This is a genomic window from Allobosea sp. OK403 (genome assembly GCF_900113835.1).
Lineage (GTDB): Bacteria > Pseudomonadota > Alphaproteobacteria > Rhizobiales > Beijerinckiaceae > Allobosea.
Genome location: NZ_FOQV01000004.1, coordinates 114,053 through 225,585, shown reverse-complemented (window position 1 = coordinate 225,585; position 111,533 = coordinate 114,053). Strand labels below are relative to the sequence as shown.

At 65.3% G+C, this 111,533-nt stretch carries 104 protein-coding genes and 1 tRNA gene (2 of these 105 running past the window's edge); 53 read left to right on the top strand and 52 right to left on the bottom strand.

Features of this window, described 5'->3' with window-relative positions:
• The 3 genes from BMZ97_RS17145 to BMZ97_RS30775 form a co-directional block, all read right to left on the bottom strand.
• On the bottom strand, nt 1–287 hold the start of the coding sequence (locus BMZ97_RS17145; RefSeq protein WP_092172018.1) for an ABC transporter ATP-binding protein. Its footprint begins 1,036 nt before the window's first position; the window shows 287 of its 1,323 coding nt (coding positions 1–287); its start codon is at nt 285–287; its stop codon lies off the left edge, out of view.
• A 24-nt stretch (nt 288–311) separates the two neighbouring features.
• Nucleotides 312–2,072 (bottom strand): ABC transporter permease, encoded by a 1,761-nt coding sequence (locus tag BMZ97_RS17140; RefSeq protein ID WP_092172015.1) that lies wholly within the window; start codon nt 2,070–2,072, stop codon nt 312–314.
• A gap of 85 nt (nt 2,073–2,157) precedes the next feature.
• On the bottom strand, nt 2,158–2,400 hold the full coding sequence (locus BMZ97_RS30775) for a hypothetical protein (RefSeq protein ID WP_139221246.1): 243 nt from the start codon (nt 2,398–2,400) through the stop codon (nt 2,158–2,160).
• A gap of 562 nt (nt 2,401–2,962) precedes the next feature.
• Between BMZ97_RS30775 and BMZ97_RS17135 the strand changes: the two genes are divergently transcribed.
• Nucleotides 2,963–3,415, top strand: a complete 453-nt coding sequence (locus BMZ97_RS17135; RefSeq protein WP_244546473.1) for a L,D-transpeptidase — start codon at nt 2,963–2,965, stop codon at nt 3,413–3,415.
• Between the two features lie 138 nt (nt 3,416–3,553).
• On the opposite strand, the gene BMZ97_RS17130 is transcribed toward BMZ97_RS17135, so the two are convergent.
• The 6 genes from BMZ97_RS17130 to BMZ97_RS17100 all read right to left on the bottom strand — a co-directional run bounded on the left by BMZ97_RS17130 (nt 3,554) and on the right by BMZ97_RS17100 (nt 11,279).
• Nucleotides 3,554–4,120, bottom strand: a complete 567-nt coding sequence (locus tag BMZ97_RS17130) for a hypothetical protein (RefSeq protein WP_139221245.1) — start codon at nt 4,118–4,120, stop codon at nt 3,554–3,556.
• Between the two features lie 657 nt (nt 4,121–4,777).
• Nucleotides 4,778–5,362, bottom strand: a complete 585-nt coding sequence (locus tag BMZ97_RS17125; protein WP_092172008.1) for a protein-S-isoprenylcysteine O-methyltransferase — start codon at nt 5,360–5,362, stop codon at nt 4,778–4,780.
• A complete protein-coding gene (locus BMZ97_RS17120; protein WP_139221243.1) occupies nt 5,359–6,426 on the bottom strand; it encodes a hypothetical protein in 1,068 nt (355 codons plus the stop codon). The genes BMZ97_RS17125 and BMZ97_RS17120 overlap by 4 nt, the downstream gene beginning before the upstream one ends.
• Nucleotides 6,427–6,786: 360 nt before the next feature.
• Entirely contained in the window at nt 6,787–7,542 is a 756-nt protein-coding gene (locus BMZ97_RS17115) for an IclR family transcriptional regulator (protein WP_092172003.1), read from the bottom strand.
• Nucleotides 7,543–8,226: 684 nt separating this feature from the next.
• A complete protein-coding gene (locus tag BMZ97_RS17105; protein WP_092171997.1) occupies nt 8,227–9,609 on the bottom strand; it encodes an aldehyde dehydrogenase family protein in 1,383 nt (460 codons plus the stop codon).
• Between the two features lie 14 nt (nt 9,610–9,623).
• Entirely contained in the window at nt 9,624–11,279 is a 1,656-nt protein-coding gene (locus BMZ97_RS17100) for an acetolactate synthase large subunit (RefSeq protein WP_092171995.1), read from the bottom strand.
• Between the two features lie 263 nt (nt 11,280–11,542).
• Here BMZ97_RS17100 and zapE point away from each other — a divergent pair, with 263 nt between their 5' ends.
• The 10 genes from zapE to lpdA (BMZ97_RS17050) all read left to right on the top strand — a co-directional run bounded on the left by zapE (nt 11,543) and on the right by lpdA (BMZ97_RS17050) (nt 23,412).
• Nucleotides 11,543–12,721 (top strand): cell division protein ZapE, encoded by a 1,179-nt coding sequence (gene zapE, locus BMZ97_RS17095; protein WP_092171992.1) that lies wholly within the window; start codon nt 11,543–11,545, stop codon nt 12,719–12,721.
• Between the two features lie 3 nt (nt 12,722–12,724).
• Entirely contained in the window at nt 12,725–13,324 is a 600-nt protein-coding gene (locus BMZ97_RS17090) for a TetR/AcrR family transcriptional regulator (RefSeq protein ID WP_092171990.1), read from the top strand.
• A 262-nt stretch (nt 13,325–13,586) separates the two neighbouring features.
• On the top strand, nt 13,587–14,549 hold the full coding sequence (mdh, locus tag BMZ97_RS17085; protein WP_092171987.1) for a malate dehydrogenase: 963 nt from the start codon (nt 13,587–13,589) through the stop codon (nt 14,547–14,549).
• A 120-nt stretch (nt 14,550–14,669) separates the two neighbouring features.
• The gene (gene sucC / locus BMZ97_RS17080; RefSeq protein WP_092171984.1) at nt 14,670–15,866 is read left to right on the top strand and encodes an ADP-forming succinate--CoA ligase subunit beta; all 1,197 of its coding nucleotides are present in this window, start codon (nt 14,670–14,672) and stop codon (nt 15,864–15,866) included.
• Nucleotides 15,867–15,875: 9 nt separating this feature from the next.
• Nucleotides 15,876–16,760 carry a succinate--CoA ligase subunit alpha gene (gene sucD / locus BMZ97_RS17075; protein WP_092171981.1) on the top strand — a complete coding sequence of 295 codons (885 nt, stop codon included), beginning with the start codon at nt 15,876–15,878 and terminating at the stop codon, nt 16,758–16,760.
• Nucleotides 16,761–16,903: 143 nt separating this feature from the next.
• Nucleotides 16,904–19,861 (top strand): 2-oxoglutarate dehydrogenase E1 component, encoded by a 2,958-nt coding sequence (locus tag BMZ97_RS17070; RefSeq protein WP_092171979.1) that lies wholly within the window; start codon nt 16,904–16,906, stop codon nt 19,859–19,861.
• A 54-nt stretch (nt 19,862–19,915) separates the two neighbouring features.
• Nucleotides 19,916–21,151, top strand: a complete 1,236-nt coding sequence (gene odhB / locus BMZ97_RS17065) for a 2-oxoglutarate dehydrogenase complex dihydrolipoyllysine-residue succinyltransferase (RefSeq protein WP_092171976.1) — start codon at nt 19,916–19,918, stop codon at nt 21,149–21,151.
• 12 nt (nt 21,152–21,163) lie between these two features.
• Complete coding sequence (locus tag BMZ97_RS17060) at nt 21,164–21,547, top strand: MAPEG family protein (protein WP_092171973.1); 384 nt, start codon at nt 21,164–21,166, stop codon at nt 21,545–21,547.
• 18 nt (nt 21,548–21,565) lie between these two features.
• A complete protein-coding gene (locus tag BMZ97_RS17055) occupies nt 21,566–21,994 on the top strand; it encodes a VOC family protein (protein ID WP_092171971.1) in 429 nt (142 codons plus the stop codon).
• 20 nt (nt 21,995–22,014) lie between these two features.
• On the top strand, nt 22,015–23,412 hold the full coding sequence (gene lpdA / locus BMZ97_RS17050; RefSeq protein WP_092171968.1) for a dihydrolipoyl dehydrogenase: 1,398 nt from the start codon (nt 22,015–22,017) through the stop codon (nt 23,410–23,412).
• Between the two features lie 116 nt (nt 23,413–23,528).
• Here the strand turns inward: lpdA (BMZ97_RS17050) and folD are convergent, their stop codons facing one another.
• Nucleotides 23,529–24,389 (bottom strand): bifunctional methylenetetrahydrofolate dehydrogenase/methenyltetrahydrofolate cyclohydrolase FolD, encoded by an 861-nt coding sequence (folD, locus tag BMZ97_RS17045; protein ID WP_092171966.1) that lies wholly within the window; start codon nt 24,387–24,389, stop codon nt 23,529–23,531.
• A gap of 154 nt (nt 24,390–24,543) precedes the next feature.
• On the opposite strand from folD, the gene BMZ97_RS17040 reads away from it, so the two are divergent.
• From BMZ97_RS17040 to BMZ97_RS17020, 5 genes are all read left to right on the top strand, one after another.
• On the top strand, nt 24,544–25,875 hold the full coding sequence (locus BMZ97_RS17040; RefSeq protein WP_244546460.1) for a cytosine deaminase: 1,332 nt from the start codon (nt 24,544–24,546) through the stop codon (nt 25,873–25,875).
• 199 nt (nt 25,876–26,074) lie between these two features.
• The gene (locus tag BMZ97_RS17035) at nt 26,075–27,499 is read left to right on the top strand and encodes an FAD-binding oxidoreductase (RefSeq protein ID WP_092171960.1); all 1,425 of its coding nucleotides are present in this window, start codon (nt 26,075–26,077) and stop codon (nt 27,497–27,499) included.
• Nucleotides 27,500–27,501: 2 nt separating this feature from the next.
• The gene (locus tag BMZ97_RS17030; protein WP_092171957.1) at nt 27,502–28,083 is read left to right on the top strand and encodes an NAD(P)H-dependent oxidoreductase; all 582 of its coding nucleotides are present in this window, start codon (nt 27,502–27,504) and stop codon (nt 28,081–28,083) included.
• A gap of 94 nt (nt 28,084–28,177) precedes the next feature.
• A complete protein-coding gene (locus BMZ97_RS17025; RefSeq protein ID WP_092171954.1) occupies nt 28,178–28,660 on the top strand; it encodes a MarR family winged helix-turn-helix transcriptional regulator in 483 nt (160 codons plus the stop codon).
• Between the two features lie 96 nt (nt 28,661–28,756).
• Nucleotides 28,757–29,671, top strand: coding sequence for a DMT family transporter (locus BMZ97_RS17020; RefSeq protein ID WP_244546459.1), 915 nt, complete (start codon nt 28,757–28,759; stop codon nt 29,669–29,671).
• A gap of 235 nt (nt 29,672–29,906) precedes the next feature.
• On the opposite strand, the gene BMZ97_RS17015 is transcribed toward BMZ97_RS17020, so the two are convergent.
• From BMZ97_RS17015 to BMZ97_RS17005, 3 genes are all read right to left on the bottom strand, one after another.
• The gene (locus tag BMZ97_RS17015) at nt 29,907–31,907 is read right to left on the bottom strand and encodes a potassium transporter Kup (RefSeq protein WP_092171949.1); all 2,001 of its coding nucleotides are present in this window, start codon (nt 31,905–31,907) and stop codon (nt 29,907–29,909) included.
• Nucleotides 31,908–31,995: 88 nt separating this feature from the next.
• Entirely contained in the window at nt 31,996–33,270 is a 1,275-nt protein-coding gene (ispG, locus tag BMZ97_RS17010) for a flavodoxin-dependent (E)-4-hydroxy-3-methylbut-2-enyl-diphosphate synthase (protein ID WP_092171947.1), read from the bottom strand.
• Nucleotides 33,267–33,785 (bottom strand): Fur family transcriptional regulator, encoded by a 519-nt coding sequence (locus BMZ97_RS17005; protein ID WP_092172476.1) that lies wholly within the window; start codon nt 33,783–33,785, stop codon nt 33,267–33,269. The genes ispG and BMZ97_RS17005 overlap by 4 nt, the downstream gene beginning before the upstream one ends.
• A 127-nt stretch (nt 33,786–33,912) precedes the next feature.
• Here BMZ97_RS17005 and BMZ97_RS17000 point away from each other — a divergent pair, with 127 nt between their 5' ends.
• From BMZ97_RS17000 to BMZ97_RS16965, 8 genes are all read left to right on the top strand, one after another.
• Complete coding sequence (locus BMZ97_RS17000; protein WP_092171944.1) at nt 33,913–34,698, top strand: 3-hydroxybutyrate dehydrogenase; 786 nt, start codon at nt 33,913–33,915, stop codon at nt 34,696–34,698.
• Nucleotides 34,695–35,765, top strand: a complete 1,071-nt coding sequence (locus BMZ97_RS16995; RefSeq protein ID WP_092171942.1) for a patatin-like phospholipase family protein — start codon at nt 34,695–34,697, stop codon at nt 35,763–35,765. The genes BMZ97_RS17000 and BMZ97_RS16995 overlap by 4 nt, the downstream gene beginning before the upstream one ends.
• Before the next feature lie 106 nt (nt 35,766–35,871).
• Nucleotides 35,872–36,285, top strand: coding sequence for a DUF3830 family protein (locus tag BMZ97_RS16990; protein WP_092171939.1), 414 nt, complete (start codon nt 35,872–35,874; stop codon nt 36,283–36,285).
• Between the two features lie 277 nt (nt 36,286–36,562).
• Entirely contained in the window at nt 36,563–38,188 is a 1,626-nt protein-coding gene (locus BMZ97_RS16985; RefSeq protein WP_092171936.1) for an amidohydrolase, read from the top strand.
• Nucleotides 38,189–38,333: 145 nt separating this feature from the next.
• A complete protein-coding gene (locus BMZ97_RS16980) occupies nt 38,334–39,278 on the top strand; it encodes an ABC transporter permease (RefSeq protein WP_092171934.1) in 945 nt (314 codons plus the stop codon).
• Nucleotides 39,271–40,167, top strand: coding sequence for an ABC transporter permease (locus tag BMZ97_RS16975; protein WP_092171931.1), 897 nt, complete (start codon nt 39,271–39,273; stop codon nt 40,165–40,167). Before BMZ97_RS16980 ends, BMZ97_RS16975 begins: the two co-directional genes overlap by 8 nt.
• Before the next feature lie 44 nt (nt 40,168–40,211).
• Nucleotides 40,212–41,807, top strand: a complete 1,596-nt coding sequence (locus BMZ97_RS16970; RefSeq protein WP_210188272.1) for an ABC transporter substrate-binding protein — start codon at nt 40,212–40,214, stop codon at nt 41,805–41,807.
• A gap of 213 nt (nt 41,808–42,020) precedes the next feature.
• On the top strand, nt 42,021–43,460 hold the full coding sequence (locus BMZ97_RS16965; RefSeq protein WP_092171926.1) for an amidohydrolase family protein: 1,440 nt from the start codon (nt 42,021–42,023) through the stop codon (nt 43,458–43,460).
• A 39-nt stretch (nt 43,461–43,499) separates the two neighbouring features.
• On the opposite strand, the gene ybaL is transcribed toward BMZ97_RS16965, so the two are convergent.
• The 3 genes from ybaL to BMZ97_RS16950 all read right to left on the bottom strand — a co-directional run bounded on the left by ybaL (nt 43,500) and on the right by BMZ97_RS16950 (nt 46,086).
• Nucleotides 43,500–45,230, bottom strand: coding sequence for a YbaL family putative K(+) efflux transporter (ybaL, locus tag BMZ97_RS16960; protein WP_244546458.1), 1,731 nt, complete (start codon nt 45,228–45,230; stop codon nt 43,500–43,502).
• Nucleotides 45,231–45,419: 189 nt separating this feature from the next.
• The gene (locus BMZ97_RS16955; protein WP_092171921.1) at nt 45,420–45,740 is read right to left on the bottom strand and encodes a polyhydroxyalkanoic acid system family protein; all 321 of its coding nucleotides are present in this window, start codon (nt 45,738–45,740) and stop codon (nt 45,420–45,422) included.
• 133 nt (nt 45,741–45,873) lie between these two features.
• Nucleotides 45,874–46,086: a hypothetical protein gene (locus BMZ97_RS16950; RefSeq protein ID WP_139221242.1), complete on the bottom strand. Its 213-nt coding sequence runs from the start codon at nt 46,084–46,086 to the stop codon at nt 45,874–45,876.
• Nucleotides 46,087–46,348: 262 nt separating this feature from the next.
• Between BMZ97_RS16950 and BMZ97_RS16945 the strand changes: the two genes are divergently transcribed.
• Nucleotides 46,349–46,963, top strand: a complete 615-nt coding sequence (locus BMZ97_RS16945; RefSeq protein ID WP_092171915.1) for a hypothetical protein — start codon at nt 46,349–46,351, stop codon at nt 46,961–46,963.
• Nucleotides 46,964–47,180: 217 nt separating this feature from the next.
• Here BMZ97_RS16945 and BMZ97_RS16940 read toward each other — a convergent pair whose 3' ends face one another.
• Nucleotides 47,181–47,483, bottom strand: a complete 303-nt coding sequence (locus tag BMZ97_RS16940) for a hypothetical protein (RefSeq protein ID WP_092171913.1) — start codon at nt 47,481–47,483, stop codon at nt 47,181–47,183.
• A 139-nt stretch (nt 47,484–47,622) separates the two neighbouring features.
• Complete coding sequence (locus BMZ97_RS16935; protein ID WP_092171910.1) at nt 47,623–47,880, bottom strand: hypothetical protein; 258 nt, start codon at nt 47,878–47,880, stop codon at nt 47,623–47,625.
• Between the two features lie 390 nt (nt 47,881–48,270).
• Between BMZ97_RS16935 and BMZ97_RS16930 the strand changes: the two genes are divergently transcribed.
• From BMZ97_RS16930 to BMZ97_RS16895, 8 genes are all read left to right on the top strand, one after another.
• Nucleotides 48,271–49,254 carry an NAD-dependent epimerase/dehydratase family protein gene (locus BMZ97_RS16930; RefSeq protein ID WP_092172473.1) on the top strand — a complete coding sequence of 328 codons (984 nt, stop codon included), beginning with the start codon at nt 48,271–48,273 and terminating at the stop codon, nt 49,252–49,254.
• Between the two features lie 42 nt (nt 49,255–49,296).
• Nucleotides 49,297–50,058, top strand: a complete 762-nt coding sequence (locus tag BMZ97_RS16925; RefSeq protein WP_092172470.1) for an SDR family oxidoreductase — start codon at nt 49,297–49,299, stop codon at nt 50,056–50,058.
• A gap of 36 nt (nt 50,059–50,094) precedes the next feature.
• The gene (locus BMZ97_RS16920; RefSeq protein ID WP_092171908.1) at nt 50,095–51,501 is read left to right on the top strand and encodes an FAD-dependent oxidoreductase; all 1,407 of its coding nucleotides are present in this window, start codon (nt 50,095–50,097) and stop codon (nt 51,499–51,501) included.
• A gap of 263 nt (nt 51,502–51,764) precedes the next feature.
• Nucleotides 51,765–53,381, top strand: a complete 1,617-nt coding sequence (locus tag BMZ97_RS16915; RefSeq protein WP_092171904.1) for an ABC transporter substrate-binding protein — start codon at nt 51,765–51,767, stop codon at nt 53,379–53,381.
• A 169-nt stretch (nt 53,382–53,550) separates the two neighbouring features.
• Nucleotides 53,551–54,582, top strand: coding sequence for an ABC transporter permease (locus BMZ97_RS16910; RefSeq protein WP_092171901.1), 1,032 nt, complete (start codon nt 53,551–53,553; stop codon nt 54,580–54,582).
• Nucleotides 54,583–54,826: 244 nt separating this feature from the next.
• Nucleotides 54,827–55,675 carry an ABC transporter permease gene (locus BMZ97_RS16905; RefSeq protein ID WP_092171898.1) on the top strand — a complete coding sequence of 283 codons (849 nt, stop codon included), beginning with the start codon at nt 54,827–54,829 and terminating at the stop codon, nt 55,673–55,675.
• Between the two features lie 237 nt (nt 55,676–55,912).
• Complete coding sequence (locus BMZ97_RS16900; RefSeq protein WP_092172467.1) at nt 55,913–57,595, top strand: nickel ABC transporter ATP-binding protein NikE; 1,683 nt, start codon at nt 55,913–55,915, stop codon at nt 57,593–57,595.
• 203 nt (nt 57,596–57,798) lie between these two features.
• Nucleotides 57,799–58,107: a hypothetical protein gene (locus tag BMZ97_RS16895; RefSeq protein ID WP_092171896.1), complete on the top strand. Its 309-nt coding sequence runs from the start codon at nt 57,799–57,801 to the stop codon at nt 58,105–58,107.
• 142 nt (nt 58,108–58,249) lie between these two features.
• Here BMZ97_RS16895 and BMZ97_RS16890 read toward each other — a convergent pair whose 3' ends face one another.
• The 9 genes from BMZ97_RS16890 to BMZ97_RS16850 form a co-directional block, all read right to left on the bottom strand.
• Nucleotides 58,250–58,597 (bottom strand): RidA family protein, encoded by a 348-nt coding sequence (locus tag BMZ97_RS16890; protein ID WP_092171893.1) that lies wholly within the window; start codon nt 58,595–58,597, stop codon nt 58,250–58,252.
• A gap of 25 nt (nt 58,598–58,622) precedes the next feature.
• Nucleotides 58,623–59,756, bottom strand: coding sequence for an NAD(P)/FAD-dependent oxidoreductase (locus tag BMZ97_RS16885; RefSeq protein WP_092171890.1), 1,134 nt, complete (start codon nt 59,754–59,756; stop codon nt 58,623–58,625).
• Complete coding sequence (locus BMZ97_RS16880) at nt 59,753–61,210, bottom strand: FAD-dependent oxidoreductase (protein ID WP_092171888.1); 1,458 nt, start codon at nt 61,208–61,210, stop codon at nt 59,753–59,755. The genes BMZ97_RS16885 and BMZ97_RS16880 overlap by 4 nt, the downstream gene beginning before the upstream one ends.
• Nucleotides 61,207–61,515, bottom strand: a complete 309-nt coding sequence (locus BMZ97_RS16875) for a (2Fe-2S)-binding protein (protein WP_092171885.1) — start codon at nt 61,513–61,515, stop codon at nt 61,207–61,209. Before BMZ97_RS16875 ends, BMZ97_RS16880 begins: the two co-directional genes overlap by 4 nt.
• On the bottom strand, nt 61,508–62,629 hold the full coding sequence (locus BMZ97_RS16870) for an NAD(P)/FAD-dependent oxidoreductase (protein WP_092171882.1): 1,122 nt from the start codon (nt 62,627–62,629) through the stop codon (nt 61,508–61,510). Before BMZ97_RS16870 ends, BMZ97_RS16875 begins: the two co-directional genes overlap by 8 nt.
• Nucleotides 62,630–62,635: 6 nt before the next feature.
• Nucleotides 62,636–63,436 carry an ABC transporter permease gene (locus tag BMZ97_RS16865; protein WP_092171879.1) on the bottom strand — a complete coding sequence of 267 codons (801 nt, stop codon included), beginning with the start codon at nt 63,434–63,436 and terminating at the stop codon, nt 62,636–62,638.
• A gap of 13 nt (nt 63,437–63,449) precedes the next feature.
• Entirely contained in the window at nt 63,450–64,316 is an 867-nt protein-coding gene (locus BMZ97_RS16860; RefSeq protein WP_092171877.1) for an ABC transporter permease, read from the bottom strand.
• The gene (locus BMZ97_RS16855; RefSeq protein WP_092171874.1) at nt 64,313–65,356 is read right to left on the bottom strand and encodes an ABC transporter ATP-binding protein; all 1,044 of its coding nucleotides are present in this window, start codon (nt 65,354–65,356) and stop codon (nt 64,313–64,315) included. Before BMZ97_RS16855 ends, BMZ97_RS16860 begins: the two co-directional genes overlap by 4 nt.
• 185 nt (nt 65,357–65,541) lie before the next feature.
• Nucleotides 65,542–66,552, bottom strand: coding sequence for an ABC transporter substrate-binding protein (locus BMZ97_RS16850; protein WP_244546457.1), 1,011 nt, complete (start codon nt 66,550–66,552; stop codon nt 65,542–65,544).
• 164 nt (nt 66,553–66,716) lie between these two features.
• Between BMZ97_RS16850 and BMZ97_RS16845 the strand changes: the two genes are divergently transcribed.
• Nucleotides 66,717–67,661: a LysR substrate-binding domain-containing protein gene (locus BMZ97_RS16845; RefSeq protein ID WP_092171869.1), complete on the top strand. Its 945-nt coding sequence runs from the start codon at nt 66,717–66,719 to the stop codon at nt 67,659–67,661.
• Nucleotides 67,662–67,695: 34 nt separating this feature from the next.
• On the opposite strand, the gene BMZ97_RS16840 is transcribed toward BMZ97_RS16845, so the two are convergent.
• On the bottom strand, nt 67,696–68,592 hold the full coding sequence (locus BMZ97_RS16840) for a LysR substrate-binding domain-containing protein (RefSeq protein WP_092171866.1): 897 nt from the start codon (nt 68,590–68,592) through the stop codon (nt 67,696–67,698).
• An 89-nt stretch (nt 68,593–68,681) separates the two neighbouring features.
• Here BMZ97_RS16840 and BMZ97_RS16835 point away from each other — a divergent pair, with 89 nt between their 5' ends.
• The 7 genes from BMZ97_RS16835 to BMZ97_RS16805 all read left to right on the top strand — a co-directional run bounded on the left by BMZ97_RS16835 (nt 68,682) and on the right by BMZ97_RS16805 (nt 75,900).
• Nucleotides 68,682–69,905: a pyridoxal-phosphate dependent enzyme gene (locus BMZ97_RS16835; RefSeq protein ID WP_092172464.1), complete on the top strand. Its 1,224-nt coding sequence runs from the start codon at nt 68,682–68,684 to the stop codon at nt 69,903–69,905.
• Between the two features lie 2 nt (nt 69,906–69,907).
• On the top strand, nt 69,908–70,792 hold the full coding sequence (locus tag BMZ97_RS16830) for a transporter substrate-binding domain-containing protein (RefSeq protein WP_210188271.1): 885 nt from the start codon (nt 69,908–69,910) through the stop codon (nt 70,790–70,792).
• A gap of 66 nt (nt 70,793–70,858) precedes the next feature.
• The gene (locus BMZ97_RS16825; RefSeq protein WP_092171863.1) at nt 70,859–71,521 is read left to right on the top strand and encodes an amino acid ABC transporter permease; all 663 of its coding nucleotides are present in this window, start codon (nt 70,859–70,861) and stop codon (nt 71,519–71,521) included.
• A gap of 10 nt (nt 71,522–71,531) precedes the next feature.
• Entirely contained in the window at nt 71,532–72,248 is a 717-nt protein-coding gene (locus BMZ97_RS16820; protein ID WP_092171860.1) for an amino acid ABC transporter permease, read from the top strand.
• Nucleotides 72,249–72,306: 58 nt separating this feature from the next.
• Nucleotides 72,307–73,806, top strand: coding sequence for an argininosuccinate lyase (argH, locus tag BMZ97_RS16815; RefSeq protein ID WP_092171858.1), 1,500 nt, complete (start codon nt 72,307–72,309; stop codon nt 73,804–73,806).
• Nucleotides 73,803–74,570 carry an amino acid ABC transporter ATP-binding protein gene (locus BMZ97_RS16810; protein ID WP_092171855.1) on the top strand — a complete coding sequence of 256 codons (768 nt, stop codon included), beginning with the start codon at nt 73,803–73,805 and terminating at the stop codon, nt 74,568–74,570. The genes argH and BMZ97_RS16810 overlap by 4 nt, the downstream gene beginning before the upstream one ends.
• Complete coding sequence (locus BMZ97_RS16805; RefSeq protein WP_244546456.1) at nt 74,563–75,900, top strand: NAD(P)/FAD-dependent oxidoreductase; 1,338 nt, start codon at nt 74,563–74,565, stop codon at nt 75,898–75,900. The genes BMZ97_RS16810 and BMZ97_RS16805 overlap by 8 nt, the downstream gene beginning before the upstream one ends.
• A 108-nt stretch (nt 75,901–76,008) precedes the next feature.
• Here BMZ97_RS16805 and lpdA (BMZ97_RS16800) read toward each other — a convergent pair whose 3' ends face one another.
• The 4 genes from lpdA (BMZ97_RS16800) to BMZ97_RS16785 all read right to left on the bottom strand — a co-directional run bounded on the left by lpdA (BMZ97_RS16800) (nt 76,009) and on the right by BMZ97_RS16785 (nt 81,362).
• Entirely contained in the window at nt 76,009–77,406 is a 1,398-nt protein-coding gene (gene lpdA, locus BMZ97_RS16800) for a dihydrolipoyl dehydrogenase (RefSeq protein WP_092171850.1), read from the bottom strand.
• Between the two features lie 183 nt (nt 77,407–77,589).
• Nucleotides 77,590–78,939 (bottom strand): dihydrolipoamide acetyltransferase family protein, encoded by a 1,350-nt coding sequence (locus BMZ97_RS16795; RefSeq protein WP_092171847.1) that lies wholly within the window; start codon nt 78,937–78,939, stop codon nt 77,590–77,592.
• The gene (locus tag BMZ97_RS16790) at nt 78,939–79,955 is read right to left on the bottom strand and encodes an alpha-ketoacid dehydrogenase subunit beta (RefSeq protein WP_092171845.1); all 1,017 of its coding nucleotides are present in this window, start codon (nt 79,953–79,955) and stop codon (nt 78,939–78,941) included. Before BMZ97_RS16790 ends, BMZ97_RS16795 begins: the two co-directional genes overlap by 1 nt.
• A gap of 159 nt (nt 79,956–80,114) precedes the next feature.
• The gene (locus BMZ97_RS16785) at nt 80,115–81,362 is read right to left on the bottom strand and encodes a 3-methyl-2-oxobutanoate dehydrogenase (2-methylpropanoyl-transferring) subunit alpha (RefSeq protein WP_092171842.1); all 1,248 of its coding nucleotides are present in this window, start codon (nt 81,360–81,362) and stop codon (nt 80,115–80,117) included.
• A 352-nt stretch (nt 81,363–81,714) separates the two neighbouring features.
• On the opposite strand from BMZ97_RS16785, the gene BMZ97_RS16780 reads away from it, so the two are divergent.
• A complete protein-coding gene (locus BMZ97_RS16780; RefSeq protein WP_092171838.1) occupies nt 81,715–82,209 on the top strand; it encodes an Lrp/AsnC family transcriptional regulator in 495 nt (164 codons plus the stop codon).
• 259 nt (nt 82,210–82,468) lie between these two features.
• Here the strand turns inward: BMZ97_RS16780 and BMZ97_RS16775 are convergent, their stop codons facing one another.
• Nucleotides 82,469–83,725: an aminopeptidase gene (locus BMZ97_RS16775; RefSeq protein ID WP_092171835.1), complete on the bottom strand. Its 1,257-nt coding sequence runs from the start codon at nt 83,723–83,725 to the stop codon at nt 82,469–82,471.
• 793 nt (nt 83,726–84,518) lie between these two features.
• On the opposite strand from BMZ97_RS16775, the gene BMZ97_RS16765 reads away from it, so the two are divergent.
• The gene (locus tag BMZ97_RS16765) at nt 84,519–84,725 is read left to right on the top strand and encodes a hypothetical protein (RefSeq protein WP_139221241.1); all 207 of its coding nucleotides are present in this window, start codon (nt 84,519–84,521) and stop codon (nt 84,723–84,725) included.
• A 159-nt stretch (nt 84,726–84,884) separates the two neighbouring features.
• Here BMZ97_RS16765 and BMZ97_RS16760 read toward each other — a convergent pair.
• Nucleotides 84,885–84,974: transfer RNA gene (locus BMZ97_RS16760), tRNA-Ser, on the bottom strand.
• Nucleotides 84,975–85,278: 304 nt separating this feature from the next.
• Here BMZ97_RS16760 and BMZ97_RS16755 point away from each other — a divergent pair.
• The 3 genes from BMZ97_RS16755 to BMZ97_RS16745 all read left to right on the top strand — a co-directional run bounded on the left by BMZ97_RS16755 (nt 85,279) and on the right by BMZ97_RS16745 (nt 87,139).
• On the top strand, nt 85,279–85,968 hold the full coding sequence (locus BMZ97_RS16755) for a 50S ribosomal protein L21 (RefSeq protein ID WP_092171827.1): 690 nt from the start codon (nt 85,279–85,281) through the stop codon (nt 85,966–85,968).
• Nucleotides 85,969–86,068: 100 nt separating this feature from the next.
• Nucleotides 86,069–86,335, top strand: coding sequence for a 50S ribosomal protein L27 (gene rpmA, locus BMZ97_RS16750; protein ID WP_092171825.1), 267 nt, complete (start codon nt 86,069–86,071; stop codon nt 86,333–86,335).
• Between the two features lie 153 nt (nt 86,336–86,488).
• Nucleotides 86,489–87,139 carry a GNAT family N-acetyltransferase gene (locus BMZ97_RS16745; RefSeq protein ID WP_092171822.1) on the top strand — a complete coding sequence of 217 codons (651 nt, stop codon included), beginning with the start codon at nt 86,489–86,491 and terminating at the stop codon, nt 87,137–87,139.
• Nucleotides 87,140–87,281: 142 nt separating this feature from the next.
• Here BMZ97_RS16745 and BMZ97_RS16740 read toward each other — a convergent pair whose 3' ends face one another.
• From BMZ97_RS16740 to BMZ97_RS16685, 12 genes are all read right to left on the bottom strand, one after another.
• Complete coding sequence (locus BMZ97_RS16740; RefSeq protein ID WP_092171820.1) at nt 87,282–87,569, bottom strand: GIY-YIG nuclease family protein; 288 nt, start codon at nt 87,567–87,569, stop codon at nt 87,282–87,284.
• Between the two features lie 140 nt (nt 87,570–87,709).
• Complete coding sequence (gene denD, locus BMZ97_RS16735) at nt 87,710–88,693, bottom strand: D-erythronate dehydrogenase (RefSeq protein WP_092171817.1); 984 nt, start codon at nt 88,691–88,693, stop codon at nt 87,710–87,712.
• 26 nt (nt 88,694–88,719) lie between these two features.
• The gene (gene denD / locus BMZ97_RS16730; protein WP_092171814.1) at nt 88,720–89,718 is read right to left on the bottom strand and encodes a D-erythronate dehydrogenase; all 999 of its coding nucleotides are present in this window, start codon (nt 89,716–89,718) and stop codon (nt 88,720–88,722) included.
• A 99-nt stretch (nt 89,719–89,817) separates the two neighbouring features.
• Nucleotides 89,818–90,564: an SDR family oxidoreductase gene (locus tag BMZ97_RS16725; RefSeq protein WP_092171812.1), complete on the bottom strand. Its 747-nt coding sequence runs from the start codon at nt 90,562–90,564 to the stop codon at nt 89,818–89,820.
• A gap of 16 nt (nt 90,565–90,580) precedes the next feature.
• Nucleotides 90,581–91,717, bottom strand: coding sequence for a GNAT family N-acetyltransferase (locus tag BMZ97_RS31285; RefSeq protein ID WP_175525600.1), 1,137 nt, complete (start codon nt 91,715–91,717; stop codon nt 90,581–90,583).
• Nucleotides 91,714–92,040: a hypothetical protein gene (locus tag BMZ97_RS16715; RefSeq protein WP_092171809.1), complete on the bottom strand. Its 327-nt coding sequence runs from the start codon at nt 92,038–92,040 to the stop codon at nt 91,714–91,716. Before BMZ97_RS16715 ends, BMZ97_RS31285 begins: the two co-directional genes overlap by 4 nt.
• Entirely contained in the window at nt 92,037–92,891 is an 855-nt protein-coding gene (locus BMZ97_RS16710) for an isocitrate lyase/PEP mutase family protein (protein WP_092171807.1), read from the bottom strand. Before BMZ97_RS16710 ends, BMZ97_RS16715 begins: the two co-directional genes overlap by 4 nt.
• Nucleotides 92,892–93,010: 119 nt before the next feature.
• Nucleotides 93,011–93,661 (bottom strand): hypothetical protein, encoded by a 651-nt coding sequence (locus tag BMZ97_RS16705; RefSeq protein ID WP_139221240.1) that lies wholly within the window; start codon nt 93,659–93,661, stop codon nt 93,011–93,013.
• Nucleotides 93,658–94,692 carry a zinc-dependent alcohol dehydrogenase gene (locus BMZ97_RS16700; RefSeq protein WP_092171802.1) on the bottom strand — a complete coding sequence of 345 codons (1,035 nt, stop codon included), beginning with the start codon at nt 94,690–94,692 and terminating at the stop codon, nt 93,658–93,660. Before BMZ97_RS16700 ends, BMZ97_RS16705 begins: the two co-directional genes overlap by 4 nt.
• 87 nt (nt 94,693–94,779) lie before the next feature.
• A complete protein-coding gene (locus BMZ97_RS16695; protein ID WP_175525599.1) occupies nt 94,780–95,787 on the bottom strand; it encodes a Bug family tripartite tricarboxylate transporter substrate binding protein in 1,008 nt (335 codons plus the stop codon).
• A gap of 206 nt (nt 95,788–95,993) precedes the next feature.
• Nucleotides 95,994–96,896: a LysR family transcriptional regulator gene (locus BMZ97_RS16690; protein ID WP_092171796.1), complete on the bottom strand. Its 903-nt coding sequence runs from the start codon at nt 96,894–96,896 to the stop codon at nt 95,994–95,996.
• A 172-nt stretch (nt 96,897–97,068) separates the two neighbouring features.
• Entirely contained in the window at nt 97,069–98,892 is a 1,824-nt protein-coding gene (locus BMZ97_RS16685; RefSeq protein WP_092171794.1) for an IlvD/Edd family dehydratase, read from the bottom strand.
• Between the two features lie 437 nt (nt 98,893–99,329).
• Here BMZ97_RS16685 and BMZ97_RS16680 point away from each other — a divergent pair, with 437 nt between their 5' ends.
• The 3 genes from BMZ97_RS16680 to BMZ97_RS16670 all read left to right on the top strand — a co-directional run bounded on the left by BMZ97_RS16680 (nt 99,330) and on the right by BMZ97_RS16670 (nt 101,294).
• Entirely contained in the window at nt 99,330–100,514 is a 1,185-nt protein-coding gene (locus BMZ97_RS16680; protein ID WP_092171791.1) for a pyridoxal phosphate-dependent aminotransferase, read from the top strand.
• Nucleotides 100,515–100,516: 2 nt separating this feature from the next.
• Nucleotides 100,517–100,849, top strand: coding sequence for an NIPSNAP family protein (locus BMZ97_RS16675; RefSeq protein ID WP_092171788.1), 333 nt, complete (start codon nt 100,517–100,519; stop codon nt 100,847–100,849).
• Nucleotides 100,850–100,964: 115 nt separating this feature from the next.
• Nucleotides 100,965–101,294: an SMR family transporter gene (locus BMZ97_RS16670; RefSeq protein ID WP_092171786.1), complete on the top strand. Its 330-nt coding sequence runs from the start codon at nt 100,965–100,967 to the stop codon at nt 101,292–101,294.
• Nucleotides 101,295–101,510: 216 nt separating this feature from the next.
• Here the strand turns inward: BMZ97_RS16670 and BMZ97_RS16665 are convergent, their stop codons facing one another.
• From BMZ97_RS16665 to BMZ97_RS16655, 3 genes are all read right to left on the bottom strand, one after another.
• Nucleotides 101,511–102,836, bottom strand: coding sequence for an MFS transporter (locus BMZ97_RS16665; RefSeq protein ID WP_092171783.1), 1,326 nt, complete (start codon nt 102,834–102,836; stop codon nt 101,511–101,513).
• Nucleotides 102,837–102,968: 132 nt separating this feature from the next.
• Entirely contained in the window at nt 102,969–103,862 is an 894-nt protein-coding gene (locus tag BMZ97_RS16660) for a tellurite resistance TerB family protein (protein ID WP_092171781.1), read from the bottom strand.
• Nucleotides 103,863–104,027: 165 nt separating this feature from the next.
• On the bottom strand, nt 104,028–104,507 hold the full coding sequence (locus BMZ97_RS16655) for an Lrp/AsnC family transcriptional regulator (protein ID WP_092172459.1): 480 nt from the start codon (nt 104,505–104,507) through the stop codon (nt 104,028–104,030).
• Nucleotides 104,508–104,624: 117 nt separating this feature from the next.
• Between BMZ97_RS16655 and hppD the strand changes: the two genes are divergently transcribed.
• The 3 genes from hppD to BMZ97_RS16640 all read left to right on the top strand — a co-directional run bounded on the left by hppD (nt 104,625) and on the right by BMZ97_RS16640 (nt 107,787).
• Nucleotides 104,625–105,761: a 4-hydroxyphenylpyruvate dioxygenase gene (gene hppD, locus BMZ97_RS16650; RefSeq protein ID WP_092171778.1), complete on the top strand. Its 1,137-nt coding sequence runs from the start codon at nt 104,625–104,627 to the stop codon at nt 105,759–105,761.
• A 116-nt stretch (nt 105,762–105,877) separates the two neighbouring features.
• Entirely contained in the window at nt 105,878–107,206 is a 1,329-nt protein-coding gene (locus tag BMZ97_RS16645; protein ID WP_092171775.1) for a dicarboxylate/amino acid:cation symporter, read from the top strand.
• A gap of 101 nt (nt 107,207–107,307) precedes the next feature.
• A complete protein-coding gene (locus tag BMZ97_RS16640) occupies nt 107,308–107,787 on the top strand; it encodes a hypothetical protein (RefSeq protein ID WP_092171773.1) in 480 nt (159 codons plus the stop codon).
• A gap of 174 nt (nt 107,788–107,961) precedes the next feature.
• On the opposite strand, the gene BMZ97_RS16635 is transcribed toward BMZ97_RS16640, so the two are convergent.
• From BMZ97_RS16635 to BMZ97_RS16625, 3 genes are all read right to left on the bottom strand, one after another.
• Nucleotides 107,962–108,786 carry an AprI/Inh family metalloprotease inhibitor gene (locus tag BMZ97_RS16635; RefSeq protein ID WP_175525598.1) on the bottom strand — a complete coding sequence of 275 codons (825 nt, stop codon included), beginning with the start codon at nt 108,784–108,786 and terminating at the stop codon, nt 107,962–107,964.
• Nucleotides 108,771–109,742, bottom strand: coding sequence for a 2-hydroxyacid dehydrogenase (locus BMZ97_RS16630; protein WP_092171768.1), 972 nt, complete (start codon nt 109,740–109,742; stop codon nt 108,771–108,773). The genes BMZ97_RS16635 and BMZ97_RS16630 overlap by 16 nt, the downstream gene beginning before the upstream one ends.
• A gap of 166 nt (nt 109,743–109,908) precedes the next feature.
• A complete protein-coding gene (locus BMZ97_RS16625) occupies nt 109,909–110,670 on the bottom strand; it encodes a FadR/GntR family transcriptional regulator (protein WP_092171765.1) in 762 nt (253 codons plus the stop codon).
• Nucleotides 110,671–110,929: 259 nt separating this feature from the next.
• On the opposite strand from BMZ97_RS16625, the gene ugpC reads away from it, so the two are divergent.
• Nucleotides 110,930–111,533 carry the 5' portion of an ABC transporter ATP-binding protein gene (gene ugpC, locus BMZ97_RS16620; protein ID WP_092171763.1) on the top strand. The gene runs 452 nt beyond the window's last position, so 604 of the gene's 1,056 nt are visible here — the first part of the coding sequence; its start codon is at nt 110,930–110,932; its stop codon lies off the right edge, out of view.

Sequence of the window (111,533 nt, the reverse complement as noted above, 5' to 3'; positions counted from 1 at the left end):
TGGAAGACCACGGCGACACCCGAGGTCGGTCCAGTCACCGGTTTGCCCTGAAAGGTGACGGTGCCGCTGCTCGGCGCGATCAGGCCGGCGATGGCGCGAAGCAGGGTCGACTTGCCCGAGCCGGAGCGGCCGAGCAGGCCGACGATCTCGGCGGGCCTGAGCTCGACATCGACCTTGTCGAGCACGATGAGCGAGCCCGATGCGCCCTTGTCGTAGGTTTGGCAGATCTGGGCAGCGCTGACGAGCGGCGCGGTCTTGGCAGCCCGGGTGATGACGGTGGCATCCATGGTGCGATCCTCCAGCGGAAGGGGTCAGTCGAGACGCAGGCGACGTTCCGCGAAGACATAGAGCGGGCGCCAGAGCGTGCGGTTGAACAGGGTGACGAAGAGCGACATCACGGCGATGCCCAGGACGACGCGGGGGAAATCGCCCGCCTCGGTCGCCTTGGCGATGTAGGAGCCGAGACCATAGGCCTCGAGCTTGGTGTCGCCCCAGCTCACGACCTCGGCGACGATGCTGGCGTTCCACGAGCCACCCGATGCCGTCAGCGCCCCGGTGACGTAATAGGGGAAGATTCCCGGCAGCATGACGCGGCGCCACCATGTCCAGGAGCGCAGCTGATAGACCGAGGCGACCTCGCGCAGATCGGTCGGGAAGGCGCTCGCGCCTGCGATCACGTTAAACAGGATGTACCATTGCGTGCCGAGCACCATCAGCGGCGAGAGCCAGATGTCGGGGTTCGCGCCGGTTGCGACGATGGCGACGACCGCGAAGGGAAACAGCACATTGGCGGGGAAAGCCGCCAGGAACTGCGCGATTGGCTGGACGCGCTCGGCCACGGCCGGCCGCAGGCCGATCCAGACGCCCAGCGGCACCCAGATCAGGCTGGCCACGGCGATGAGCACGATGACCCTGAGCAGAGTGACGAGGCCGCGGCCCAAGGGATCCCAGATATCGGATAGAGACAAGCTCTGGCCGACATAGGACACGGCCGTCCAGGCACCCCAGGCGCCGATGGCGATGATCAGGCCGAGCCAGGCATAGTCGATTGCCCGCGTGGTCGCCTGTGCGTCTTGCCTCGGCGCCGGGGCGGCGCGATGCGTGTGTGACAGCCGCACCAGCAGGAGCCGGTTCCAGAGCCAGGCGAATGGACCCGACAGATATTTGAGCAGATGCGTGCGCCGGATCAGCCCATAGACCCAGGAGCGCGGCTTCTGCTGGCCGGCCGTCTGCTCGAAGCGGAACTTGTCGGCCCAGGCGACGATGGGGCGGAACAGGAGCTGGTCATACAGGCCGATCACAATCGCCATGGCCAGCACTGCCCAGGCAATGGCGGCGAAGTCCTGCTCCTTGATGGCGAGTGCGAGCCAGGAGCCCAGCCCCGGCAATTGGACGGTCGTGTCACCCACCGTGATGGCCTCGGAGGCGACTACGAAGAACCAGCCGCCCGACATCGACATCATCGTGTTCCAGACCAGGCCCGGCGCCGCAAAGGGAGCCTCCAGGCGCCAGAAGCGCTGCCAGGACGAGAGGCCAAAGCCACGGCTGACCTCGTCGAGATCACGCGGCACGGTCCTGAGCGATTGGTAGAAGGAAAAGGCCATGTTCCAGGCCTGGCTGGTGAAGATCGCAAAGATCGCGGCGCATTCGGCCCCGAGTTGGCTGCCCGGGAACAGGCCCATGAAGAAGGTGACGGTGAAGGTCAGGAAGCCGAGCACCGGCACCGACTGCAGGATGTCGAGCGCCGGAATGATGATCATCTCGGCGCGACGGCTCTTGGCGGCGAGCGTTGCGACGACGAAGGTGAAGATCAGCGAGGCGATGATCGCCGCGAACATCCTGAGCGTTGTGCGGAGTGCATATTCCGGCAGCAGGATCGGATCGAGCGCGACCGGGCTGGTGGCAAGCCCCTCCAGCGGCGAGCGCATCCCGGCGCCGCCATGGAACGCCAGCACGGCGACCGCCGCGAGCAGCGAGAAGGCGGCCAGATCATAGATATTGGGCAGGATGCGGTTGCGGGTGAGCGCGGCCAGCGCGCTGGGAGCGCCCCGGTCATTTGTGGGAAACACCATGGGTCACCTCGGGCTTCTGTTGCCGGGCGGGGGATTTTGCCGCCGCGATTTCGCATGCAAAGGGCGCTCGGCTCGATCAGGCGGCTCAAGCCGCCCGGCCGTTCCAGTCGTCGCTATGTCGGGCTGCTTCGAGGGAACCGCTCTCCTGGCTGGACCAGCGGCATTCCAAGCGACCGGCTGTGTTGAGACGCCATATCGCGACCGGTGTCGGACGCCGTGCGGGATGCAGGCGAACGACCACGCAGGGGTTCTTGCTGAAGCCGATGCCGTCGGCTCGACCCTGGTTGGAAAGAGCCGCCTGGCTGCGGAAGAGAATGACGTTGCTCATGGTTCACCTCCTCGGATCGCCTGCTGCCCTGCCTGCAGGCCAGCATCGGGCACGATCCATGCTGACGGCATGACCTCTCGCCCACGGCCGGGAGCCATGGCGATCGATCGCTTGGGTCTTCATCCTGGTGAAGGTCTGGACCGGTTGTTGTTAAGTCTCTTCGAACCGCGAGCGCGGTGAAGACATGCCCTCTGTGCTCGCCGCGGCATCTCCGGTCAATCGGACCATGGGGTCGTGAAATATACGATGGTATAGGCGGCGAGTCCGACAGGTCCTCGTAGCCCAGACCGAGCCTGCGTCTTTGCGAGGAACCGTACCTGGGCAGCCGGTGCTCCAAAGTCCTGGGATCTCGGCTATTCCAACCCGGAATGTTCGCGCGTGCCGCGGCTCCCGATGGGCGATTCAGGGGTGGGCGCCTTGGCGCTGCCAGCGTCTTGGGCGGCCAATTTCCGGTTAGGTATCCATGGCTTACTGAGTTATGGTAATTTCGCTGCTCGACAATGGCTGGGGTTCACAAGTGATGCTGCGGACAGGTATCGTATTGCTCGCCTTGGCGGTTGCCATGCCGGCCGGCGCACGTGAGATCGTTGCCTATAAGGGCGAGGCGGCACCGGGCGCGATCGTCATCAAGACCAAGGAACGGCGTTTATACTTGGTGCAGGGCGATGGCACGGCCATCCGCTACCAGGTTGCGGTCGGGAAGGCCTCCAAGCAATGGCTTGGTGAGGTGCTGGTCGAGGGCAAGCATGTCGAGCCCGCCTGGTCGCCGCCCGACGAGATCAAGCGCGACAACCCAAAGCTTCCCGACGTCATCCCGGGGGGCTCGCCGCGTAACCCGATGGGCGCACGTGCGCTGACGCTGTCTGGTGGCGGACAATATGCGATCCATGGCACCAATCGGCCGGATTCGATCGGCACCTTTGCGTCCTATGGCTGCTTTCGGATGTTCAACGACGACATCGTTGATCTGTTCGAACGCGTCTCAGTCGGAACCCCGGTCCTGGTCCTGCGCTGATCGCCAGAGCGTTTTCGAGCGATTTGGACGCCGGTTCGCGTGAAGAAAACGCGTTAAAACGAAGCGCTGGATCGTTGCTCTAGACGAGCTTACGCGCTGCCATGACATGGCAGCGCGCGAAGACCGGAAGCGTCTCGCTTATTGAACGCGGTGGGCCGAATAGGCCGAGTCCGTAACCTTGCTGCTGTTGAGAGACCGCAAGCTGGCGATGTAGTCGGCCGGATAGAGCAGGGTGTTGTTGGGCGCTTGCAATCCCATGAAGGTCGCGACTTCGCCGACCCATCTGTTGCAGTTATAAAACACCGCATGCCAGGCCGGGGAGGTCTTTTGCTTGTTCCTGATATAGGCCGCGACGCGACGATACTGAGCCTCATTCAGGGGAACCCTGAAGCGCGCCGAGATGTATTCGTCTTCCATGTCGCCGTCGCTGGGGCCGGTTTCAGACGGGACCGGCAAAACATGTCCGACTGACCAAAGCTGCGGCCCTTCGCCCGCCGGGTGTAGCCCGGCGACCTGATCGGCCGTGACCTGGCCGATCTGGCCTTTGGCGTTCAGCCGGCCATAGACGAGAAAGGTGTGGCCATAGCTGAGAGCGTAGCGCGACCGAAATTCCACGTAATATTGGTCGGTCCGCTGGCTCGCTTCCCGTCGCGAGACGCGATGCCGGGTCCCGCTGACGGCCGGGGCGTCCTGCGTGGCGGTCATCTGATTGTCGTCGGGAGGCGCGTAGCGATCCTGCGCCTGGGTCGGGAGCGGCCCGAGGCCGCAGAACATACCCGCAACACAGGCTATAGAGGCCCAAGCACGCGTTTGTCGGGTCAGATCAAGCCACACCGCATAACTCCTGCTTTCGCGAGGAACGTATATCGGCACAGCGATCGCTGTCGCCGTATCATCGAATGACCGGGGTCATCTCAAATCCAGAGTAAGAAAACGGCCGGCCGGACCGGCCGTTTTCTATTGAGCTGGAACTAGCCCTTCGTCACGATCGGTGCAGAAGATGGCGGGGGGGCTTTGCCTTTGCCCTTGCCTATGGTTGCACATCCTCCGACGCCCATCAGCGCAACAGACACGGTCAACACCAGAAGCTTTTTCATTGGTTCGCCCTCGTTGAGAACAGTCTAACTATGGATGATAGAAGTTCGACTACTAGTGCGGATGCGCAACACCATGCCCATTTCCCGTGCCGAACAACGGTCGTGAGGCACAGGGCAGAGTATTCCAGATATCGCGTGCGTTTTCAATCACCTAAGCCGTATGAGACTAAAGTGCTCTGATTTATGGTTTCCGATGAGGCTTAACAGGCTACCCTGCAGCGATGGCTGCATACGCCTCAAAACGTGGTGAGAGCGGTTATGTTCCCTAGCTGATTCTCGGCACGACGCGGCCCGTGCGCGCCATGTAGTCAGCGTATTCCGCTCCGAAGGCGTCGAGCATCAGGCGTTCCTCTTGTGCAACGCGAAAGGAATACAAAATGCCGAAACCGACCAGGCCCGACAGGCCGGCGATAAGGTTAGGCAGCAGCAAAGCTTGTGCGATCGCCCAGAGCCAGAAGGCCGAATACATGGGATGCCGGACATAGCGGTACACGCCTTCGGTCACGAGGCGATGGCTCTCGCGCAGATCCAGCGACACCGACCAGTTGCGGCCGAGTGCGCGGTGCGTGAGATGGAACAGGACCAGGGACGCAATCGCGATCGCGGCACCGATCCAGGCCAGCAGCGGCTGGAACTGATAATTCGCAAAGCGCGGAAACCCGGTTGCGACATAGATGAAGGGCAGGAGCCCGAGCCCGGTGAAGGAGATCGTCAGCAACGCGATCTCGCGCGCGCCACGCGCGCTGCGGGAAATCGGCGTGCGCCGCGAGCGCCGTTCATGCGGAATCCGGATGACATACCAGCCGACGGCAAGCAGGACGTAGATCGCCTTCGCGATGGTCGGGGTCATGGCTTTGCGGCCTCTGTCGGATGTGTGCCTGTCTCGTTCGAGAGGGTTGGGTCGAGAACTCTGCCCTCGGCATCGAATGCGTGCATGGCGCCTTCCTTCGATCTGGCTTGCCGTTCCGCATCGAGCGGTCCGCAGGTGAACATGAAATAGTCGTAGGGCGCGCGCCGGTCGTTACCCCTGACGAACTGGCAATGCATCCGGTACCAGTTCCGGCGAATGCGGGGGTAGCGTGCCGGATCGAGCATGCGCCTGATGCTGACGCTGCGAATGAGCGGCGAGTCCGTCTTGGCGAGGCCCATCAACGGCAGGGGGTCGCTGCGATAGAAGTTCATGACGTCGGAGCGCGCCTGGTAATCGACCCAGAACAGGGCGGGGACGGCGCTCACGCGCGCGATGGCGGCGCGAAGCCGGCTTGCCCCTCGATGCAGCCCGATCTTGAGCGTCGAGGAGCCGGCGGAGAGGAACACGATGCGGGGGCCGCTGCCTTGCCGCGTCAATCCTGCCGTGACGGCGCGATCGATCAGGTCGATGGCGAGCACGGCTCCGAGGCTATGCCCGACGACGAGGATTTCATCGACTGCGTCACCTCGCGCCGCCTTGACGATGTCGGCCGCCACGCGTTGCAAGCGCTGGTCAAGAACGGCATCGCCGCGACGGATGTAGCGGCGTGAGAAAATCCAGTCGTCGAGGAGCAGCCCGAGATAGAGCCAGCGCTGCGCTGCTTGAAACAGCAGCAGGAAAACGCCGATGCCGACCCCGATTCCGATCGTGCTGGAGCCGGTCGAGCGCGCCAGCGCCAGCCCTCCAGCCAAAGCGAGCAAGGTCAAGACCGCCAGGATCAGGAAGGGATAGAGAAAGAACATCGCGTAGCGCCAGCTGGCGCGCAGATATCCCCAGAAGGCTCCAGCCAGGATGAAATCGAAGAAGGACAACAGCCCGCCGGGAAGGCGTCGCCACATCGGTGCGGCGCCGGTCGTCGCGATCACGTCATCCCAGCGGACCAGGCAGAATTCCGTCTCGACCCGCCAATCGGCACCGCTCGTCTGCACCTGCCAGGTCGCCATATCCTCGCCGATGGCTGGTTCCGAATGCGTGGCGGCGGCCGCCCAGACGCGTTCGAAGCGCCGCAGCTCCCTGACGAACCGACCATGTACAATCTCCGGGCGCGCATGGTCGTACCCGCCAATGTGATAGACTCGGCGCCTGAAGATCTTCGCGTCCATCATCCCCGGTTGCCCCGTCTCCAATGCGTTTTCCGTCCCAATTTTTTGTTACTGGATAGCCTGTGCTTGCACCAGCAAGCCCCCGTCAAGCGGGTAAACGCATGTGGGTGGCCCAGGCGAGGTGATCTGGAAACGCAGTTCTGGTCGTGAGGAGGCGTCAAAAACAGGGCGCTGACGGGGGCTATCGGAGATGGACGGCGGTTATCCCCGGCCTCCGCGATAGCCGAGCCCCCGCGATATGTCGTCCGCGGCCTCGACGACTTGCTCGGCAACCAAAGCAATCATGTCCGAGGTCAGGCGGGTCGACGGCCCCGAGATCCCGATGGCCGCCTCGACCACGCCGTCGGCGCGCCTGATCGGTGCCGCCAGCCCATAGACGGCGCCACGCCATTCCCCGAGATTGACGGCATAGCCCTGCAAACGGATCGCCGAGAGTTCGTGCCGGAGAGCCTCGAGGCTGTTGACGGTCTTCGGCGTGAAGACGGCGAGATTCCGCCCGATCGCTTCGATGATGTGCGAGGGCTGAAACGCCAGAATCGCCTTCCCGATGGCAACCGCATGGGCCGGGGCCTTGCCGCCGACCTCCGAACTGGCGTGGAGAAGCTCGGGACTGTCGATCTTGTCGATATAGATCACGTCCGCTCCGGTCAGGACGGAGAGGTGCACGGTTTCGCGTGTCCGCAAGGCGAGCTCCGAGAGGTGGCGCTGCGCCTCCCGCTTCAGGTCGAGCCGGGACAGCAGGCCGACCCCCAATCCCCATAGTTTCAAGGATAGCCCATAGCGCCCCGTGGCCGGCTCGCGCGCGAGATATCCTGCAAATTCGAAGGCTTCGAGTGCGCTTTGAACGTTGCTTTCGTTCAATTCCGTCTGCATCGCCAAATCTTCGACGCTCCTCGGCCGAGCGCTCTTGGCCAAGGCTTCAAGAACCATCAGGCCGTTTTGAAGTGTCGTGTCCATCGGTCGGGTTACGAACTCTCAAAATGCCACGGCATTCCAGATCTGGGGACGCAATCTCCGTACTCGGGCTTGGCTGAATTCTCGCTTGGAACTTACCACAGCGACACTGCGAAACCTGCCCGAAGCGAGAGTGAAGAGCAAGTGGAGAGACCTGGCGTTGCTGGCTCCATTGCGGCCCAGCGAGCGCTCTGGCGCGGTGCTGCTTAGAACGCAGAGAGAGCTCGGAATGCGGTGCGACAAGCCCGGCCTCGGCCCGGAATCGGACCGTCTGTCACTTCAGATAGTCGAGCAGGTTGAGCGACTGGATCTTAGCCAATGCCACATAGGATGCCTGCAGCTGTAGGACGAGAGCTGGGCAGCGACGGCGGCGATGTCGACATCCTTCACGTTGCTGATCAGCCCGGAGGCGAAGTCCTGGTAGTTGGTCTGCGTCGCCGAAGCGCGTTCGAGCGTTGTGGCATTGACCAAGAGCCGCCCTTGCACGGCCGAGACCCCATCGACCGCGGAGACAGTCGCTCACCCCTGCCCCTCCCACTGAACTCGGACCTGCCCGAGTTCAGCACTCAAAATGTCGAAGTCGGGTAGACCCGACTTCGATGCAGGAGAGGGCTTCCCCGCGCCTTGGCTGCATCAGCTTGCCCCGAAAGCCGATTCCCAGTTCGAGTCGATGCGATAATTTTGGCTCTAGCTCCGGCGCATCAGGATCATCTTCTCCTGCGTCATGTCGCGCATGGTGAAGGGGATGCCGCCGGTGGCGTAGCCGGATTCGCGGCGGCCGGCGAAGGGCATCCAGTCGGTGCGGAAGGTCGTCGGATCATTGATCATGACGGCCGAGGCATCGAGCCGGTTGGCGGCGCGCAAGGCGATGTCGATGTCCTGCGCGAAGATGCTGGCCTGGAAGGCGACCGGCAGGGAATTGGCCCGGGCGATCGCCTCGTCGAGATCGCGATAGCGGTAGATCGCGACGGCCGGCCCGAAGATCTCCTCCCGCGAGATGCGTGCGTCCTCGGAGGGATCGACCAGGACGGTCGGCTCCAGCGTCGTCTCGGAGAGCCGCTTGCCGCCGGTCAGCAGCTTGGCGCCGCCCTTCACCGCCTCGTCGATCCAGGAGGCGACGCGGTCGGCTTCCTTCGGCGTGATCAGCGGGCCGACTTCGGTGTCCTTCAGCACGGGATCCCCGGTGCGCAGCTTCTTCACCCGTGCGACGAGATGCTCGGTGAAGTCGTTGACGATGGAATCATGCACATAGATGCGCTGCGTCGAGACGCAGACCTGGCCGGCATGGTAGTAGCCGCCCTTCACGATCGGTTCGATGATCGCTTCGAGATTGGCGCTCTTGTCGACGATCGCAGGCGCGACGCCGCCATGCTCCAGCGCCGAGCGCGCGCCATGCGCCAGCTTGCTGTGGAGATACCAGCCGACCTTGGCCGAACCGATAAAGCTGAGGAAGGCGATACGCGGATCGGTCGCGAGTTTTTCGGCAAGCTCGGTCGTCTCGGGGACGAAGCTCTGGCACCAGGCCTCCGGCAAACCGGCCTCATGCACGAGCGCGACGAAGTCGAGACATGACAGCGGCGTCGTGCCCGCCGGCTTGATGATGACCGGACAGCCCGTGGCGATCGCGGGGGCGACTTGATGCACGATCAGGTTCAGCGGGTGGTTGAAGGCCGAGATCGCGGCGACGATGCCGATCGGCTCCTTGGTGGTGAAGGCCCAGCGATCGACTGCGGCCGGCGACAGCCCCATCGGGATCTCGCGGCCACTGAGGTTGCGCAATTCGTCGGCGGCGTTCTGCACGCCGTCGATGGCGCGCGTGACCTCTACGATCGCGTCCGGCAGGGGCTTGCCGCCTTCGCGCGCGATCTGCAAAGCGAGATGGTCGCGCTTGCCCGCGATCAGCCCGGCGAGGCGACGCAGGATTGCCATCCGCTCATGGGGCTTGAGCCAGCCATCGCGGTTGCGGAAGACGCGCTCGGCCGCCTGGAGCTTGGCTTCCAGTGCGGCCGCGTCGTCAGTCGCGATCTCGGTGATCGACGCGCGGTCGAAGGCCTGTACGACCTGCAGCATGGTTTTTCTCCCGGTCAGGCGAGCTGGATGTCGGGGCTGCGGTTGCGCAATTCCTCGACGAGCACGCGGGTGTTTTCGGAATAGTCGATCGGCACCTCGACGAGATGGACGCCGCCCCCAGTGAAGGCGGCCTCCAGCGTCGGCACGAGCTCTTCGACCGCCGTCACCCGCGAGCCCTTCGCGCCATAGGCTTGCGCATAGCGGACGAAGTCCGGGTTGCCGAAGGTCATCCCGAAATCCGGGAAGCTGTCGACGGCCTGCTTCCAGCGGATCATGCCATAGGCGTTGTCGCTCAGGATGACGACGACGAGGTTCAAGCCGAGCCGGACCGCCGTCTCCATCTCCTGCGAGTTCATCATGAAGCCGCCATCGCCGCACACCGCCATGACGCGTCGTTCGGGATAGAGCAGCGCCGCCATCATTGCCGAGGGCAGCCCCGCGCCCATCGTCGCCAGCGCATTGTCGAGCAGCAGCGTGTTGGCGACATGGGTGCGGTAGTTCCGGGCGAACCAGATCTTGTACATGCCATTGTCGAGGCAAACGACGCCGTCCTCCGGCATGACCTGGCGGATATCGTGGACGATGCGCTGCGGCGTGACCGGGAAGCGATCCTCCTCGGCGCGATCATTGATCCGGGCGAGAATCGTCTGGCGCAGCTCCAGCATCGAGGGGTCGGCCGCGAGCTTGCCTTCGAGCCGGTCGGCAAGCGCGGTCACGGTCGCGCCGATATCGCCGATGACCTCGGCGTCGGGATGGTAGACCTGTTCGACATTGGCCGATTGGTAGCCGATATGGACGACCTTCGATCCGCCAGCGCTCTTCATCAGGAACGGCGGCTTCTCGACCGTGTCATGGCCGATCGAGATGATTAGGTCCGCCTTGTCGACAGCGAGATGGACATAGTCGCGCTCGGACAGGGCGGCGGTGCCCATATAGAGATTCGAGCCGCCGGTGACGGCGCCCTTGCCCATCTGCGTGTTGAAGAAGGGCAGGCCCGTGCGCCTGACGAAGGACGACAAGGCCTCGACGAGGCGTGGCCGGTTGCCCGCCGCGCCGATCATGACGAGTGGGTGCTTGGCGGCCAAGATCATTTCGGCCGCGCGGTCGAGCGCGGTGGCTTGAGCGATCGGGCGCTCCAGCGGGTGGACCGGAATGACCGAGGCGTCCGCAATCTCCTCGGCTGCGACATCCTCGGGCAATTCGAGATGGACCGGCCCCGGCCTCTCCTCCATCGCGACGCGGAAGGCGTCGCGCACCACGGATGGGATGCTGGCGACGCTGACGATCTGCCGCGTCATCTTGGTCAATGGCTTCATCGAGGCGACGACATCGACGATCTGGAAGCGCGCCTGCTTGGCGGTCATGATCGCCTTCTGGCCGGTGATCAGGATCATCGGCATGGCGCCGAGATGGGCATAGGCCGCTCCGGTGGAGAAGTTGAGCGCGCCAGGTCCCAGCGTCGCGATGCAGACGCCGGGTTTGCCGGTCAGGCGGCCATGGGTCGCAGCCATGAAGGCTGCCGCCTGCTCATGCCGCGTCAGGATCAGCTTGATGCTGGAGGTGCGAAGCGACTCGACGACATCGAGGTTCTCCTCGCCCGGCACACCGAAAATGCGGTCGACGCCCTCGTTCTCGAGCGCTTCAACCAAGAGGTCGGAGCCCTTCTTCATCACTGGCCGCCTTTCGCTGGAAGATTGCCTCACCGGGCGACTAGGCTAGGCCGTTGCGGCGCGGACGGAAAGCGGAGCTGGGAAGGGCTGCCATGCGGCGCGCCGGATTGCGCGAGGACGGCGCGCCTACCAAGAGAGGGCGGCATCGCTTCTAGGCTCTGCCATGTCGTCATTGGCCGCGAGGTTCGGCCGTGAGGTTGGGCCTTGCGGCTGGGCCCTGCCTGCCGTAACCGGAAATTCCCTTCCGCCGACGATCCCCAGCCATGGCCGCCTCGATTTCAGACCGTTACTCCGCCCTGGTCGAAGCGGGCGCCATCGAGCGCGATCCGGCGCAGGTCGCCGTGGTCAGGCGCCTGGCGGCGCTGGCCGAGACCCTGGGCGCGCGCCGCCTGGGCAGGAAGAGCAGTGCGCTCGGCTGGCTGCTCGGCGGCAAGCAGACTTCGACGGAGGCTCCCAAGGGGCTCTACATCTGGGGTTCGGTCGGGCGCGGCAAGACCATGCTGATGGACATGTTCTATGACGCAGCGCCGGTGCCGAAGCGCCGGCGCGTGCATTTCCACGAATTCCTGGCCGACGTGCATTCGCGCATCTTTGCCTACCGGCAGAAGCTCAAGGCCGGCGAGGTCAAGGAGCCCGATCCGATCGCCCCCATCGCGGCTGAGTTGGCGGCCGAGGCGAGCCTGCTCTGCTTCGACGAGTTCACGGTCACCGACATCGCCGATGCGATGATCCTCGGGCGGCTGTTCACGGCGCTGTTCGCGGCCGGCGTCGTCGTCGTCGCGACCTCGAATGTCGAGCCGTCGCGGCTCTATGAGGGCGGGCTCAACCGGGCGCTGTTCCTGCCTTTCGTCGCGTTGCTGACCGAGAAGGTCGAGGTGCTCAGGCTCGATGCGCGCACCGATTTCCGTTTGGAGAAGCTCGGCGGTGCGCCGACCTATCACGTTCCGGCCGATGCGGCGGCGAAGGCTGCGCTCGACGAGGCGTTCCGGCGCGTCTCCGGCGCGGCGCATGGCGTGCCTGTGACGCTGTCGATCAACGGCCATGAGATGCGGATTCCGCAGGCGGCCGGCGGCGTGGCGCGGGCGAGCTTTTCCGACCTTTGCAGCCAGGCCTATGGCGCCTCCGATTATATCGCGCTGGCGCAGCGCTTCCACACGCTGGTGCTCGAAGACATCCCGGTGCTGGAGCGAGACCGGCGCAACGAGGCCAAGCGTTTCATCATCCTGATCGACACGCTCTATGAGCACCACGTCAAGCTCGTCACTTCGGCGGCGGCCGAGCCGCACGAACTCTACAAGGACGGCAATGGCCGCGAGGCCTTCGAGTTCGACCGAACGGTCTCGCGATTGATCGAGATGCGCTCCGACGACTATCTCGCCTTGCCGCATGGCCGCGCCGATTCCGCCGCGAGCGGCGATAGCGGCGGATTGGTGGAAACCTGAGCCATGCCGACACGCGAGCCGAGCGAGACCCGCATCCTCTCGGTCGCCAGCGAGCATCTGCGCCAGTTCGGGCTGAAGCGCTTCACCGTCGTGGCGGTGGCGGAGGAGGCGGGCATGACGCATGCCAATGTCTACCGCTACTTCCCGTCGCGCGGGGCGCTGATCGATGCGGTCGTCGATGTCTGGCTGAAGACGACCGAGCGGCGGCTTGCCGACATTGCCGATGGACCCGACCCCGCCGCCGACAAGCTCGAACGGTTGATCCTGGCGCTGGCCAAGGGCAATCGCGATCTGCTGAGCGAGGATCCGCATCTCTTCGCCGCGCTCTCGCAGGCGGTCGCCAAGCGCCATGCGATCAGCCGGCGCAACCGCACCCGCGTCCGTGCGCTGTTCGAGCGGGTCATCGACGAGGGCATCGCGTCGGGCGCCTTCGAGCCGCGCGACCGCGACCGCGCCATCGCCTTCGTCATCGACGCCACGCACCGCTTCATCCATCCGGCAGCGCTGGCGCTCGAGGCGGATGTGCCTCAGGCCTCTGTCGATGCGCGCCTGGCCACGCTGATCCGCGTCGCGCTGCGGGTGCTGGAGACCGGGATCATCTGAAAAATCTTGTGACAAATTACAAATTATGTAAATTGTCATTGTCCGTTTTCTTGGCGTTGGACAGGGCGGCCCCATTTTCGCCCGGTGCAAGTGCTTGAAATCAGGTCGATTGGTCGGTTGGGCCCCAAACTGGCGCGCTTCGAGGCTGGTCTCCACCCCCGCAAAGGACAGGGTTGCGGCAAAAGCCCGGTTTGGGCCAAAGAAACCCACGGTTTCGGCCGGCCACCGGCCTCCCGCAGCACCTAAGGACAAGGACTAGGATATGGCCCGCAAGAAGATTGCCCTCATCGGCGCCGGCCAGATCGGCGGAACGCTCGCGCACCTGGCCGGTCTGAAGGAACTGGGCGACGTCGTCATGTTCGACATCGCCGAGGGCATCCCGCAAGGCAAGGGCCTCGACATCGCCGAATCCGCGCCGGTCGATGGCTTCGATGCGAGCTATACCGGCACGCAGTCCTATGAGGACATCAAGGGCGCTGACGTGATCATCGTCACCGCCGGCGTGCCGCGCAAGCCGGGCATGAGCCGCGACGACCTGATCGGCATCAACCTCAAGGTGATGAAATCGGTCGGCGAGGGCATCAAGCAATACGCCCCCAAGGCCTTCGTCATCTGCATCACCAACCCGCTCGACGCTATGGTCTGGGCGCTGCAGAAGTTCTCCGGCCTCAAGCCCAACATGATCTGCGGCATGGCCGGCGTGCTCGACAGCGCCCGCTTCCGCCACTTCCTCGCCGACGAGTTCAAGGTCTCGGTCAAGGACGTCTCGGCCTTCGTGCTCGGCGGCCATGGCGATGACATGGTGCCGCTCGTCCGCTACTCGGGCGTTGCCGGCATCCCGCTGCCCGACCTCGTCAAGATGAAGTGGACCACCCAGGAGCGCCTCGACGCCATCGTCGAGCGCACCCGCAAGGGCGGCGGCGAGATCGTCAACCTGCTCAAGACCGGCTCGGCCTTCTATGCGCCCGCGGCGTCCGCGATCGCGATGGCCGAGAGCTATCTCAAGGACCAGAAGCGCGTCCTGCCGGCGGCTGCCGCGCTCAAGGGCCAGTACGGCGTCAAGGACATGTTCGTCGGCGTGCCGGTGGTGATCGGCGCCAAGGGCGTCGAGAAGGTCGTCAAGATCCGCCTCAACGGTGCCGAGAAGGCGATGCTGGAGAAGTCGGTAGCTTCGGTCCAGACCCTCATCGACGCCTGCAAGGCTGTCGATCCGTCATTGGCGTGACATAAGGGCAGTCGGCAATAGGCAGTCGGCAGTCGTGAAAATGGCACCGGCTCGCTTCGCTACTGCCGACTGCCTATTGCCGACTGCCAAAATAACCTTCGCTTCAGGGAAACCGAGCACATGAACATCCACGAATATCAGGGCAAGGCGGTTCTCAAGGAGTTCGGCGCGCCGGTCTCCGCCGGTTTTCCGGCGCTGACGGTCGCTGAGGCCGTCGAGGCCGCCAAGAAGCTGCCCGGACCGCTTTATGTGGTGAAGAGCCAGATCCACGCCGGCGGCCGCGGCAAGGGCAAGTTCAAGGAACTCGGCCCTGACGCCAAGGGCGGCGTGCGGCTGGCCAAGTCGGTCGCCGAGGTCGAGAGCCACGCCAAGGAAATGCTCGGCAACACGCTGGTGACCGCGCAGACCGGCGAAGCCGGCAAGCAGGTCAACCGCCTCTATATCGAGGACGGCTCGGATATCGAGAAGGAGTTCTACCTCTCGGCCCTGGTCGATCGGGAAACCTCGCGCGTCGCCTTCGTGATCTCGACTGAAGGCGGCATGGACATCGAGGCCGTCGCCCATGACACGCCGGAGAAGATCGAGACCTTCTCGGTCGATCCCGCCACCGGCATCATGCCCCATCACGGCCGCACCATGGCGCGGATCCTGGGTCTCTCCGGCGATCTCGCCAAGCAGGCCGGCACGGTGCTGGGCCAGATCTACACGGCGTTCGTGTCCAAGGACATGGACATGCTGGAGATCAACCCGCTGATCGTGACGACGCAGGGCCAGATCAAGTGCCTGGACGCCAAGATCTCCTTCGACTCGAACTCGCTCTACCGTCACCCCGAGATCGTGGCGCTGCGCGACACGACCGAGGAGGACGACAAGGAGATCGAGGCCTCGAAGTATGACCTTGCCTATATCGCGCTCGACGGCACGATCGGCTGCATGGTCAACGGCGCGGGCCTCGCCATGGCGACGCTCGACATCATCAAGCTCTATGGCGAGGAGCCGGCGAACTTCCTCGATGTCGGCGGCGGCGCCACGGAAGAGAAGGTCACCGCGGCCTTCAAGATCATCACCGCCGATCCGCAGGTGAAGGGCATTCTGGTCAACATCTTCGGCGGCATCATGAAGTGCGACGTCATCGCGCGCGGCGTCATCGCCGCGGTGAAGGCGGTCGGCCTTCAGGTTCCGCTGGTGGTGCGCCTCGAGGGCACCAATGTGCAGGAAGGCAAGGACATCATCTCCTCGTCGGGCCTGAACGTCATTCCCGCCGATGATCTCGACGATGCCGCCCAGAAGATCGTGGCTGCGATCAAGAAGGCCTGAGGAGAAACCATGTCCATCCTGATCGACAAGAACACCAAGGTCATCTGCCAGGGCTTCACCGGCAAGAACGGCACCTTCCATTCCGAGCAGGCGATCGCCTATGGCACGCAGATGGTCGGCGGCACTTCGCCGGGCAAGGGCGGTTCGCTCCATCTCGGCCTGCCGGTCTTCGACACCGTCTTCGAGGCCAAGCAGAAGACCGGCGCCACGGCCTCCGTCGTCTATGTCCCGCCTCCGGGCGCGGCGGATGCGATCTGCGAGGCGATCGACGCCGAGATCCCGCTGATCATCTGCATCACCGAGGGCATTCCGGTGCTCGACATGGTGCGCGTCAAGCGCTCGCTCTCCGGCTCCAAGTCGCGCCTGATCGGGCCGAATTGCCCCGGCGTCGTCACGGCGGGCGAGAGCAAGATCGGCATCATGCCGGCCAACATCTTCAAGCCGGGCTCTGTGGGCATCGTCTCGCGCTCGGGCACACTGACCTATGAGGCGGTGTTCCAGACCACCCGCGAGGGCCTGGGCCAGACCACGGCCGTCGGCATCGGCGGCGACCCGGTCAAGGGCACCGAGTTCATCGACATGCTGGAGATGTTCCTGGCCGACGAGCACACCAAGTCGATCGTGATGATCGGCGAGATCGGTGGCTCGGCGGAAGAGGACGCGGCGCAGTTCATCAAGGACGAAGCCAAGCGTGGCCGCAAGAAGCCGATGGTCGGCTTCATCGCCGGCCGCACGGCTCCTCCCGGACGTCGCATGGGCCATGCCGGCGCGATCATCTCGGGCGGCAAGGGCGGCGCGGAAGACAAGATCGCGGCCATGGAAGCGGCCGGCATCCGGGTCTCGCCCTCGCCGGCGCGCCTTGGAAAGACCTTGGTCGACGTGTTGAAGGGCTGAGGCGCGCAGGCTTTTCGGAGCGCGTCATGGTCGGGCTTGGCCCGACCATGACGTCCCGGGGGGGCGCGACGCAACAACGACATGAGATGCTCGGGTCAAGCCCGAGCATGACGAAGCGGTAGGCAGGAAAAGGCAGGAAGACCATGGCTCGCCAGGACATCAACGAGGCTCTCGCCCAGACGGGTTTCCTCTATGGCGGCAACGCAGCCTATATCGAGGATCTCTACGCCCGCTATCAGGCCGATCCGAAATCGGTCGATGAGCAGTGGCAGGGTTTCTTCGCGGGCTTAAAGGATGAAGGCTCGGCCATCATCCAGAACGCCAAGGGCGCCTCCTGGAAGAAGCCGAACTGGCCGGTTCCTGCCAATGGCGAGCTCGTCTCGGCGCTCGACGGCAACTGGGCCGTGGTCGAGAAGGTCGTTTCCGACAAGCTCGGCGCCAAGGCCAAGGCCGCCGGCGCCGCCTTGAGCGCGTCCGACGTGCAGCAGGCGACGCGCGATTCCGTGCGCGCCATCATGCTGATCCGCGCCTACCGCATGCGCGGCCATCTCCACGCCAAGCTCGATCCGCTCGGCATCGAGCAGGCCCGGGATCCCGAGGAGTTCTCGCCGGCCGCCTTCGGCTTCACCGAGGCCGATCTCGACCGTAAGATCTTCATCGACAACGTGCTCGGCATGGAGTTCGCCACGATCCGCGAGATGACCGCGATCCTGCAGCGCACCTATTGCAGCACGGTGGGCATCGAGTTCATGCACATCTCCGATCCGGAGCAGAAGGCATGGCTGCAGGAGCGGATCGAGGGGCCCGACAAGGAGATCGCCTTCACCCGCGAGGGCAAGAAGGCGATCCTGAACAAGCTCGTCGAGGCCGAGGGCTTCGAGAAGTTCATCGACCTGAAATACACCGGCACCAAGCGTTTCGGCCTCGATGGGGCTGAATCGTTGATCCCGGCGCTGGAGCAGATCATCAAGCGCGGCGGCGCGCTCGGTGTGCGCGACATCGTCTTCGGCATGGCCCATCGCGGCCGCCTCAACGTGCTGACCCAGGTTCTGGGCAAGCCGCACCGCGCGCTGTTCCACGAGTTCAAGGGCGGCTCCTTCGCGCCTGACGACGTCGAGGGCTCTGGCGACGTGAAGTACCATCTCGGTGCCTCCAGCGACCGCGAGTTCGACGGCAACAACGTCCACGTCTCGCTGACCGCCAACCCGTCGCATCTCGAGATCGTCGACCCCGTCGTGCTCGGCAAGGTCCGCGCCAAGCAGGACCAGTTCGGCGATGTCGTCGAGCGCTCCAAGGTGCTGCCGCTCCTGCTGCATGGCGACGCCGCCTTCGCCGGCCAGGGCGTGGTGGCGGAATGCCTGGGCCTGTCCGGTCTGAAGGGCCACCGCACCGGTGGTTCCGTGCATTTCATCATCAACAACCAGATCGGCTTCACCACCTATCCGCGTTATTCGCGCTCCTCGCCCTATCCGTCCGATGTGGCCAAGATGGTCGAGGCTCCGGTCTTCCATGTGAATGGCGACGATCCGGAAGCCGTCGTTTTCGCCGCCAAGATCGCGATCGAGTTCCGGCAGAAGTTCCACAAGCCGGTCGTGGTCGATATGTTCTGCTATCGCCGCTTCGGCCATAACGAGGGCGACGAGCCGGGCTTCACCCAGCCGCTGATGTACCGCAAGATCCGCGGCCACAAGACGACGCTGGAGCTCTATTCCGCCAAGCTCGAGGCCGAGGGCGTGATCCAGCCCGGCGAGATCGACGAGGCGCGCGCTGCCTGGAAGGCCAAGCTCGAGATCGAGTTCGATGCGGGCCAGGCCTTCAAGCCGAACAAGGCCGACTGGCTCGATGGCCGCTGGGCCGGCATGAAGGCGATCCGCGCCGACGAGGACGATCCGCGTCGCGGCGCGACCGGCGTTCCTGCCGCGGTTCTCAAGGAGATCACCGAGAAGATCACGGCGACCCCGCCCGGCTTCAACGTCCACAAGACGATCCAGCGCTTCCTCGACAACCGCCGCAAGGCGGTCGAGACCGGGCAGGGCATTGACTGGGCGACTGCCGAGTCGCTGGCCTTCGGCTCGCTCCTGCTCGACGGCAATCCGGTCCGGCTCTCGGGCCAGGATTGCGAGCGCGGCACCTTCAGCCAACGCCATTCCGTGCTGATCGACCAGGAGACCGAGGCGCGCCACACCTCGCTGAACCATATCCGCGAGGGTCAGTCGCGCTATGAGGTCATCAACTCGATGCTCTCGGAAGAGGCGGTGCTCGGCTTCGAATACGGCTACACGCTGTCGGAGCCGAATGCCCTGACCTGCTGGGAAGCGCAGTTCGGCGACTTCGCCAATGGTGCGCAGGTGCTGTTCGACCAGTTCATCTCGTCGGGCGAGCGGAAATGGCTGCGCATGTCGGGCCTCGTCTGCCTGCTGCCGCATGGCTATGAGGGCCAGGGGCCGGAGCATTCCTCGGCACGCCTGGAGCGTTTCCTGCAGATGTGCGCGGAAGACAACATGCAGGTGGCGAACTGCTCGACGCCGGCGAGCTATTTCCACATCCTGCGCCGCCAGCTGAAGCGCGACTTCCGCAAGCCGCTGATCCTGATGACGCCGAAGTCGCTGCTGCGCCACAAGCGCTGCGTCTCCGACCTCGCCGAGCTCGCCGAAGGCTCGACCTTCCATCGCGTGCTGCATGACGATGCCGAGCGCGGCCGCTCGACCACCAAGCTGGTCAAGGACGCCAAGATCCGCCGCGTCGTGCTGTGCACCGGCAAGGTCTATTTCGACCTGCTGGAAGAGCGCGAGAAGCGCGGCATCGAGGACGTCTATCTGATGCGCGTCGAGCAGCTCTATCCGTTCCCGCTGAAGTCGCTGGCGCAGGAGCTGGCGCGCTTCAAGGGCGCCGACGTGGTCTGGTGCCAGGAGGAGCCGAAGAACATGGGCTCCTGGACCTTCGTCGAACCCTATCTCGAATGGGTGCTGGGCCATGCCGGGGTGAAGTCGAAGCGGCCGCGGTATGTCGGACGCCCGGCATCGGCGGCAACGGCGACCGGCCTGATGTCCAAGCACCTCGCACAGCTCAACGCGTTCCTGGACGAAGCCTTCGCGGCCTGACCCCAGTAGCGCCCTTCACGACACGCCAGACAAAGACACCAACAGAGGCCTGACATGGCGACCGAAATCCGCGTACCCACCCTCGGCGAATCCGTCTCCGAGGCCACGATCGGCAAGTGGTTCAAGAAGCCGGGCGACGCGGTGAAGGCCGATGAGCCTTTGGTCGAGCTGGAGACTGACAAGGTCACGCTCGAGGTCAACGCGCCGGCGGCCGGCGTGCTCGGCGAGATCGTCGCCAAGGAAGGCGACACCGTCGGCGTCAGTGCGCTGCTCGGCATGATCACGGCTGGCGACGGCAAGGCCGCCGCTCCGGCCCCCGCCGCCGCTGCTCCTGCCGCCGAGGCGCCCAAGCCTGCTCCCGCTGCGGCTGCGCCTGTCGCAGCGACGAAGGCCGCCGATTCAGGTCCTGCCGTCAGCCGTCTCGCGGCTGAGAGCGGCGTCGACCCGGCGAATGTCGCAGCGACCGGCAAGGACGGCCGCGTCACCAAGGGCGACATGCTGGTCGCGATCGCGGCGGGTTCCGCGGCTCCTGCGCCCGCTGCCCCAGCTGCGCCGATCCAGCTTCGCGCCCCGTCGGCTCCCGACGACGCCTCGCGCGAAGAGCGCGTCAAGATGACCAAGCTGCGCCAGACCATCGCGCGCCGCCTCAAGGAAGCTCAGGCCACGGCGGCAATGCTGACCACCTTCAATGAGGTGGACATGTCGGCGGTGATGGCACTGCGCAACCAGTACAAGGATGTCTTCGAGAAGAAGCATGGCGTGAAGCTCGGCTTCATGGGCTTCTTCGTGAAGGCCTGCGTGCAGGCGCTGAAGGAGATCCCCTCCGTCAATGCCGAGATCGACGGCACCGACATCGTCTACAAGAACTATTATCATATCGCGGTCGCCGTCGGCACCGATAAGGGCCTGGTTGTGCCGGTGGTGCGCGACGCCGACCAGCTTTCGATCGCGGGTGTCGAGAAGGCGATCGGCGCGCTCGGCAAGAAGGCGCGCGACGGCGCCCTCAAGATCGAGGACATGCAGGGCGGCACCTTCACCATCTCCAATGGCGGCGTCTACGGCTCGCTGATGTCGACGCCGATCCTGAACGCGCCGCAATCGGCGATCCTGGGCATGCACAAGATCCAGGAGCGCCCGATGGTCGTCGGCGGCCAGATCGTGATCCGGCCGATGATGTATCTGGCGGTCTCCTATGATCACCGCATCATCGACGGCAAGGAGGCGGTGACCTTCCTCGTCCGCATCAAGGAAGCGCTGGAGGATCCGGCGCGCCTCGTACTCGACCTCTGAGACTGCGAGCCCATGCTCTTCCTGATCGTCGCGAGCGTCGCGCTCCTCTTCGTCCATATCGGAGCGCAGGCGATCGCGGCGACAAGCGAGCTTGGCTCGGACTGGAATGCCGGGCCGCGCGATGAAGGGGTGAGCCCGCAAGGCGTCATCGCCGGGCGGGCCGAGCGGGCGCTGCGCAACTATGTCGAGACCTATGCGGCTTTCGCGATCCTGGCTGCGACCCTGGTCGCGAGCGGACGTGGGGACGGGATAGGCCTTGTGGGAAGCGCGGTCTGGTTTGCGGCCCGCATCGTCTATCTGCCGCTCTATCTGGCCGGCATCCGATATTGGCGCAGCCTGGTCTGGCTCGTCGCCACGGTAGGGCTGGCATCGATGGCGGCGCGCCTGCTGATCTGAGCCGCAGGGAGATCGAACATGGCCTTCGGACCCAATCCCCCTCCGATCCAGCCGCATCTCTGCGTGAAGGGCGGCATCGAGGCGATTGCCTTCTATGAGAAGGCTTTTGGCGCGCGGTGCACATTCAAGGCCATGGCCGATGATGGCGCGCGCGTGATGCATGCCAATCTCGCGCTCTTCGGCAGCGAGATCATGCTGCATGACGAGTTTCCGGAGTTCGGCGGCGATCTGCTCGCGCCACCGAGCCGGGGCGGCGCGAGCATGGCCATCAACATCAACCTGTCGGCACCCGCCGATGTCGATGCGGCGCTGGCGCGCGCCGAGGCGGCCGGCGCCCATGTCGTCATGCCGGCGGGCGACGTCTTCTGGGGTGCGCGCTATGCCCGCATCCTCGACCCGTTCGGCCATATCTGGTCCTTCAATGCGCCACTGGCGCAACACTCATAAGTCAGACCGAAAGAGAGACCATGTCCTACGATCTCGTCGTCATCGGAACCGGCCCCGGCGGCTATGTCTGCGCCATTCGCGCTGCCCAGCTCGGCCTCAAGGTCGCCGTGGTGGAGAAGCGCAAGACCCATGGCGGCACCTGCCTGAATGTCGGCTGCATCCCGTCCAAGGCGCTGCTGCATGCCTCGGAGATGTTCGAGGAAGCGAGCCACACCTTCCCGAGCCTCGGCATCACGGTCGGCACGCCCAAGCTCGATCTCAAGCAGATGCTGGTCCACAAGCAGGAGACGGTGGACGCCAACGTCAACGGCGTCGCCTTCCTGCTGAAGAAGAACAAGATCGAGCCCTTCCACGGCACGGCCTCGATCCCGGCGGCCGGCAAGGTCGTCGTCACCGCCGAGGACGGCAAGACGCAGGAGCTCGAGACCAAGGCGATCGTCATCGCGACGGGCTCGGAATCCACCAATCTTCCCGGCGTGACCGTCGATGAGAAGGTCGTCGTGACCTCGACCGGCGCGCTCGAACTGACCGCCGTTCCCAAGGAACTGGTCGTGGTCGGCGCCGGCGTGATCGGGCTCGAGATCGGCTCGGTCTGGAGCCGTCTCGGCGCCAAGGTCACCGTGGTCGAATATCTCGACCGCATCCTGCCCGGCATGGATGGCGAGATCGCCAAGCAGTTCCAGCGCATCCTGGAGAAGCAGGGCTTCACCTTCCAGCTCAGCGCCAAGGTCACCAAGGTCGAGACGGCCAAGAAGGGCGCGACCGTCACCGTCGAGCCCGCCGCGGGCGGCGAGGCCAAGACGCTTTCGGCCGATATCGTGCTGGTCGCGATCGGCCGCCGCCCGAACACCGACGGGCTCGGCCTGGAAGCGGCCGGCGTCGCGACCGAGCGCGGCCGCGTCATCATCGACGATCATTTCAAGACCAATGTCGCCGGCATCTACGCCATCGGCGACGTGGTGCGCGGCCCGATGCTCGCCCATAAGGCCGAGGATGAGGGCATGGCGGTCGCCGAGATCATCGCCGGCAAGGCGGGCCATGTGAATTACGACGCCATTCCCGGCATCGTCTACACGGCTCCCGAGGTCGCCGCGATCGGCAAGACCGAGGAAGAGCTCAAGGCCGCTAGCGTCGCCTACAAGGTTGGCAAATTCCCCTTCACGGCCAATGGCCGGGCGCGCGCCATGCGTCATACCGAAGGCTTTGTGAAGTTCCTGGCGGATGCCGCGACGGACCGCGTGCTCGGCTGCCACATCATCGGCCCCCATGCAGGCGATCTGATCGCCGAGGTTACGGTGCTGATGGAGTTCGGCGGCTCGGCCGAGGACCTCGCCCGCACCTGCCATGCGCATCCGACGCTGGCCGAGGCGGTCAAGGAAGCCGCGCTCGCCGTGGACAAGCGTCAGATCCATATGTGAGGGGGCGGCTGACGCTGTCATTCCCGGGCTGGGCATCGCGCGGACCCGGGAAGCTCTCGCAGGAAAAAGCGGCTTGAGATGGTCGGGGCAAGCCCGACCATGACGCCTGCGAGGACTTAGCCCCGCCTTGCCCTGAACGCCGTCAGCGTGTTGCGCAGCAGGCAGGCGATCGTCATCGGGCCGACGCCGCCCGGTACGGGCGTGATCGCGCCGGCGACATCGACTGCTTCGGCAAAATCGACATCGCCCACCAGCTTGCCGTCGGGCGTGCGGTTGATGCCGACATCGATCACGGTCGCGCCCGGCTTGATCCAGTCGCCCCTAACGAAATGCGGCCGGCCGACGGCGGCCACGACGATATCGGCGCGGCGCACCACGGCGGCGAGGTCGCGCGTGCGGGAATGGGCGATCGTCACGGTGCAATCGGCCTGCAGCAGCAATTGCGCCACGGGGCGGCCGACAAGCTCGGAGCGGCCGATTACGACGGCCTCCAGCCCCGCAAGCGTCGGCAGCGCCCGCCGCAGCAGCAGCATGCAGCCGAGCGGCGTGCAGGGCACGAGGCCGTTCTTACCGCCGGCGAGCTTGCCGGCATTGATCGGATGCAGGCCGTCGACATCCTTGGCGGGATCGATGGCGTCGATGATCGTGCCGGTGTCGATATGCTTGGGCAGCGGCAATTGCACCAGGATGCCGTCGACCGCATCGTCGGCGTTCAGGCTGGCGATCTTGGCCAGGAGCTCGGCCTCGCTTGTCTCCGTGGGCAGGCGATGTGCGACCGAGTTCATGCCGATCTCGGCGGCGAGCTTTTCCTTCGAGGCGACATAGACACGGCTTGCCGGATCCTCGCCGACGAGCACGACATGCAGGCCGGGCGCGAGGCCGCGCTCCGCCTTGATCGCCGCGACCTCGCGGCCGATTTCGGCTCGTAGCGCGGCGGCTGCCGCTTTGCCATCGATGATGCGCGCCTGATCCGGCATGGTCTGACACTCCTCGTCTCGTCCGCGAGCCGTCCTCATGCGCGATCAGCTCGGTTGCGACAAGCCCGGATGCGACGCCGTCTTGGTTGCACGCGTCATTGCGGGCCGGTATCGATCGCTGCGTAGGGCAAGGCCGAGCGGGAGAGATGACGACGTGACCAGCGGTTTTGCTTCCCTGCCCGGCACAGCCTCCTTTCGCCTGACCAATGCCCGCGCGCCGCTCTGCCTGCTCGACGGTGCTTCGCTCGCGGCCGATCGCGACGGGTTGGCGAAGGTCGATCTCGGCGTCGAGCATGGCCGTATCGTCTCGATCCTGCCGGCGGGAACCGAACCGCTGGAGGCAAGCGCCAGTTTCGATCTCGACGGCGGCATCGTGCTGCCGCGTCTCGTCGACTGCCATGTCCATCTCGACAAGGGCCATATCTGGCCGCGTCGGCGCAATCCCGACGGCAGCTTCATGGGCGCGCTGAGCAATGTCCTGATCGATCGCGAGGCGAATTGGTCGGCGGGCGATGTGCGGGCGCGAATGGAATTCGGCCTGCGCTGCGCATTCGCTCATGGCACGGCGGCGATGCGGACGCATCTCGACTCGCTCGGCAAGCAGATCGGCATTTCCTGGCCGGTCTTCGCCGAGCTTAGAGCGGAATGGGCTGGTCGCATCGCATTGCAGGCATCGCCGCTGTTCGGCATCCAGTTCGCGCTCGAGCCCGGGCATATGCGGGCGGTGACGGCCGCGGTGAAGGCCCATGGCGACGGCATCTTCGGCTGCGTCAGCTATATGATCCCGGAACTCGATGCGGCGCTCGACATCGTCTTCCGCACGGCGATCGAGAACGGCTTCGACCTCGATTTCCATGTCGACGAGACCAATGATCCGCAGGCGCGTTCGCTGGAGAACATTGCGGATGCGGCGATCCGCCATGGCTTCGCGGGTAAGATCCTGTGCGGGCATTGCTGCTCGCTTGCCGTGCAGCAGCCCGATGACGAGGCGCGCATCATCGCCAAGGTCAGGGAGGCAGGGATCAGCGTGGTCTCGCTGCCGATGTGCAACATGTATCTGCAGGATCGCGCGGCCGGCCGCACGCCGCGCTGGCGCGGGGTCACGGCGCTGCATGAATTGAAGGCGGCGGGCGTGCCGGTGATGATTGCCTCCGACAACACCCGCGACCCGTTCTATGCCTATGGCGACCTCGACCTGATCGAGGTGCTGCGGGAGGGCACGCGCATCCTCCAGCTCGATCACTCCGGAACCGATTGGGCGAATGCGGTGGCGCGGACGCCGGCCGCGATCATGGGCACTACCGGCGCCGGCGTGCTCTCGCCCGGTGGAGCGGCCGACCTGATCCTGACCCGGGCCCGTGACTGGACCGAGTTCTTTGCCCGCCCCCAGACCGACCGGACCGTGCTGGTGCATGGCCGCGCGATCGACACGACGCTGCCTGACCATCGCGAGCTCGATTACCTGATGGGGAGCGCGCATTCGTGATGCGTCGCGGGTTCTCACAACCTCTCCGTCATCCCGGGCTTGACCCGGGATCCATCGGAGGCCGCTCCGCCCTACGATGGATCCCGGATCTCCGCGGAGTTTATCCTTGGGCCGATCGAAGATCGGACCCGAGGGCTCCGGCCAGGATGACGGTGGAGGTTCGTGTGGCAGTTCACACTGCGACGGAGCTCCGCCTCGCATGACCGCCCGCTACGACATCGCCGCGTTGAAGGCCCGCCTCGGCGGCATCCGCAGCGAGGACAACCCGGCGCTGGTGAAGCAGAAGAGCCGCGACTTCTTCTGGTACTCGCCGGTGCTGAAGCGCCAGCTCGACCATGTCACGGCCGACATCTTGCTGTCGCCGACGAGCGAGGCAGAGGTGCTGGAGGTGCTCACTGCGGCGCATGCGCTGGGCATTCCCGTCACGCCACGTGGCACCGGCACGGGCAATTACGGCCAGGCCATGCCGCTCTCGGGCGGCGTGCTGCTTGATCTCTCCGGCTTCAACAAGGTCAAGGCGATCGCGCCCGGCCGCTATGTCGCCGAGCCCGGTGCGATCATGGCGCGGATCGATGACGAGACGCGCAAGCATTCGCGCCAGGAGCTCAGGCTCCATCCCTCGACCTATCAGACCGCCTCGATCGGCGGCTTCATCGCCGGCGGCTCGGGCGGCGTCGGCTCGATCAAATGGGGCGGATTGCGCGACTGGGGCAACATCATCGCGCTCAAGGTCGCGACGATGGAGGCCTCTCCGCGCATTCTGGAGCTGAGCGGCGAGGATCTGCACAAGGTCGCTCATGCCTATGGCACCAACGGCATCATCACCGAGGTCGAGATGCCATTGGCGCCGGCTTACGACTGGGTCGATGTCATCCTCGGCTTCGGCAGTTTGCGAGCTGCGACGGAGTTCGCCAATGAGCTGGGTGAGCAGGACGGGCTGGCGCTGAAGAACCTTGCCGTCGTCGCTGCGCCGGCTCCTCATGATTATTTCCTGCGGCACAGGAAATTCCTGCCGCGAGACCGCCATCTCGTCATCGTCATGGCGGCCGATTTCGCGGTCGACTCGCTGCTGGCTTATGCGAGGCGTTTCAGAGGCGCCGAACTGCTGATGCGTTCGGACACGCTCTCCCCGGAGGAGGCGAAGGGCCTGCCGCCCGCCTATGAGCTTGGTTGGAACCACACCACGCTCAGGGCGCTGCGCGTCGACCCCGCTATCACCTATCTCCAGGTGCTCTACCCGTTTCCTGATCAGGTCGAGCTGGTCGAGGCGATCCATGCGCGCTTCGGCGATGAAGTGCTCTGCCATCTTGAATTCGTTCGCTTCGACGGCAAGATCACCTGCTTCGGGCTGCCCTTGGTGCGCTTCACCACAGAAGAGCGGCTGGAGGAGATCATGGCGATCCATGAGGCGATGGGCGCGCCGATCTTCAACCCGCATCGCTACACGCTGGAGGAGGGCGGCATGAAGCAGACCGACGAAGCCCAGCTCGCCTTCAAGCGGCAGGCCGATCCGCAAGGGCTGCTCAACCCCGGCAAGATGATCGCCTGGGAAGATCCGGCTTACGATTACGCGTCGGGCAAGACCTTCCTGTTCCGCAGCCTGTCCGAAGCGGGGGTGGGCTGAAGATGCGCGTGCTCGTGCTCTACGCCCATCCCGATCCGGAGAGTTATGGCGCGGCGCTGCACGAGACGGTGGTGGCGAGCCTGCGTGCGGCGGGGCACGAGGTCGACGATTGCGATCTCTATGCCGAGGGTTTTGACGCCGTTCTGAGTCGGGCCGAGCGCGTGGGCTATCATGACCTCGCCAGCAACACGCGTCCTGTTGCCGGCTATGTCGAGCGGCTGCAACGGGCGCAGGCGCTGGTGCTGTGCTTTCCGGTCTGGAATTTCGGCTATCCGGCGATCCTGAAGGGGTTCTTCGACAGGGTTTTCCTGCCCGGCATCTCGTTCAAGCTGGTCGACGGCAAGGTCAGGCCCAATCTCTGGAACATCCGCAAGCTTGTGGCGGTGACGACCTATGGCGGGACGCGCTGGCGCGCGCTGCTGATGGGCGATCCTCCGCGTAAGCTGGTCAAGCGAGTGCTGCGCGCGGTCTGCCACCCCGGCGTGCGGCCGCTCTATCTGGCGCATTACGACATGAACCGCGCGACGCCGGAGAGCCGTAAGGCATTTTTAGACCGGGTTCGTGCTAATATCCTCCAGCTGTGAAGTATCTGTCTCACCCACGTCATCAGCGCGTCATGATCGCGGGCGATCTGAGAGCCGGCGAACGATCGCCGAAACCATTAGCAAGGACCGGCTCATGACCAAGTCGCTGGAGAAAAGCGTCGGCCGTGCCCTGCTCGTGACCGCACGGTTGCATCGGGCGCGGATGGGCGAGCGGCTGAACGCACTTGGCCTGTTCCCGGGCCAGGAGCAGGCGCTGAAGGCGCTGATGCCCGCGCCGATGACGATGGGCGAGCTTGCGACCCTGCTCCGGGTCAAGCCGCCGACGGTTTCCAAGACGATCGGCCGGCTTTCGTTGCAGGGGCTCGTCACCCGCGAAGGCGGCAGCCGCGACGGACGCCTTGTCCAGGTCGCGCTGACCGAACTCGGCCAGAAGACCGCCGCGACGCTGGATGCGGTCTGGAACCAGGTCGAGGACGAATTGCTCGAACGTCTCGACGCGAAGGAGCGCAAGCAGCTGCGCAAGCTTCTCCGCAAAGCCGCCAAAGGATTGTCGAAAGCCGGCGTCGAGATCGAGGATAGCGATGTCGATGGCGACGAGGCCGACAGCGACGGCTGATACGCGCATGGACTGCATGCAGCCATCGACTGGCTCGAGGCCGTAAAACGGTTAAATCTGCCTCTGGCATTCTGCCAGCGCATGACGGAACCTTTCTTGGCGGCCCATCCCCACACTCCGGAAACCAGCCGCACGCGGCTGGCCGCGATCGCGCTGATGTGTGGGGCGGTGTTGTGCTTCGCCATGCTCGACGCCAGTGCGAAATGGCTGTCGGCCTCGATGGATCCGGTGCAGGTGGTGTTCGCCCGCTATGCCGGCAGCATGGCGCTGGTCTGCCTGCTGCTCAATCCGTGGAGCCATCCCGGTATCCTGCGGACGCAACGACCCTGGCTCCAGGCGGTCCGCTCGCTGCTGCTGCTGGGCTCGACGATGCTGAACTTCATCGCGGTCAAATATCTCCAGCTTGCCGAGACCGTCTCGATCATGTTCGCCGGGCCCCTCCTGGTAGCGCTGGTCTCCGGCCCGCTTCTGGGGGAATGGCCGGGCCCGCGCCGGCTTGTTGCCATTGGCGTCGGTTTTCTCGGCGTGCTGGTGATCACCCGGCCGGGCTTCGGCGGGATGCATCCCGCCGCCCTGCTCAGCGTCCTCGGCTGCGTCTGCTACTCGTTCTATTCGCTGGCGACGCGCAAGCTTGCCGCTTTCGATCCGCCGGAGACGACGATGGTCTATTCGGGCGTCGCCGGCACGCTGGCCATGCTGCCATTGATCCCGTTCTTCTGGACGATGCCGCAAAGCCCGCTGGTCTGGTTGCTGATGTTCGCGACCGGGGTGCTCGGCGGCTTCGGCCATTGGCTCCTGATCCTGGCGCATCGGCTTGCGCCCGCAACGGTGCTTGCACCCTTCATCTATTCGCAGATCGTCTGGATGATCGCGCTCGGCTGGTTTGCCTTCGACCAGTGGCCGGACCGCTGGACCTTCATCGGCGCTGGCATCGTCATCGCCTCGGGGCTGTATCTGCTTTACCGGGAGCGGGTCAGGCATGTGCCCGAAGGCTCGGCGCGGCTGGATTGAGTTGGCCGGAATCGCCCGGAACCGGTGACGTGATCCTGGGCGACCGAAGGTCGTCCCAGGATCCATCGTAGAGCGCAGTTTCCCTAGGATGGATCCCGGATCTGCGCCGCGGAGCCTGTCCTTGGGCCGGCCAAAGGCCGGCCCCGAGGGCGGCTTGTCCAGGATGACGGCGCGGTTCCGAGGCAAAACAACAGGCTGACAGGCCTTGCGACCTGCCCCGGAACGGCGGTTCGGTTCACACCGAGACCTGCGTGCCGACCTCGACGACGCGGCCGGTCGGGATCTGGAAGAAGCTTGTGGCGTCGGTCGCACTCTTGGTCAGGCTGATGAAGAGCTTGTCCTGCCAGATCGGCATGCCCGATTGCGGCGAGGCCTTGATCGAGCGGCGCGACAGGAAGAACGAGGTCGACATGATGTCGAACTTGAAGCCCTGCTTGCGCAGCACGGCGAGCCCCTTGGGGATGTTGGGGCTCTCCATATAGCCGTAGACCATCTCGACGCGCCAAAAATCGTCGGTGATCCGCGAGAGCCTGACACGCTCCTCCTCGGCGACGCGGGGCGTGTCGGCCGAGCGCACGGTCAGGATGACATTGCGCTCATGCAGCACCTTGTTGTGCTTGAGGTTGTGCAGCAGCGAGGCGGGCGCCGTCTCGGGATCGCTGGTCAGGAACACCGCCATGCCCTTGACGCGCACGGGCGGGCTTTTGGACAGCATGCCGACGAGTTCGAGCAGCGGCACGTCGGTCTTGCGCGTCTTGTCGAACAGGATCTTGGTGCCGCGCACCCAGGTCCACATCATGACGACGAGCACGATCGCCAGCAGCACCGGCATGTAGCCGCCGCTGAACAGCTTGAGCAGGTTGGCCGCGAAGAAGGCGATGTCGATGACCAGGAAGGGCACGATCAGCGCCAGCGTCGCGATCAGGCTCCAGCCCCAGTTGCGGCGGATGACGATGAAGGCGAGCAGCGAACTCACCACCATGGTGCCGAACACAGCGATGCCATAGGCGTGCGACAGGTTCGACGAGGTCTTGAAGGCCCAGACCAGGAGCAGCACGACGACCAGCAGCATCCAGTTGATGCGCGGGATGTAGATCTGCCCGGATGTGTGCTCCGAGGTGTGCCGGATTTCCAGCCGCGGCAGCAGGCCGAGCTGGATCGCCTGACGCGTCAGGGAGAAGGCGCCGGTGATCACCGCCTGGCTGGCGATGATGGTCGCGATCGTCGCCAGGATGACGAGCGGCAGGATCAGGAAGTCCGGCGCGAGCTTGTAGAACGGATTGTCGATCGCGGACGGATCCGACAGGATGAGCGCGCCCTGGCCGAGATAGTTCAGCCAGAGCGAGGGAAACACCAGCCAGATCCAGGCGCTCTGGATCGGCCCGCGGCCGAAATGGCCCATATCGGCGTAGAGCGCCTCAGCACCCGTGACGGCCAGGCAGACGGAGCCGAGCACGGCCAGCGACACGGTGGGATGGTCGACGAAGAAGCGCAGGCCGTAATAGGGGTTCACCGAGGCGAGCACGCTCAGTTCGTCGGCGATGTGATAGATGCCCAGGCCCGCCAGCGCCGCGAACCAGACCAGCATGACGGGGCCGAAGAAATTCGCGACCTTTTCGGTGCCGCCGCTCTGCACCATGAACAGGACGATCAGGATGATCGAGGCGATCCAGATCACATAGTCGTCGAGCACCGGCGTCACCAGCTTGATGCCCTCGACAGCCGAGAGCACCGAGATCGCCGGCGTGATGACCGCGTCGCCATAGAACAGCGCCGCACCCGCCATTCCCAAAAACAGCACGAAGCCGCCGCGCATGCGGCCCAGGCCGCGCTGGGCCAGGGCGACCAGTGTCAGGATGCCGCCTTCGCCATTATTGTCGGCCCGCATCAGCAGCAGCACGTATTTCAGCGTTACCACGATGACGAGCGACCACAGGATCAGCGACAGCACGCCGATGACGATGTCGCGCGGCACCGGCGTGTCGGCTGCGGCATTGGTCAGCGCGCCATGGGCCGCGGTCGCGGCCAGAACCGTCTCGCGCAGGGCGTAGAGCGGGCTCGTGCCGATGTCGCCATAGACGACGCCGAGCGCCCCCAGCGCCAGGACCGCGAAGCTGTTGGTCGAATGGCCGTGCTTGCTCGCGCTGCCAAGACTTGCGCTGCCATGACCATCATCGAGGCCGAAACGGGAATCCTCCGGCCGTGTGGTCGGTGGATTCGGCTGATCATGCCCCATCAGGGATCTCCGCGAGCGCTGCGGTGCAGCGAAAGGCCGGGGCGTCTAACACAAGCAGGCCGGCGCGCAAAGGCGCGCCGGTTCGATCTCACTGCGCGGCATCGCTCAGTCCACCATAGCGCCGCGCGATATAGCCATCGACCATCGTCTTGAATTCGGCGGCGATGGCGGGGCCGCGCAGGGTCGTGACCTTGCGGCCATCGACGAAAACGGGGGCAACCGGCGCCTCGCCCGTACCCGGCAGCGAGATGCCGATATCGGCATGTTTGGACTCGCCGGGTCCGTTGACGATGCACCCCATCACAGCGACGTTCAGTGTCTCGACGCCGGGATAGCGCGTCTTCCATTCCGGCATGGAAGTCGAAATCCAGCTCTGGATGTCCCGCGCCAGCTCTTGGAACACCGTCGAGGTGGTGCGGCCGCAGCCGGGGCAGGCCGCAACCAGCGGCACGAAGGCGCGGAAGCCCATGGTCTGGAGCAGCTCCTGCGCGGCCTTGACCTCGAGCGTGCGGTCGCCGCCGGGCTCAGGCGTCAGCGAGAAGCGGATCGTGTCGCCGATGCCCTCCTGCAGCAGGATGCCGAGCGCAGTTGAGGAGGCGACGAGGCCCTTCGAGCCCATGCCGGCTTCGGTGAGGCCGAGATGGATGGCGTAGTCGGCCCGGTTCGCCAGCATGCGGTAGACCGCGATCAGGTCCTGCACGCCCGAGACCTTGGCCGAAAGGATGATGCGGTCCCGGCCTAATCCAATCTCCTCGGCGCGCTGCGCGGAGAGGAGAGCGGACTGCACCATCGCCTCGCGCATCACGGCGCGGGCGTCGAGCGGGGTGGCCGAGACGGCGTTCTCGTCCATCAGGACGGTCAGCAATTCCTGGTCGAGCGAGCCCCAGTTCGCGCCAATGCGCACGGCCTTGCCGTGCTCGATCGCGAGCTCGACGATCTGGCCGAACTGCCGGTCCTTCTTGTCCTTGAAGCCGACATTGCCGGGATTGATGCGGTACTTCGCCAGCGCCTCGGCGCAGGCGGGATGGTCGCTCAGCAGCTTGTGGCCGATATAGTGGAAATCGCCGACGAGCGGCACATCGATGCCGATGCGGTCGAGCCGCTCCCGAATATGCGGAACTGCGGCGGCGGCCTCGTCGCGGTCGACCGTGATGCGGACGAGTTCCGATCCCTGCCGGGCCAGCGCCGCGACCTGCGCGATCGTGCCCGCGATATCGGCGGTGTCGGTGTTGGTCATCGATTGTACGACGATCGGCGCCCCGCCGCCGACGGTGACGGAGCCGACCTGGACCGGCACGGTCGGCCAACGCGGCTGTGGTCCGGCCTGATCGGGAAGGCAGGGAGGCGACACGCGCTCGTTCATCCTTGAACGCTCCGGCAATGCTCGCAGCGGCCGACGATCTCGACCACCTGATGCGAGGGGGAAAATTGTCGCGTCTGCGCGATCGCCGCCACGGCTTTCTTCATGGCGGGCGAGGAATCCTCGTCGACGCCGCCGCAGGCCTCGCAGATCAGGAAGGCGACGACCTCGTCGGCGCCATGGCCGTGCAGGCAGGCGATATAGGCGTTGCGCGAGGAGAGCCGGTGGACGAAGCCCTGCTCGACCAGAAAATCGAGCGCGCGATAGATCGAGATCGGCGCAAGACGACGCCCGCCGGCCGGCGAGATGCGGTCGGCCAGATCATAGGCCCCGACGGGGCGGTGGTCGGCATGCAGTGCCTCCAGCGCCTTGCGGCGGATCGGCGTCAGCCTGAGACCGCGCTCACGGCAGAGCTGCTCGGCCCGGGCCAGGGCCTGGGCTGCGTGATTGCGATGGTCATGCGCATGCCGGCAGATTGCATCGTCAGCGCCGTCATGATCGTGTGCGTGTGGCTGCATTTTGGTCATGTTGCGTTGCAATAGGTCATCGGGCGACGCGCCGCGACCTTTTCCGGTCACTGACATATCGCCCGCTCGGCACCGAACCTAAGCATTTCTATCCTCAATGTCAGGAGCCTTGACGTTCATGTTCCTCAAAGACCGCTGCGCCGTAATCACCGGCTCGACCTCCGGCATCGGCCTCGCCTATGCCCACGCGCTTGCCAAGGAAGGCGCGAATCTCGTCATCAACGGCATCCTGCCCGCTGACGACGCCGAAAAGCTCCGTTCCGGGCTCGAGAGCGAGTTCGGCGTCAAGGTGCTGTTCTCGCCCGCCGACATGACCAAGCCCGACCAGATCGCCGGCATGATCGCCCAGGCGGAGGCCGCCTTCGGGGCGGTCGACATCCTCGTCAACAATGCCGGCATCCAGCATGTCGCCCCGATCGAGGAATTCCCGATCGAGACCTGGGACATGATCATCGCGATCAACCTGACCTCGGCCTTCCACACCATCCGCGCGGCGCTGCCGAAAATGAAGGCGAAGGGCTGGGGCCGGATCATCAACACGGCCTCGGCGCATGCCTTCGTCGCCTCGCCTTTCAAGTCGGCCTATGTCTCAGCCAAGCACGGCATCGCCGGCCTGACCAAGACGGTGGCGTTGGAAACCGCGACCAGCGGCATCACCGTGAACGCGATCGCGCCGGGCTATGTCTGGACGCCGCTCGTCGAGAAGCAGATTCCCGACACGATGAAGGCGCGCAACATGACCAAGGAGCAGGTCATCAACGACGTGCTGCTGACGGCGCAGCCGACCAAGGAGTTCGTCACGGTCGAGCAGGTCGCGGCGCTTGCGGTCTTCCTGTGCACGGATGCGGCAAAGTCGATCACCGGTACGATCTTGCCGATAGATGGCGGCTGGACCGCGGCGTGACCGGTCGGCGCAGGGGCAGCTCGGCGCGGGTCAAGGGGCTCGCCGGCCCCAAGGCCGAGAAGACCGTCTCGCTGGCACTCCAGGGCGGAGGCGCGCATGGCGCCTTCACCTGGGGCGTGCTCGACGCGATCCTGGAGGATGGGCGTCTGGCGATCGAGGCGCTGTCGGGCACCAGCGCCGGCGCGATGAACGCCGTCGTGCTGAGCGAGGGCTGGCTCGAAGGCGGCCCGGAAGGTGCGCGCGCCAAGCTCGAAAGCTTCTGGCGGGCGATCAGTGTCGACGGCAAATATGGCGGCTCGGAGCGCTCGCTGATCGACACCATGCTTGGCGCCTGGGGGCGGAACGGCACGCCGCCCGGCATGATCTGGTTCGAATTGTTCTCGAAGGTCGCGAGCCCCTACGACGTCAACCCGCTCAACATCAACCCGCTGCGCGGCGTCATCGCCGACCTGATCGATTTCGAGAAGGTCCGCGCCAGCCAGGACGTCAAGCTCTTCATCGCCGCGACCAATGTCCGCACCGGCAAGATCAAGGTCTTCACCGGCGCGGAATTGAGCCCCGATCATCTGATGGCCTCGGCTTGCCTGCCGATGCTGTTCCAGGCCGTAGAGATCGAAGGCGAGGCCTATTGGGACGGCGGCTATATGGGCAATCCGGCGCTGTTCCCGCTGTTCTACGAGGCCCATTGCGACGACATCATGCTGGTGCAGATCAACCCGCTGCAGCGCAAGGAACTGCCTACCAATGCCCGTGCGATCCAGGATCGGCTGAACGAGATCACCTTCAACGCCTCGCTCCTGCGCGAATTGCGCGCGATCGACTTCGTCAACAAGCTCGTCGACGGGGGCAAGCTGCCGACCGACGAGTACAAGCGCGTGCTGATGCACCGGATCGATGGCGGGCCGCCATTGGCGCAGCTGACCTCTTCCTCGCGGATGAATGCGGACTGGGACTTCCTGCTGCGCCTGCGCGACATGGGCAGGGCGGCGGCGAAGCGCTGGCTCAAGCGCAATTACGAGGCGATTGGCAAGGCCGGCACGCTCGACCTCAAGGAGGCGATCTCGTAATCCTAGCGGCAATGACGGAGAGGGTGCCGTACCTCCGCTACTCTTGCGAAAGCCTGGCCAAACGGGCAATCACCTTCCGAAGCCGTTTCGAGAGACAGAGATTTCCATGACCAAGCTGATCGTCACCGCCGGCCCCTTCACCTTCGAGGGCAAGCTCGAACTCGAAAACGCTCCCAAGACCTGCGCAGCCTTCCTCCGGCACATGCCGTTCGAGAGCAAGATCGTGCATGTGCGCTGGAGCGGCGAGGGCGTCTGGATGCCGCTCGGCGAGCTCGACTTCGGCGTCGGCTATGAAAATCACACCAGCTACCCGGCACCCGGCCAGATCATCCTCTATCCCGGCGGCATCAGCGAGACCGAGATCCTGCTTGCCTATGGCGGCGTGCATTTCGCCAGCAAGATGGGCCAGCTCGCCGGCAACCACTTCATCACGCTGACCTCGGGACTGGAAAACCTCTACACGCTCGGCCGCAAGACGCTGTGGGAAGGCGCGCAGGAGATCAAGTTCGCGCTGGCTTGAGGCGGCCTGCGCTTTCTCGCTGCTCCTGACTGAACCCTCGCCGTCATTCCGGACAAGCGGCGAAGCCGCGCAGATCCGGAATCCATCGGAGGGCTCCGGAACTCTACGATGGATTCCTGATCTGCGCTTCGCTGCGTCCGGAATGACGGCGAGGAGACCTTAGGCGCTGCGCCGCAGGCGGCAGAATCTTGCGCAGGCGCGCCCAAAATTAGCGCGGCGTCCGCATTGCTCGGCTGTCCTAACGCGGCCATGATTTCGTTCCGGGAGGAACGAAATCATGGCCGCGTTGCCGAAAGCCGACATGGTCCTGCAGAACGGCCCTGTCTTTCTCGGTTTAAGAGAAGGATATGCTACGGCGGTGGCGCTCTGGGCCGGCAAGGTGCTCGCGACCGGCACACCCGCCGAGATCGCGCCGCTGATCGGCCCCGCCACCAAAGTGATCGAGCTTGCCGGCCGGACGGCGACACCGGGCCTCTATGAGGCGCACCTGCATCTGCTGCCGCTCGGGCTGACCATGCTGGAGCTCGATATCCGGCCCCGCTTCGTGCGCACGCTCGATGGCCTGCTCGAGATGATCGCGAAGCGCGCCGCCGAGGTGAAGCCGGGCGAATGGATCCTGGCGCGCGGCTACGACCAGTTCGAGCTCGACGTGAAGCGCCATCCGCATCGCACCGAGCTCGACAAGGCCGCGCCGAACAACCCCGTCTATATCGTGCGCGCCTGCGGCCATCTCTCGGTCGCCAATTCGATGGCCCTGAAGATTGCGGGCATCACCGAGACGACGCCGGTGCCGCCGGGCGGCGCGATCGAGCAGGTCAACGGCTCATTGACCGGCCTGATGGCCGAGAACGGCCGCGACCCGATCAAGGCCGTAATCCCGGACCCAACCGATGAGGAGCTGGTCGAGGCGATCGAGCGTGCCGGGCGCTATTGCAACTCTTTCGGCATCACCAGCGTGATGGATGCAGCCGTCGGCATCCGTTCCTATTACCGCGAGGTCGCGGCCTATCGCACGGCGCAGCGCACGGGCCGCCTGCCGGTGCGCACCAATATGTGCCTGCTCGGCGGCCATAACGGCATCGTCGAGCAATGCTTCACTGACGGGCTGGTGACGGGTGCCGGCGACGACTGGCTCAGCGTCGGCCCGGTCAAGATCTTCACCGATGGTTCGGCCGGGGGGCGCACGGCGGCGATGAGCGAGCCCTATCTCGGTGAGCCCGAGACCAGGGGCATCTTCTGCCTGACCGACCCAGAGATGGACGCGCTGACGCGCGATTATCACGCCAGGGGCTATCAGCTCGCGGTTCATGCCATTGGCGACGCCGCGATCGAGCAGACGCTGAACGCGATGGAGGCGGGGCTCAACGACCATCCCGATCCCGACCGGCGCCACCGCATCGAGCATTGCGGCTTCAACTCGCCCGAGCAGATCGCGCGCATGGCCAGGCTCGGCATCGAGCCGGTGCCGCAGCCGGTCTTCATCTATGATTTCGGCGATCTCTACCTCTCGGTGCTCGACGAGAAGCGCGCCAGTGAGAGCTATCCGATGCGCGACTGGATCACGGCCGGGCTGAAGCCCGCGGCCTCCTCCGATGCGCCGGTCTGCGACGCGAATATCTGGCCCAACATCTACACCATGCTGACCCGCAAGAGCTCGCGCGGGACGGTGATCGGCGGCGACCAGGCCCTGACGATCGGCGAGGTGATCGCCGCCTACACCGATTTCGGCGCCTATGTGAACCGCGCCGAAACCCATCGCGGCCGTTTGCTGCCGGGCATGGCGGCGGATGTCGCCGTATTCTCGCGCGACCTTTCCAAGGCAACGCCGGAACAGCTCTTGCACGAGACCCGCTGCGACCTGACGATCATCGAGGGCAAGGTGGTGTACGAGGCGGAGGCGTGATGGCATCGTCATTGCGAGCACCCGGGTCTTGCCTTCGGCAAGCCCGAGTACAGGCTCAGCGAAGCAATCCAGGATGGCGTAGAGCCCGGCCGCCCCTGGATTGCTTCGTCGCTTCGCTCCTCGCAATGACGCGGGGCGCTCGTCGATGCTGAACCACATCGCTCAGCGCCTCGCCCTTTCGGTGCCGGTGCTGTTCGGCGTGCTGCTCTTCGGTTTCCTGCTGCTGCAACTCGTCCCCTCGGATCCCGCCGCAATCATCGCCGGGCCGATGGCGAGCCCCGAGCTGGTCGCGCAGATCCGGCAGGATATGGGGCTCGATCGGCCGATCATCATTCAGTTCGCGATCTATATGGCGCGCGTGCTGCAGGGCGATCTCGGCGTCTCGTTGATCTCGAACACCCGCGTCACGACGGAACTGGCCGAGGCGATCGGCCCGACCGCCGAGCTGATGTTCGCCTGCCTGGTCTGGGCCGTGCCGCTGGGCATCGCGCTGGGGACGATCGCTGCGGTCTATCGCGGGCGCCTGCTCGACCGATTGGTGATCGCGATCTCGGTCGCCGGCGTCTCGACGCCGGTGTTCTTCATCGGGCTGATCCTGATGCAGTATATCGGCTACCACTGGGAGCTTTTGCCGTTCATCGGACGTGGTGGGCCGCTCTGGAGCCTGGAGGGGCTGGCCTCGATCGTGCTGCCGGCGCTGACGCTCGGGCTGGTTTTCATCGGGCCGATCGCGCGGATGACGCGGACCGCAGCGCTCGAAGTGCTGAGCGCCGATCATGTCCGCACAGCCCGCGCCAAGGGATTGGCCGAGCGCACCGTCATCCTCCAGCATGTGCTGCGCAACGCCTTGATCCCGGTGGTGACGCTGATCGGCCTTCAGGCCGGCTATCTGCTCGGCGGTGCGGTCGTCACCGAGACGATTTATTCCTGGCCGGGCGTCGGGCGGCTCGCGGTCGGGGCGATCCTGGCGAGCGATTTTCCCCTGGCGCAAGGCGCGATCCTGGTGCTGGCTCTGGCCTTCCTGGTGATCAACCTGATCGTCGACATGCTCTATGCCGTGCTCGATCCGAGGGTCGAGAGCCATGGCTGATCTGACGACCCAGGCCGCGCCGGTGACGGTGCAACGGAGCTGGCTCTCGCCGATCTGGCGGCGGATCCTTGGCGACAAGCTCGCCTTAGTGGCAGCGATCATCCTCCTGGTGATTGTGCTCGCGGCGCTGTTTGCGCCCTGGCTTGCGCCCTTCGACCCCTATGAGACGACGCGCCGCCCCTTCATCCCGCCGCGCTGGAGCGAGGGCTCGCTGCCGCAATACTGGCTCGGCACAGACGGGCAGGGGCGCGACATGCTCTCGCGCCTGCTCTACGGGACGCGATTGACGCTGGTGATGGGGCTGGCCTCGATCGTCCTCGGCGGCGGGCTCGGTGCGATGCTGGGCCTGCTCGGCGCCTTCTATCGGCGGCTCGATCCTTATGTGATGCGCTCGGCCGACATCCTTTTGTCCTTCCCCGCCATCCTGCTGGGGTTGGCGCTCGCCGCCGTCGTCGGCCCCGGACTCACGGCCATCGTGATCGCGCTCTCGATCGCCACCGTGCCGGATGTCGCGCGCATCACCCGCAGCGCCGCGATCGTGGTGATGGGGCAGGACTATATGGAGGCCGGCCGCGCGCTCGGCCTGCCGGACAGGACGCTGATCTGGCGCTATCTGGCGCTGAACTGCATTTCGCCGGTCTTCGTCTTCATGACGCTGCGCTTCGGCCAGATCATCCTGATCGGGGCGGCGCTGTCCTTCCTGGGGTTGGGCGTGCGCCCGCCCGAGGCGGAGCTCGGCATGATGGCCTCGCTCGGGCGCGACGCCTTGTTCTTTGCGCCGCATATCTCGCTGCTGCCGAGCCTCACGATCATCGCGATCGTGCTCTGCGTGAACCTGCTCGGCGATGCGCTGCGCGATCTGCTCGATCCGCGCATGCGGAACATGTGAGGCGCGCCACCGACACTGAATTCATAACAAAGGGGACAAAGATCGTGAGAGAGCTGAAATCCATCGTCATGGGGGCCTTCCTCGGCCTCGCTGCCTTTGCCGGCCCGGCGCTCGCGCAAGGCTCCAATGCCAGCCTCACCATCGTGCGCGAGGTCGACAGCGACCGCTATGATCCGCATCGCTCGACGGCGCGCTCGGCCTCCGAAGTCCTCTTCATGATGGCCGACACGCTGGTCTCGCTCGACCACGACATGGCGACGATCAAGCCCGGCCTCGCCAACTCCTGGACGATGGCGCCCGACGGCAAGACCTACACCTTCAAGCTGCGCAATGACGTCTCCTTCTGCGACGGCAAGAAGCTTACGGCGCAGGATGTGGTCTATTCGATCAAGCGCTGGATCGATCCCGCGACGCGCTCGCCCGTGGCCTGGCGCGCCGGCAAGATCGAGGACATCGTCGCGACCGACGATTACACGGTCGAATACAAGCTCAAGGCGCCGTTCTCGGAATTGCTCTACCAGCTCACCCAGAGCTTCGCGGTGATCATCGACAAGGCCAATGTCGAGGCGCTCGGCGCCGATTTCGGGGTCAAGGGCTTCAACGGCACAGGCCCTTATTGCTGGGGTGACTGGAAGCCGCGCAACGAGTTCCGGCTGAAACGCCACGCCGCCTATAAATGGGGCCCGCCGATCTATCAGAACACCGGACCGGCGCAGATCGAGGAGATCGTCTGGCGCATCGTGCCGGAGGACAACACCCGCCTGGCTGCGGTGATGACCGGCCAGACCCAGGTGACGCAGTACGTGCCCTATTCCGGCATGGCTCAGATGCGCGCCAACAAGAATCTCAGGATCGTCGAGTCGAAGGAGGCGTTCTGGACCTATTTCGTCGGTTTCAAGATCGACAAGGAGGGTGTCAGCGATCCGGCCGTGCGCAAGGCGATGGTGATGGCCGTCGATCAGAAGGCGATCGCCGAGAACCTCTATTTCGGCGAGGTCGAGCCGGCCTACAGCTATATCTCGACCGAGGCGCTGGACTGGAACAAGGCGCTGACGCCGAAGCTGATCAAGACGGATGTCGCCGAGGCCAACAGGATTCTCGACGCGGCGGGTTGGGTGAAGGGGCCTGACGGCTTCCGCATGAAGGACGGCAAGAAGCTCTCGCCGATCGTCTATGGCTTCACCGGCTCGACCTGGCAGAAGCTGATGGAGGCGATCCAGGGCGATCTGCGCAAGATCGGCGTCGATCTCAGGGTCCAGCTCTTCGATGCCACCATCGCCTGGGGCAAGATGGCGACGCAGGAGTTCGACATGTTCGGGATGAGCTTCCCCTACATCTCGGCCGGCGATGCGCTGAACCTGTATTTCCCCTCGGCCAATGCGCCGACACCCAACCGGATGAACTGGAAGGACCCGGCGACGGACGAATTGCTCACCAAGGGCATCACCGCGCTGAACGACGCCGACCGCGCGGCCGCCTATGGCGAGGTTCTGACGAAGGTGCATGAGGCGGCGGTCTGGCTGCCGCTCTATCACGAGCCGATGAAGATCGCGGCCTCGGCAAGGCTCGCCCCCTTCAAGGCCCACAACATCTATGGTTGCGGGCTGTATAAGGGGCTGGATCTGAAGTTCGTCAGGTAAGCCATCGAACAATGAAGCGCGGGGAACCCCTCTCCCGGAGGGAGAGGGGCAGGGGTGAGGGGTCGGCCCCTCGACCAGTCGAGTGGAAACCCAACCGCGTGCCGGAGTAGGCCAGCGATTTCTGGCCGACCCCTCACCCTGCCCTCTCCCTACGGGAGAGGGTTCCCCGCGCCTGCCCATGCAAGGCCGCGACACCTAGCCGGAGCCCAGCCCATGCCGATCACCCTCATCCGCAACGCCAGCTGGATCGTCGCTTACGACGCCAAGGCCAAGGGCCATGTCTATCTGCGCGACGGCGATGTCGCTTATGAGGGCGACCGCATCCTGCAGGTCGGCGGAAGCTATAAGGGCAAGGCCGATACGACGATCGACGGGCGCGGCAAGATGGTCATGCCGGGTCTCGTCAACATCCACTCGCACCCCTCCTCGGAGGCGATGTGCAAGGGCTGGAACGACGAGCTCGGCAGCGCGAAAATGTATGGCACGGCGCTCTACGAGTTCATGCCGCTGTTCCGCTGTGACGCTGCAGGCGTCAAGCCCTGCGCGCAGGTGACTTATTCCGAATTGCTGATGTCGGGCGTCACCACGCTGGTCGACATGTCCGCCGCCTGGGACGGCTGGTTCGAGACCTTCAAGGCCTCGGGCCTTCGCGCTGTGTTTGCGCCGATGTATCGCTCGGCGCGCTGGTACACCGATAACGGCCATCTCGCGAAATATGAGTGGGACGCCAAGGCCGGCGAGAAGGCGATGGCGCAGGCCATGAAGCTGCTGGACCAGGTTGCGGCCGACGCAACGGGCAGGCTTTCCGGCATGGTCTCGCCCTCGCAGATCGACACCTGCACGCCCGAACTGATCCAGGCAAGCTATGAGGAGGCGGAGACGCGAAAAATCCCCTTCCAGGTCCATGCCGCCCAGAGCGTGGTCGAATTCCATGAGATCACGCGCCGGCATGGCATGACGCCGGTGGAGTGGCTGGAGGAACTTGACGTGCTCGGGCCGTTCTCGATCATCGGCCACGGCATCTTCCTCGACCATCACTCCTCGGTGAAATGGCCGGCGACCGATGATATGGGCGCGCTGGTCGAGACCGGCACCAATGTCGCGCATTGCCCAATCGTGTTCCAGCGCCGCGGCATCGCGATGCAGAGTTTCGGGCAATATGTCGCTGCCGGCATCAATGTCGGCATCGGCACCGACACCTATCCCCACCACATGCTGGAGGAATTGCGCGCGGTCTGCATCGGCTCGCGCATGATGGCCGAGGACGTCTATGACGTGCGCACCTCGGACGCCTTCAACGCAGCGACGCTGGGCAGCGCCAAGGCGCTCGGCCGCGACGATATCGGCCGGCTCGCCAAGGGCGCGAAAGCCGACATCGTGCTGGTCGATGTCACCCATCCGATGATGCGCCCGCTGCGCGATCCGCTTCGCAGCCTGATCTATGCGGCGGGCGAGCGGGCGGTGACGACCGTGATCGTCGACGGCGTCACGGTGGTCGAGAACGGCAAGGTGCTGACCATGGACTATGCCGGCGCCGCCGCCGAACTGGAGGAGGCGCAGCGCCGGGCCGAGCCCAACGTCAAGGGTCTCGACTGGGCCAAGCGAGACCATCTCGAGATCTCGCCGCTGACCTTTCCCGCTGGCCGGGGCTGAGTGCAGGCGCTTGCCCGGCGGCGCGGTTCGGGTGAGGCGCTAAACCGGTTGTTTGTCCGCGGAGGCCTCGCCATTCGCGGGAGGCGCGCCGCATAGCGCCAGCATGGCGCGGGCGATTTCCGCCTCGCCCATGATCGTCAGGCTCGCGCCGCATCTGGTCAGATGCTCGACTGCCGCGTCGGAATGGGCGCGGGCGACGATCGGCAATGCGGGATTGTCGCGTCGCGCCTGTTCGCAGACCTGGCCGGCCTCGAAGCTCTCGGGAATGGCGACGAAGAGCCGGCGTGCCCGCGCCAGGCCGGCGGCCGCCAGAACGCCTGGATCGGCGGCGTTGCCGACGAGCACCTCGGCGCCCTGCTCCCTGGCTGCGGCGATGGCTTCGGGCTGTTCCTCGATGACGAGCAGGGTCTCGCCATGCGCCACCAGGCCTGCTCCCAGGAGCGCGCCGACACGGCCATAGCCGACGACGACCATGTGATCGCTCAAGCTGGTCGGGACGATGTCGCGCTCGGGTTCCGGTTCGGGCTCCGGCTTGGCGGCGCTCGGCTTGGGCTTGGCCGGGTTCGTCTCCGTGGCAAAGCGCTCGATGATCGCAAACAGCACCGGGTTGAGCAGGATCGAGAGGATCGCGCCCGCCAGGATCAGGTCACGGCCCTGTTCGGGCAGGATCGCCAGCGAGACGCCCAGGCCAGCCAGAATGAAGGAGAACTCGCCGATCTGCGCCAGCGACGCCGAAATGGTCAAGGCGACTGCATTCGAGCGGCCAAAGGCACGCACGATCAGCCAGGCGGCGAGTGATTTGCCGAACAGGATGATGGCGAGTGTCGCCAGCAAAGGCAGCGGCGCGCGCAGCAGGATGCCTGGGTCGAACAGCATGCCGACGGAGACGAAGAACAGCACCGCGAAAGCGTCGCGCAGCGGCAGCGATTCCTCGGCGGCGCGCTGGCTCAATGGCGATTCATTCAAGATCATGCCGGCGAAGAAGGCGCCGAGCGCGAAAGAGACGCCGAACAGGCTTGCCGCCATGAAAGCGACGCCGAGCGCCAGCGCCAGCACCGCGAGCCTGAACAGCTCGCGCGAGCCGGTATGGGCGACCCAATGCAGCACCCAGGGGATGACGCGCCGCCCGACGATGAGCATGAAGGCGATGAAGGCCACGACCTTGGCGAGCGTCAGCCCCAGCACGCCCCAGAGGCCGAGGTCGAACTGCCCGGAGAGGGGTACGGGCGTGCCGGGCCTGGCGCCGTTCAGGGCGTCGGCGATGGTCGGGATCAGGACGAGCGCCAGCACCATGGCGAGGTCTTCGACGATCAGCCAGCCGACCGCGATCTTGCCCTTCTCGGTCTGGACCAGCCGGCGCTCCTGGAGTGCGCGCAGCAGCACGACGGTGCTGGCGACAGAGAGCGCGAGCCCGAAGACGAGACCCGCGACCCAGCCCCAGCCGAGCGAAAGCCCCAGGCCCAGGCCGAGCAAGGTCGCCACCGCGATCTGGACGAGAGCGCCGGGGACCGCGATGGTTTTGACCGAGAGCAGGTCCTTCAGCGAGAAATGCAGGCCGACGCCGAACATCAGCAGGATGACGCCGATCTCGGCCAGTTCGTTGGCGAGGCCTTGATCAGCGACGAAACCGGGCGTGAAGGGCCCGACCGCGACGCCGGCGAGGAGATAGCCGACCAGGGGAGAGAAGCGCAGCTTCTGAGCAAGTGCTCCGAAGATGAAGGCGAGGCACAGGCCCGCTACGAGAATGGCGATCAGCGGGCCAGGATGCATCAGGTCTCCAGAAGGCGGGCAGGATTACGGAAGGCGGAAGGATTACGGAAGGCAGATGGTGGCTCGATAGAGCACTCGAAGCATGGCGTCTGGGTCGCGCAATTTCAACCTTGAGGCGGTCTTTTCAGAGCGCTTTCGGCGAGGCGATGTGGTGTTTCCGCCAGGCGGCCGTCGTCGTGGCCGGTGGCCTCAGGTCTTCGGCTTGTCCAGCAGGACGCGGCCCTGCTTCTCGACGCCGAGCTTCAGAGTCTCGGCGAAGGTCGCCAGCACCCAGGGCAGCATCATCTCGACGCGCACCAGCGTCTCCTCGACGGTGAGGCTGCCCCGCACCGTATAGCCCAGTGCCGCCACGCCGAAATCCAGCGTGCCGTCGCGCCATTCCTCCTCGACGAGCTGCATCTTCACCATGCCGAGCTTGTCGCGGATGCGGTCGACGCCGCCACGGATGCGCGCCAGCGCGGCCTCGCGGCCGAGCTCATGGGAAATCGTGATGCTGACGGGCTTGGCCATGGGATTCGCAGTCGAAGGGAGCGCCGACGGACACGGCCACAGCAGGAGCGCCGGAGTTCCGGCGGCCCCGCGCGCGATCGCGTCGGGATGAAGGATAGGCCGCGAAGACTGGGCGGGCCAGAGAAGAGTGGGCTCAGAGGCTGCGCTCGTTCAGCGCCCTCTGGCCATGCTCGGTGACGAGCCAGCGCCCGCCTAACGGCTCGACGAGGCCGCGATCCTTCAGCACGACCAGCATGTCATCATCGAAGATGAAATGAGTGGTCTGCTCGTCGATGCTCTCGAGGGCGATCCATTCCGGGTCTGACATCACGCCAGGGCGGGCGATCTGGAGGTGCTGTGTTTGCATAAGCGTCTCCTTCTCGATCGGGATCATTGCTCGATTGGGATCGATGATGCTGAATCCCATCCAATCTTGGCGCTGTCATGACCGAGTGCGGTCCGAAACAAGCCTTTGCCGGCAACGCTTTGCGCGTCGCCCGCGTCGACGTGAAGGGGCTGGCGAAGGGCGGAAACCGGGCGCTGGTGCATGGGGTTCTTTCCGCGGGCGGAACTCTCGGATCGCTGCCTCGTTCATTGGGCTTGGATCTGTGTACGCAAGGAGGTTCGCAATGGCGACCATGAACAAGTTTCCGCCCGACGTGCCGAAAGGCTGGGATGAAGCCGGCGACGAGATCGACAATGCGACCAGCGGCCTGCGCGCCAAGGCCGCCGACGTTGCCGACAAGGCGACGGAGACGGTCAGGGGCGGCTACTCCCGCGCCAAGGACGCCTTGACGGATCTCGATCCGATCGAGACCGCCCGCGATGGCGGCCAGGCGGTGATACGCGCGGTCGAGCGCAATCCCGTCGTTGCGTTCGGGCTGGGTGCGCTGGGTATCGGATTGATCGCCTGGGCGAGCCTGCGCTCGCCTCCCACGTCGCGCTGGGAGCGCTATCAGCCCGATTTCGACAGGCTGCGTGGCCTGCTCGGCGATTACGGCAAGGATGCCGCCAAGTCGGGCGAGGGCGCGTTGAAGAGCAGCCAGCAATGGCTGAACGCCTATGGTGGCGATGCGCGCGACTATGCCGGCTATGGCGGCCGGCTGATCGCGCAGCGGGCTCAGAAGGAGCCGATCGCGGCGTTGCTGGGGATCGGGCTGGCGGTCTATGCGCTCGGATCGTTGCTGGGTTCGTCGAGCAGCGATCCGGCTCCTGTGCGCAAGCGCACCGCACCGAAGCGCTGACGACCCGGCCTCGATCACGTCGCATTAGGACGGAACCGTCCGAATGCGAAAAACGTAATCGATTCTAAAAGTTGAGAGCATTGCTCATGCGAAAAACCGGTCCCCACTTTTCGCGCAATGCTCTTGTGGCCACGAAAAACCCCGCAGCCTTTCGGCCGCGGGGTTTTGTTTTTCACATCGACAAGCCTGTCAGATCAGGCGGACTCGTCGTTGTTCATCAATACCAGCCGTAGCCGCGACGGCCATAATAGCCTCGGCCGTAGTAGGAGCGATTGTCAGCGGCAACGAGCGCGCCTCCGACGACGCCGGCGGCGACGCCGGCCGCAACAGCGCTGCTGGCTTCGGAGTTGGCGCGGCGGTTCTCGGTGTAGTTGGCCGAGCGGCACTGCTGATAGGCGCGGGTGCCAGGACGGAATCCTTGCGACTCGCAGGTGATTTCGGCGTCGACCAGCGATTCCTGTCGCGTCTGGCAGCCAGCAACTACAGCGGCCAGGGCGCCAACGATGAGAAGGGTACGCATCAATTTTTCCTTTTCAGCCTCCCAATGGAGAAAGGACTTAAAATACACGCGCCGTTGCAGGTCAAGAACAACCGCGCCTGTTGGTTTAAGCCGGTCCGATCGTCATGGGAATACTGCGCTGCCTTGAGGGTGCCTTTGTTTAGCCGACCTTGCGCCCAGGTTTCTCGACGACCTTGCCCGAGCGGGTGAGGCTGGCGATTTCCAGGGCCGGCATCCCGGATTTCTCGGCGATGGCGCGGTCCTGCTCCATGATGGCGTCGCGCGCCGGCTCGTCGCCGTCCAGGCCGCCGAGCAGTGCGGTCGGCACCCGTCGGTTGGAGCGGCGCGAGCCATCGGTATAGACGACGTCGAACATCACAAATTCGGCATCGAGCGGCTTCGATTTCTTGCGGGCCATGATCGGGTCCTTTCGGAAAATGGACGGGCCGCGCGATGCGGCGGCTAAAGTCCCAATGTCTGAAACCGTCTCTCACCGAAGGTGAAAGCTGGATCTATGCGAAAAAACGGTTCCCACTTTTCGCATCCTGCTCCAGGCGCGGCGGCGGGTGGCGCGCGGCCTCTGCAGGTGTCGCGCGACGCCTAGACCATGGTTCGCGCCGATGCAATGCGACATGCCGGCCGGGTTCTACGGTGGGCGCGGCCGGGATGGGCGAAATTTGCGCCGCCGCGCCGAAGATGCGGGCATGATCGGTGCTGGTCGCGCTTGTGGGCAGCGCGGCTGAAGGCTTAGGTCAGCCGCCATCGCATGCAAACCGTGTGCGTGACCAAGCAGCGTAAGGGGCGTTTCTTGAGAGTTCTGATCTTCGGCGGGGTCGGTTTCGTCGGGCTCAACATCGCGGAAGCGATGTTGGCGAAAGGCGACGACGTTGTTGTGTTCGACCGCATGGCGTTGCCTGCCGACATCGGGAAGGCCTTTTCCCGGCTACCGGGGCGCCTGACCGCCGTCCAGGGGAACGTCACCGACAAGATGGCGATTGCCGAGGTGGTGCAGCCCGGCGTGGACGTCGTCATCATGGGTGCTGCGATCACCGCCGGAGCGGCGCGCGATGCGCGCGATCCGGAAACGATTCTGCAGGTCAATCTGCTCGCTCAGGTGCCGATCCTGGAGGCGGCGCGGGCTGCGGGTGTCCGGCGCGTCATCAATCTGAGTTCGGCTGCTGCTTATGGGGCGGCCGGAGAGCGCTATCCGGAGCTCGACGAGGAGACGCCGGGCGATCCGGTCAGCCTCTATGCCATCAGCAAATGGGCGAGCGAGCGCGTCGGCGGGCGGCTGGCCGATCTCTGGGGGCTCGATCTGGTCTCCTTGCGGCTCAGCGGCGTCTTCGGTCCCTGGGAGCGTGCGACGGGCGTGCGCGACACACTGAGTCCGCAAAGCCAGATCCTCACTGCTGCCGAGAAGGACGAGCCCGCGATCCTGCCCCGACCGGGCCTGCGCGACTGGATCTACGCGCCCGATCTCGCCGAGGCGGTGCGGATCGTGGCGGGCGCGCCGGTCTTGCGTCATCGGCTCTACAACATTTCGACGGCGCGGCGCTTCGCGGCTCTCGAGTGGGGGCAGGCGCTGGCGGCCAATTTTCCTGGTTTCATCTGCCGCCTGGCTGAGCCCGGCGAGGCGGCGACGATCGATCTGCATGGACCGGGCGACCGCGCGCCGCTTTCCACTTCGCGGATGAGGGAGGAATTCGGCTGGGCTGCCGCAATCGGTGTGGCCGAGTCGGCGAATGCACTGGCCGCCTGGTGGCGGGGGCATGGCCGGGGGCTTGGCCGATGACGGGGCTTGCGATGAAAGGACTTGGACGATGAGGCTTGGGCGATGAAGCTTGAGGGAAAGGTCGCGCTGCTGACCGGCGGCGGCTCGGGAATCGGGAGGGCGAGCGCGCTGCTCTTTGCCCGCGAAGGCGCGCGCGTCGCGGTCGTCGATCGCGACACTGATGCGGCGCAGGCGACGGTGGCGCTGATCATCGAGGCCGGCGGGCAGGCTTGCGCTCATATCGGCGATGTCGGCTTGCCGGGCTTCGCCGATGGCGTCGCGGAGCAGGTGCTCGCGCGCTTCGGCCGTATCGATATTCTGGTGACGGCGGCCGGCTTTTCCTGTGGCGGCACGGTGACGACGACAGCGCCCGAGGATTGGGACGCCGTCTTCCGCGCCAATGTCGGGGGCACCTTCCTCTTCGCCAAGGCGGTAATCCCGGCGATGCAGCGGCAGGGTGGCGGGGCGATCGTGACGTTCGCCTCGCAACTGGCTCTGGCCGGTGGGCGCGGCAACAGTGCCTATATCGCCGCTAAGGGGGCGATCCTCAGCCTGACCCGGACGATGGCGCTGGACTATGCCGCCGACGGCATCCGCGTGAACGCGATCGCTCCGGGCGCGATCGACACGCCGATGCTGCGGCGCAGTTTTGCCCGCCATGCCGAGCCCGAGCCGCTGCGCGAGGCCTCGCGCAACCGCCATGCGATGAAGCGCTTCGGCCGCGCCGAAGAGGTGGCGGAAGCCGCGCTCTATCTCGCCGGCGACGCCGCGTCCTTCAGCACCGGGACCACGCTGGTGGTCGATGGCGGCTGGCTTGCCGCGTGAGCGGTTTCCGGCATGATCACTGCGTGGGATGTTGCCATGAAGCATGACGGATTATCGGTTCTCGCGAGCCGCATCGCCGGCGATCTCGCCCGCACCGCCCATCCCAGCGCGCCGTGGCTCGAGCCGGTTCCGGGGCCGGACGGCAAGCCGGCCTATGACGTGATCGTGGTCGGGGGCGGCCAGTCGGGGCTGGCGACAGCCTTCGGCCTGCAGCGCTCGCAAGTCACCAACATCCTGGTGCTCGACAAGGCGGCTGCCGGGCAGGAAGGGCCATGGCGCTCCTATGCGCGCATGCACACGCTGCGCAGCCCGAAGGATTTCACCGGCCCCGATCTCGATGTGCCGAGCCTGACCTACCAATCCTGGCACGAGGCCAAATTCGGTGTCGAAAGCTGGGATGAGCTGGTGTTGATCCCGAAAGGCCTCTGGGCGGATTATCTCGGCTGGTTTCGCCATGTCGTCGGCATCCCCGTCCGCAACGAGGCGGAGGTGGTCGATATCGCCCCCGCCGGCGGGCTGCTGGCCGTGACGCTGCGCTGCGGTGGCAGGGCCGAGACGCTGCATGCCCGTAAGATCGTGCTCGCAACCGGGCAGGAGAGCCTGGGCGACTGGACCGTGCCGGCGCCGCTCATGGCGTTGCCGGCCTCACGCTGCGTGCATTGCGCCGAGTCGATCGACTTCGCCGCGCTTGCGGGCAAGCGTGTTGCGGTGATCGGGGCCGGCGCGTCGGCTTTCGACAATGCCGCGACAGCGCTGGAGGCTGGGGCGGCGCAGGTGCATCTGCTCTGCCGTCGGTCGCAGGCGCAAGTGATCCAGCCCTATCGCTGGCTGACCTTTCGCGGCTTCCTGCGCCATCTCAGCGACCTCGACGATGCCTGGCGCTGGCGTTTCATGAGCGCCGTCCTGGCGCTGCGGGAGGGGTTTCCGCAAGCGACCTATGACCGCTGCGCCCGCCACGACACCTTTTCCCTGCATCTCGGCGCGCCCGCTCTGAGCGCGATCGACGCGCCCGGCGGTGTCGAGATCGCGACGCCGCAGGGCTCGCTTACGGTCGATTTCGTCATCGCAGCTGCCGGTATCGAGATCGATCTCTCCGTGCGGCCGGAGCTTGCCGGTTTCGCAGGCAACATCGCCTCCTGGGCCGACCGCTATGCGCCACCGACAGCCGAGCGCGACGAGCGGCTCGGCCGCTTCCCCTATCTCGCCGATGATTACGCGCTGACCGAGCGCGTGCCGGGTGCGACGCCCTGGATCGGCGACATCCATCTCTTCACCATTGCCTCGACGATGAGCTTCGGGGCGTCCGGTTCCTCGATCAACGCGATGACCACGGCGGTGCCCAAGCTCGTCTCAGGTATCACACGCGGGCTGTTTCGCGCTGATGTCGAGCGGCACTGGGCCTCGTTCCAGGCCTATGACGTGCCCCAAGCCGTGCTGCGGTGATCCTTTCTCGGGTGGAAGGGAAAGGATGCTTCCCGCCTCGGGCGGGAGGGGAGATGATGCGCTCCATGGCACCACGCTTGCATCCGGTTCCGCAAGAGCAGGATGCGAAAAAGTGGGCACCGGCTTTTCGCTTTGATCCTGCTCTCACTCTTTAGATGAGAGACGGATTCAGATTTCAGATGGGATCATTTTATGGTCCCATCTGAAATCATCCGGCTCTCGGAACCAACCTGACGACTGCGCCGATGAAGAGGGAAACGACTATGACGATCGTGCGGACGGGCTGGCTTGCAGCCGCGCTCTTGACCTCGACTGCGCTTCTGGCCTCGCCGGCGCTGGCGCAGACACGTGCCGAGACGCTGCGCCATGTCACTGGCGCGGCCATCAACACGCTCGACCCCAATATTCCAGGCTCGACCCGCGAGGCCTTCGGCCTGAGCCTCCTGACCTATGACCGGCTGCTCTCCTTCGGCAGGAAGCAGCTCAACGGCAAATGGGTGTTCGATCTCGACAGCATCCGCGGCGAATTGGCCGAAAGCTACACCGTCAGCCCCGACGGGCTGAAGATCACCTTCAATCTGCGCAAGGACGCGAAGTTCCACGATGGAACGCCGGTGACGGCCGAGGATGTGAAATGGTCGCTCGACCGTGAGGTCAGCGCCAATGTCCTAGGCAAGGGCCAATTGCTGACCGGCTCACTGACCAGCCCGGACCAGTTCAAGATCATCGACGCCCACACCTTCGAGGTCACGCTGCCCAAGCCCGACAAACTGGCCTTGGCGAACCTTGCCGTGGTCTACCCCGTGATCATCAATTCGAAGCTGGCGAAGTCGCATGCGACGGCTGAGGACCCCTGGGCGCTGAACTGGCTCAAGGACAACACGGCTGGCTCCGGCGCCTACATCATCGAAAGCTACAAGCCGGGCGAGACCACGATCCTGCGCCGCAATCCGGACTGGAATCGCGGCTCGGCCGATAAGCCGGCGAGCTTCAAGCGCATCATCACCCAGACCGTGCCGGAAGCCGCCACGCGCGCCAATCTGGTCGAGAAGGGCGATGCCGACATCGTCATCGACCTGCAGGCGACCGATGCCGCCGACTTGGAGAAGAAGGGCAAGCTCAAGGTCGTCTCGACGCCTCAGTACAATTCGATCACCTTCGTCTCGTTCAACAACCAGATGCCGCCCTTCGACAAGATCGAGGTCCGGCGCGCCATCGCCGCGGCGCTGCCCTATGACGACATGTTCAAGGCGGCCTTGTTCGGGCGCGGGGCGCCGCTCTATGGCGCGAACTGGCCTGACGGCAAGGCGCCGACCGGCGAGGTCTTCCCGATCCCGCAGCCGCTGAAGACCGACCTCGCCGAGGCCAAGAAGCAGCTTGCCGCGGCCGGCCTCCCCGACGGCTTCTCGACCACCTTCTCCTTCAATGTCGGCCAGGCCGGCACGGCCGAGCCGATGGCGGCGCTGCTCAAGGAATCGCTCGGCAAGGTTGGCATCAAGGTCGACATCCAGAAGCTGCCGGACGCGCAGATGTCGACGCTGATCAACGAGAAGAAGGTGCCGTTCTTCACTGAGGGCATCGTCGCCTGGCTGCCCTCGATGGATTACTTCTACCGCAACTTCTATATCGGCCCGATCCGCTGGAACTACGCCTCGCTCGACGACGCCAAGATCACGGAATGGGCGCAGGCTGCCCGCTTCGAGGCCGATAAGGCGAAATACGCAAGCTATGGCAAGGATCTGAACACGCGCCATTTCGAACTGATGCCGCAGATCCCGCTCTGGCAGCCGGCGCAGGACGCGGTGATGGCGTCGTCGATCGACGGCTATGTCTACCAGTTCCACCGGCAGATCGATTTCCGCGATCTGAGCCGGAAGTGACCTCTGACGGTTTGGTGTGAACCCGTCGGTCGTCCCGGGCGTAGCGCAGCGAAGACCCGGGACCCACGCCGGAACGCTTTCCGGCTATGCTCCGGAATGGGTCCCGGATCGGAGCGGCTTCGCCGCTTGTCCGGGACGACATTGCGGATGTGAGTGAGCAGAAATCGGAATGTCCCAGCTCTCCATCACGGCCAAGCGCGCGGGCTGGCGGTTCGCCTCGTCACTGCCGGCGCTGTTCGGCGTGCTCGTCTTCACCTTCCTGCTGATGCGGGTGCTGCCGGGCGATCCGGCGGTGTTCTTTGCCTCGGGCCCGACTGCGGGCAAGGAGGAGATCGAGACGATCCGCAAGCAGATGGGGCTCGACAAGCCCGTGCCCGAGCAGCTCCTGCGCTATCTCGGCGATATCGGCACGGGCAATCTCGGGCGCTCGCTGACCACGGGCCAGCCGGTGCTGAGCGATCTGAAGTCGCGGCTGCCGGCTTCGCTCGAGCTCACCTTCTCCGCGCTCCTGATCGCGCTGGTCACGGCGGTGCCGCTTGGCGTCGCGGCCGCGCTGAAGCAAGGTTCGGGCATCGACCATATCGTGCGCTTCATCTGCGCGCTCGGCGTCTGCGTGCCGACCTTCGTCTCCGGGCTGCTGCTGATCTATGTTTTCTACTACCTGCTCGGCTTCGCGCCCGATCCGACGGGACGGGTCGACATCTTCACCTCGCCGCCACCCTTGGTGACGGGCTTCCTGCTGATCGATTTCGCGCTGGCCGGCGATTGGGAAGGCTGGCGCGCGGCTGCAAGCCAGCTCGTGCTGCCGGCCTTCACCATGGCGCTCTTCGTGGTCGCGCCGCTGGCGCGGATCACGCGTGCGGCGATGCTGGCCTCGCTCGGCAGCGATTTCCTCCGAACCGCGCGTTCGCTTGGCCTGTCGCGGCGCAAGGTCATCGTCACCTACGCCTTGCGGAACGCGCTTTTGCCGGTGCTGACCATCGCGGGCATCGTGTTCTCGACCATGCTGGGGGCGAATGTGCTGGTCGAGAAGGTGTTCTCCTGGCCGGGCGTCGCCTCCTATGCGCTGGACGCGCTGCTCTCCTCGGACTACGCGCCGGTACAAGGTTTCGTGCTGCTGATGGCGTCGATCTTCGTCCTGGTGAACCTGACGGTGGATGTGCTCTACGGCATCGCCGATCCGAGGGTGTCGGTCGAATGATGGCTTGCACCCACACCCGTCTTTCCGGGGCGCGCCGAAGGTGCGAGCCCGGAACCCACGACCGGGTGTGTCGCAGCTCCCCGTCATTGCGAGGAGCGTCAGCGACGAAGCAATCCAGGGGCGGCAGCGCTCGACGTCCCCCTGGATTGCTTCGCTGCGCTCGCAATGACGGAATAGCCTCACCCGGTCGTGGGTTCCGGGCTCGCGCCTTCGGCGCGCCCCGGAATGACGGAGGAGCGAACCTATGACCTCCGCGACCCTGCGCCACACCGTCTGGATCCTGCGCGGCAACCCGGTCACGGCTTTCGCGGCGGCCGGCGCATTTGCGCTCTGCGTGCTCGCCGTCATCGGGCCGTGGATCGTGCCTTATGATCCGGTCGCCTCTGACGTGCCCAACGCCCTGTTGCCGCCGAGCGCGAAATACTGGGCCGGCACCGACCAGCTCGGCCGCGACGTCTTCAGCCGCTTGATCGTGGCGGCGGGGCTGGATCTCGCGATCGCAGCTTCGGCGGTGACGCTCTCCTTCGTCATCGGGGCGGTCATCGGGGCGCTCTGCGGCTATGCCGGAGGGCGGCTCGATCGCTATGTCGGGCGCTTCGTCGATGTGCTGATGGCGTTTCCACTGTTCGTGCTCGCCATGGCGATGGTGGCGGCGCTGGGCAACCGGGTCGAGAACATCGTCATCGCGACCGCGATCATCAACTTGCCTTTCTATATCCGCTTCGCCCGTGCCGAGGTGAATGTTCGGCGCAATGCCGGCTGGGTCGAGGCGGCGCGCGCCTGCGGCGACAGCCATGTCTCGGTCGTGCTGCGCTTTCTCTTGCCCAATGTGCTGCCGGCAATGGCGGTGCAGGTCTCGCTCAATCTCGGCTGGGCGATCCTGAACGCGGCGGGGCTTTCCTTCATCGGGCTCGGCGTCTCCGCGCCGACGCCGGAATGGGGCATCATGGTCGCGGAGGGCGCACGCTTCATCTCGACCGGGAAATGGTGGCTCGTCGCGTTTCCAGGGCTGGCGCTGATGCTGACCGTGCTCTGCTTCAACCTGCTGGGCGACGGGTTGCGCGACATCCTCGACCCGCGCATGCGGACGTGAACATGATCTCATGCAGGAACCTCTCCGTCATTCCGGGGCGGCCCGAAGGGTCGAGCCCGGAACCCAGAACCTCAGGTCTCGAACGGGAATGACGGGACGTGCTTCGCCTCTTGTTCATCCGTCATCGGTTCTGGGTTCCGGGCTCATCGCGGAGTTTATCCTTGGGCCGACCAAAGGTCGGACCCGAGAGCGATGCCCCGGAATGACGAAGAGGTTCCGAGCTCCGGGCGCGAGACGATGGTGACGGCGACTGCAAGCGAGCCCTTGCTCGCCATCGACGATCTGCATGTGCGTTTCTCGACCCGTAGCGGAACCGTTGAGGCTGTGCGCGGCGTCAGCCTCTCCGTTGCCGCCGGCGAGACGCTGGGCATCGTCGGCGAGAGCGGCTCGGGCAAATCGGTGACGGCGTTCGCGATCACGCGATTGCTCGACGCGGCCGGTCGCATCTCGCAAGGCAGCATCCGCTTCAAGGGGCAGGACATCAGCAAGGCCTCGTCGAAGCAATTGCGCTCCCTGCATGGCGCGGCGATTTCGATGATCTTCCAGAACCCGCGCGGCGCGCTGAACCCGATCCGCAGCGTTGGCCGGCAGATCGCGGATGCGATCATGGCGCATGAGCCCATCTCGGCGAGCGAGGGGCGGGCGCGGGCGCTCGACCTGCTCAAGGCGGTGTTGATCCGCGATCCGGAAAAGCGGCTCGACGCCTACCCGCATGAGCTCTCGGGCGGCATGTGCCAGCGCGTGATGATCGCGATGGCGATCGCCTGCGAGCCGGCCCTGCTGATCGCCGACGAGCCGACGACGGGGCTCGACGTCACCACGCAGAAGACGGTGATGGACCTCGTCGCCCGCATCACGGCCGAGCGTGGCATGGCGATGATCCTGATCACGCATGATCTCGGACTCGCCTCGCGCTATTGCCAGCGCGCCGTGGTGATGGAGCGGGGCCAGGTCGTCGAACAGGCCGCGCCCGCGACGCTCTTCAGCGCGCCGCAGCACCCCTACACCAAGCGCCTCGTCGCCGCCTCGCCGACCGCGACCTCGACGATCGCCGATCTGGCGCCGGAAGGCGCCAGTGCCGTGCCGGCCGTCGAACTCTTCCGCCCCAAGCCCGCCCCCGGCACGCCGCTGCTGCTCGAAGTCCAGAAACTGGTGAAGCGCTATGATGGCGGCGTCACGGCGGTCGACGACGTCTCCTTCAGCATTGCGGCCGGCGAAAGTCTGGGCCTGGTCGGGGAATCGGGCTCGGGCAAGAGCACGATCTCGCGCATGATCTGCCGATTGATCGACCCGAGCGAAGGCGAGATCCTGTTCGATGGCCGTGCGATCGGTTCGCTGCCGGCGCGCGATTTCCATCGCAGCGAATTCCGCAGGGATATCCAGATCGTCTTTCAGGATCCGACCGACAGCCTCAATCCGCGCTTCAACGCCTTCGATTGCATTGCCCATCCGTTGCGCCGCCTGCTCGGCATGAAGAATGGGTCAGCGCTGACGGGGCGAGTCAGCGAATGCGCCGAGCGCGCCGGTTTGCCGAGCGAATTGCTGGAGCGCCTTCCGCACCAGCTCTCCGGCGGCCAGAAGGCGCGCGTCGGCATCGCGCGCGCCATCGCCTGCCGGCCGCGCCTGCTTGTGCTCGACGAGCCGACGGCGGCGCTCGATGTCTCGGTCCAGGCGGTGATCCTGCAATTGCTCGACCGTTTGCGCCGTGAGGACGGGCTGGCGCTGCTCTTCGTCAGCCATGACCTCAACGTGGTCAGGATGATGTGCGAGCGCACTGTCGTGCTGCAGAACGGGCGTGTGGTCGAACAGGGCGAAAGCCGCACCTTGTTCAGCGCGCCTGCAACCGCCTATGCGCGCGAATTGCTCGATGCGGTGCTTCATCTCGGCGGCCCGACGGCGCGAATGCCTGAGCCTGCCTGAAGCAGGCGGTTGGCTTTCTCGCGGCCGGGCCTTGAAAATACGGCAATAGCGGGGATCATGGCGGCGGGGGCGTTGCGCGCCCTTGTTTTAGAGCAATGTCCGGCCCAGCTGGATCGGACGTTGCCCTCGTCTTTTGTTTTAACGCGTTTTCTTCGCGCGAACCGGTGCCCACTTCGCTCAAAAACGCTCTAAGGATAGGCCCGATGCTGCGTTCCCTTCTGTTTTTGCCCCTGCTCGCGCTTTCGGCCTGCGTGATCCCGAACTCGCGCTCGAATACGGTGGTCGTCACCGATACCAAGAGCGTCGTCGAGAACTGCAAGAAGCTCGGCGAGCTTGAAGGCGCATCGCCATTGGGCAAGGTGCTGCTCAGGGATCAGGCGCGCGATGCGGCCTTGGCGCGGTTGAAGGCCGGCGGCGCGGAATTGGGCGCGACCCATGTCGAATCCTCCGTCGCCGACATCAAGTGGAAAGGCCCGAGCACGGCGGGCACTGCATATAAATGCGGTACTTAGAGCAATTGTTTTGACGCGTTTTCTTCACGCGAGCCGGTGCCCAGCTCGCTCGAAAACGCTTTCGGGAAAAGACGCCCCCGCCCGGAGGCGGAGGCGCGTGGTTAGAAGTTTCTGGCTCCGTCGCTGAGGTCTTGTCGGTCGATCAGCCCTTGGCGGCGGTGACCACGACCTCGATCAGCGTGGTGCCGCCGAGATCGGCGACGCCGACGGTGGCGCGGGTCGGCAGGCCTTCGCCGAAGAAAGCGGTCCAGACCGGGTCCATCTCCTTCTTCATCGACAGGTCCGTGACGAAGATCGTCGCGGCGACGATCGCTGTCCGGTCGAGGCCGACCTCGCCGAGATAGCCCTCGATCTTGGTCAGGATGTTCTGGGTCTGCGGTCCCATCGATTGGGTCGTGTCATCGGCGGTGGTGCCGCCGACGAAGACCAAGCCACCGGTCTGGACGACGCGGTTCTGGATCGGCGTGCGGATGGAACGGGTGATCGTCATGGTCTTTCTCCGGGTTGAAAAGAGGTCAGTGGGGGGCTGAGGCTGTGAAGCGGGCAATGTCGAGCCCGTCGATGGGCACGTTGCTGTGGCCGGTCGCGATGATTTCGGCCATCACGGCGCCGGCGCCCGGCCCGAGCTGGAAGCCATGGGCTGAGAAGCCGAACTGGTGGTAGACGCCCTCATGCTTGGCGCTGGGCCCAAAGCAGGGCAGATCGTCGGGCATGCGCGCCTCGATCCCGGCCCAGGCGCGCAGGATCGGCGCTCCGCGCATGATCGGGAACAGGTCCCAGACCGTCTTCGCATTGGTCGCGAGCTTGCCCCAGTCGAGGATCGTCCTGTTCTCATCGCGGATGGCGCGGCCGAGATAGCCGCCGCCGATCAGGACGGTGCCGTTGCCGAATTGCTTGAAGGAGAGCTTTCGGCCGCGCAGGATCACGACCGGCTTGATGAAGGCCGGCATCGGTGCAGTGATCATCAGCATCGGTGCGATCACCTCCAGCGGCACGGGCTCACCGAGATCGGCGGCGATGCGGTCGGCCCAGGCGCCGGCGGCGTTGACGATGCGGGGGCTGAGGAAATCGCCGGCATCGGTGACGACGCGCCAGTTTGCGCCGTCGCGCTCGACTTTCGTGACCTTGACGCCTTCGCGGATCGTCGCGCCCATTTCGGAGGCCTTGCGCTTGAAGGCCTGCGTCGCGCGCAGCGGAATGGCGGCACCGTCGCGGCGTGAGATCACGCCGCCGGGGCAGGTTTCGGAGACGGCCGGGACGATCTCGCGCAGCTCCCTGGCGTCGATCATTTCCTCATGATGGAAGCCGCGCAGGTTGAGATCCTCGACGCGGGCGCGGCAACCGGCGAGATCGGCCTCGTTTTCCGCGACCAGCACCTGGCCGTCCGAGGTGAAGCCGCAATCATCGTCGACGAGCTCGGCGATCCCATGCCAGATCGCCATGGAGGTGTTGGAGAGCGGGATCTCCGCGACATGGCGCGCGAGCTGGCGCACGCCGCCGGCATTGACGCCCGAGGCATGGCGGCCGGCATGGTCCTTCTCGATCAGGATGACCGAGAGGCCACGCAAGGCGCAGTGCAGCGCGGTCGAGCAGCCATGGATGCCGCCGCCGATGACGATGACATCCGCGCTGCGGCGCTCTGCGCTCACCGAACCACCGCTTTGACGGCCGCCTCGCTCTGCGGCAGCGAGGCGAGCTCGGCCAGCGTCACCGGCTTCACCGGCGGGCGCAGGCGGTAATAGCCGACCTCGGCGGGAGTCGTGCCGCGCGTCTCGGCGATCAGCTCGACCACGGTCGGCCCGCAAAGCCGCCCCTGACAGGGACCCATGCCGCAGCGCAGGAAGGCCTTCATCTGATTGGGACCGGTGACGCCGAGACGCTTGGCGGCATCGCGCACCTGCCCGGCCGTGACCTCCTCGCAGCGGCAGATGATGGTGTCGTCCACGATTGGTGCGAGGAATTGCGCGGCCGGCTTGTAGAGCAGGTCGAGAAAGCGGCGGCCGCGCAGTGTGCGCGAGAGGGCGGCGCGGACCGGGGCTGCGTGATCGTCTCGTTCCGGGATGGTGATGCGGCCAAGCCGCCTGGCTGTGTCGAGTGCTGCGATCTCGCCACGCAGCGCCGCGCTCTCGGCCCCGCCGATGCCGGCGCCGTCGCCGGCGATCGCGATGCCTGGGACGGACGAGGCGAGCCAATCGTCGATTTGCGGCACCCAGCAATGCTGGACCGGATCGAAATCATGCGCGCAGCCGGCGGCATTGGAGAGGTTGACGCTCGGAATGACGCCCTGATGCAGCAAGAGCGTGTCGCAGGCGATGCTCTGCGAGGCGCCGCCGCGCTCGAAGCGGATGGCGGAGAGCTGGCCGGAGCCTTCAACCGTGAGGCTGGTGACGCCGCCGAGGAAGCGCAGGCTGCGGCGCGCCTTCACCATCAGCCTGAGCCCCTTGGCGAGATAGGGTGAGCGCAGAAAGTCCGGCAGCGCACCGAGTGCGGCCGGCCAGTTGCGCCGGGGCGTGGTGTCGAGGACGGCGACGATCTCGGCGCCGGCAGCGGCGAGCTGACCCGCCAGGAGATAGAGCAACGGCCCGCAGCCGGCGATCACGGTGCGGCCCTTGGGGACGATCGCCGAACTCTTCAGCGCGATCTGCGCCGCGCCGGCCGTCATCACGCCGGGCAAGGTCCAGCCCGGAATCGGGAAGGGCCGCTCCTGCGCGCCGGTTGCCAGGATGACCTGTCCGGCAGTGATCAGCCGGGCGCGGCCATCGAGGGAGAGGCCGATTTCGAATGAGGATCCATCCGACTCCACATCGGGAGCGATCGACCAGACGGTGCAGCGCGCGGCATAGGCGGCTGCCGAACGTTTGAGGCGGGCGACGATGTCCAGGCCGCGCCAATAGTCCTGGCCGAGCACGGCGCGGTCCGAGACCGGCGTCGTCGTGATCGAACGGTAGATCTGGCCGCCCGGCGCCGGGTTCTCGTCGACGAGCAGCACGGAAAGCCCGAGCTCGCTCGCGCGTGCCGCGGCCGAGAGGCCGGCGGGGCCGGCGCCGACGACGGCGAGGTCGTAATGCTCGGCGAGTTGGCCGATTTCGGTGAGGGGCTTCATCCTTGCGTTTCCTCGGGCTGACGCCGGCCATGCTGGGTTTCGATCGTCATGCCGTCGCGCAGCGGCACCATGCAGCCTTGCCGGTTGCCGACGCCGTCGATGACCACGAGGCATTCGAAGCAGACGCCCATCAGGCAATAGGGCGCGCGCGGCGCGCCGGAGACTGGGGTCTCGCGGCAGATCGTGACGCCGTTCGCCAGCAGGGAGGCCGCGACCGTGTCACCGTCGCGGCCAATCAGCGGGCGGCCGTCGAAGCTGAAGCTGAGCGTGGCGGCGCTCTTGGCGTCCGACATGGGCCTAAACATGGAACCTCCGTGCGGAAAAGCTCGCGACCGCATCCGGCAGCACGCCGGAGAGAATGGCGGGGGCGAGCGTCAGGACATGGTTGGCGGCCAGCGTCACGCCGGAATGGCAGGTGACGACGAAGGCGCCCGGGCAGCTCTGCGACTGGTCGTAGATCGGGAAGCCGTCAGGGCTCATCACGCGCAGCGCCGACCAGGTCCTGACTACATTGAGCCCGGCAAGGCGTGGGAACATCCTGACCGCGCGCTCGGCCATGACCGAGAGAATCGGCTGGCCGACGACGGTGTCGAAGCCGCGATCCTCCTGGCTGTCGCCGATCATGACGCCGCCCTCATCGGTCTGGCGGACCGTCACCATTGGGTTGTGCAGGAAGGGCGCGGTCTTCTCGGTGACGATGATCTGGCCCTTGCTCGGCTTCACCGGCGCGTCGAGGCCGACCATGGGCGCGAGCCGAGCATTGCCGAGGCCGGCTGCGAGCACGACCTTGGCCGTAGCGATCTCGCCCCAGGGGCCATTGATGCGAAAGCCGCCATCACGCGGCGTGATGCTCTCGACCGGGCAGTTCGGTCGATAATCGACGCCGCGACGCACCGTCGCCTCGCGCAGCGCCCGGAACAGCTTGAGCGAGTTCACATGACCGTCGAGCGGGGAATAGATCGCGCCGACCACGTCCTTGCCGATATCGGGCAGACGCCGTTTCGTCTCGGCGTGGTCGAGGACTTCATAGGGGAAGTCGGTCAGCGTGGTTTGATTGTGCAGGCGATGCATCGCATCGACGCGCTTCCCGAGTTCGTCCTGCGACAGGCAGAGCATGAAGCCGCCGGGTTGGCTGTGGGCGACGTCGATACCGGTCTCTTCACCGAGGATGTTGGCAAGCCCGTGCCAGTCATCGGCCGAACGGCGCGACCACATCGCGTATTCCGGCATGCCGAAGCCTTTCGACTGCACCCAGACCAGCGCGAAATTGCCGCGCGAAGCCCGAAACGCCGCGTCGCCCTCGTCGAGGACGGTGACGCGCGCGCCGCTGCGGGCGAGCCCCAGCGCGATCGCGCCGCCGACCACGCCGCCGCCGATGACGACGACGTCAGGTTCCGTGTGATTGCTCTTGGACGACACGTGGGTTCAGCCTTTTCCGGTTCCGACGAACAGCCGGTCGAGCCCGAAAAGCCTGTCGAGCGCGATCAGGAGACCGGCGGTGAGGGCGATCAGGCAGGCCGAGACGGCTGCGATGAGAGGATCGATATTGTCCTGGATGTAGAGGAACATCCGGACGGGCAAGGTCACGGTCGCGGGCGAGGCGATGAAGACGGTCATCGTCACCTCGTCGAAGGAGTTGATCGCGGCCAGCAGCCAGCCCGAGACCACGCCGGGCAGGATCAAGGGCAGCGTCACCCTGCGGAACACTGTGGCATGGCCGGCGCCGAGCGAGATCGCCGCATGCTCGATGCGCTGGTCGATGCCATAGGAGGCGGCGAGCACAAGCCGGAGCGCGAAGGGCAGCACCACGATGATGTGGCTGAGCACCAGGCCGAGGAAGGTGCCGGACAGTCCGATCTGGGTGAAGAAGCGCAGGAAAGCGATGCCGAGCACGACATGGGGCACCATCAGGGGCGACATGAACAGCGTGGTCAGAGCCTCGCGCCCGGGAAAGCGGTGGCGGGCGATGGCGAGCGCGGCGGGCACGGCGAGCATGATCGCGACCGTCGAGGACAGGGCCGCGAGCCAAAGCGAGTCGCGGAAGGCGCGGATGAATTCGGGATAGTCGAAGATCGCCTTGAACCAGCGCAGGCTCGGGCCGCGCGTCGGCAGCGAGAGGTAGCCCTCCGGCGTGAAGGCGACGACGCAGACGATCAGCAGCGGCGCCAGCATGAAGATGACGAAAAGCGCGTGGAAGCAGAGCGCGAGCGGGCTGTTTTTCCTCATTTGAACATCCTGCTCATTCGAACACCTGTGCGTAGCGGCGTTCGATCAGCCGGTTGGAGCCGACGGTGATGGCGACGAGGGCTGCAAGCAGCAGCACCGCGACGGCCGCGCCGAGCGGCCAGTTCAACGTGTTCAGGAACTCGTCATAGGCAAGCGTGGAGGCGACCTTGAGCCGCCTTCCGCCGATGATCGCGGGCGAGGCGAAGGCGCTCGCCGCCAGCGCGAAGACGATGATGCCGCCAGACAGCATGCCCGGCACGATCTGCGGCAGGATCACGCGCCGCCAGATCGTCAGCCGGCCTGCTCCGAGCGAGAGCGCGGCATTCTCGATCTGCGGGTCGAGCCGCTGCAGCGAGGCCCAGACCGCGAGGATCATGAAAGGGATGAGGACGTGGATCAGCGCCACGACCACGCCCGTTTCAGTGAACATGAATTCGAGCGGAGCGCGGATCAGCCCCGCCGCCATCAGTCCTTGGTTGACGAGGCCGGTCGAGCCCAAGAGCAGCGCCCAGCCGAGCGTGCGCGCCACGACCGAGACCAGGAGCGGCCCGATGATGGCGAGTAGGCAGATGCCGCGCCAGGCCGGCGACATGCGGTTGAGAATATAGGCCTCCGGCACGCCGATCAGCATGCAAAACAGCGTCACCAGCACGGCAATCCGGAAGGTGCGCAGGAAGATCTCGAAGAAATAGGAATCGGTGAAGATCTCGTGGAAGTTCTTCAGCGTGAACTCCGGCACGATGCCCTTGTACTGGCCCCAATCGTAGAAGGAGAGCAGCACGGTCATCGCCAGGGGAATGACGACCAGGCCGAGGAAGACGAGCAGCGCCGGTCCCGTCAGCCAATAGGGTGTGGCGCGTTGCGAGAGGGCGCGATTCATCTCGCATCCCCCGGCGCAAGCAGCGCGGCGTCCGAGGGGGCGAAGCTCAGCGTCACGGTCTCGCCCTCGGCCGGGACGGGCTGGCCGTCATTATGGCGCATCAGGATGAGCGGGCCGGCTGCGCTGTCGGCCGTCAGCAGCCAATGCGCGCCCTGGAAGACCCGGCTCGTCACGCGCACCTCGAAGCCGGACGCGCCTGCTGCAGCCAGGCTGAGCCGCTCTGGCCGGACGGCGAGCTGGACCGGGCCTGCGCCCGCACCTGCGATCGGCAGCGAGAAGGCGCCGATGCTGACCGCGCCGCTGCCATCGCCCGTGCCACGCAGCACATTGGTCTTGCCGAGGAAGCTCGCAACGAAGGCGCTGGCAGGCTTGCCATAGACGGCGTCGGGTGCACCGATCTGCTCGACGCGGCCCTGGTTCATCAGCACGATCCGGTCCGATAGCGCCATCGCCTCGTGCTGGTCATGAGTAACGAGGATCGTCGTTGTGCCGATCGAGCGCTGGATCTGGCGCAATTCGCTCTGCATCTCCTCGCGCAGCTTGGCGTCGAGATTGGAGAGCGGCTCGTCGAGCAGGAGCAGGGCCGGCTTGATCACCAGAGCGCGGGCGAGTGCGACGCGCTGCTGCTGACCGCCCGACATGCGCCTGGGATAGCGATCAGCGAAGCCCTTCAGCCCGACCAGCGCCATCGCCTCCAGGGTGCGCGTCTCGCGCTCGGCCTTGTCGATCCCGCGCATCTCGAGTCCGAAGGCGATGTTCTGCGCCACCGTCATATGCGGGAACAGCGCATAGCTCTGGAAGACGATGCCGAGCCCGCGCTTGTTGGGCGGCACGGCAACGAGATCGCCGCCATCGAGCAGGATGCGGCCCCGGTCGACGGGCACGAAGCCGGCGATCATCTGCAAGGTCGTGGTCTTGCCGCAGCCGGAGGGGCCGAGCAGCGAGACGAACTCTCCGCGCTCGACCGAAAGGTCGAGCCCTTCGACGGCGACGGCGCTGCCGTAGGACTTGCCCAGCCCTTCGAGAACGAGATGCGACATTGGGTTCACTGACGTTTCAGAAAAGACTGGGGGAACTTTGCCGTCATCCCGAGCTTGACCCGGGATCCATACCGGAACGGTTCAGGCATGGATCCCGGATCTTCGCGGAGTCTATCCTTGGGCCGATCGAAGATCGGACCCGAGGGCTACGTCCGGGATGACGGAGAGGTTCAAGGGAGGGCGTGTTACCGCTCAACCTCGCGGTTCCAGCGCTTGGTCCATTCCTCGCGCTTGGCGTTGGCTATGTCCCAGTCGACCGCCTTGAGCTTCTTCACGTCCTCGCCATAGGGCAGGCCCTTCTGCTCCTCGGTTGTCAGCGTCACCGTGGTGTTGGCCGGGCCGAAGCCGGCTCCGGTCGCCATCACTTTCTGGATCGGCGGCGAGAGCATGAACTGGATGAAGGCGTTGGCCTCGGCCGCGTTCTTGGAGCCCTCGATCGGGCAGGCGGCAACGCCGAGCGCATAGCCGCCTTCCTTGGGATAGACGAACTCGACCGGGAAGCCGGTGTCGGCGAAGGCCTTGACGCGGCCCGAACCCCAGACGCCGAGCACGGCCTGCCCGTTCTGAAAGAGTTCGGTCATCTTCGCCGGCGAGGGCTCATAGGCGACGATGTTGGGGTTGATCTCGTCCTTGAAGGATTTGAAGCCGGGCTCGATGTTGCTCTCGCTGCCGCCGCCGAGCTGCGCGAAGGCGATGAGAGCGTGCAGGCCGTAGGTGTTGTTGATCGGTGGGACCACGATCTTCTTGCCATAGGTCTTGGCCTTGAGATCGTTCCAGGAGGTTGGCGCCGGCCACTTGTTCTCGTCGAAAATCTTCTTGTTGTAGAAAAGGCCGGTGCCGACGAGGCCGAGCCCCACGCCCTTGTTCGACTTGAACTTCATCACCGGCGCGACGTCCTTGTAGACGGGGCCGTCAGTCAGCGTGCCGCAGAAGCCGAGTGCCACAGCCTGATAGGCCGGGCCGTCATCGACGATGGCGACGTCGATCTGCTGGTTGCCTTTCTGCGCCTGCAGCTTGGCCAGCGTGTCGGTGGAGTTGCCGGCGACGTATTCGATCTTGACGTTGGCCTGCTTCTCGAAGGCCGGAATGACCTCCTTGCGCATCGTCTGCTCATAGGAGCCGCCATAGCCGGCGACGAACAGCGTCTTCTGCTGTGCCAGGGCCGCGCCGGCCGTGCCGAGCGCCGTCGTGGTCATCAACAGTCCTACCCAAGCGAATTTCATAGATGGGAATTTCATAGACCCCTCCTCATTTTTTGAGTGATGGCGGGAGGGTCTGCGACAGTTTCGACTTGGTCAAATCGAATGATTCGTTCAATCCATGCCGAAATGTTATGGTCTGTGGAGGGCTGGATCGTCACATGCTAAATCCGCGCCAGATCGAGGCTTTCCGCACCGTGATCGTCACCGGCGGCGTGACCGCGGCGTCGCGCGCGCTCCACATCACCCAGCCGGCGGTGACGCGGTTGATCCATGATCTGCAATATGCGCTCGGCCTGCGCCTGTTCGAGCGGCGCGGCACGCGCCTGGTCCCGACCAATGAGGCGCTCTCGCTCTATCGTGAGGTCGAGCGCCAGTTCGTCGGCCTGGAGCGTATCGAGAGCGCGGCGAAGAACCTGCGCGAAGGCCGCTCCGGGCGGCTGCGGATCGCGGCGCTGCCGACCTTCAATGTCGGATTCCTGCAGCGTATCGTCGGCGTTTTCCTCAAGGAAAAACCCGAAATCGAGCTCTCCATCTATGGCGGCATTTCGTCACAGGTCGTCGAGTGGGTCGCGAGCGGTTTCTGCGATATCGGCTTTGCACAGGGGCCGCTCGACTTCCCCAATATCGACGTCGAATGGCTGCCGCTGGTACAGAGCGTGGCGGTCATTCCGGCGGGTCACAGGCTGGCGGCGAAGGCTGTGCTGGGGCCGCGGGATTTCGTCGACGAACCCTTCGTCTCGCTCGAACAATCGACACAGACGCGCTATCGGATCGACGCGATATTCGCGACCGCGGGTGTCACCCGTTTGACGCGGGTCGAGACGCCTCTGTCGATGATCGCGTGTTCGCTGGTGGCGGCCGGTGCTGGGCTCTCGATCGTCGATCCGTTCACTGCAGCCGAGTATGATGGACGCGGTATCGTCGTGCGCCCTTTCGCGCCGGCGTTGAAATACGATATCGGCGTGGTCTGGGCGACCGGGCGCTTGCGTTCGGCGCTGGCGCTGGATCTCGCCGACAAGGTCCGCACGGCGATCGCCGAGCTCGCGCGCGATGCCGATGCCGGTTTCGCGGGACCGCCGCCCTTGGGCTTGCCTGCGTCCTGACCTGACGCGCTCCGCGCCATGCTCCGCGAGGCGGTCATTGCGCCGGTTCGTACTGCCGCAACGCGTCGCGGACGACCTGCAGGAAGCCGTCGACGAGGACATTGGCTTCGTGATGCGTCGGAAACAGCGCATTGCCCTCGAAAACGATCGCGGGCTTGAACGGGCGGAATGCGATCCCGGTATGCCGATAGTCGTCGGCGACGATCGGGTTGACGATGCCGATACCGAGGCCCTGCCCGACCAACGCGCAGATCGTCGCCCCGAACGGCGATTCCAGCGCGAGCTGGCGCTTGACGCCCAGCCTCTCGAAGACACGGTCGACGCGCGCCCGGGCGCCGTCCTCCACCGCCAGCGAGATGAAGGATTCTCCCTCCAGATCCTCGGGGACTATGACCTCGCGGCTTGCCAACTTATGCCCTGGCGGCAGCGCGCAATAGCCCGGCAAGCTGTAGAGATGGCGGACCTCGATCGAGGGCGAACCGACGATGTTGGCGACGAAGCCGATGTCGCAATAATGCGAGGACGACCAGCGCGTCACCGTCGCCTCGCTGCGCATCTGCAGCGAGATCGTCACATTCGGATAGCGCTCCTTGAAGATGCGGATGCAGCGCGGCACGAAGCCCAGCGCCACCGCCGGCATCGCCGCGATGCGCAGACGCCCGGTACCGAAGAAGCGGATGTCCTTGGCGGCTTGCGCCAGGTTCTCCAGGCCGAGGAAGCTGCGCTCGACCTCGCGGTAGAAGGTCAGCCCCTCGTCTGTTGGCGTCAGGCGGCCGGCCTTGCGCTCGAACAGCCGCAACTCGATCGAGGCTTCGAGTTCGGCGATCAAACGGCTGATGCTGGGTTGCGAGGTGTGCAGCTCCTGCGCGGCCGCCGTCATCGAGCCGCGCAGCATGATGAGGCGAAAAGCCTCGATCTGCCTCAGGTTCATGCAAGACCCCATATCAAGAATGAATAGCAACCCGAAAAAATGAGATTTGACCAGATGGGGAGGGACCTCAATACTTTTTACCAATGGTCATGCCCTCAGCCCAAGCCTTGGCCCCGGCTCGCAATCCGCGTTTGACTGGCCTTGCCTGTCTGCGCTGCGATCTGGCTTTGCCGGTCGCGACGCATGAGGGCGGCTGTCCGCGCTGCGCGCGCGACGGGCACGCTTCCAATCTGCGCTTGGTCTATGCACCGGATGAAGCGGCGCAGGCGACGACGATCGCGCTGCCATTTCCCGGGGCGCTCTCGCTGGGCGAGGGCGGAACACCATTGGTCGAGGTCCCGGAGCTTGCCGCGGCTGTCGGCGTCGGCCGGCTGTCGCTGAAGCTCGAATGGTGCAACCCGACCGGCTCGCACAAGGACCGGATGAGCGCGCAATTGCTGGCGCGGGCGCAGGATTCTGGCGCGCGGCTGGTCGTCGCCGCGTCCAGCGGCAATGGCGGCTTGTCGGTCGCGACTTACGCGGCGCGCGCCGGCCTCGCCGCCGAGATCGCGGCGACGGATGACCTGCCGGCCTCCTATCGCCGGGCGATCAGCGCCCATGGCGCCGGCATCGTGACTTTCGCCGACAGCCTGGAGCGCTGGCGCCATCTCGCCATTCGTGTGGCGGAAGGGGCGTTCGCCGCGACCAATTATCATCTGCCGGCGGTCGGGACCGACCCGTTCGGGATCGAGGGATACAAGACGGTCGCCGCCGAGATCGCCGCATCCGCCATGCCCGATCTCGTCGTCGTGCCCTGTTCGCGTGGCGATCTGCTCTCGGGCCTGTCGCTCGGCTTCGCGGAGATCGGGCGCGGCATGCCGAGGCTGGTGGCGGCCGAACCCTTCCCGCGGCTTTCGCGGGTGATGGCGGGCGAGGATTATCGCGGCGACTTTGCCGGCGAGACCGCGCAATTCTCGATCGCCGGGAGCACCGTCACCTGGCAGGCCGTCCAGGCTTTGCGAAGCAGTAGCGGCAGCGCCGTCCCGGTCGGCGATGATGCGGTACGCGCGGCTGGCGCAAGACTTGCGGCAATCGGCTTCCACGCCGAGCTGTCGGCGGCGGCGGCACTGGCTGCGCTCGCCGAATTGGCGCGGGACGGCTCGCTTGGCGGGCGCCACGCCGTGCTGATCCTGACCGGATCGGGCTTCAGGGATTTGACTGAGATGGCGGACGAAGATTTGGGCCTCCGCGATGCGGATGGCGCGGCGGGCCGGCCTCAGTCGGAACAGAATCAACAACAGGCCAAATGGCCCGATCAGAGGGATAACGGATGACCATGACGCAGTTTCAGAGCTGGATGCAGTTTCAGACTTTGCAGTCTCGCAGCCGGCGCCTGCCGGTGCTTTCGACGCTTGCGGCCCTTGCCGCAACTGTTTTGTCCTCGGGGCTCGCGAGTGCGCAGACCCTGCCGCCGCTGCCCGCGGCGATCAAGGCCGCAGGCGTGCTCAAGGCCGGCGTGCGCTGCGACCAGCCGCCTTATGGCTACAAGGACGAGACCGGCAAGTTCGCCGGCGTCGAGACCGAGATGGCGATCCAGATCGCCGCCTGGGCCTTCGGCTCGCCCGACAAGATCGAACTGACCTGTGTGACCGCGGAGAACCGCATTCCGCAGCTCTCCGGCAAGAAGGTCGATCTGCTGATCGCGACGCTTGGCGTCACGCCCGAGCGCGCCCGTGTCATCGACTTCTCGAAGCCCTATCGCTGGGGCGGCAGCGACATCCTCGTCGCCAAGGACAGCCCGATCAAGAAGCTCGACGATGTCGCCGGCAAGATCGTGATCATGCTGAAGGGCTCGACCCAGGCGAAATGGTTCGAGGACAATATGCCGAAGGTCGACAACCTCAGGCTGAATACGGCTTCCGACGCCTTGCAGTCGCTGAAGCAGGGGCGCGGCGATGCCTATACCCATGATGCGGCGACGCTGATCGTGATCGCGGCCAAGGACCCGACCCTGCGCCTCGTCGGGGAGCCCTTCGCGATTTCCGATGCCGCCATCGGCGTGCGCAAGAACGAGGCGGAATGGCTCGCCTATGTCGATGCCGCGCTCGACCGGATGAAGGCCGAGGGCCTCTACGCGAAATGGGTCGAGAAGTGGATCCCGGCCGATATCCGGCCCTTCTACACCGAGGCCTTCGAGAAGCCGAAGCCGACGGCACGCTGAGCCGCGATTGCCGGGGCGGCGTCGCCGCTCCGGCCATGTCTTCGTCGCGCAGGGGATATCCGCAGGATGGAATTCGACCTCGCCTATCTGATGGCGCAAGGGCCGGCGCTGATGCGCGGCCTGTGGCTGACCGTGCAGGTCAGCGCGATCTCCATCGTGCTGTCGATCGTCATCGGGTTGATGGGCGCAGCAGTCAGGGTGCTGAAGCTGCCAGTGCTGGACAAGCTCGTCATCGGTTACGTCGAGTTCATCCGCAACACGCCGCTGCTCGCCCAGCTCTTCTTCATCTTCTACGGGCTGCCGTCGATCGGTCTCAAGCTCTCGCTGTTCTGGTCGGGCGTGCTGAGCCTGACGCTTTGGGCCGGCGCTTATCAGGTCGAGAACATCCGCGGCGGGCTGGAGACGGTCGCGAAAGGCCTGCGCGAGGCAGCCTTTTCGCTGGGCCTGACACCCTGGCGCTTCTTCCGCCTGATCGCGGCGCCGATGGCGATCCGAGTCGGCCTGCCCTCGATGCTCAACACCTCGATCTCGCTGTTGAAGAACTCCTCCTATCTCCAGGCGATCGGGCTGGCCGAGCTCACCTATGTCGCGATCGACCGCATCTCGATGGATTTCCGCACGATCGAGATGTTCGTCGCGATCTGCGTGATCTATCTCGCGCTCGTCCTGGTGCTTTCCGTCTTCGCCAACCGTCTCGAGAACCGGCTGAACAAGCCGTTCCGGGTTTGAGGAGGCGGGCATGACACTCCTCGTCAAGAACCTGCCCTTCATCCTCCAGGGCATCGGCATGACCCTGGCGCTGGCGCTGGCGACGCTGCTGATCTCGACCGTGATCGCCTTCATCCTGGGCATCCTGGCGACCCTGCGCTTCCGCTGGCTGCGCTGGCTGGTCAAGGCCTATGTCGAACTGTTCCGCGACATCCCGCTGATCGTGAACATCTTCTTCGTCTTCTTCGTCGCGCCGCTGTTTGGCATGGAGCTGTCGCCTTTCGCGGCCGTCACGGTCGGCCTCTCGCTCTGGGGCAGTGCCAACGGCACCGAGATCGTGCGCGCCGGCTTCGCCTCGGTGTCCAGGCATCAGTGGCAAAGCGCAGCCGCGCTCGGGCTCAAGCCCTGGGAGGTCTATCTCTTCATCACCGGCCCGCAGGCGTTGCGCTCGATCCTGCCGCCCTTCGTCGGCTTGCTGACATTGCTCGTGCAGGCGACCTCGCTCGGCGCCCTCGTCGGCGTCAGCGAGTTCTTCAAGGTCGGGCAGATCATCGTCGAGCGCACCACGATGATGGAGGGCTGGAACCCGGCCTTCACCGTCTATGGCGCGGTGCTGCTGATCTATTTCGTGATCTGCTCGGCGCTGACCTGGTTTGGCCGCTGGCTCGAACGCCGCCTGAAGAACGACCAGCGCAGGCCTGCCTCGGCGGGCCCGCTGCTCGTGAAGCCGCTGACGCAGCTGCCCTGACTCTTTCCACACAAGACAATACCTGCCGCACAACAAGACAACGCCTGAGGATATCGCCATGGAATCGAAAGTCAGCCGCCGCTTGACCGAGACGGTCGCGCAGGAAGTCTGCGACCATATCTACGGGCCGCGCCTCGCCCGCGATTTCCGCGCCGTCTTCGGCTACATGACCGATCTCAATCAGGCCCATGTGCTGATGCTGGCGCGCTGCGGGCTGATCTCGCCTGATGCCGCCAGGACGCTCGCGGCCGGCCTGCTGCGCATGGAGGAGGAGGGGCCCGAGGTCGTCGAGCTCGATCCGCAGCGCGAGGATTCCTACTTCAATTACGAGGCCCATCTGATCAAGCTGATCGGCACGGATGCGGGCGGTCGCATGCATATCGCCCGCAGCCGCAACGATCTTACCGCCGGGCTCGATCGCTTACGCGCCCGCGATCTCCTGCTCGACGCCGGACAGGCTTTGCTCCAGGTCGAGGAGCACGCGCTCGACGGCGCCTTTCGCTTCCGCGACGCCGTGATGCCGGGCTACACCCATCTGCAGCCGGCCCAGCCCGTGACCTATGGCTTCTACCTCGCCGGCGTGGCGCAATCCTTCGAGCGCGATTTCGGCCGGCTCGCCGATGCCTGGGCGCGCACCAATATCAGCCCGCTCGGTGCAGGTGCGCTTGCCGGCACGACCTTCGCCATCGACCGGCATGCGGTCGCAGCCACGCTCGGCTTCGAGGGACTGATCGAGAACACGCTCGATGCGGTGGCGACCCGCGATTTCGGCCTCGAGATCCTGGCCGATCTCTCGCAGATCGCGATCGGCTGGAGCCGCGTCGCGCAGGATTATCACGTGCTGGTCTCGCATGAGTTCCAGACGATCGAATTCCCCGATCGCGTCACCGGCACCTCCAGCATCATGCCGCAGAAGAAGAACCCGGTCGTGCTGGAGCACCTCAAGGGCAAGGCTGGCCATCTGCTCGGGCTTTATGTCGCCTCTGCCACTGCGGTGAAAGGCACACATTTCACCAACACGATCGACGGCAACCGCGAGGGCATGCGCGGCGTCTGGGAAGCGGGCGAGGAAGCGCTGCGCTGCCTTGCCCTGTTCGACCTGATCATCGCCACCGGCCGACCCAACGCCGCCCTGATGAAGCGCCGCGTCACTGAGGATTTCGCTTCGGCGACGGACCTTGCCGATGTGCTGGTGCGCGACGCCGACCTCTCCTTCCGCGAGGCGCATCACATCGTCGGCGCCGTCGTGCGCGCGGCGATGGATCGCGGGCTCGCGGCTGATGGCATCACGACCGAAATGGTCGATGACGCGGCTCGCGACCAGATCGGCCGGCCGCTCGGCCTGTCGCCGGAGCTCGTGCGCGTCAGCCTGGACCCGACCGCAAGCGTCGCGGCCCGCATCCTGCCGGGCGGCCCGGCGCCTGAGGCCGTTGCGCGCTCGGTCGAGGCGGCCCAAGTGCGGCTGGAGACGCGCCGCGCCGACCTCGCCGGCAAGCGCAGCCGCTTGCAGCAGGCGCGCGAAGCCCTGAAGCGCGATATGCGCCAGCTTGCCTCATGAGCCAAGCCAGCCCGCTGATCTCGCTGAAAGGCATCGGCAAGCGCTTCGGTTCACATGCTGCGCTGCAGGGCATCGATCTCGATGTCGCGGCCGGCAGCGTCGTCGTGCTGATCGGTCCGAGCGGCTCGGGCAAGAGCACGCTGATCCGCTGCATCAACGGGCTGGTGCGTCCCGATGAGGGCTCGCTGACGGTCGCCGGCCGGGCTGTCGACATCCATGACGAGGGCGCCTGGCAGGGGCTGCGGACGCAAATCGGCATGGTCTTCCAGGACTATGCGCTGTTTCCGCATCTCACCATTCTGCGCAACATGACGCTGACGCCGCAGCGTCGCCGCAAGCTGCCGCGCGCGGTCGCGGAGGATGAGGCGCGCAAGCTGCTCGCGCGCATCGGCCTCGCCCATAAGGCCGATGACTATCCCTCGGCGCTGTCGGGCGGGCAGCAGCAGCGCATCGCCATCGTCAGGGCGCTCGCCATGCAGCCCATGGCGATCCTGTTCGACGAGCCGACCTCGGCGCTCGACCCAGAGACCATCAGCGGCGTGCTCGACGTGATGCGCGATCTCGCCCGCGACGGCACCACCATGGTCGTCGTCACCCATGAGATGGGCTTTGCCCGCGAGGTCGCCGACCGTGTCGTCTTCATGGCCGATGGCCGCATCGTCGAGCAGGGGCCGCCCGCCGAATTCTTCGCCAATCCACGACACGAGCGCAGCCGCGCCTTCCTGTCCAACATCAGATCTTTTGGGGAGGCGAACCATGCCTGACCAGACTACCATGCCTGACCAGACCGGCGTGCTGGCGCCGAACTTCACCACCGATCCCTATTGGTGGGATGCGGCTCCGCCCGAGTCAGCGCGCGATCCCTTGCCGACGCAGACCGACGTGCTCGTCGTCGGCTCCGGCTATTGCGGGCTTTCGGCTGCAGCCGAGCTTGCGCGCAACGGCGTCGACGTGACCGTGGTCGATGCCGAGGAATTGGGGGCGGGCGCCTCGACGCGCTCCGGCGGCATGGTCTCCAGCGGCCAGAAGCTCGTCATCGGCGGCGCGATCAAGGGCGTCGATGCAGCGCGGATGGAGCGGCTGCTGGAGGATTCGCTCGCCTCCTACGATCATCTCAAGACATTGATCCGCGAGCAGGGGCTCGATGCCGATCTCGCCGTGCTCGGGCGCTATTTCGGTGCGCATGTGCCCAGCCATTACGACCGCTTGCGCCGTCAGGGCGAACTCCTGGCGAAGCATACCGGCGTCACCGTCCACGACATCCCCAAGGCCCGCCAGCACGAGATCACCGCGACGGATTTCTATCATGGCGGCATCGTCATCGACGATTATGGCGGGCTTCATCCGGCGAAATACCACCGCGCGCTGCGCCACCTCGCCGCCGCCAATGGCGCGACCCTGCGTTCGCATGCTCCAGTCCTGAAGGTCGGCCCGGCCGAGGGCGGTTTCCACATGGTCGAGACCGGTCGCGGCATGATCCGCGCCCGCAACGTCTTCTTCGGCACGAATGGCTACACCGACAAGGCGCAGCCTTATCTGCAGAAGCGCATCGTGCCGGTGCGCAGCTATCAGATCGCGACCGAGCCGCTGCCGCCCGAGCTCATGGCCGAGATCAATCCCGGCCGGCGCATGATCACCGACAGCAAGCGCGAGTTGATCTATAGCCGCCCCTCGCCGGACGGCACGCGCATCCTCTTCGGCAGCCGGCCGGGCATGTTCAGCATGGCGGAGCGCGAGGCGGCACTGAGCCTCCATGCGATGATGCTGAAGGTCTGGCCGCAACTCGCGGGCTACAAGGTCACGCATTGCTGGAGCGGCAAGGTCGGCATGACCGCCGACAAGATCGCCCATATGGGCCGCCGCGACGGCGTCGATTTCGCCATTGGCTGCAACGGCAACGGCGTCGCACTGATGAGCTATCTCGGCCATCAATCGGCGCTGAAGCTGCTGGGCCGGCAGAACCGGGCCTGTGCCTTCGATGATCCGGCCTTCCCGCAGGTGCCGCTCTATAACGGCACGCCCTGGTTCCTGCCGATCGTCAGCGGCTGGTATCATCTGCAGGACGCGATCGACCGGCGCATGGCGCGGTTTTAGACCGCAAACCGGCTCTCAGAGCCATTTGGAGACACCGGCCCCCGTCCTGAGGAACGCCGCAGGCGTAAGTCTCGAAGGATGAGGGCTCGCGGCGTTTCAAACAGCCTTTCAGATGTGGATGGCGTGACCCAGCGCCATCAAGGCCGCTTCCTGCACGGCTTCGCCAAGCGTCGGATGGGCGTGGATCGTGCCGGCGATGTCCTCCAGCGTCGCGCCCATCTCGATGGCGAGGCCGAAGGTCGAGGACAGCTCCGAGACGCCCTGGCCGACCGCCTGGATGCCGAGCACCAGCTGCGTCTGCGCCTGCGCGACGATGCGGACAAAACCCTGCTCTCCATGGCGAGTCATGGCTCGCCCATTGGCTGCGAACGGGAATTTCCCGGTCTTGATCTCGAGCCCGGCCTTGCTGGCCTCCTCCGGCGAGGGCCCGACCGAGACGATCTCGGGGTCGGTGAAGCAGACCGCCGGAATGCAGCGCTTGTCCCAGGCGCGCGGCAGCCCGGCGGCGATCTCGGCCACCATCTCGCCCTGGGCCATGGCGCGATGCGCAAGCATCGGCTCGCCGGTGACGTCGCCGATGGCATGGATGCCGCGCATCGAGGTCTCGCAGCGCTCGCCGATGCGGATGAAGCGGCCATCCATGTCGAGCACGAGTTCCTCGAGGCCGAGCCCGTTGGTGACCGGCGCCCGGCCGACCGTGACGAGGACCTGGTCGGCTTCGATGCGCTTTTCTTCACCCGCAGCGGTTTCGATGAGCACCGCGTCGCCCTTTGGCGTCATGCCGCGGGCTTTCGCGCCGAGCAGGACCTCGACGCCGAGGCTGGCGAGGTGCTTGGCGACGGGCGTAGTCAGTTCGGCGTCATAGAGCGGCAGGATGCTTGCCTGAGCCTCGACGACCGTGACTTTCGTGCCGAGCTTGGCGAAGGCGGTGCCGAGTTCCAGCCCGATATAGCCGCCGCCGACCACGGCGAGCCGCTTGGGAACCTCGGTCAGCGCCAGCGCGCCGGTCGAGGAGATGACATTGCCGCCGAAGGGCAGGAAGGGCAGTTCGACCGGAGCCGACCCCGTCGCGATCACGATCGTCTCGGCCTTGATCGTTCGCGGCCCGGTCTCGGTCTCGACGATGACGGTCTTGCCGTCGCGGAAGCGGGCGCGGCCATGGACGATCTTGACCTTGGACTTGCGCAGAAGCGCGGCGACGCCGTTGTTGAGGCGCTGGACGATACCGTCCTTCCAAGCCACGGCCTGCTTCAGGTCGAGCTTGGGAGCCGAGGCCGTGAGGCCGAAGGGGGTCTTGCCGGCGGCGGCATGGGCTGCCTTCTCGAATTCCTCGGCGACATGGATCATCGCCTTGGACGGAATGCAGCCGACATTCAGGCAGCTGCCGCCGAGCTTGGTGCTCTCGACGATGACGGTGTCGAGGCCGAGCTGGCCGGCGCGGATGGCGCAGACATAGCCGCCGGGACCGGCGCCGATGACGAGCAGCTTGCAGGTGATTTCTGTCATGGCCTGTTCTCCACCTGCACTCGAACTGTTTTGCACCTGAACCACAGGGTCGTCCCGGACGCAGCGAAGCGGAGATCCGGGACCCATGCCTGAGCATAGTTCGGCAATGCTCCGGCATGGGTCCCGGGTCGAGCTGCGCCCGCCCGGGACGACGCGGAGGTTCTTGCGCGTCGTCCGGACACTTCAGACATCGATGAACAGCGTGGCCGGATTCTCCAGCAGCTCCTTGAGGCGCTGCACGAAGACGGCGGCGTCCCAGCCATCGACGACGCGGTGGTCGAAGCTCGACGACAGGTTCATCATCTTGCGCGGCACGAAGGTGGTGCCGTCCCAGACCGGTCGGATCATCATCTTGTTGACGCCGACGATCGCGACTTCCGGATGGTTGATCACCGGTGTCGTCGCGATGCCGCCGAGCGCGCCGAGCGAGGTGATGGTGATGGTCGAGCCGGTGAGCTCGTCACGCGTCGCGGTGCCGTCCCGCGCCCGCTCAGTGATGCGGTTGAGTTCGATGCCGCAGCCCCAGATGTCGCGCGCCTCGGCATGCTTGACCACCGGCACCATCAGCCCCGTCGGCGTCTGCGTCGCGATGCCGATATGGATGCCGGCATGCTGGTGGATGACGCCGGCATCGTCGTCATAGAGCGCGTTGAGGTTCGGCTGCTCCGAGATCGCCTTCACCATCGCTCGCATCAGGAAAGGCAGCAAGGTCAGCTTCGGGCGTTCGGGCGCAGGCTTTTTGTTCAACGTCGCGCGCAAATCCTCGAGCGGGGTGACGTTGATCTCCTCGACGATGGTGATGTGCGGGATGCGCGATTTCGACAGCGCCATCTTCTCGGCGATCTTGCGCCTGAGGCCGACGACCTTGATGTCGGTGACGGCACTCTTCTGGGACAGGCCAGGCGCGCGCTCGGCCTCGGGGCCGCGCAGCAGGAACGCGTCGAGATCCTCATGCAGGATGCGCCCGGCGGGGCCTGTGCCGGAGAGCTGGCGCAGATCGATGCCGGCCTCGCGCGCTTTCAGGCGTACGGCCGGCGAAGCGAGCGGCTTTTCGCCGGGCGCGCGACGCGGCGCGGGGTCTTGAGCGGTCGCCTGGACCACGCCGCGCGTCGGCTTTGGCACCGTCATCGCCTTGGGCGGCTCGACGGTTGGTGCGGGTTTTTGTGCTTCGGTTTTAGGCGCTTCGGCTTTCGCAGCCGGGGCTTCGGCCGCTGCGACTGGCTTTGAGGCGGGCTTGGGTGCTTCCTTGGGCGCTTCGGGCTCGGCCGCTGGCTCCTCCGCCCCGGCTGCGCCCGCGACCTTGAGCTTCACCAGGGCCGAGCCGATTGCGACGGTGTCGCCGATTTCGGCGCCGATCCAGGTGACCTCCCCGTCGACGGGGGAGGGGATCTCCACCGTTGCCTTGTCGGTCATCACGGCGGCGAGCAGGTCGTCCTCGCGGATGATGTCGCCGATTTTGACGTGCCATTCGACCAGTTCCGCTTCGGCGATGCCCTCGCCGACATCGGGCAGCTTGATGATGCGCTCGGCCATCAGCGGCTCTCCATGATCTGGCGAAGGGCCGCCCCGACGCGGGCCGGGCCGGGGAAGTAGTCCCATTCCTGGGCGTGCGGATAGGGCGTATCCCAGCCGGTGACGCGCATGATCGGCGCTTCGAGATGGTAGAAGCAGTGCTCCTGAACCAGCGCGGTCAGCTCCGCGCCAAATCCCGATGTCAGCGTCGCCTCATGCAGCACGATGCAGCGGCCGGTCTTCTGGACCGAGGCCAGGATCGCGTCGAGGTCGAGCGGCAGCAGCGTGCGCAGGTCGATCACCTCTGCATCGATGCCGCTCTCCTCGACGGCGGCGAGCGCGACATGGACCATGGTGCCATAGGTCACGATGGTGACGGCTGCGCCCTCGCGGCGGATCGCGGCCTTGCCGAGCGGCAGGGCGAAATGCCCGTCGGGCACCTCGCCCAGATCATGCTTCGACCAGGGCGTTACCGGCCGGTCGTGATGGCCGTCGAAGGGGCCGTTATAGAGCCGCTTCGGCTCGAGGAAGATCACGGGATCCGGATCCTCGATCGCCGCGATCAGCAGGCCCTTGGCGTCATAGGGGTTGGACGGCACCACGGTCTTCAGGCCCGAGACATGGGTGAAGAGCGCTTCGGGGCTCTGGCTGTGGGTCTGCCCGCCGAAGATGCCGCCGCCGGTCGGCATGCGGATGACCAACGGGCAGGTAAAATCGCCGGCCGAGCGGTAGCGCAGCCGCGCCGCTTCCGAGACGATCTGGTCATAGGCCGGATACATGTAGTCGGCGAACTGGATCTCGACGCAGGGGCGCAGCCCATAGGCCGCCATGCCGATGGCGGTGCCGACGATGCCGGCCTCGCTGATCGGCGCGTCAAAACAGCGATTGACGCCGTATTTCTGCTGTAGCCCATGGGTGCAGCGGAAGACGCCGCCGAAGAAGCCGACATCCTCGCCATAGACCACGACATTCTCGTCGCGCCCCATCGAAACATCCAGGCCTGAGCGGATCGCCTCGATCATCGTCATCCGGGCCATTAGACGAGACCTCCGTCGGTGAGGCGGCGGGAGCATTTCGTCATGGTCGGCCTTGTGCCGACCATCCACGTCTTCCCTAGGCGAATGTGGCGTTCAAGACGTGGATGCTCGCCACAAGGGCGAGCATGACGGCGAGGGAGACGACGCGAAGCAACCATCTCACACCCCGATCTGCTGGCGCTGCCGGCGCAGATGCGGCGGCAATTCGGCGTAGACATCCTCGAACATGTCGCGGGCCGAGGGTTTCGAGCCGGAATGCAAGGTGCCGAAGCTCTCGGCCTCCTTCTGCGCGGCGATGACGGTTTCCAGGATCTCGGCCTCGGTCTGCTTGTGGCGCTCCTCCGACCAGGCCCCCGCTGCGATGAGGTGGTTCTTCAAGCGGATCAGCGGATCGCCCAGCGGCCAGCCATCCGATTCATGCTTCGGCCTGTAAGCGGACGGGTCGTCAGAGGTTGAATGCGCGCCGGCGCGATAGGTCACGTATTCGATCAGCGTCGGTCCGAGATTGCGCCGCGCCCGTTCGATCGCCCATTGCGCGACGGCGTAGACCGCGAGGTAGTCATTGCCGTCGACCCGCAGCGCCGGGATGCCGAAGCCGAGGCCGCGCGCCGCGAAGGTGCCGGAGCCACCGCGCGCGATGCCCTGGAAGGTCGAGATCGCCCACTGGTTGTTGACGACGTTGAGGACGATGGGCGCCTTGTAGGTCGAGGCGAAGACGAGCGCGGCGTGGAAGTCGGATTCCGCCGTCGAACCGTCTCCGACCCAGGCGGCCGCGATCCTGGTGTCGCCCTTGATGGCCGAGGCCATGGCCCAGCCGACGGCCTGGACGAACTGGGTGGTGAGGTTGCCCGAGATCGAGAAGAAGCCGTGCTCTTTTGATGAATACATCACCGGCAATTGCCGGCCCTTCAGCGGGTCGCGCTCATTCGAGTAGATCTGGCACATCATGTCGACGAGCGGGTAGTCGTGGGCGATCAGCAGCCCAGCCTGGCGATAGGTCGGGAAGTTCATGTCGCCGGGCGAGAGCGCGATGCGGAAGGCGCAGCTCACGGCCTCCTCGCCGGTGTGCTGCATGTAGAAGGAGGTCTTGCCCTGGCGCTGGGCCATCTGCATGCGGGCGTCGAAGCTGCGCAGCGTCATCATATGGCGCAGGCCGCGGATCAACTCGTCATGGCCGAGCTCCGGAACCCAGGGACCGACAGCCTGGCCCTCGCGATCGAGCACGCGGATGATCGAATAGGCGAGGTCGCGGATCTCCTTGGGGTCGACATCGACCGGCGGGCGGCGCACCGAACCTGCCTCCGGAATCACGACATTGGAGAAATCGGGCTTGCCGCCGGGTCGGCTCGCCGGCTCGGGCACATGGAAATGCAAGGGTGCCTGCGAACTGGGCGTTTGCGAACTCATGGTCGCACTCCTGCAGGGGCGGGCACCAAGCCTCGCCGCCGGTCTCGGGTCAGATCAAACGCCCGCTCACGGCCGATGTCCACGGCGACCGGCGCGACGCGGCGGCGTGGCGCGGGCATGGCGAGCGGGATGGGCTGAACGGATGAGACGACAGCGCAAAACGCGGCTTCGGCAGCGCTGCCGGCCGGTTCCTTGATCACGATCCGCCTCTGCGTGCGCTTCGTCACCGCTCTCTCCCTTGGACAAAAGGCTAGCCCGTCCCAGGAAAAGAAACCTCCCGTAAATACCTGTGTTATGGCATTCTAGCGGAATGATCTTCTGTAAATTGCGATTCTGACAGAATGGATTCCCGATGGCTGCGAAACCCAAACGTCCTGACGATCTCGACGCCATCGACAGGCGGATCCTGTCGGCGCTGCGGGCCGATGGGCGCCTGACCACGCAGGCGCTGGCCGAGAAGGTCGGGCTTTCGCCCTCGCCCTGCTGGACGCGGGTCAAGCGGCTCGAGGAGAGCGGCGTCATCGAGAACTATGTCGCGGTGCTCAACCACGGCGCGCTCGGGCTCAGCAACACCGTCTTCGTCGAGGTGACGCTCGACAAGCATGACGACAAGGTGCTCGACCTGTTCGGCGAGGCGCTGGCGCGGACGCCCGAGGTCATCGAGGCCTATCTCGTCACCGGCGACTATGATTTTCTGGTCAAGGTCGTGGTCAGCGGCACCGACCATTACGAGCGCTTCCTGCGCGAAACGCTTTATCGCCTGCCCGGCATTAGGCAGACGCGGACGACCTTCGGATTGAGGGCGCTGAAGCGCGCCATCTCGGTCGACCCGCTGCAGATGCGCTGAGCGCTGTTTGGAAACTCCGCTTCGATCCGGGATGACGGCGCGCGTCATGGTCGGGCTTGACCCGACCATCTCTGATTTCAGCCAGCTGGTCGTGAGATTCTCGGGGCAAGCCCGAGAATGACGCCCTACGATGGATTCCGGATCTGCGCCGCTAACGCGGCTTGTCCGGAATGACGGCGCGGGGGATTCAAGCGATCGGAAGCCCTCAAGATGAGGGCTCAGGACGTGTCCAAACAGTCTCCGAACAGGTCGGGGCGGCTTACGCCCATTCGCCTCGTCTGAAGACCGGCACCGCGCTGCCGTCGGCGCTGAGGCCGTCGATGTCGATCTGGTCCGAGCCAATCATCCAGTCGATATGAATGAAGCTCTTATTGCCGCCCTGCTCGGCGATCTGCTCCGGTGTCAGCTTCGCGCCGTCGATGAAGCATTTCGAATAGCACTGGCCGAGCGCGATATGGCAGGCGGCGTTCTCGTCGAAGAGCGTGTTGAAGAACAGCAGCCCGCTTTTCGAGATCGGCGAGGAATGCGGCACCAGGGCGACCTCGCCGAGGCGGCGCGAGCCGTCATCGGTATCGAGCACCTTGTTCAGGACCTCCTCGCCGCGCGTGGCCTTGGCCTCGACGATGCGGCCTTCCTCGAAGCGCACCGCGATATTGTCGATCAGCGTGCCCTGATAGGAGAGCGGCTTGGTGCTGGAGACATGACCCTGGACGCGCCGGGCATGAGGCGTGGTGAAGACCTCTTCGGTGGGGATATTGGCGTTGCAGGTGACGCCGTTCTTGGCGGTGGAGGAGCCGCCCTGCCATTCATGGCCGTCGGCCAGCCCAACCGTCAGATCCGTGCCGGGCCCGCGGAAGCGAAGCGCCTGGAAGCGCTGCCCGTTGAGCCATTCCCTGCGGCTGCGCAGCGCGGCGTTATGGGCAGTCCATGCCGCGATCGGATCGTCGAGATCGACCCGCGAGGCCGCGAAGATGGCGTCGGCGAGCTTGGCGACAGCGATCTCCTCAGCATCATCGGGAAAGACCTGCCTGGCCCAGGAGGCGCTGGGATAGGCGAGGATGTTCCAGTTGATGTCGAAGCCGGTGATCTTCTCCAGGGCCGGGCGATAGGCGATGGAGTTGGCCTTGCTGGCGCGCGAGACCTTGGCTGCGTCCTCGCCCGAGAGCAGCATCGGATTGTCGCCGACGACGGCGAGCCGCGCCGTATTGTTGGCGAAGGCTTTTGCCACGCCCTCATGGAGCCAGCCGGCGGCACGGTCGAAGCTCTCATCGGGCGCGAAGCGGTAGCGCGCCAGCGTGATCTCCTCATCCGAGAAGATCGGCGTCACGAGGCCGGCGCCGGCCTTGTAGGCATGCTCGGCGATGCGGCGCACCAGCGGCAGCGCGGCGATCGGCGCCGTCAGGAACAGATCCTGGCCAGGCTGCAGATTGAGCCCGACCCGGATGGCGACTTCGGCGAGCTTGTCGAGCTTCACGGGGTCGATCGCGGGAGAGGTGGCGGGCTGGTGCAAGGTCATGGGAGATGGTCCGGCTCAGATTCGGGCAAGGCGCCCATTGCTCGCGGAAATCGCCGCCGGGTCAACCTCGCCGAGCCCCGGCCGGTGGCTGAAAGGCGGCGCTGCGATGAAAAGCGCGTGAGCGCCGGATCAAGCACCTTGCTGATGCGTTGCGCCTTCGGCCACCTGAAGCGCGGTGCGATGACCATCGAAACGGAAGCGCAAGGCCGGGCGGCGGAACCGCTGAAGGCTCTGGCGACGGATGAAAAACGGGAGGCGCGGCATGAGGACAACAATAGCTGGGCGGAGCGAGGCACAATGAGGCTGAGGCCTGCACTGGTGCTGTCGCTGACGATGGCGCTGCTCGCCGCGCTTCCAGCGACTGCGCAGCTTGTCGGGACGCCAGGCAATGGCCCGCTCACGCCCGATGGTCCTCGGCGCGGTCTCGGTCCGCCCTCGATCACCGATAATGTGCCCGATCTCCGATTGCACTCGGATGGAGGCGGCATTCCCGGTGCGGGGCCGCCGATCGATTACGGCCGCCGCGACATCGGCCCCTATGGGCGCCCGCAATCGCTGGGGTATTTCGGCGCCGAGACAAACCAAGCTCCGCGGCTCGGTCGTCGCTGCCAGAGCGAGCGAAGGGTTTGCGTTCTGGCGAGCCCAGCGCCTGTCGGAACCGGATGCTCATGTCGTATGCCGACTGGCGGGCGGGCGCGGGGCCAGGTTGTTCGATAAGACCGAGCGCGCCGCTTGCAGAAGCCGAGCAGCGGACTATCTCTCATCCAAAGGGGTCACTTGGCGGAGGGATATGATGCTCCACGAGAGACTGAGGGAGTTCCGGTGCAAATCGGTCGAGAAAGCGCGCGAAGCGGGCATTCCGGCCTATTTCCTCGATGAGTCCGACGGCGTTTTGCGTGTCCTGCCGGACGGCAGGAAAGAGCGCATTCTGGTCAGCGAAGGGCTGCCGGTCGTTCTACCGGTAGGCAAGATACAATTTCGGCAGGTCAACCCAAGCTGAGGGTCTTCTAAGCTGATGGTCTTGGGCCGATAGCAGCGTTCCGTGCACGATTGCATCAGGCGCCGTCGCGGGTCTCCCGCGGCGGTGCAGCTTCACTGACCGAGAGAGGCCGCCCCATCGGGGCCGTGAGCGAAGCGAACTGGTGTGAGATCAAATAAGTGGCGGACAGGGAGGGATTTGAACCCCCGATACCCTTGCGGGTATGCCGCATTTCGAGTGCGGTGCATTCGACCACTCTGCCACCTGTCCGCGGTCGCACTTCGTCGAAGCGGGCTGGTTACTACACGCCACATCGGGCGGAGACAAGCCTTGGCAACGTCATAAATCGGCAAGCTCGGCATGCTTTTGCTTGACCTCGCCTAGTCCAAGGACTATCGAGCCTCGTCCGGCGTGGGGAAACCCGCGCCCGATCTCTTTTGGCGTTCTGGTTTCGCGTTTCGCGTGCCGCACCCGACAGAGCAAACCAAACCACGCAACCGACTGCCAAAAAGCTGTCCCGCGTGCGCCTCCTCCGGGGGCCATGACAGGGCAGGGCTGAACATGGAGAACAATGATGTTCGCAGTCATCAAAACCGGCGGCAAGCAGTTCCGCGTCGCCGCGAACGATGAAATCACCATCGCCAAGCTCGTTGGAGAGCCTGGCGACACCGTCGCCTTCGGCGAGGTGTTGATGCTGACCGATGGCGAGAAGTCGACCGTCGGCGCGCCCTTCCTCGGCGACATCACCGTCGCCGGCGAGATCGTCAAGCAGGCGCGCGGCGAGAAGGTCATCGCCTTCAAGAAGCGCCGCCGCCAGAACTCGAAGCGCAAGCGCGGCTTCCGTGCCGAGCTGACGATCGTGCGCATCACCGACATTCTCACCGGCGGCAAGAAGCCGGAGATGAAGAAGGGCGATGCTTCCGCCGTGGCTTTGAAGGCTGCTTCGCCCGCGACCAAGGGCAAGGCCGAGCCGAAGGCCGCCAAGAGCGCTGCCAAGGCCGAGGGCCTCGACGCTTCGAACCTCTCGCTGATCTCGGGCGTCGGCCCGACCATCGAGAAGAAGCTGCGCGCTGCCGGCATCACCTCCTGGAACGACATCGCCGCCTGGAGCGAGGCCGATGTCGCCAAGTGGGACGAGGAGCTGAAGCTCCGCGGCCGCGCCACCCGCGAAGAATGGGTCGAGCAGGCCAAGGAACTCCTGGCCGGCAAGCCCCCGCGGGCCAAGGCGGATCAGGCCGAACTGGCGTCCGGCGAGGATTACTGACAGCTCCTGTCAGGCATCCCCGCAGTTTCATCTCCGAACCCGGTGGCTTTTGCCGCCGATTCGGGTTAAGCAGGCTACAGAGTTTTTGAGGTAGGGCGTTATGGCTCACAAAAAGGCAGGCGGTTCGTCCCGCAACGGTCGCGACTCCGAAAGCAAACGCCTCGGCGTGAAGCGCTTCGGCGACCAGGCGGTCGTTCCCGGCAACATCATCATCCGCCAGCGCGGAACCAAATGGCACGCGGGCGTGAATGTCGGCATGGGCAAGGATCATACCTTGTTCGCGCTCACGTCCGGCCGCGTCCGATTCATTACGAAGCTCGGCCGAGCTTTCGTGAACGTAGTCCCGGCCCAACAGGCCGCAGAATAAACGGCGGATAGGGAATTTCCTCGATCCGCCGGTTCCACCGAACCGGATCGGATCAAGGGTCTAAACCCTAAGCGGGTTTCCCGAAGGTCAAGGAAAAGGGGAGGTGGGACAAAATCCCAGCTCCTTTTTTCGTTTGCGCCGACGGAGAGACCGATGTTCCCCGAATTGACCCGCGACGATGTCTTCCGGCTCGAGACCCGCCGTCTCTGGCTGCGCTGGACCCGCATGGCCGATGCGTCCGCCATCCTGCGTCTCGCGGGGGAGAAAGCCGTGGCCGAGATGACGGCCGCGATTCCGCATCCCTACCCGGTCGATGCGGTCGAGCCTTTCATTTTCGCGATGCGCAAGGGCAATGCGCTGGGTGAGCATCTCGTGCTGGCGATCACACCGCGCGCCAAGCCCAACGAGCTGATCGGCATGATCGGCGCGCATAAGCAGGCGACGGGCATCCCCTTCATCGGCTACTGGCTCGGCACCCCGCATTGGGGCAAGGGCTTTGCGACGGAGGCTGTGCAGGCGCTGATCGACACGCTGTTCACGCTTGTCGACGTGCCGGCGATCGATGCCGACACGCGCGTCATCAACCCGGCGTCGCGCCGCGTGCTGGAGAAGTCTGGCTTCCGGCAGGAGGGCTCTTTCCTCAAGTCGCTGCCGGCGCGCGGCGGGCTCTTCCCCTGCGAGCAGTTCCGGCTCGACCGTTCGACCTGGTCGGCGCTGAAGAGCTGGGGTTCGAGCGGCTGGGCGCATGCGCCCGACCTCTTGCCCGAGGTCGAGGCGGCATCCGGCGAGCCCTGCCCGGCATGATCTGCCATTCTCGGGCAGGGCCTTGCGGCCCCGCGTCTATGGCGGGCTACCGTCATTGCGAGCGAAGCGAAGCAATCCAGTATCGTAGAGCGCTACCCCCTGGATTGCTTCGTCGCTATGCTCCTCGCAATGACGGGAAGGCTTAGGCAAGCTCGTCGTACAAATCTCGCCAAGTGGGATTTATTGCCTCTATCAAGGCCAGTTTCCTTGCACGGGAACCGGCCTTGATCTGCTTTTCCCGAGCGATTGCTTCATCCATCCGCTCGTAGCGTTCATACCAGACGAGCAATTTGCAGCCGTAGCGCCTGGTGAAGCCCGGCACGACTCCGGTCCGATGCTGCCAGGCGCGTTCGCCGAGCTGGCTCGTGACGCCGACATAGAGCGTGCCATTGCGCCGGCTCGCCATGATGTAGACGCTCGGCTCGCGCATTGCCTCCAAGCCTCAACGAAGGAAGACGCATGGCACCGCCACATCGTCATTGCGAGGAGCATAGCGACGAAGCAATCCAGGGAAATGCAGCGCTCTACGCCACTGGATTGCTTCGCTACGCTCGCAATGACGCAGAGGTGCTATCTCACGAAGTTTCCGCCCAGTTCGTCCTCGATATGGATGCGGATGATCTCCTCGAAGCTCGATTCGGCGGTGAAGCCGAGCGCGGTCGCACGCTGCGGATCGAAATTGCGCGGCCAGCCGGCGACGATGCCGTCGATCACCGGATCGGGCACGCGCCTGATGCGTGCCACGACATTGTCACCCGCGACCTTGCGCAGTGCCTCGATCTGTTCGGCGACGGTGCAGGAATAACCGGGCATGGTCAGGTTGCGGCGCGGGCCGATCGCGCTTGTATCCATCGTCGCGGCGTGAACCAGGAAGCCGACAGCCGAGCGCGGCGAGGCGTGCCAATGGCGCACCTGGTCGGAGACCGGCAGCACGGCGTCGATGCCGTTGAGCGGTTCGCGGAGGATGTTGGAGAAGAAGCCCGAAGCCGCCTTATTGGGCGAGCCCGGCCTGACGCAGATCGTCGGGAAGCGGATGCCGACACCGTCGAAGAAGCCGCGGCGGCTATAGTCGGAAAGCAGCAATTCGCAGATCGCCTTCTGCGTACCGTAGCTCGTCAGGGGCGTGGTGAAGAACTCGTCTTCGATCTTGTCGTGGAAGGGCGCGCCGAACACGGCGACCGAGGAGGTGAAGACCAGGCGCGGCTTGTAGCCGTCGCCGGCCTTGCGGATCGCCTCGAAGAGATGGCGCGTGCCGTCGAGATTGATGCGGTAACCCTTGTCGAAATCGGCCTCGGCCTCGCCGGAGACGACGGCGGCGAGATGCACGATCAGCTCCGGGCGCGAGGCGATCAACCCTTCGGCCTCGCCCTCATTGGCGAGGTCGGAGACCACAGCGTCGAAGATGAAGGGGCAGGCCGCAGGCGCAGTCGCGGCGACGACGTCCTGCGCCGTGACCTTGTCGATCGGCTTGCCGCCGAGCTCACCGCTATGGGCCAGGCGTTCGATGAATTTGCGGCCGACCATGCCGGCGCCGCCGAGAACGAGAATATGCATTGGGGTTCCTCTGGTGGTGAATGGATTCAGTTGGGCAGGCGGCCGCCGAGGTCATCCTCGATATGAACGCGGATGATCTCGTCAAAATCGCGTTCGGCCCGGAAACCTAGCGCCGTCGCACGGGCCGTATCGAAACGGGCCGGCCAGCCGGCGACGATATCGGTCACTGTCTTGTCGGGCGCGCGGCGGATCAGCTTTACCGCCTTGTCGCCCGCGACGCGGCGCAGTGCTTCGATCTGCTCTCCAACGGTGACGCAGACGCCGGGCATCGACAGGTTGATCCGCGGTCCCAGTGCCTCGCGTGTGAGCCCGGCTGCATGGATGAGGAAGCCGACCGCCGAGCGCGGGCTGGCATGGGTGAAGAGGGTGTCGTCGGCGACCGGAAGCAGGGCCTCCACGCCCTGCAATGGCTCGCGAATGATGCCGGAGAAGAAGCCGCCCGCCGAAGCATTGGGCTTGCCTGGTCGCACGACGATGGAGGGGAAGCGGATACCGACGCCGTCGAGGAAGCCTCGACGCGCGTAATCGGCCAGCAGCAATTCGCCGATCGCCTTCTGCGTACCGTAGCTCGTCAGCGGCGTGACGTGGAATTCGTCAGGAATCGCAGTTGGATAGGGCGCGCCGAAGACGCCGCTCGACGTGGTGAAGACGAGTTTCGGCACATAGGCCCTGCCGCCTTCATGGCGAATGGCTTCGAGGAGTGCGCGGGTGCCGTCGAGATTGACGCGGTAGCCCTTGTCGAAATCGCGCTCCGCTTCGCCCGAGATGATCGCCGCGAGATGGAAGATCAGATCCGGTCGCGGCGCGATCAATGCCGCGGCGGTGGCGGGATCGGCGAAATCTTCAGTGCGCGCCTCGACGCGGCCAGCGAGTTCGGGAGGCAGGGCGGGAGACAGAGAAGGCGGGACGACATCGGTCAGCGTCAGCCGACTGATGCTGCGCCCGGCGACCTGCCCCTCGCGCGCGAGGCGTTCGGTGAGCTTGCGGCCGACCATGCCGGCCGCACCGGTAACGAGGACATGCATGGCTTCCCCTCGAGACTTCCTCTGCGGATGGCCTGCGTTGATCGCAGTTGCCCGATTTTGGGGGCGCAGGCCTGACAGCCTGCGCCCGCATTCTGTGCCTCAGAGCGCGAAGCCGCCATCGGCGAGATGGATCTGACCCGTGGTGTAGCTCGCCTCGTCGGAAGCGAGATAGACCGCAAGCCAGGCGATCTCCTCGGCCGTGCCGAGCCGGCCCATAGGCTGGCGATCGATGAAGGCCTGGCGGGCTGCGGCCTCGCTGGTCTTGGTCAGCGCAGCCAGATCCTTGATGCGGTGATCGAGCGAGGGCGACTGGATGGTGCCCGGGCAGATCGCGTTCGAGCGAATGCCCTTCTTGATATAGTCGGCCGCCACCGCCTTGGTCAGGCCGATCACGGCTGCCTTGGTCGCACCATAGACATAGCGGTTCGGGATGCCGCGCACTGAGCCGGCGCCCGAGGCGATGTTGACGATCGAGCCCTTGCCGGCGGCGAGCATGCCGGGAACGAAGGCCTTGATCGTGCGGTGCATCGACTTGACGTTGAGGTCGAAGGAGAACTCCCAGGCCTTGTCGTCGCATTCCAGGATCGTGCCGTGATGCACGAAGCCGGCCGCGTTGACGAGGATGTCGATGGTGCCGATCTTCTCGGCGAAGGCCTCGACCGCCTTGGTCGAGAGCACGTCGAGCTTGCGCTTCTTCGCCTTCGGAATGCCCTCCAGCAAGGCGACATCCTTGTCGGTCGCATAAACCGTAGCGCCCTCGGCGACGAAGGCTTCGGCGATCGCGCGGCCGATGCCCTGTCCCGCCGCGGTGACGACCGCGACCTTGCCCTTCAAACGTCCTGCCATGGTATTTCGTCCCTGTTCAGCCGGCTTTTTGCAGTTGCTTGCGCATGTGAGTGAGCCGCCGGTCGGCCAACTCCTGATGATGGGTGATCACGTAGCCGAGCCGCTCATACCAGCTGATGCGCTGGATCAGCTTGGCGTGGGTGTAGAGATGGACCGCGTCGAATTGCAGCGCCCGGGCGCGTTCATCGGCAAAGTCCATCAAGGCGCGGCCAAGCTTGCGCCCGGCCGCTTCGGGCGCGACCGCGATGCTCCAGAGCGTGAACTTGCCGTCCTCGATCTCAAGCACGAGCGCAGCCTCGAGCCCGCTTGCGCCATCAGTCAGCCAGACTTCGTGTTCGGCGACGACCTGGGCGTAATCGGCGATGCGCGGCAGCGAAGGCACGCCGATAATGCTTTCATTGGGCGTGTAGGCTGCGTTCTTCAGCGCCAGGATTGCCGGAATATCGTTCGTGGTGGCTCGGCGCAGCGGGACTGTGCCGGCGAGCGCCATCGGCTGATTGAAGGCGGCAAGGGAGAGCTTCTGCGCGCCGTTCGCGTCGAAATTCTCCGGCGCGAGCCAGCGCCGGAAGCCTTGCGCGCGGGCCGGCCATTCGCTGTCGAGGATCGAGAACCAGGCGGTGTCACGATTCCTGCCCTTGACCACCATGTGCTGGCGGAACAGCCCCTCATAGTGGAAGCCGAAGCGCAAGGCGGCGCGCTTGGAGGGCTCGTTCAGATTGTTGCACTTCCATTCGAAGCGGCGATAGCCGAGCGAGAAGCCGTATTCGCCGCAGAGATAAATCGCCTCGGTGGCGACGCGCGTCTTCTGCAAGACCGGCGAATAGGTGATGTAGCCGACTTCGAAGACGCCGTGCTCGGGACGAATCTCCATCAACCAGAGATGGCCCTTGGCCTTGCCGTCCGCCTTGTCGATGACCGCGAAGGGCACGATGCCGGCCTTGCTCGCCATCATCTCGAGCAATTCGCGATAGCTCTCGCGCGATTGCGGCGGATGGGCCGGCATCCAGTCCCAGATGTGGTCGTGGCCCTGGTTCACCGCCCAGATGTCGTCGAGATGGCGGGCGGAATCGATCGGCTCCAGTCGGCAATACTGGCCTTCGAGTACCTTGGCGGGCGGGAAGGGTGGGGCCTTCCAGTCGAGCGGCGTCGTCATGGTTGGGTCGTCTCCCGCCAGCCGTTCAAATCCGTCGTCACCGTCCAGCCCGCGCCGAGTTCCGCGCGGATCGCCTCGGCTAGGGCTATGCCCGCGGCCTCCCAGGCCAATTGTTCGACGGCGTCGGGAAAGCGCGAGCGGGCTTCGTTGTCCTCTTCGTAGATGGCATCGAAGGCATCCATCCAGGCCTCCAGCCTGTCCGCAAGGTCCTCGGACAGGCCGATATCCTCGGCATCGACCGGTTTGCGCTTGCCCTTGACGTCGAGCGTCCAAAGGCCGCTCAGGCCGAGCCAGGCCGGTGCGATCAACAGCGTGCCGCTCACGAATGCGCCTTCAGGTCGCGCGCCTTCAGATCGGCGGTGAAGAACGGGTTCAGCGGCGCGGAGGGGCCGTTGCCGGCAAATCCCTTGAAGCTGCCCTCGTCGCGGATCAGACGGGTCGCCTCGATAAAGGCGGCCCAGGCTGCGCGCGCCAGAGCTCCGCCGATCGAGATGCGGCGGATGCCGAGTGCGGCGATCTCCGGCACGGTGAGGCCGAAATCACCATAGATCAACTGGTTGACCGGCTTGCCACCGGCAGCCGCGACGATCGTCGCAATCTGTTCCTTCGTCTTCGGGCCGGGCGCATAGAGCACGTCGGCGCCGGCCTCGGCATAGGCTGCGATGCGCCGCGCCGCTTCGTTCAGCGCATCGGGGTGGCCGGTGAGGAAGCATTCGGCCCGCGCCGTCAGCACGACCCCGGAGCCGGTCTCGTCGACGGCGCGCCGCGCCGCCTTGATGCGCTCGACCGCCAGCTCGAACGGGTAGAGCGGTTCATCCGGCCGGCCGGTCGCATCCTCGATCGAGAGGCCGGCTACTCCGGTCGCGATGCAGAGCTTGGTGTTGGCCGCGACGCCGTCGGGCGTATCGGCATAGCCGTTCTCGAAATCGGCATTGACCGGCAAATCCGGCACCGCCTTCACCATCTCGCCGATATGGGCGAGCATCATGTCGCGCGGCACGTCCTGGTCGGCGCGGCCTTGCGTGAAGGCGAAGCCCGCGCTCGTCGTCGCCAGCGCCTTGAAGTCCTGGCCACGCAGCCAGCGTGCCGAGCCGAGATCCCATGGGTTGGGCATCACGAAGCAACCGGCCTCGTGCAGCTTGCGAAAGGCGTCGACCTGAGGGGAGTAGGCCATTTTAAATCGTTTCAAATCGGCTTGTTCTTCGGGGGGCCATACTGTCCGGCAAGAGCGCTCTTGTCAGCCCTTCCTTTCATGCGCAAGCGCTCGCCCCGAATGCGCCTCAGGCATGAGCTTCAATAGGCGAGGATCAGATTATAGACGCTGCGTTCGAGCACCGGTCCGCTCAGGCGGTTCGCGATCGATTTGAGAGCTGTCGTCAGCTTGGCGCCATCGGTTCCGCTCATTATCGCCGCGGCGTGCCTGACCGAGGCGGCCGGATCGGGTGCGAAGGCGGGGTGAGGCGCGGTCTCCTGCGAGCCTCCGATGCGCAGCGCGGCGATGCCACTTTGTCCGATCAGGGCGGACAGGGCCGCGATATCGTCCTGAATGCCGTCCTCCGGCGCGGCCCAGCGCAGAAAGCCGAGATGGCTGCCGCAGCCGGTGCCGAAGTGGGCGCGCTCGCGATAGACGAAGCGCCGGAAATCGCCCATCAGCGGGCGCATGAGGCGCGAGGCCGGCGTCGGGTTCGCCAGCAGATGGCGATATTCGGGGGTTTCCAGCGCGTCGGGACTGTCGAGATCGTAGAGCGTCAGGAAGCGGCGCTCCTGTCCGCGTCCGCGCACGAAGCGCCGGCCGCCAAGGAAGCCGGGCATGGTCAAGCGCTCCGGCACATGCTCGAAGCTGTGCCAGGCTTCGTACTCTGCGAGCGCCGCCGGCTCGACCGAGTTGGCGATGACGAGGAAGCCGGCTCCGCGCCAGCCCATGCCAGGCCCGTTCGTGGTCATGGCCGCAGCATGATCTTGGAGGCGGATCGGTTCTTGGCGCGCGCGAAGGCAGCCGGCGCCTCCGCCAGCGCGACCTCTTCCGTGATCATGTGGGAGATGCGCGCACTATGCGCGGCGAGGTACCCGAGCACGCGCGGCCATGTCGCCAGGGGCGCGCGATAGGAGCCGCGGATCTGCTGGTGGCGCCTGACCAGGGTCGTCAGATCCACAGTGGCCGGGTTGGCATGGATGCCGCAGATCGTCAGCACCCCGCGCAGAGCGAGCAGGTCGAGCGCCTCGCCGACAAGCGTCGGCACGCCGGCGGCCTCGATGATCCGGTCATAGGACAATGGCAAGCCGGCCCGTTCCAGGCCTTTGCGCAGCGAGGTGCCGACCGTGTCGAGCGTATCGCTAAAGCCCATTTCGCGCAGGGTCGCCAGGCGCGCGGCGTCGTCATGTCCGGCGATGACGATGCGGCTGGCGCCGGCCGCCTCGGCGAAGAGCGCGATGCCTTGGCCGATCGTGCCGGGGCCGATGATGAGCACGCTGTCGCCTGGCCTCACTCCGGCGGTATCGACAGCCTCGGCCGAGACGGTCATCGGCTCGGTCAAGGCGGCGAGCGCGTCGGAGAGTGTCTCGGGCACTGGCACGCAGTTCTCGGCAGGCACGCAGGCGAGAGCGGCGAAACCGCCGTCGCGCATGATGCCGATGCCGCGCCGCGTGACGCAATCCTCCGCCCGTCCGTTGCGGCAGCGCTCGCATTGGCCGCAGACGACGGAGGGCCGGATGACGACCCGATCGCCGAGGCGCAGATTCGAGACAGCCTCGCCCAGTCGGGCCACCTTGCCGGCGAATTCATGGCCCATCGTCACCGGCATCGCCTGCGCCATTGCGGCATAGCCGGCGGTCCAGTCGGCGATGTGAAGGTCGGTGCCGCAGATGCCTGCCGCCGCAACCGCGACGACGATTTCGTCAGGCCCAAGCGCGGCCGGTTCGGGAACATCGCACAGGGCAATCCCCGGTTCGGGCACGAGTTTTCGAAGCGCTAGCATGCCCCTATCCCTGTCGAAATCGCTCTAGGCCTTTGTTTTAACGCGTTTTCTTCGCGCGAACCGGTATCGACTTCGCTCAAAAACGCTCTACTCGCCCTTGATACCGGCCGCCTTGATCACGCCGGCCCAGGTCTGCGCATCCCTAGCCATGAAGCTTGCGAGCGCCTCGGTGGTGTCGGGCGCAGGTTCCGCGCCGATCTCGATCAGCCGGGCGGCGATCTCCGGCTTGGCAAGGGCGCCGTTCACCGCCGCGTTGAGGGTCGCGACCACGGCGGGCGGCGTGTTCTTCGGCGCGACCAGCGCGACCCAGGCGGAGAGGTCGTAACCGGCATAGCCCTGCTCGGCGACGGTCGGGACATCGGGCAGCAGGCTTGTCCGCTTGGCCGTGGTGACGCCGAGCGCCCGCAAGGTGCCGGCCTTCACATGAGCGGAGGCGCCAGCCAGCGTCGAGAACATCACGTCGATATTGCCGCTCATCGCATCGGTCAGGGCCGGGGCCTCGCCGCGATAGGCGACATGCAGGACCGGAGCACCGGAGACGAGTCCGAAGACCTCGCCGGCGAGATGCGCCACGGTGTTGGCGCCGCCCGAGCCGAAGGTGATCGGCGTGCCGCGCGTTTTGCCCAGCGCCTCGAGTTCCTTCATCGTCCTGGCCGGCAGTTTCAGGCCCGAGGTCACCACGAAGGGCAGCTTTGCGATCATCGCCACGGGGACGAGATCGGTCTTCCAGTCGAAGGGCAGGCTGGTGCGCAGCGCCGGGTTGATCACCATGGTGGTGGGCGCGGCGAGCAGCGTGTAGCCGTCGGGCTCGGCCTTGGCGACGGCCTGCGAGCCCAGCACCGTGCCGGCGCCGCCGCGATTCTCGATGAGGAGGCGCTGCTTGAGGATGTCGCCGGCGGCTTCCGCCACGACGCGCACCACGACATCGACACCACCGCCGGCTGCGAAGGGCACGATCAATTGCATCACGCGCGTGGGGTAGGCCTGCGCCAAAGCGGGCCGCGCGGTCGCGCTCGCCAGGATCGCCAGGGCGCCGGTCAGGGCCGCGCGGCGTGAGATCGTGTCGCCCCCATGAGCGCCGTCGCGTTCGGTCATGATCATCCTCCCCCGGATAGGTTCTGTTTTTTTGCTAGAGCGATTTCCGATCTGATGGGATCGTTCAATTGCTCTAGCTCTTTGTGTTAACGCGTTTTCTTCATGCGAACCGGCGTCCAGTTCGCTCGAAAACGCTCTCCCGGCGAGAAAGCCAGCGATGGCGAGTTGCTGCAAGCGCGAAATCTGGAGTGCGCTATAGCCTCAGGCTATGGTTGCGCGCTGAGTTCTGCCGCCTGTTGCCGCAAAGCCATCTCGAAATGCTGCATCAGCTGGCTCCGCGCTCGCTCGATCGGCCGATGCAGATAGATGTCGTAGGGCGGGGGATGGTCGAGCCGCCTGACCGCGACCCGGTTCCGGTCGGCTGCGAGCGCGCTGAATGCATCGACGATTGCGACGCCGATTCCGGCTTCCGCCAGGCCGATCGCGGTTTCGGCGAAACGCGCGACATGGGTGCGCGTCGGCGTGATGCCGCCCGCCCGCAAGACGGCGTCGACTGCAAGACCATGCACGGAATGCGGCTCGAACACGATGATCGGCCGGTCAATCAGGCAGGACGGTGCCAGCGGGCCGTCGCCGGCCGGTAGCCAGTCCCTTGGGGCGACCGCCATGACCGGAGCCTTGGCGACAGGCACGCTGCGGATGCCGGCATGCAGGATCGGGAACAGGGTCACGGCGCATTCGCCCTGGCCCGAGAGCAGATAGTCCATCACCTGGCTGACGAAGAGGATATCGACATGCAGGCTCAGCCCCGGATGCTCCTTCAGCAGATCGGCTGTGGCGAGCGGGACCAGGAGCCGCCCGACGCTGGGCGAGGCACCCAGGCGCAGCGAGCCGCCATCGGCGCGGGTGATGCGCAATGCGCGGGCGAGCGCGCCTTCCATCTGCTCGAAGGCGAGATCGACCTCGCCGAGCAGCCGATGCGCTTCCGCCGTCGGCACAAGCCGGCCGCCATGCCGGTCGAAGAGGGCAAGCGCGCAAACGTCCTCGATGCGCCGGATCGTCTTGGTCACAGTCGGCTGGGCGATGCGCAGCTCCCGGGCGGCACCGACCACGGTGCGGCAGCGCATCAGCGCCCGGAACACCTCGATCTGGCGCAGAGTGAGCTGCATGGTTCCGCGCTCCTGCGCCTGTCGCCGTCATTGCGAGGAGGCGAAGCCGACGAAGCAATCCAGGGGAGTACGTGATTCCAGGATTGCTTCGCGGAGCCTGTGCTCGGGCTTGCCGAAGGCAAGACCCGGGTGCTCGCAATGACGAGGATAGCGTTCGGTACGTGCTCGTGCGTCAGTGGTTGTCGCGCGGCACGCCGAACTTCTTGTGGATCTTCTGGTACTTGACCGCTGGCTTCAGCACCATGCCCTCGGAAAGCTCGCCGACAATCTTGCGCTGGATCTCCTGCCAGGGGGTCTGGCTCTTGGGGTATTTGTAGCCGCCGGCAGCCTTCAACGCGGCACGGCGTTCCTCGAGCTCCTTGTCGGAGATCAGGATGTCGGCGCTGCGCTTGTTGAGGTCGATGCGGACCTTGTCGCCGGTCCTAAGCAAGGCAAGCCCGCCGCCGGTCGCCGCTTCCGGCGAGGCGTTCAGGATCGAGGGCGAGCCGGAGGTGCCCGATTGCCGCCCGTCGCCGACGCAGGCGAGCGCGGTGACGCCCTTCTTGATCAGGTAATCCGGCGGCCGCATGTTCACGACCTCGGCCGCGCCGGGATAGCCGATCGGCCCGACGCCGCGGATGAACAGGATCGAGTGCTCGTCGATCGCGAGCGCCGGGTCGTCGATGCGGTGGTGGTAATCCTCCGGCCCGTCGAAGACGATCGCCTTGCCCTCGAAGGCGTTGGGGTCCTTCGGGTTCTCGAGATAGCGCTTGCGGAATTCCGGCGTGATCACGCTGGTCTTCATGATGGCGGAATCGAACAGATTGCCGCGCAGATTGAGGAAGCCGGACTGGGCCTTCATCGGCTCGTCATAGGCCTTGATGACGCGACGATCCTCGGCGAAGAAGCCCTCGCAATTTTCGGCCAGCGTCTTGCCATTGGCGGTGATGGCGGGCTTGATCTTGCCCTTGGCGACGAGTTCGGCGACCACGGCGGGCACGCCGCCGGCGCGGTAATAATCCTCGCCGAGATATTCGCCGGCCGGCTGCAGGTTCACCAGCAGCGGGATATCATAGCCGACTGCCGTCCAATCCTCGTTGTCGAGGGGGACGCCGATATGTTTGGCGATGGCGTTGACGCTGATCGGCGCGTTGGTCGAGCCGCCAATGGCCGAGTTGACCACGATCGCGTTCTCAAAGGCTTCGCGGGTCATGATCTTGGACGGGATCAAATTCTCCCAGACCATGTCGACGATGCGAAGGCCGGTGAGATAGGCCATCTCATAGCGGTCGCGGTAAGGCGCGGGGATCGCGGCCGCGCCGGGCAGCGTCATGCCGAGGGCCTCGGCGATCGAGTTCATCGTTGTCGCCGTGCCCATGGTGTTGCAGTGGCCGGCGGAGGGAGCCGAGGAGGCAACCAGATCGACGAAGCCCTTATAGTCGATCTCGCCGGCCGCCATCATCTGGCGTGCCTTCCAGACGATCGTGCCCGAGCCGGTGCGCTCGCCGCGGAAATTGCCGTTCAGCATCGGGCCGCCGGGCAGGGCGATCGCCGGGATGTCGACGGTCGCCGCCGCCATCAGCTGGGCTGGTGTGGTCTTGTCGCAGCCGGTCGTCAGCACGACGCCGTCGAGCGGGTAGCCGTAGAGGATCTCGACGAGGCTGAGATATTGCAGGTTGCGGTCGAGGCTTGCGGTCGGACGCTTGCAGGTTTCCTGAATCGGGTGGATCGGAAATTCGAAGGGCACGCCGCCGCGCTCGCGGATGCCGTCGCGAACGCGATGGGCGAGCTCTATATGATGGCGGTTGCAGGGCGCGATGTCGGAGCCGGTCTGGGCGATGCCGATAATCGGGCGGCCGGACTGCAATTCGTCGCGCGACAAGCCGAAATTCATGGTGCGCTCGATATAGAGCGCCGTCATGTCGGCATTGGCGGGATTGTCGAACCAGGCCTTCGAGCGCAGCTGTTCGGGCTTGATCTTGCGGACCGGCTTCTTGCCGGCAGGTGCTTTGGCCATCCTCGTATTTTCCTCTCGCGCGGCGCGGCGCTGATGGCCGCTTGCCGGTCTCTTTAAAACGATTTGAGACACGCAACTTTGCCGATGATCCGCGGCGCGGCAAGAGGCCTGGACGCAGATAATCATACTATTGGGCATTGCTGCATACAGCATGCAGTAATGCTCGCCAATGCCGGAGGCTCGATCTCGTGCACGCGCAGGAAAGGCCCGGCGGCCCAGCGTGACAAGTGTCAGGCGTACGGGGGCGGGCCAGCGACTGGCGCAATCCCGAGGCTCGCATGCGCCACTTGCATCGCGTGCGGCTTTGCGGCCAAGACAAGGCCAAGGCCCCGAGGAGAGCGGGCCGCATCGACCTCGATCTGTCCAAGAGCAGGATGCGAAAAAGTGGGAACCGGTTTTTCGCATTGATCCTGCTCCGGCTCTAAGGAAACGCCGTCATGACGCTCCATGTCGTCCCGTCCTTCGCCCGCATCGGCGAGGAGAACGCCTTCGCCGTGCTGGCGCGCGCGACCGAATTGCAGCGCCAGGGCAAGGACATCATCAATCTCGGCATCGGTCAGCCCGATTTCCCGACGCCCGACCATATCGTCGAGGCGGCGGTGAAGGCTTTGCGCGATGGGCATCACGGCTATACGCCGGCCAATGGCATCCTGCCCCTGCGCGAGGCGGTTGCGGCCGATCTGCACAAGCGCTTCCAGGTCGAGGTCTCGCCGGAAGCGGTGATGATCGTGCCGGGCGGCAAGGTCACCATGTTCATGGCGATCCTGATGTTCGGCGAGCCCGGCGCCGAGATCCTCTATCCCGATCCCGGCTTCCCGATCTATCGCTCGATGATCGAATATACCGGGGCGACGCCGATTCCGGTGCCGATCCGCGAGGAGAACGGTTTTGCCTTCTCGGCGGAGGAGACGCTCTCGCTGATCACGCCGAAGACGCGGCTCCTGATCATCAACTCGCCGGCGAACCCGACTGGCGGCGTCACCCCGAAAGCGGAAGTCGACAAGCTGGTCGCCGGGCTGGCTGATTTCCCCGATGTCGCGGTGATGTCGGACGAGATCTACGACCAGATGCTCTATGACGGCGAGAAGCATGTCTGCCTGTTGAGTTATCCGGACATTCGCGATCGACTGATCCTGCTGAACGGCTGGTCGAAGACCTATGCCATGACCGGCTGGCGCATGGGCTTCTCGGTCTGGCCCAAGCCGCTTTACGAGAATGCCCGCAAGCTCGCGGTGAACTCTCATTCCTGCGTCAACGCTCCCGCGCAATGGGCTGGGCTTGCGGCCCTGACCGGCCCGCAGGATGCAGTCCACATGATGCTGGCCGAGTTCGATCGGCGCCGGAAGGCCGTGGTCAAGGGGCTGAACGCCTTGCCCGACGTCTCCTGCGCCGTGCCGAAGGGCGCGTTCTACGCCTTCCCGAATGTATCCAAGACCGGCTGGAAGGCGAAGAAGCTGGCTTCGGCGCTGCTGGAGGAGGCCGGCGTCGCCACCATCGGCGGGCCCGATTTCGGCGTCCATGGCGAGGGCTATATCAGGCTGTCCTATGCGAACTCGCTGGAGAATATCGAGCGGGCGCTGGTGCGGATGGACGAGTTCCTCAATAGCGCGAAGGCGATCTGAGCATGATCACCTGCTATCTGCGCTATATCGTCGACCTCTATCAGCTGCCGGCCTTCGAGGCCTATGGCAAGCTCTGGATCCGGCTCGTCGAGAAATTCGGCGGCAAGCACCACGGCTATTTCATGCCGTCGGAGGGCGTCTCCAATGTGGCGCTGGCAATGTTCAGCTTCCCATCGCTGGCGGCCTACGAGGACTATCGCAAGCGCTCCTTCGACGATCCCGAATGCCAGGCTGCCTTCGCGATGAACGAGAAGGACCGCTTCATCCTCAGCTATGAGCGCTCCTTCTTCAGGCCCGTCTTCGAGGACGACCAGGGCGTGCGCCGCGCGCCTTGAGTTCAGCGGGGCGATGCAAGATATCAGCTCGCGCCCGGACGTCCTGAGCGCTGACTGCTGCGTCGCTTCCCGAAGACCACCGAACGCTCGCGGTTGCGGGCCGGAGCCTGGCCGCATGAGCTATCTCTATCTCGCGATCGCCATCGTCAGCGAGGTCATCGGCACCTCGGCGCTGAAGGCGTCGAACGAGTTCACGCGGTTGGTGCCCTCGCTGATCACCGTGATCGCCTTCGCCAGCGCCTTCTACTTCCTGTCGCTGACCTTGCGCACGATCCCGGTCGGCATCGCCTATGCGATCTGGTCCGGCGTCGGCATCGTGCTGATCAGCCTGATCGCGCTCGTGCTGTTCGGCCAGAAACTCGATGCCCCGGCGATGATCGGCATGGCCATGATCGTCGCCGGGGTGATCGTCATCAACCTGTTCTCGGAAACCGCGGCCCACTGAGCCGCCAGCCGTCAATGCGAGGAGCGCGAGAGCAGGATGCGAAAAAGTGGAAACCGGTTTTTCGCATTGATCCGGCTCCCCACCCTTAGTTGGAAGACGGATTCAGATTTCAGATGGGATCACTTGGTGATTCCATCTGAAATCATCCGACTCTCGTGGCGAAGCCGTTCGGGGCGCCACGCGCACCGGAGGGTCGGTTCGCTGAGCTGAGGGCGCTCACTCCGCGGCCAGAGGCTGTCGCCTGACGCGCCCGGGTACCAGCCGCACCTTGCGTGGCGCCGCCAGCCAGATCGCTGCCGCCGAGACGAAGCAGCAGGCGATCGCCAGCAGGAAAGCCAGGCGGTAGCTGCCGGTCGCATCGTGAATCGTGCCAGCCAGCCAGGGCCCGACCGCGCCGCCGCCGAGCAGTGCCACGGTGACTGTCCCGAAGATCGCCCCGAAATGTGGCCCTTCGAAAATTTCGGCGACGATCGCGCCCATCACCGAGGCGAGTGCGTAACCCAGGAAACCCTGCGCGATCGCCATCACATAGAGCAGGACGGGCGACGGCCTGTGCTCCAGCGCGATCAGCGCGGCATAGCAGATGGCGAAGCCCAGGCAGCCCACCATCCAGATCCATTCGCGGCCGATGCGATCGGACAGGGCGCCGAGGCCGATCTGACCGGGGATGGCGACGGCGCTGACCAGTCCGAGTGCCCAGGCAGCCGTGAGTGGGGTGAAGCCGACCTCGATCAGGTATTTGGTCTGATGGACCTGCACGGCATACCAGGCGACCAGCGCGCAGAAATAACCGAGCATGATCCACCAGAGGCGCGCGGTGCGCAGCGCCCGCGCCAGCGTCCATTCGATGGCGACCCAGGCCGGATCGGCCACAGCCGCCGCACGCCGCGCCGCGCCGGTTCCAGCCGAGCCGGTCTCGCCATCGGGGAGGAGGCCGAGATTCTGGGGTCTGCGGCGGACCAGCAGATTGAGTGGGCCGAGCAGAAAAAGCACGAGCAGGCCCATGATCCAGCAGGCGGCGCGCCAGCCCTCCCGGCTGATGATCGATTGCAGCCAGGGCAAGAGCAGCACCGCACCGACACCGACGCCGGAAAAGGCGATGCTGATCGCAAAGGCCCGGCGGCGCACGAACCAATTCGGCAGGAACAGCGACTGTGCCGAAAAGCTCATCAGATTGGCGCCGCAGCCGACCAGGACGCCGAGCGTCAGGTAGAGGTGCCAGGCGGCGCTGATCGCGGGCGCGACCAGCATGCCTGCTGCCAGCATCGCCACGCCCGTCTCGATCACGACGCGCGGGCCATGCTTGTCCATGATGCGGCCGACAAATGTGCTGGTCGCGGCCGAAAGCAGGAAGCCAAACGAGAAGGCACCCGAAGCCAGCCCGCGATCCCAGCCGAACTCGTCGATCAGTGGTGGCAGCAGCAGCGAGAACGCCGTGCGCGCGCTGACGGCCACCGCCACGGTGACGAAGGCGATGCCGATGATGAGCCAGCCATAGTAGAATGGCAGGCGCGCCGACCAATGCGGGGAGGGGGGCTGCATATCGCATAGGTCGGCTGGGCACGCCGGATGGTCAATCCGTGCTCGGCGCACCTCGGGTCTGCGTCGGCTCTCATCAAAAAGTTAGAGCAGGTTTGGTGCGAAAAACCGGTTCCCACTTTTTCGCATCCTGCTCTAGACCTTCGCGGCGCTCGCCGCCGCATCGATATTCGCGACCAGCTCGGCGTCGAGCCCGAGCGAGCCCGCGAGCCCGGCGAGGAAGTCCTTCTCCCTGGCCGTGTCGGGATTGATGGCGATGCGCGCCGCTGTATAGATCTGCGCCGCCAATTCGGGGCTGGTTGCGCCCTCGACCAAGGTGTCGACCGAGGCTGGATGCGCCATCTCATTGGCTAGCCAGTCATTGGCCTCGGGATCGAAGCCAGCTTCGCGCAGGCCGCCGAGGATGGTCCTGCGCTCGTCTTCGTCGATTGCCCCGTCGGCGGCGGCCGCCGCGATCATCGCGCGGATGAAGATCAGCGCCGTCGCCTCGTTTGCCGCTGCGGGCTCGAAGCCGGTGCCGGCAGGAGCGGGCTGGACCGGCTCCTGCGTGTCGAGCAGCGGCTTGCCGGCCTGATGATTCTGATAGGCCTTGTAGGCCAGCCCGCCGATCAGAGCGAGGCCGCCCAGCCTGGCGGCGGAGCCGACGACGGCCCGCCCCGCCGAGGAACCGAAGACCAGCGCGCCGAGCCCACCCAGCACAGCCGTCGCCATGGCCGGGTTGGCGTTGAACATGCCCTTGGCCTGTTCGAGCAGCTGGTCCGGCGTCTTGCCACCGGAGATCTGGCTCAGGATGTCGCTGGCCTTTTGCTGTGCGCCAGTCTGCTGTGCGGCGTCCTGCACGCCTTGCGTCGCCTGCCCGAAGACGCTGCCGACGAGTCCACCCAGGCCTCCTGCCAGACCCCCAGCGCTGCCGGCCTGCTGCGCCAGGTTGCCGAGCACGGCGCCGAGGCCCCCGGTCTGTCCTCCTTGCTGGCCGGCCTGGCCGCCGGCGCTGACGAGCGCATCGAGAAGTGATTTCGCGTTGAACATGGTCGGCTCCTTCGCAAGGCTTTGGTCGACATCGTCATTCAGCCTGCACGCAAGCCAGGGCCCACACAACGGCTAGAAGAGTGAGAGCAGGATCAATGCGAAAAACCGGTTTCCGCTTTCTCGGATCCTGCTCTGGGCACGCCATGCGAAGGAAGAATGACGACATCAAGGCCCCGGCAGCGGCAGCAGGCCAGGCTCCTTCAGGGTCTCCAGCGCGATTTCGGAGCGCAGGCGCGCCACGCTCTCATGCGGCATCAGGATCTCGTTGATGAAGCGCGACAATTCCTTGAGGTCGCCGACCGCGACCTTGAGCAGGTAATCCGCTTCCCCTGTCAGGGCATGGGCCTCGAGGATTGCCGGCGTCAACCGGACCAGATCGCGGAAGCGCCGCGCATTGTCGCGCGAATGCGTGTTGAGTGCGACATGGATGAAGACGGTGATGCTGAGCCCGATGGCGGAGGGCTCGATCAAAGCGCGGTAACCGCGGATCGTGCCGTCCTGCTCCAGCCTCTGTCGCCGCCGCGAAATCTGGCTTGCGGAGAGGCCGACCTTCTCGGCCAGGGCGCCGTTGGTCAGCGATGCGTCCTGCTGGAGTGCGTCGAGCAGGCGCCAGTCGAAGCTGTCGAGATTGGGCGGTGTTTGCATCATGCCCCTCCAATACGCGCATTCTGTGCGCAATCTGCGCTGATGCAAGCGCCTTTGCACGCTTTGTGCTGTGTTCACGCGCAAGGATGATGGCAGGCAATCTGGAGGAGAATGTCCATGGGTCCGTTTCCGTTCGATGCTGCCCCGCCCGCCATCTCCGAGGCCAATCCGATGGGAACGGATGGCTTCGAATTCGTCGAATACGCTCATCCCGAGCCGGAGAAGCTGGGCGAGCTGTTCGAGAGGATGGGGTTCACGCGGGTCGCGCAGCACCGCTCCAAGAAGGTAACGCTCTACCGCCAAGGCGACGTCAATTTCGTCGTCAATGCCGAACCGAACTCATTCGCCCAGCGCTTTGCGGTCGAGCACGGCCCTTGCGCCTGCGCCATGGCCTTCCGCGTCGTCGACGCCAAACATGCCTTCGAGCGCGCGGTCTCGCTCGGTGCCGAGCCCTATGAGAGCAAGGTCGGCCCCGGCGAGCTGGCGATCCCGGCGGTGAAGGGCATCGGCGGCTCGATTCTCTATTTCGTCGATCGCTATGGCGAGAAGGGGTCGATCTGGGATGTCGATTTCGAGTGGCTCGGCGAGCGCGATCCTCATCCCGAGCAGGCCGGGCTGTATTATCTCGACCACCTGACCCACAACGTCCATCGCGGTCGCATGGACCATTGGGCCGGCTGGTACGGCAAGCTGTTCAATTTCCGCGAGATTCGCTTCTTCAACATCGAAGGCAAATTGACCGGGCTGATCTCGCGGGCCCTGACCTCGCCCTGCGGCAAGATCCGCATCCCGATCAACGAGTCGCTCGACGACAAGAGCCAGATCGAGGAATATCTGCGCCAGTACAAGGGTGAAGGCATCCAGCATGTCGCGATGGGCGCGCGCGATATCTACGCCACCGTCGAGCAGCTGCGCCGCAACGCGCTGCCCTTCATGCCGGCTCCCCCTGAGACCTATTACGAGAAGGTCGATGCGCGTGTGCCGAGCCATGGCGAGCCGGTCGAGCGGCTGAAGGCGAACGGCATCCTGATCGATGGCGAGGGTGCGGTCGCTCTCGGCGAGAAGGAGGGCCGCATGAGCAAGGTCCTGCTGCAGATTTTCTCCGGCACGGTGCTCGGGCCGATCTTCTTCGAGTTCATCCAGCGCAAGGGCGATGACGGCTTCGGCGAAGGCAATTTCCGGGCTTTGTTTGAATCGATCGAGGAGGACCAGATCCGGCGTGGCGTGCTCACTGCTCCGCAGGCGGCCGAATAACGGGCGCTCGCCATAGTGCCGGGGTGGATGGCCGGCGTTGCCGGCTTGTCCGCTATGCAAAATCGGCGTAACGGCTGGCCTCATGTGCCGGGACAGGCGCGCTCGGAGGGACGGTCATGACGACGGCAACTGCTGAAACTCTGCGCGGCCATCAAGGTCCCTGGTGGACCCATCTTTACGTGCAGGTTCTGACGGCGATCACGATCGGCGTCCTGCTCGGGCATTTCTACCCGCAGACCGGCGAGGCGATGAAGCCGTTCGGCGACGCCTTCATCAAGGCGATCAAGATGATCATCGCGCCGATCATCTTCCTCACGGTCGTCCATGGCGTCGCCTCGATGGACGACATGAAGAAGGTCGGCCGGGTCGGCCTCAAGGCGCTGCTCTATTTCGAATTGGTCACGACGCTGGCGCTCGTCGTCGGCCTCGTCGTGATCAATCTCTGGAAGCCGGGCGTCGGGATGAATGTCGACGTCAACACGATCAACACCTCGGGCATCGCCGCTTTCACGGCCAAGGCGCACGACCAGAGCACCGTCGCCTTCCTGATGGCGATCATCCCCGAGACGGTGGTCGGGGCCTTCGCCAATGGCGAGATCCTGCAGGTTCTGTTCTTCGCCCTGCTCTTCGCCTTCGGCCTGCAGATGATCGGCGAGCGCGGCAAGCCGGTGCTGAAATTCGTCGATGACATCTCGCTGGTCTTCTTCAAGATAGTCGGCATCATCATGAAGGCGGCGCCGATCGGCGCCTTCGGCGCAATGGCCTTCACCATCGGCAAGTTCGGTGTCGGCACGTTGCTCTCGCTCGGCAGCTTCATGGCGGCCTTCTACACCACCTGCCTGATCTTCATCTTCCTGGTGCTGGGCACGATCGCGCGGCTGACCGGCTTCTCGATCATCAAGTTCATCGCCTATATCAAGGAAGAGCTCCTGATCGTGCTCGGTACTTCGTCGTCCGAGAGCGTGCTGCCGCGCATGATCGCCAAGATGAGCCATCTCGGCTGCAAGGAGAGCGTCGTCGGGCTCGTCATCCCGACCGGCTATTCCTTCAATCTCGACGGCACCTGCATCTACCTGACCATGGCCGCGATCTTCCTGGCGCAGGCGACCAATATCGACCTGACGCTTTCGCAGGAGATCGGCATCATCGCCGTGCTGCTGCTGACCTCGAAGGGGGCGGCCGGCGTCACCGGCTCGGGCTTCATCGTGCTGGCGGCGACGCTAGCCTCGGTCGGCCATATCCCTGTGGCCTCGATCGCGCTGATCCTCGGCATCGATCGCTTCATGTCGGAGGCGCGGGCGCTGACCAACCTGATCGGTAACGGCGTCGCCACCATCGTGGTCTCGAAATGGGAGAACGCGCTCGACGAGAAGCGCATGCACGCGATCTTGGACAAGGAGACCGGGTTCGACGCCGAGGGCGAGCCGGCGCGAACTGCGGTCTGAGATACGGCGACGAAGCTCTTTCGCGGAACGCGCGCCAGCTCGTATTCAGCCGGCGCGTGTTCTGCTATTATCGGAGCGCGATGGGTTTGGAGTGAAAAGCCATGCCGCGCCTCAAGGTCCTGAGCAGAGAGACGAGAACGCTCCAGATCATGTACCACATCGACCTGGCTGTCGGTCGAGGCTGCCCCAACAGGCGGGGCGACGTCCTGCTCGTCCAGTTCTTCATCCGGCTGCTTCAGGACCAGCCGCAGAAGTTCGATGGCGAACAGTACAATTTCATTCCGGGCAGCGGCAGACAACTCAGGATCGACGGCATCTGCGGCGAAGAGACGATTCGGCATATCGCCCATTTCAAGCAGGAACACGATAGAGGAGGGGCAGTCGGCGAGCAGGCGATGCTGAAGGATCAGCGCATCGACCCGATGCTGGCGTCAAATCCCTTCGGCCTGCGGACCGGGCATGTCCTTTCGATCCTGAGATTGAATCAGGACGTCGCGGAATCGATTGGCGCCGAGCGCTTTCGAAAGCTCTATGCGGAGCGGCTTTTTCCGCAAGAACTGAAGAACGAGTTCTTCATCTGAGTGCTAGAGTATTTCCGCGTTTCTCCGAATCGCGAAAATGTTCTAGATTCTTGTTTTAACGCATTTTCTTCACATGAACCGGTGTCCACTTCGCTTGAAAACGCTCTCGAGCACTGCGCGACATATGGGTACCGGTTTCTCGCGCGAGCAATGCTCCAAGCTTTTAGACGTGATCTAGGGCAGCCTGCGCATCATCAAGGGTGCGCCGACGGCCGGGTCCTTGCGCCATTGTCCGCTCTCGAAGACGAGATCGAGGCTATGGCCCTTGCGCGCGACCAAAGTGAGCCGACCCGCCGCATAGCGCCAGCCGGCGGGATCGAAGATCGTCAGTCCGGTATCCTGGCACGGCCCTTCCAAAGCGGCAGGCGCACGGTCCGGCGGGCCGGGCCTCAGGACGAGCTTGCAGGCTTCGCGGTTCTGCTGGCGCATCACTGAATAGCGGCCGGGCAAGCTGTCGGCGGCTGGCGCGCGCGCCGGATCGATAGCGGTCGGCCGCTGGGCCGCGACCGCGGCCGACTCGGCCGGGTTCGACGGGGCGCGGCGAGCCGCGCGCGGGTAACCCTTGGGGTCGAGCCAATATTGCTGCCCGTCCGCCGTCTTGCCCTGCAGCCCGGCCTCAGGACCTGTCCGGACGAAGGCGAGCACGGTCTTGCCGGAGCTGTCGTCAAGGCGCGGGGCGCCCTCGGGCGTGACGGTCCAGGCGGCGACCTGGTCGAGCAGTGGGAGCGCCCGGCGGCAGGTCGCGGGAAAGCGCACCTGCCGGCCGTTGCCGGCAGGCTCGATGCCGAGCGTGATGGTGCATTTGCGGGATGCGCCGACCCGTTCGATATCCCAGGCGCCCAGCAGCGGGCGAAGGCTGTCGGGCGCCTTGTCGGCGCCGCGCGGAGGCGCCGGGGTCTGAGCGTGAGGGGCGGCTGCGAACGCGATCAGGCCTGCCGCAAGTAGCGGCAGGCCACGCGTCCCGTGAGATTTGCGCTGCAAGCTCAGGCCTTCGTCCATGGCGTCTCGGAAACCGGCGTGAGCGGTCCCTTGCCATCGAACCATGAAAACAGATTGTCGACCAGAAGCTGGCCCATCTGTTCGCGGGTATGGACCGAGGCCGAGCCGACATGGGGCAAGAGCACGGCATGCTCAATCGCGATAAGCTCCGCCGGCACGCGCGGCTCGTCCTCGAAGACGTCGAGGCCAGCCGACAGGATCGTCTTGTTCTGCAGCGCCTCGATCAGCGCCTTCTCGTCGATGACGGTGCCACGCCCGACATTGACGACGATGCCGTTGGGGCCGAGCGCCTTCAGCACCTCGGCATTGATGATGTGATGGGTCGAGGCGCCGCCCGGCGCGACCGAGACCAGGGTGTCGACATCCGCCGCCATTTCGACCAGCGAGGGGTAGTAGCGATAGGGCACATCCGCCTGGCGGGAGCGGCCGTGATAGGCGATCGGCACGCCGAAGGCCTCGAGCCGGTGCGCGACCGCCTTGCCGATGCGGCCGAGGCCGACGATGCCGATCGAGCGCTTGCGCAGCGAGGTCGTCAGCGGATAGGCGCCCTTCAGCCATTTGCCTTCGCGCAGATAGCGGTCAACCTGCGGCAATTGCCGGATCGTCGAAAGCAGCAGGCCGATGGTCAGGTCTGCGACCTCGTCGGAGAGAACGTCGGGGGTGTTGGAGACGACGAGGCCGCGTTTGCCGGCCTCCGTCGCATCGACATTGTCGTAGCCGACGCCGAAATTCGCGATCATCTCCAGCTTGGGCAGGGCGTCGAACAGCGCGCCGTCGATCCGGATATGGCCGCCGCCGGCGATGCCGCGTACCCGCTCGCCGACCTCGCGCAGGAAAGCGGCCTTGTCCTCGGCCTTCCAGAGCTCGTGGACGGTGAAGCGCGCCTTCAGCTGGTCGGCGGCATAGGCCATCAGCGGGCCCGTCATGATGATCTCGGTTGCGTTGGGCCGTGTCATGGCGTGCGTTTCCATCGTCTGGGTGAGAATGGGAGAAAACTTGATTCGGCGAATCTGAATCGATTAGATTGCGGCGTCGAGCGCTTCCGCGCGCAACTGCTGCTCATCTCTACACGCCCCGCGACGCGGGAAAAGCGCTGATGGGCGCATATGTAGTATGACTTATTCACGCGATTTTGTGGGTTTGCACGCTGCTGTTCGGCCCAAGAAAGGCCAGCGTCGAGTTCAGGGCGTCGATCACCAGCGCCGTCATGCGCGAGGCTGCAAGGTCACCGTCGCGCTGTATCACAGCCTCCAGCACCCGCTCGTGATCGACAAGCGATTCGACGAAGTAATTGCGGTCATCGGTCGATTTGAGCAGCAGCGTCCATTGAATCGCCGCGGTGACGACGCTCGTCAGGCATTGCAGGGCGGAGTTCTGTGTCGCGGCGAAAATTGCCTCGTGGAAGGCGAGATCGGCCCGGATCGTCGCCTCGGCATAGGGCGGATTGTCGGTCATGCCGCGATAGGCGGCCTCGATGCGCGCGAGGTCGGCGGGAGAGCGGCGGATCGCGGCGAGCCGCGCGGCGCTCGGCTCGACGAAACGGCGCAACTCGAAGAGATCGCGGATGAATTTCTCGTTTGGATCGGCTTTGAAATGCCAGGACAGGACATCGGGATCGAGCAGGTTCCAGCTTTCGCGCGGCGCGACGCGGGTGCCGCTTTTCGGCCGGGACTCGACCAGCCCCTTGGCGGTGAGAATTTTGACGGCCTCGCGATAGGCGGTACGCGAGACCGAAATCTCGGAGCGCAGCGCGTCCTCATTGGGCAAGAGCTCGCCAGCTTTGAAGGTTCCGGAGATGATGGCGACAGCGAGTTTCTGCGCGACCTGCCCGAACAGGCGGTCGGCGTTCAAGGTCGTCGGCCGCGAAAAATCGCGCACCCGCATCGTCTTGGCGTTCCTTCCGCATTGCAACAAAGCGCGCCGGGAAACCCGGCGCCTTCACTGCGCTTCCGGCGCTTGACACGCCTGTCCGTATCGTATGACTTTATCGCAGATGAATTTGGACGCAACAGGCGTAGCCTGGACTGCGGCCATTGGCATCGATCGGTCACAAGAAGCCGATAGAGCAAGCGGCGTGGAACGCTCGGGCCTTAGCCCGGACGGCACCATGTCCTCGGGGAAGCAAGTCCAAAGGAAGGCTCAAATGGCCTCAGTCCAGATTGCCGACGTGCGCAAGGCCTATGGCACGACGCAAGTCATCCATGGCGTCGACATCGACATCAGCGATGGCGAATTCGTCATCCTGGTCGGTCCGTCCGGCTGCGGAAAGTCCACTTTGCTGCGCATGATCGCGGGGCTGGAGAACATCTCCGGCGGCGAAATCCGCATCGGCCCGCGCGTCGTCAACGACGTGCCGCCGAAAGAGCGCGATATCGCCATGGTGTTCCAGAATTATGCGCTCTATCCGCATATGACGGTGGCCGACAATATGGCCTTCTCGATGAAGCTCCGCAAAGCCCCGAAGGCCGAGATCGACGAGCGCGTCGGCAAGGCGGCGGGGATTCTCGGGCTCGACAAATTGCTCGATCGTTATCCGCGCCAGCTCTCGGGTGGCCAGCGCCAGCGCGTCGCCATGGGCCGCGCCATCGTGCGCGATCCGCAAGTCTTCCTGTTCGACGAGCCGCTCTCCAATCTCGACGCCAAGCTGCGCGTGCAGATGCGTACCGAGATCAAGGAGCTGCATCAGCGCCTGAAGACCACCACGGTCTATGTCACCCACGACCAGATCGAGGCCATGACCATGGCCG

What these genes read in the sequence shown, in the direction of transcription:
- BMZ97_RS17140 (WP_092172015.1), bottom strand. Translation starts at nt 2,072, where the DNA reads ATGGTGTTTCCCACAAATGACCGGGGCGCTCCCAGCGCGCTGGCCGCG.
- BMZ97_RS30775 (WP_139221246.1), bottom strand. Translation starts at nt 2,400, where the DNA reads ATGAGCAACGTCATTCTCTTCCGCAGCCAGGCGGCTCTTTCCAACCAG.
- BMZ97_RS17135 (WP_244546473.1), top strand. Translation starts at nt 2,963, where the DNA reads ATGCCGGCCGGCGCACGTGAGATCGTTGCCTATAAGGGCGAGGCGGCA.
- BMZ97_RS17130 (WP_139221245.1), bottom strand. Translation starts at nt 4,120, where the DNA reads ATGACCGCCACGCAGGACGCCCCGGCCGTCAGCGGGACCCGGCATCGC.
- BMZ97_RS17125 (WP_092172008.1), bottom strand. Translation starts at nt 5,362, where the DNA reads ATGACCCCGACCATCGCGAAGGCGATCTACGTCCTGCTTGCCGTCGGC.
- BMZ97_RS17120 (WP_139221243.1), bottom strand. Translation starts at nt 6,426, where the DNA reads ATGGCGACCTGGCAGGTGCAGACGAGCGGTGCCGATTGGCGGGTCGAG.
- BMZ97_RS17115 (WP_092172003.1), bottom strand. Translation starts at nt 7,542, where the DNA reads ATGGACACGACACTTCAAAACGGCCTGATGGTTCTTGAAGCCTTGGCC.
- BMZ97_RS17105 (WP_092171997.1), bottom strand. Translation starts at nt 9,609, where the DNA reads ATGCTGCAGGTCGTACAGGCCTTCGACCGCGCGTCGATCACCGAGATC.
- BMZ97_RS17100 (WP_092171995.1), bottom strand. Translation starts at nt 11,279, where the DNA reads ATGAAGAAGGGCTCCGACCTCTTGGTTGAAGCGCTCGAGAACGAGGGC.
- zapE (WP_092171992.1), top strand. Translation starts at nt 11,543, where the DNA reads ATGGCCGCCTCGATTTCAGACCGTTACTCCGCCCTGGTCGAAGCGGGC.
- BMZ97_RS17090 (WP_092171990.1), top strand. Translation starts at nt 12,725, where the DNA reads ATGCCGACACGCGAGCCGAGCGAGACCCGCATCCTCTCGGTCGCCAGC.
- mdh (WP_092171987.1), top strand. Translation starts at nt 13,587, where the DNA reads ATGGCCCGCAAGAAGATTGCCCTCATCGGCGCCGGCCAGATCGGCGGA.
- sucC (WP_092171984.1), top strand. Translation starts at nt 14,670, where the DNA reads ATGAACATCCACGAATATCAGGGCAAGGCGGTTCTCAAGGAGTTCGGC.
- sucD (WP_092171981.1), top strand. Translation starts at nt 15,876, where the DNA reads ATGTCCATCCTGATCGACAAGAACACCAAGGTCATCTGCCAGGGCTTC.
- BMZ97_RS17070 (WP_092171979.1), top strand. Translation starts at nt 16,904, where the DNA reads ATGGCTCGCCAGGACATCAACGAGGCTCTCGCCCAGACGGGTTTCCTC.
- odhB (WP_092171976.1), top strand. Translation starts at nt 19,916, where the DNA reads ATGGCGACCGAAATCCGCGTACCCACCCTCGGCGAATCCGTCTCCGAG.
- BMZ97_RS17060 (WP_092171973.1), top strand. Translation starts at nt 21,164, where the DNA reads ATGCTCTTCCTGATCGTCGCGAGCGTCGCGCTCCTCTTCGTCCATATC.
- BMZ97_RS17055 (WP_092171971.1), top strand. Translation starts at nt 21,566, where the DNA reads ATGGCCTTCGGACCCAATCCCCCTCCGATCCAGCCGCATCTCTGCGTG.
- lpdA (WP_092171968.1), top strand. Translation starts at nt 22,015, where the DNA reads ATGTCCTACGATCTCGTCGTCATCGGAACCGGCCCCGGCGGCTATGTC.
- folD (WP_092171966.1), bottom strand. Translation starts at nt 24,389, where the DNA reads ATGCCGGATCAGGCGCGCATCATCGATGGCAAAGCGGCAGCCGCCGCG.
- BMZ97_RS17035 (WP_092171960.1), top strand. Translation starts at nt 26,075, where the DNA reads ATGACCGCCCGCTACGACATCGCCGCGTTGAAGGCCCGCCTCGGCGGC.
- BMZ97_RS17030 (WP_092171957.1), top strand. Translation starts at nt 27,502, where the DNA reads ATGCGCGTGCTCGTGCTCTACGCCCATCCCGATCCGGAGAGTTATGGC.
- BMZ97_RS17025 (WP_092171954.1), top strand. Translation starts at nt 28,178, where the DNA reads ATGACCAAGTCGCTGGAGAAAAGCGTCGGCCGTGCCCTGCTCGTGACC.
- BMZ97_RS17015 (WP_092171949.1), bottom strand. Translation starts at nt 31,907, where the DNA reads ATGGGGCATGATCAGCCGAATCCACCGACCACACGGCCGGAGGATTCC.
- ispG (WP_092171947.1), bottom strand. Translation starts at nt 33,270, where the DNA reads ATGAACGAGCGCGTGTCGCCTCCCTGCCTTCCCGATCAGGCCGGACCA.
- BMZ97_RS17005 (WP_092172476.1), bottom strand. Translation starts at nt 33,785, where the DNA reads ATGCAGCCACACGCACACGATCATGACGGCGCTGACGATGCAATCTGC.
- BMZ97_RS17000 (WP_092171944.1), top strand. Translation starts at nt 33,913, where the DNA reads ATGTTCCTCAAAGACCGCTGCGCCGTAATCACCGGCTCGACCTCCGGC.
- BMZ97_RS16990 (WP_092171939.1), top strand. Translation starts at nt 35,872, where the DNA reads ATGACCAAGCTGATCGTCACCGCCGGCCCCTTCACCTTCGAGGGCAAG.
- BMZ97_RS16985 (WP_092171936.1), top strand. Translation starts at nt 36,563, where the DNA reads ATGGCCGCGTTGCCGAAAGCCGACATGGTCCTGCAGAACGGCCCTGTC.
- BMZ97_RS16980 (WP_092171934.1), top strand. Translation starts at nt 38,334, where the DNA reads ATGCTGAACCACATCGCTCAGCGCCTCGCCCTTTCGGTGCCGGTGCTG.
- BMZ97_RS16975 (WP_092171931.1), top strand. Translation starts at nt 39,271, where the DNA reads ATGGCTGATCTGACGACCCAGGCCGCGCCGGTGACGGTGCAACGGAGC.
- BMZ97_RS16965 (WP_092171926.1), top strand. Translation starts at nt 42,021, where the DNA reads ATGCCGATCACCCTCATCCGCAACGCCAGCTGGATCGTCGCTTACGAC.
- ybaL (WP_244546458.1), bottom strand. Translation starts at nt 45,230, where the DNA reads ATGCATCCTGGCCCGCTGATCGCCATTCTCGTAGCGGGCCTGTGCCTC.
- BMZ97_RS16955 (WP_092171921.1), bottom strand. Translation starts at nt 45,740, where the DNA reads ATGGCCAAGCCCGTCAGCATCACGATTTCCCATGAGCTCGGCCGCGAG.
- BMZ97_RS16950 (WP_139221242.1), bottom strand. Translation starts at nt 46,086, where the DNA reads ATGCAAACACAGCACCTCCAGATCGCCCGCCCTGGCGTGATGTCAGAC.
- BMZ97_RS16945 (WP_092171915.1), top strand. Translation starts at nt 46,349, where the DNA reads ATGGCGACCATGAACAAGTTTCCGCCCGACGTGCCGAAAGGCTGGGAT.
- BMZ97_RS16940 (WP_092171913.1), bottom strand. Translation starts at nt 47,483, where the DNA reads ATGCGTACCCTTCTCATCGTTGGCGCCCTGGCCGCTGTAGTTGCTGGC.
- BMZ97_RS16935 (WP_092171910.1), bottom strand. Translation starts at nt 47,880, where the DNA reads ATGGCCCGCAAGAAATCGAAGCCGCTCGATGCCGAATTTGTGATGTTC.
- BMZ97_RS16925 (WP_092172470.1), top strand. Translation starts at nt 49,297, where the DNA reads ATGAAGCTTGAGGGAAAGGTCGCGCTGCTGACCGGCGGCGGCTCGGGA.
- BMZ97_RS16920 (WP_092171908.1), top strand. Translation starts at nt 50,095, where the DNA reads ATGAAGCATGACGGATTATCGGTTCTCGCGAGCCGCATCGCCGGCGAT.
- BMZ97_RS16915 (WP_092171904.1), top strand. Translation starts at nt 51,765, where the DNA reads ATGACGATCGTGCGGACGGGCTGGCTTGCAGCCGCGCTCTTGACCTCG.
- BMZ97_RS16910 (WP_092171901.1), top strand. Translation starts at nt 53,551, where the DNA reads ATGTCCCAGCTCTCCATCACGGCCAAGCGCGCGGGCTGGCGGTTCGCC.
- BMZ97_RS16905 (WP_092171898.1), top strand. Translation starts at nt 54,827, where the DNA reads ATGACCTCCGCGACCCTGCGCCACACCGTCTGGATCCTGCGCGGCAAC.
- BMZ97_RS16900 (WP_092172467.1), top strand. Translation starts at nt 55,913, where the DNA reads ATGGTGACGGCGACTGCAAGCGAGCCCTTGCTCGCCATCGACGATCTG.
- BMZ97_RS16895 (WP_092171896.1), top strand. Translation starts at nt 57,799, where the DNA reads ATGCTGCGTTCCCTTCTGTTTTTGCCCCTGCTCGCGCTTTCGGCCTGC.
- BMZ97_RS16890 (WP_092171893.1), bottom strand. Translation starts at nt 58,597, where the DNA reads ATGACGATCACCCGTTCCATCCGCACGCCGATCCAGAACCGCGTCGTC.
- BMZ97_RS16880 (WP_092171888.1), bottom strand. Translation starts at nt 61,210, where the DNA reads ATGAAGCCCCTCACCGAAATCGGCCAACTCGCCGAGCATTACGACCTC.
- BMZ97_RS16875 (WP_092171885.1), bottom strand. Translation starts at nt 61,515, where the DNA reads ATGTTTAGGCCCATGTCGGACGCCAAGAGCGCCGCCACGCTCAGCTTC.
- BMZ97_RS16865 (WP_092171879.1), bottom strand. Translation starts at nt 63,436, where the DNA reads ATGAGGAAAAACAGCCCGCTCGCGCTCTGCTTCCACGCGCTTTTCGTC.
- BMZ97_RS16860 (WP_092171877.1), bottom strand. Translation starts at nt 64,316, where the DNA reads ATGAATCGCGCCCTCTCGCAACGCGCCACACCCTATTGGCTGACGGGA.
- BMZ97_RS16855 (WP_092171874.1), bottom strand. Translation starts at nt 65,356, where the DNA reads ATGTCGCATCTCGTTCTCGAAGGGCTGGGCAAGTCCTACGGCAGCGCC.
- BMZ97_RS16850 (WP_244546457.1), bottom strand. Translation starts at nt 66,552, where the DNA reads ATGACCACGACGGCGCTCGGCACGGCCGGCGCGGCCCTGGCACAGCAG.
- BMZ97_RS16845 (WP_092171869.1), top strand. Translation starts at nt 66,717, where the DNA reads ATGCTAAATCCGCGCCAGATCGAGGCTTTCCGCACCGTGATCGTCACC.
- BMZ97_RS16840 (WP_092171866.1), bottom strand. Translation starts at nt 68,592, where the DNA reads ATGAACCTGAGGCAGATCGAGGCTTTTCGCCTCATCATGCTGCGCGGC.
- BMZ97_RS16835 (WP_092172464.1), top strand. Translation starts at nt 68,682, where the DNA reads ATGCCCTCAGCCCAAGCCTTGGCCCCGGCTCGCAATCCGCGTTTGACT.
- BMZ97_RS16830 (WP_210188271.1), top strand. Translation starts at nt 69,908, where the DNA reads ATGACGCAGTTTCAGAGCTGGATGCAGTTTCAGACTTTGCAGTCTCGC.
- BMZ97_RS16825 (WP_092171863.1), top strand. Translation starts at nt 70,859, where the DNA reads ATGGAATTCGACCTCGCCTATCTGATGGCGCAAGGGCCGGCGCTGATG.
- BMZ97_RS16820 (WP_092171860.1), top strand. Translation starts at nt 71,532, where the DNA reads ATGACACTCCTCGTCAAGAACCTGCCCTTCATCCTCCAGGGCATCGGC.
- argH (WP_092171858.1), top strand. Translation starts at nt 72,307, where the DNA reads ATGGAATCGAAAGTCAGCCGCCGCTTGACCGAGACGGTCGCGCAGGAA.
- BMZ97_RS16810 (WP_092171855.1), top strand. Translation starts at nt 73,803, where the DNA reads ATGAGCCAAGCCAGCCCGCTGATCTCGCTGAAAGGCATCGGCAAGCGC.
- BMZ97_RS16805 (WP_244546456.1), top strand. Translation starts at nt 74,563, where the DNA reads ATGCCTGACCAGACTACCATGCCTGACCAGACCGGCGTGCTGGCGCCG.
- lpdA (WP_092171850.1), bottom strand. Translation starts at nt 77,406, where the DNA reads ATGACAGAAATCACCTGCAAGCTGCTCGTCATCGGCGCCGGTCCCGGC.
- BMZ97_RS16795 (WP_092171847.1), bottom strand. Translation starts at nt 78,939, where the DNA reads ATGGCCGAGCGCATCATCAAGCTGCCCGATGTCGGCGAGGGCATCGCC.
- BMZ97_RS16790 (WP_092171845.1), bottom strand. Translation starts at nt 79,955, where the DNA reads ATGGCCCGGATGACGATGATCGAGGCGATCCGCTCAGGCCTGGATGTT.
- BMZ97_RS16785 (WP_092171842.1), bottom strand. Translation starts at nt 81,362, where the DNA reads ATGAGTTCGCAAACGCCCAGTTCGCAGGCACCCTTGCATTTCCATGTG.
- BMZ97_RS16780 (WP_092171838.1), top strand. Translation starts at nt 81,715, where the DNA reads ATGGCTGCGAAACCCAAACGTCCTGACGATCTCGACGCCATCGACAGG.
- BMZ97_RS16775 (WP_092171835.1), bottom strand. Translation starts at nt 83,725, where the DNA reads ATGACCTTGCACCAGCCCGCCACCTCTCCCGCGATCGACCCCGTGAAG.
- BMZ97_RS16765 (WP_139221241.1), top strand. Translation starts at nt 84,519, where the DNA reads ATGCTCCACGAGAGACTGAGGGAGTTCCGGTGCAAATCGGTCGAGAAA.
- BMZ97_RS16755 (WP_092171827.1), top strand. Translation starts at nt 85,279, where the DNA reads ATGTTCGCAGTCATCAAAACCGGCGGCAAGCAGTTCCGCGTCGCCGCG.
- rpmA (WP_092171825.1), top strand. Translation starts at nt 86,069, where the DNA reads ATGGCTCACAAAAAGGCAGGCGGTTCGTCCCGCAACGGTCGCGACTCC.
- BMZ97_RS16745 (WP_092171822.1), top strand. Translation starts at nt 86,489, where the DNA reads ATGTTCCCCGAATTGACCCGCGACGATGTCTTCCGGCTCGAGACCCGC.
- BMZ97_RS16740 (WP_092171820.1), bottom strand. Translation starts at nt 87,569, where the DNA reads ATGCGCGAGCCGAGCGTCTACATCATGGCGAGCCGGCGCAATGGCACG.
- denD (WP_092171817.1), bottom strand. Translation starts at nt 88,693, where the DNA reads ATGCATATTCTCGTTCTCGGCGGCGCCGGCATGGTCGGCCGCAAATTC.
- denD (WP_092171814.1), bottom strand. Translation starts at nt 89,718, where the DNA reads ATGCATGTCCTCGTTACCGGTGCGGCCGGCATGGTCGGCCGCAAGCTC.
- BMZ97_RS16725 (WP_092171812.1), bottom strand. Translation starts at nt 90,564, where the DNA reads ATGGCAGGACGTTTGAAGGGCAAGGTCGCGGTCGTCACCGCGGCGGGA.
- BMZ97_RS31285 (WP_175525600.1), bottom strand. Translation starts at nt 91,717, where the DNA reads ATGACGACGCCGCTCGACTGGAAGGCCCCACCCTTCCCGCCCGCCAAG.
- BMZ97_RS16710 (WP_092171807.1), bottom strand. Translation starts at nt 92,891, where the DNA reads ATGGCCTACTCCCCTCAGGTCGACGCCTTTCGCAAGCTGCACGAGGCC.
- BMZ97_RS16705 (WP_139221240.1), bottom strand. Translation starts at nt 93,661, where the DNA reads ATGACCACGAACGGGCCTGGCATGGGCTGGCGCGGAGCCGGCTTCCTC.
- BMZ97_RS16700 (WP_092171802.1), bottom strand. Translation starts at nt 94,692, where the DNA reads ATGCTAGCGCTTCGAAAACTCGTGCCCGAACCGGGGATTGCCCTGTGC.
- BMZ97_RS16695 (WP_175525599.1), bottom strand. Translation starts at nt 95,787, where the DNA reads ATGACCGAACGCGACGGCGCTCATGGGGGCGACACGATCTCACGCCGC.
- BMZ97_RS16690 (WP_092171796.1), bottom strand. Translation starts at nt 96,896, where the DNA reads ATGCAGCTCACTCTGCGCCAGATCGAGGTGTTCCGGGCGCTGATGCGC.
- BMZ97_RS16685 (WP_092171794.1), bottom strand. Translation starts at nt 98,892, where the DNA reads ATGGCCAAAGCACCTGCCGGCAAGAAGCCGGTCCGCAAGATCAAGCCC.
- BMZ97_RS16680 (WP_092171791.1), top strand. Translation starts at nt 99,330, where the DNA reads ATGACGCTCCATGTCGTCCCGTCCTTCGCCCGCATCGGCGAGGAGAAC.
- BMZ97_RS16675 (WP_092171788.1), top strand. Translation starts at nt 100,517, where the DNA reads ATGATCACCTGCTATCTGCGCTATATCGTCGACCTCTATCAGCTGCCG.
- BMZ97_RS16670 (WP_092171786.1), top strand. Translation starts at nt 100,965, where the DNA reads ATGAGCTATCTCTATCTCGCGATCGCCATCGTCAGCGAGGTCATCGGC.
- BMZ97_RS16665 (WP_092171783.1), bottom strand. Translation starts at nt 102,836, where the DNA reads ATGCAGCCCCCCTCCCCGCATTGGTCGGCGCGCCTGCCATTCTACTAT.
- BMZ97_RS16660 (WP_092171781.1), bottom strand. Translation starts at nt 103,862, where the DNA reads ATGTTCAACGCGAAATCACTTCTCGATGCGCTCGTCAGCGCCGGCGGC.
- BMZ97_RS16655 (WP_092172459.1), bottom strand. Translation starts at nt 104,507, where the DNA reads ATGCAAACACCGCCCAATCTCGACAGCTTCGACTGGCGCCTGCTCGAC.
- hppD (WP_092171778.1), top strand. Translation starts at nt 104,625, where the DNA reads ATGGGTCCGTTTCCGTTCGATGCTGCCCCGCCCGCCATCTCCGAGGCC.
- BMZ97_RS16645 (WP_092171775.1), top strand. Translation starts at nt 105,878, where the DNA reads ATGACGACGGCAACTGCTGAAACTCTGCGCGGCCATCAAGGTCCCTGG.
- BMZ97_RS16640 (WP_092171773.1), top strand. Translation starts at nt 107,308, where the DNA reads ATGCCGCGCCTCAAGGTCCTGAGCAGAGAGACGAGAACGCTCCAGATC.
- BMZ97_RS16635 (WP_175525598.1), bottom strand. Translation starts at nt 108,786, where the DNA reads ATGGACGAAGGCCTGAGCTTGCAGCGCAAATCTCACGGGACGCGTGGC.
- BMZ97_RS16630 (WP_092171768.1), bottom strand. Translation starts at nt 109,742, where the DNA reads ATGACACGGCCCAACGCAACCGAGATCATCATGACGGGCCCGCTGATG.
- BMZ97_RS16625 (WP_092171765.1), bottom strand. Translation starts at nt 110,670, where the DNA reads ATGCGGGTGCGCGATTTTTCGCGGCCGACGACCTTGAACGCCGACCGC.